This window comes from Streptomyces sp. NPDC050759 (assembly GCF_044456945.1).
Taxonomy (GTDB): Bacteria; Actinomycetota; Actinomycetes; order Streptomycetales; family Streptomycetaceae; genus Streptomyces.
In genome coordinates, this window is record NZ_JBITGI010000029.1 from 1 (window position 1) to 92,179 (window position 92,179).

At 69.8% G+C, this 92,179-nt stretch carries 75 protein-coding genes and 1 pseudogene; 38 read left to right on the forward strand and 38 right to left on the reverse strand.

The genetic code is table 11. The features are described from left to right. The coding region (locus ACIBJB_RS45230) for an amino acid adenylation domain-containing protein (protein ID WP_398940003.1) at positions 1 to 2,954 on the forward strand (2,954 nt) is incomplete at its 5' end. Between the two features lie 76 nt (positions 2,955 to 3,030). Here the strand turns inward: ACIBJB_RS45230 and ACIBJB_RS45235 are convergent. Continuing rightward, positions 3,031 to 4,098: an LLM class flavin-dependent oxidoreductase gene (locus tag ACIBJB_RS45235; RefSeq protein WP_398940004.1), complete on the reverse strand. Its 1,068-nt coding sequence runs from the start codon at positions 4,096 to 4,098 to the stop codon at positions 3,031 to 3,033. Positions 4,099 to 4,292: 194 nt separating this feature from the next. Here ACIBJB_RS45235 and ACIBJB_RS45240 point away from each other — a divergent pair, with 194 nt between their 5' ends. Continuing rightward, complete coding sequence (locus tag ACIBJB_RS45240) at positions 4,293 to 5,501, forward strand: IS701 family transposase (RefSeq protein ID WP_398940005.1); 1,209 nt, start codon at positions 4,293 to 4,295, stop codon at positions 5,499 to 5,501. A 106-nt stretch (positions 5,502 to 5,607) separates the two neighbouring features. Here the strand turns inward: ACIBJB_RS45240 and ACIBJB_RS45245 are convergent, their stop codons facing one another. After that, on the reverse strand, positions 5,608 to 6,633 hold the full coding sequence (locus tag ACIBJB_RS45245) for a methyltransferase (protein ID WP_398940006.1): 1,026 nt from the start codon (positions 6,631 to 6,633) through the stop codon (positions 5,608 to 5,610). Between the two features lie 88 nt (positions 6,634 to 6,721). After that, positions 6,722 to 7,726: a quinone oxidoreductase family protein gene (locus ACIBJB_RS45250; protein ID WP_398940008.1), complete on the reverse strand. Its 1,005-nt coding sequence runs from the start codon at positions 7,724 to 7,726 to the stop codon at positions 6,722 to 6,724. A gap of 214 nt (positions 7,727 to 7,940) precedes the next feature. Between ACIBJB_RS45250 and ACIBJB_RS45255 the strand changes: the two genes are divergently transcribed. After that, positions 7,941 to 9,032, forward strand: coding sequence for a phosphotransferase family protein (locus ACIBJB_RS45255; protein ID WP_398940009.1), 1,092 nt, complete (start codon positions 7,941 to 7,943; stop codon positions 9,030 to 9,032). A 27-nt stretch (positions 9,033 to 9,059) separates the two neighbouring features. Here ACIBJB_RS45255 and ACIBJB_RS45260 read toward each other — a convergent pair whose 3' ends face one another. Beyond that, positions 9,060 to 9,917, reverse strand: coding sequence for a BTAD domain-containing putative transcriptional regulator (locus ACIBJB_RS45260; protein ID WP_398940010.1), 858 nt, complete (start codon positions 9,915 to 9,917; stop codon positions 9,060 to 9,062). 280 nt (positions 9,918 to 10,197) lie between these two features. Here ACIBJB_RS45260 and ACIBJB_RS45265 point away from each other — a divergent pair, with 280 nt between their 5' ends. Then, a complete protein-coding gene (locus ACIBJB_RS45265) occupies positions 10,198 to 10,728 on the forward strand; it encodes a flavin reductase family protein (protein ID WP_398940070.1) in 531 nt (176 codons plus the stop codon). Here ACIBJB_RS45265 and ACIBJB_RS45270 read toward each other — a convergent pair. Beyond that, entirely contained in the window at positions 10,698 to 11,189 is a 492-nt protein-coding gene (locus ACIBJB_RS45270; RefSeq protein ID WP_398940011.1) for a MarR family winged helix-turn-helix transcriptional regulator, read from the reverse strand. The two genes, ACIBJB_RS45265 and ACIBJB_RS45270, sit on opposite strands and share 31 nt — an antisense overlap. Positions 11,190 to 11,321: 132 nt before the next feature. Here ACIBJB_RS45270 and ACIBJB_RS45275 point away from each other — a divergent pair, with 132 nt between their 5' ends. From ACIBJB_RS45275 to ACIBJB_RS45285, 3 genes are all read left to right on the forward strand, one after another. After that, the gene (locus ACIBJB_RS45275; protein ID WP_398940012.1) at positions 11,322 to 12,182 is read left to right on the forward strand and encodes an SDR family oxidoreductase; all 861 of its coding nucleotides are present in this window, start codon (positions 11,322 to 11,324) and stop codon (positions 12,180 to 12,182) included. 104 nt (positions 12,183 to 12,286) lie between these two features. After that, on the forward strand, positions 12,287 to 12,595 hold the full coding sequence (locus ACIBJB_RS45280) for an antibiotic biosynthesis monooxygenase family protein (RefSeq protein WP_398940013.1): 309 nt from the start codon (positions 12,287 to 12,289) through the stop codon (positions 12,593 to 12,595). A 4-nt stretch (positions 12,596 to 12,599) separates the two neighbouring features. Beyond that, a complete protein-coding gene (locus tag ACIBJB_RS45285) occupies positions 12,600 to 13,514 on the forward strand; it encodes an MBL fold metallo-hydrolase (RefSeq protein ID WP_398940014.1) in 915 nt (304 codons plus the stop codon). 27 nt (positions 13,515 to 13,541) lie between these two features. Here ACIBJB_RS45285 and ACIBJB_RS45290 read toward each other — a convergent pair whose 3' ends face one another. From ACIBJB_RS45290 to ACIBJB_RS45315, 6 genes are all read right to left on the reverse strand, one after another. Then, positions 13,542 to 14,480 carry an LLM class flavin-dependent oxidoreductase gene (locus ACIBJB_RS45290; RefSeq protein WP_398940015.1) on the reverse strand — a complete coding sequence of 313 codons (939 nt, stop codon included), beginning with the start codon at positions 14,478 to 14,480 and terminating at the stop codon, positions 13,542 to 13,544. Then, positions 14,464 to 15,870 (reverse strand): SRPBCC family protein, encoded by a 1,407-nt coding sequence (locus ACIBJB_RS45295; RefSeq protein ID WP_398940016.1) that lies wholly within the window; start codon positions 15,868 to 15,870, stop codon positions 14,464 to 14,466. Before ACIBJB_RS45295 ends, ACIBJB_RS45290 begins: the two co-directional genes overlap by 17 nt. 17 nt (positions 15,871 to 15,887) lie before the next feature. After that, positions 15,888 to 16,685, reverse strand: coding sequence for an SDR family NAD(P)-dependent oxidoreductase (locus tag ACIBJB_RS45300; protein ID WP_398940017.1), 798 nt, complete (start codon positions 16,683 to 16,685; stop codon positions 15,888 to 15,890). A gap of 75 nt (positions 16,686 to 16,760) precedes the next feature. Continuing rightward, on the reverse strand, positions 16,761 to 17,018 hold the full coding sequence (locus ACIBJB_RS45305) for an acyl carrier protein (RefSeq protein ID WP_398940018.1): 258 nt from the start codon (positions 17,016 to 17,018) through the stop codon (positions 16,761 to 16,763). 47 nt (positions 17,019 to 17,065) lie between these two features. Continuing rightward, positions 17,066 to 18,349, reverse strand: coding sequence for a ketosynthase chain-length factor (locus tag ACIBJB_RS45310; RefSeq protein ID WP_398940019.1), 1,284 nt, complete (start codon positions 18,347 to 18,349; stop codon positions 17,066 to 17,068). Further along, a complete protein-coding gene (locus ACIBJB_RS45315) occupies positions 18,346 to 19,626 on the reverse strand; it encodes a beta-ketoacyl-[acyl-carrier-protein] synthase family protein (protein ID WP_398940020.1) in 1,281 nt (426 codons plus the stop codon). The genes ACIBJB_RS45310 and ACIBJB_RS45315 overlap by 4 nt, the downstream gene beginning before the upstream one ends. A 241-nt stretch (positions 19,627 to 19,867) precedes the next feature. Between ACIBJB_RS45315 and ACIBJB_RS45320 the strand changes: the two genes are divergently transcribed. The 3 genes and pseudogenes from ACIBJB_RS45320 to ACIBJB_RS45330 all read left to right on the forward strand — a co-directional run bounded on the left by ACIBJB_RS45320 (position 19,868) and on the right by ACIBJB_RS45330 (position 22,925). Beyond that, positions 19,868 to 20,620, forward strand: a complete 753-nt coding sequence (locus tag ACIBJB_RS45320) for an SDR family NAD(P)-dependent oxidoreductase (RefSeq protein ID WP_398940021.1) — start codon at positions 19,868 to 19,870, stop codon at positions 20,618 to 20,620. 50 nt (positions 20,621 to 20,670) lie between these two features. Continuing rightward, positions 20,671 to 21,894 carry a methionine adenosyltransferase gene (gene metK, locus ACIBJB_RS45325; RefSeq protein ID WP_398940022.1) on the forward strand — a complete coding sequence of 408 codons (1,224 nt, stop codon included), beginning with the start codon at positions 20,671 to 20,673 and terminating at the stop codon, positions 21,892 to 21,894. A 52-nt stretch (positions 21,895 to 21,946) separates the two neighbouring features. Further along, positions 21,947 to 22,925, forward strand: a pseudogene (locus tag ACIBJB_RS45330) (carbohydrate kinase family protein). On the opposite strand, the gene ACIBJB_RS45335 reads toward ACIBJB_RS45330, so the two are convergent. Then, the gene (locus tag ACIBJB_RS45335) at positions 22,915 to 24,351 is read right to left on the reverse strand and encodes a multicopper oxidase family protein (RefSeq protein ID WP_398940023.1); all 1,437 of its coding nucleotides are present in this window, start codon (positions 24,349 to 24,351) and stop codon (positions 22,915 to 22,917) included. The pseudogene ACIBJB_RS45330 and the gene ACIBJB_RS45335 overlap by 11 nt on opposite strands. A 418-nt stretch (positions 24,352 to 24,769) precedes the next feature. Between ACIBJB_RS45335 and ACIBJB_RS45340 the strand changes: the two genes are divergently transcribed. Together ACIBJB_RS45340 and ACIBJB_RS45345 are read left to right on the forward strand one after the other, a co-directional pair. Then, positions 24,770 to 25,327 carry a glycoside hydrolase family 25 protein gene (locus ACIBJB_RS45340; RefSeq protein ID WP_398940071.1) on the forward strand — a complete coding sequence of 186 codons (558 nt, stop codon included), beginning with the start codon at positions 24,770 to 24,772 and terminating at the stop codon, positions 25,325 to 25,327. A 27-nt stretch (positions 25,328 to 25,354) separates the two neighbouring features. After that, positions 25,355 to 25,897: an MOSC domain-containing protein gene (locus tag ACIBJB_RS45345; RefSeq protein ID WP_398940024.1), complete on the forward strand. Its 543-nt coding sequence runs from the start codon at positions 25,355 to 25,357 to the stop codon at positions 25,895 to 25,897. Between the two features lie 68 nt (positions 25,898 to 25,965). On the opposite strand, the gene ACIBJB_RS45350 is transcribed toward ACIBJB_RS45345, so the two are convergent. Continuing rightward, the gene (locus ACIBJB_RS45350) at positions 25,966 to 26,184 is read right to left on the reverse strand and encodes an EF-hand domain-containing protein (protein WP_020121116.1); all 219 of its coding nucleotides are present in this window, start codon (positions 26,182 to 26,184) and stop codon (positions 25,966 to 25,968) included. Positions 26,185 to 26,300: 116 nt separating this feature from the next. Here ACIBJB_RS45350 and ACIBJB_RS45355 point away from each other — a divergent pair, with 116 nt between their 5' ends. Beyond that, complete coding sequence (locus ACIBJB_RS45355; RefSeq protein ID WP_398940025.1) at positions 26,301 to 26,981, forward strand: GNAT family N-acetyltransferase; 681 nt, start codon at positions 26,301 to 26,303, stop codon at positions 26,979 to 26,981. Here the strand turns inward: ACIBJB_RS45355 and ACIBJB_RS45360 are convergent. The 6 genes from ACIBJB_RS45360 to ACIBJB_RS45385 form a co-directional block, all read right to left on the reverse strand. Further along, positions 26,952 to 28,163, reverse strand: a complete 1,212-nt coding sequence (locus ACIBJB_RS45360; RefSeq protein ID WP_398940026.1) for a hypothetical protein — start codon at positions 28,161 to 28,163, stop codon at positions 26,952 to 26,954. The two genes, ACIBJB_RS45355 and ACIBJB_RS45360, sit on opposite strands and share 30 nt — an antisense overlap. After that, positions 28,163 to 28,894, reverse strand: coding sequence for a polysaccharide deacetylase family protein (locus tag ACIBJB_RS45365; RefSeq protein WP_398940027.1), 732 nt, complete (start codon positions 28,892 to 28,894; stop codon positions 28,163 to 28,165). The genes ACIBJB_RS45360 and ACIBJB_RS45365 overlap by 1 nt, the downstream gene beginning before the upstream one ends. A 42-nt stretch (positions 28,895 to 28,936) precedes the next feature. Then, a complete protein-coding gene (locus tag ACIBJB_RS45370; protein ID WP_398940072.1) occupies positions 28,937 to 29,545 on the reverse strand; it encodes an ATP-binding protein in 609 nt (202 codons plus the stop codon). 157 nt (positions 29,546 to 29,702) lie between these two features. Next, complete coding sequence (locus ACIBJB_RS45375) at positions 29,703 to 30,470, reverse strand: enoyl-CoA hydratase/isomerase family protein (protein ID WP_398940028.1); 768 nt, start codon at positions 30,468 to 30,470, stop codon at positions 29,703 to 29,705. A 77-nt stretch (positions 30,471 to 30,547) separates the two neighbouring features. Next, positions 30,548 to 31,786 (reverse strand): Ig-like domain-containing protein, encoded by a 1,239-nt coding sequence (locus ACIBJB_RS45380; protein WP_398940029.1) that lies wholly within the window; start codon positions 31,784 to 31,786, stop codon positions 30,548 to 30,550. Positions 31,787 to 31,948: 162 nt separating this feature from the next. After that, positions 31,949 to 33,127, reverse strand: a complete 1,179-nt coding sequence (locus ACIBJB_RS45385; RefSeq protein ID WP_398940030.1) for an Ig-like domain-containing protein — start codon at positions 33,125 to 33,127, stop codon at positions 31,949 to 31,951. A gap of 374 nt (positions 33,128 to 33,501) precedes the next feature. Here ACIBJB_RS45385 and glgX point away from each other — a divergent pair, with 374 nt between their 5' ends. Further along, entirely contained in the window at positions 33,502 to 35,739 is a 2,238-nt protein-coding gene (gene glgX, locus ACIBJB_RS45390) for a glycogen debranching protein GlgX (protein ID WP_398940031.1), read from the forward strand. Positions 35,740 to 35,767: 28 nt separating this feature from the next. Here glgX and ACIBJB_RS45395 read toward each other — a convergent pair whose 3' ends face one another. The 4 genes from ACIBJB_RS45395 to ACIBJB_RS45410 are packed head-to-tail and all read right to left on the reverse strand — an operon-like array spanning position 35,768 to position 39,302. Then, positions 35,768 to 36,406: a response regulator gene (locus ACIBJB_RS45395; RefSeq protein ID WP_398940032.1), complete on the reverse strand. Its 639-nt coding sequence runs from the start codon at positions 36,404 to 36,406 to the stop codon at positions 35,768 to 35,770. Beyond that, positions 36,396 to 37,640 (reverse strand): sensor histidine kinase, encoded by a 1,245-nt coding sequence (locus ACIBJB_RS45400; protein WP_398940073.1) that lies wholly within the window; start codon positions 37,638 to 37,640, stop codon positions 36,396 to 36,398. Before ACIBJB_RS45400 ends, ACIBJB_RS45395 begins: the two co-directional genes overlap by 11 nt. Before the next feature lie 25 nt (positions 37,641 to 37,665). Further along, positions 37,666 to 38,400 carry an ABC transporter permease gene (locus ACIBJB_RS45405; RefSeq protein WP_398940033.1) on the reverse strand — a complete coding sequence of 245 codons (735 nt, stop codon included), beginning with the start codon at positions 38,398 to 38,400 and terminating at the stop codon, positions 37,666 to 37,668. Then, positions 38,397 to 39,302, reverse strand: coding sequence for an ABC transporter ATP-binding protein (locus ACIBJB_RS45410; RefSeq protein WP_398940034.1), 906 nt, complete (start codon positions 39,300 to 39,302; stop codon positions 38,397 to 38,399). The genes ACIBJB_RS45405 and ACIBJB_RS45410 overlap by 4 nt, the downstream gene beginning before the upstream one ends. A gap of 183 nt (positions 39,303 to 39,485) precedes the next feature. Between ACIBJB_RS45410 and ACIBJB_RS45415 the strand changes: the two genes are divergently transcribed. The 7 genes from ACIBJB_RS45415 (at position 39,486) to ACIBJB_RS45445 (ending at position 51,396) form a co-directional block, all read left to right on the forward strand. After that, positions 39,486 to 41,270 (forward strand): ABC transporter ATP-binding protein, encoded by a 1,785-nt coding sequence (locus ACIBJB_RS45415; RefSeq protein WP_398940035.1) that lies wholly within the window; start codon positions 39,486 to 39,488, stop codon positions 41,268 to 41,270. After that, positions 41,267 to 43,126: an ABC transporter ATP-binding protein gene (locus ACIBJB_RS45420; protein ID WP_398940036.1), complete on the forward strand. Its 1,860-nt coding sequence runs from the start codon at positions 41,267 to 41,269 to the stop codon at positions 43,124 to 43,126. The genes ACIBJB_RS45415 and ACIBJB_RS45420 overlap by 4 nt, the downstream gene beginning before the upstream one ends. Positions 43,127 to 43,142: 16 nt before the next feature. Next, entirely contained in the window at positions 43,143 to 44,834 is a 1,692-nt protein-coding gene (locus tag ACIBJB_RS45425; RefSeq protein WP_398940037.1) for an ABC transporter transmembrane domain-containing protein, read from the forward strand. After that, a complete protein-coding gene (locus tag ACIBJB_RS45430) occupies positions 44,831 to 46,609 on the forward strand; it encodes an ABC transporter ATP-binding protein (RefSeq protein WP_398940038.1) in 1,779 nt (592 codons plus the stop codon). Before ACIBJB_RS45425 ends, ACIBJB_RS45430 begins: the two co-directional genes overlap by 4 nt. A gap of 235 nt (positions 46,610 to 46,844) precedes the next feature. Then, on the forward strand, positions 46,845 to 48,902 hold the full coding sequence (locus ACIBJB_RS45435) for a M4 family metallopeptidase (RefSeq protein WP_398940039.1): 2,058 nt from the start codon (positions 46,845 to 46,847) through the stop codon (positions 48,900 to 48,902). Between the two features lie 242 nt (positions 48,903 to 49,144). Then, positions 49,145 to 50,812, forward strand: a complete 1,668-nt coding sequence (locus ACIBJB_RS45440; RefSeq protein WP_398940040.1) for a M4 family metallopeptidase — start codon at positions 49,145 to 49,147, stop codon at positions 50,810 to 50,812. A 74-nt stretch (positions 50,813 to 50,886) separates the two neighbouring features. Beyond that, positions 50,887 to 51,396 carry a DUF1990 domain-containing protein gene (locus ACIBJB_RS45445; protein ID WP_398940041.1) on the forward strand — a complete coding sequence of 170 codons (510 nt, stop codon included), beginning with the start codon at positions 50,887 to 50,889 and terminating at the stop codon, positions 51,394 to 51,396. 31 nt (positions 51,397 to 51,427) lie between these two features. Here ACIBJB_RS45445 and ACIBJB_RS45450 read toward each other — a convergent pair whose 3' ends face one another. Next, positions 51,428 to 54,046, reverse strand: coding sequence for a glycosyltransferase family 1 protein (locus ACIBJB_RS45450; protein ID WP_398940042.1), 2,619 nt, complete (start codon positions 54,044 to 54,046; stop codon positions 51,428 to 51,430). Positions 54,047 to 54,337: 291 nt separating this feature from the next. On the opposite strand from ACIBJB_RS45450, the gene ACIBJB_RS45455 reads away from it, so the two are divergent. The 5 genes from ACIBJB_RS45455 (at position 54,338) to glgB (ending at position 63,702) form a co-directional block, all read left to right on the forward strand. Next, positions 54,338 to 55,546, forward strand: coding sequence for a S8 family peptidase (locus ACIBJB_RS45455; RefSeq protein WP_398940043.1), 1,209 nt, complete (start codon positions 54,338 to 54,340; stop codon positions 55,544 to 55,546). Positions 55,547 to 55,757: 211 nt separating this feature from the next. Then, positions 55,758 to 57,848, forward strand: a complete 2,091-nt coding sequence (locus tag ACIBJB_RS45460; protein WP_398940044.1) for an alpha-1,4-glucan--maltose-1-phosphate maltosyltransferase — start codon at positions 55,758 to 55,760, stop codon at positions 57,846 to 57,848. Continuing rightward, positions 57,845 to 59,545, forward strand: a complete 1,701-nt coding sequence (treS, locus tag ACIBJB_RS45465; RefSeq protein WP_398940045.1) for a maltose alpha-D-glucosyltransferase — start codon at positions 57,845 to 57,847, stop codon at positions 59,543 to 59,545. Before ACIBJB_RS45460 ends, treS begins: the two co-directional genes overlap by 4 nt. Positions 59,546 to 59,640: 95 nt before the next feature. After that, the gene (locus ACIBJB_RS45470; protein ID WP_398940046.1) at positions 59,641 to 61,029 is read left to right on the forward strand and encodes a maltokinase; all 1,389 of its coding nucleotides are present in this window, start codon (positions 59,641 to 59,643) and stop codon (positions 61,027 to 61,029) included. Between the two features lie 33 nt (positions 61,030 to 61,062). Further along, entirely contained in the window at positions 61,063 to 63,702 is a 2,640-nt protein-coding gene (glgB, locus tag ACIBJB_RS45475) for a 1,4-alpha-glucan branching enzyme (RefSeq protein ID WP_398940047.1), read from the forward strand. 40 nt (positions 63,703 to 63,742) lie between these two features. On the opposite strand, the gene ACIBJB_RS45480 is transcribed toward glgB, so the two are convergent. From ACIBJB_RS45480 to ACIBJB_RS45490, 3 genes are all read right to left on the reverse strand, one after another. After that, positions 63,743 to 65,959, reverse strand: coding sequence for a HelD family protein (locus ACIBJB_RS45480; protein WP_398940074.1), 2,217 nt, complete (start codon positions 65,957 to 65,959; stop codon positions 63,743 to 63,745). 167 nt (positions 65,960 to 66,126) lie between these two features. After that, on the reverse strand, positions 66,127 to 66,441 hold the full coding sequence (locus tag ACIBJB_RS45485) for a thioredoxin family protein (RefSeq protein ID WP_398940049.1): 315 nt from the start codon (positions 66,439 to 66,441) through the stop codon (positions 66,127 to 66,129). A 14-nt stretch (positions 66,442 to 66,455) separates the two neighbouring features. Further along, on the reverse strand, positions 66,456 to 66,884 hold the full coding sequence (locus ACIBJB_RS45490; protein WP_398940075.1) for a MerR family transcriptional regulator: 429 nt from the start codon (positions 66,882 to 66,884) through the stop codon (positions 66,456 to 66,458). On the opposite strand from ACIBJB_RS45490, the gene ACIBJB_RS45495 reads away from it, so the two are divergent. After that, entirely contained in the window at positions 66,883 to 67,038 is a 156-nt protein-coding gene (locus tag ACIBJB_RS45495; RefSeq protein ID WP_398940050.1) for a hypothetical protein, read from the forward strand. The genes ACIBJB_RS45490 and ACIBJB_RS45495 overlap by 2 nt on opposite strands. Before the next feature lie 196 nt (positions 67,039 to 67,234). Here the strand turns inward: ACIBJB_RS45495 and ACIBJB_RS45500 are convergent, their stop codons facing one another. Beyond that, positions 67,235 to 68,032, reverse strand: coding sequence for a DUF2127 domain-containing protein (locus ACIBJB_RS45500; RefSeq protein WP_398940051.1), 798 nt, complete (start codon positions 68,030 to 68,032; stop codon positions 67,235 to 67,237). A gap of 123 nt (positions 68,033 to 68,155) precedes the next feature. Between ACIBJB_RS45500 and ACIBJB_RS45505 the strand changes: the two genes are divergently transcribed. Further along, positions 68,156 to 68,773, forward strand: coding sequence for a TetR/AcrR family transcriptional regulator (locus ACIBJB_RS45505; RefSeq protein WP_398940052.1), 618 nt, complete (start codon positions 68,156 to 68,158; stop codon positions 68,771 to 68,773). A gap of 131 nt (positions 68,774 to 68,904) precedes the next feature. Here the strand turns inward: ACIBJB_RS45505 and ACIBJB_RS45510 are convergent, their stop codons facing one another. Then, positions 68,905 to 70,308 carry a cation:dicarboxylate symporter family transporter gene (locus tag ACIBJB_RS45510; RefSeq protein WP_398940076.1) on the reverse strand — a complete coding sequence of 468 codons (1,404 nt, stop codon included), beginning with the start codon at positions 70,306 to 70,308 and terminating at the stop codon, positions 68,905 to 68,907. Between the two features lie 121 nt (positions 70,309 to 70,429). Here ACIBJB_RS45510 and ACIBJB_RS45515 point away from each other — a divergent pair, with 121 nt between their 5' ends. The 5 genes from ACIBJB_RS45515 (at position 70,430) to ACIBJB_RS45535 (ending at position 76,548) form a co-directional block, all read left to right on the forward strand. Next, entirely contained in the window at positions 70,430 to 72,706 is a 2,277-nt protein-coding gene (locus tag ACIBJB_RS45515) for an ATP-binding protein (protein ID WP_398940053.1), read from the forward strand. After that, positions 72,703 to 73,389, forward strand: a complete 687-nt coding sequence (locus tag ACIBJB_RS45520) for a response regulator (protein WP_398940054.1) — start codon at positions 72,703 to 72,705, stop codon at positions 73,387 to 73,389. The genes ACIBJB_RS45515 and ACIBJB_RS45520 overlap by 4 nt, the downstream gene beginning before the upstream one ends. A gap of 98 nt (positions 73,390 to 73,487) precedes the next feature. Beyond that, a complete protein-coding gene (locus ACIBJB_RS45525; protein WP_398940055.1) occupies positions 73,488 to 74,846 on the forward strand; it encodes an extracellular solute-binding protein in 1,359 nt (452 codons plus the stop codon). Next, the gene (locus tag ACIBJB_RS45530; protein WP_398940056.1) at positions 74,843 to 75,703 is read left to right on the forward strand and encodes a carbohydrate ABC transporter permease; all 861 of its coding nucleotides are present in this window, start codon (positions 74,843 to 74,845) and stop codon (positions 75,701 to 75,703) included. The genes ACIBJB_RS45525 and ACIBJB_RS45530 overlap by 4 nt, the downstream gene beginning before the upstream one ends. Before the next feature lie 2 nt (positions 75,704 to 75,705). Continuing rightward, positions 75,706 to 76,548, forward strand: a complete 843-nt coding sequence (locus ACIBJB_RS45535; RefSeq protein WP_398940057.1) for a carbohydrate ABC transporter permease — start codon at positions 75,706 to 75,708, stop codon at positions 76,546 to 76,548. Positions 76,549 to 76,554: 6 nt separating this feature from the next. Here ACIBJB_RS45535 and ACIBJB_RS45540 read toward each other — a convergent pair whose 3' ends face one another. After that, complete coding sequence (locus ACIBJB_RS45540) at positions 76,555 to 77,010, reverse strand: PPOX class F420-dependent oxidoreductase (RefSeq protein ID WP_398940058.1); 456 nt, start codon at positions 77,008 to 77,010, stop codon at positions 76,555 to 76,557. Positions 77,011 to 77,188: 178 nt separating this feature from the next. On the opposite strand from ACIBJB_RS45540, the gene ACIBJB_RS45545 reads away from it, so the two are divergent. Continuing rightward, positions 77,189 to 77,893, forward strand: a complete 705-nt coding sequence (locus ACIBJB_RS45545) for a helix-turn-helix domain-containing protein (RefSeq protein ID WP_398940059.1) — start codon at positions 77,189 to 77,191, stop codon at positions 77,891 to 77,893. Between the two features lie 18 nt (positions 77,894 to 77,911). Here ACIBJB_RS45545 and ACIBJB_RS45550 read toward each other — a convergent pair whose 3' ends face one another. Then, the gene (locus ACIBJB_RS45550; RefSeq protein WP_266559432.1) at positions 77,912 to 78,937 is read right to left on the reverse strand and encodes an ATP-dependent 6-phosphofructokinase; all 1,026 of its coding nucleotides are present in this window, start codon (positions 78,935 to 78,937) and stop codon (positions 77,912 to 77,914) included. A gap of 184 nt (positions 78,938 to 79,121) precedes the next feature. On the opposite strand from ACIBJB_RS45550, the gene pta reads away from it, so the two are divergent. The 3 genes from pta to pyk all read left to right on the forward strand — a co-directional run bounded on the left by pta (position 79,122) and on the right by pyk (position 83,964). After that, entirely contained in the window at positions 79,122 to 81,215 is a 2,094-nt protein-coding gene (gene pta, locus ACIBJB_RS45555; protein ID WP_398940060.1) for a phosphate acetyltransferase, read from the forward strand. After that, entirely contained in the window at positions 81,212 to 82,420 is a 1,209-nt protein-coding gene (locus tag ACIBJB_RS45560; protein ID WP_398940061.1) for an acetate kinase, read from the forward strand. The genes pta and ACIBJB_RS45560 overlap by 4 nt, the downstream gene beginning before the upstream one ends. 116 nt (positions 82,421 to 82,536) lie before the next feature. After that, positions 82,537 to 83,964 carry a pyruvate kinase gene (pyk, locus tag ACIBJB_RS45565; protein WP_398940062.1) on the forward strand — a complete coding sequence of 476 codons (1,428 nt, stop codon included), beginning with the start codon at positions 82,537 to 82,539 and terminating at the stop codon, positions 83,962 to 83,964. A gap of 196 nt (positions 83,965 to 84,160) precedes the next feature. On the opposite strand, the gene ACIBJB_RS45570 is transcribed toward pyk, so the two are convergent. The 4 genes from ACIBJB_RS45570 to ACIBJB_RS45585 all read right to left on the reverse strand — a co-directional run bounded on the left by ACIBJB_RS45570 (position 84,161) and on the right by ACIBJB_RS45585 (position 88,460). Further along, positions 84,161 to 85,480, reverse strand: a complete 1,320-nt coding sequence (locus ACIBJB_RS45570) for a hypothetical protein (RefSeq protein WP_398940064.1) — start codon at positions 85,478 to 85,480, stop codon at positions 84,161 to 84,163. Continuing rightward, a complete protein-coding gene (locus ACIBJB_RS45575) occupies positions 85,470 to 86,033 on the reverse strand; it encodes a DUF6114 domain-containing protein (RefSeq protein WP_398940065.1) in 564 nt (187 codons plus the stop codon). The genes ACIBJB_RS45570 and ACIBJB_RS45575 overlap by 11 nt, the downstream gene beginning before the upstream one ends. A 132-nt stretch (positions 86,034 to 86,165) precedes the next feature. Beyond that, positions 86,166 to 86,819, reverse strand: coding sequence for a DUF6230 family protein (locus tag ACIBJB_RS45580; protein ID WP_398940066.1), 654 nt, complete (start codon positions 86,817 to 86,819; stop codon positions 86,166 to 86,168). Between the two features lie 663 nt (positions 86,820 to 87,482). Next, positions 87,483 to 88,460 (reverse strand): tetratricopeptide repeat protein, encoded by a 978-nt coding sequence (locus ACIBJB_RS45585; RefSeq protein WP_398940067.1) that lies wholly within the window; start codon positions 88,458 to 88,460, stop codon positions 87,483 to 87,485. A gap of 231 nt (positions 88,461 to 88,691) precedes the next feature. Here ACIBJB_RS45585 and ACIBJB_RS45590 point away from each other — a divergent pair, with 231 nt between their 5' ends. Continuing rightward, on the forward strand, positions 88,692 to 89,318 hold the full coding sequence (locus ACIBJB_RS45590; protein ID WP_398940068.1) for a TetR/AcrR family transcriptional regulator: 627 nt from the start codon (positions 88,692 to 88,694) through the stop codon (positions 89,316 to 89,318). A 15-nt stretch (positions 89,319 to 89,333) separates the two neighbouring features. Here ACIBJB_RS45590 and ACIBJB_RS45595 read toward each other — a convergent pair whose 3' ends face one another. The 3 genes from ACIBJB_RS45595 to ACIBJB_RS45605 form a co-directional block, all read right to left on the reverse strand. Beyond that, complete coding sequence (locus ACIBJB_RS45595) at positions 89,334 to 91,034, reverse strand: methylmalonyl-CoA mutase (RefSeq protein WP_398940069.1); 1,701 nt, start codon at positions 91,032 to 91,034, stop codon at positions 89,334 to 89,336. Positions 91,035 to 91,108: 74 nt separating this feature from the next. Next, on the reverse strand, positions 91,109 to 91,447 hold the full coding sequence (locus tag ACIBJB_RS45600) for a DUF3817 domain-containing protein (protein WP_062045642.1): 339 nt from the start codon (positions 91,445 to 91,447) through the stop codon (positions 91,109 to 91,111). A 43-nt stretch (positions 91,448 to 91,490) separates the two neighbouring features. Continuing rightward, positions 91,491 to 92,000: a MarR family winged helix-turn-helix transcriptional regulator gene (locus ACIBJB_RS45605; RefSeq protein ID WP_031059180.1), complete on the reverse strand. Its 510-nt coding sequence runs from the start codon at positions 91,998 to 92,000 to the stop codon at positions 91,491 to 91,493. Positions 92,001 to 92,179: the final 179 nt, after the last annotated feature.

The window sequence follows — 92,179 nt, forward strand, 5'->3', positions numbered from 1 at the left end:
CCTTCACCCACCAAGACCTCCCCTACCAACACCTCATCGAACACCTCAAACCCCCACGCGACCCCAGCCGCAACCCCCTCATCCAAACCTGGTTCAACCTCCGGGAATCCAGCGGCACATGGCGCCTTGCGGACGACCTCGAGGTCGAGCAGGTGCGACCGCACTGGGGCACGACACGTTTCGATCTGGAACTCCATCTGACGGACAGCGGCTCCGGGCCCATCGCCGGCGAACTCGTCTACGCCACCGACCTGTTCGACGAACCGACCATGCGCCGCTTCGCCGACCACTACACCCACCTCCTCACCACCCTCACCCAGCACCCCGACCAACCCATCAGCCGGCTTCCCCTGGTCACCGCCGAGGAGCCGGCGCCGGACGCGGCGGCCGGGCGAGAGCCGGTGGAAACGCTCGCCCGCGGAACCGGCGGCACGCTGGCCGACGCCTTCGCCCAGCAGGCGGCGGCCCACCCGGACGAGGTGGCCTGCGTCTGCGGCGACGAGTCGGTGACCTACGCCGAACTCGACCTGCGCGCCAACCGTCTCGCCCAGCTGCTGCAAAGGCGCCAGGTGGGCCCCGAGTCCCGCGTCGCCCTGCTGCTGGACCGCGGAATCGACCTGGTCGTGTCGGTACTCGCCGTCCTCAAGGCGGGCGGAGCGTACATACCGCTCGACCCCGCGTACCCGGTGGATCGCCTGGAGTTCGTCCTCGCCGACGCCCGGGCCGAGGTGCTGGTGACCGAGCAGGCCCGGGCGGGCCGCCTGACCGGGTTCGCCGGTCACACCGTCTGCCTGGACGACCCGGTGATCCGGGCGGAGTCGATGTCCGGCCCCGCGGAGAGTCCCCGTTCCGGGGCGGGCCGCGACAACCTGGCGTACGTCATCTACACCTCGGGATCGACCGGGCAGCCCAAGGGCGTCATGGTCACGCACGGGAACGTGTTGCGGCTGTTCGAGCGGACCCGGCAGTGGTTCGCGTTCGGCCCCCACGCCGTCTGGACCCTGTTCCACTCCTACGCCTTCGACTTCTCCGTCTGGGAGTTGTGGGGTGCGCTGGCCCACGGAGGCCGCCTGGTCGTGGTGCCGTTCGAGATCTCCCGGTCCCCCGAGGACTTCCTCGAACTGCTGGTCAGGGAAGAGGTCACCTGCCTCAGTCAGACCCCCTCCGCGTTCTACCAGTTGACCCAGGCGGACCGGGAACACCCCGAGCTCGGCGACCAGCTCGCCCTGCGCCACATCGTCTTCGGCGGCGAACCGCTGGAGCTGCGCCGGCTCGTCCCCTGGTACGAGCACCACGGTGACCAGCACGAGGGCGGCCCGACGCTGGTCAACATGTACGGCATCACCGAGACGACCGTCCATGTGACCTACGGCGAGCTGGACAGGGCCCGCATCGGGAAAGCGCCCGCCTGGATCGGCGAGGAGATCCCCGATCTGCGGGTCCGGGTGCTCGACCAGGCGCTGAACCCCGTCCCGACCGGAGTGGTGGGCGAGATCTACGTGGCGGGGGCGGGTCTGGCCCGCGGCTATGCGGGACGGCCGGACCTCACCGCGGAGCGGTTCCTCCCCGATCCCTGGGGATCGGCGGGGTCTCGCATGTACCGCTCGGGGGACCTCGCACGCCGTACGGAGGACGGAAGCCTGCAGTTCTTCGGACGGGCCGACGACCAGGTGAAGATCCGCGGTTTCCGCATCGAACCGGGCGAGATCGAGGGCGCGCTGCTGGACGACCCGGACGTGGCGCAGGCCGCGGTGGTCGTCCAGGGCAGTACCGCGGAGGAGAAGCGACTCGTCGCCTACGCCGTGCCGGCGGACGGACGGCCGGCGGACTTCGACACCGAGCAGGCACGTGAACGGCTCGGCCGGGTCCTGCCCGCCCACATGGTCCCCGCGGCGGTGGTGGCGGTGGACCGGCTTCCGCTCACACCGCACGGCAAACTGGACCGAAGCGCGCTGCCGGTCCCGGACTTCCGCAGCCGCAACCGCGCGGGCCGCGGCCCGCGCAATCCAGTCGAGCGGGCCTTGTGCGCGGTCTTCGCGGAGGTGCTCGGCATCGAGCAGGTCTCCATCGACGACAACTTCTTCGAGCTGGGCGGGCACTCGCTGCTGGCGCTGCGGCTGATCGGTCGTGCCCGGGAGGCGGCCGGAGTCGAGTGGTCGGTGAAGCAGCTCTTCACGACGCCGACCGTCGCCGGACTCACGAGCGGCAGGTCGGAATCGGCCTCCGACGGGCTGATGCTCCCGGTGGTCCGGCTGCGCCCGACCGGCAGCCGGCCTCCCCTGTGGTGTGTCCACCCGGGCAGTGGACTCGGCTGGAGCTATACGGGCCTGCTCCCGTACGTGCCCCGGGAGTTCCCGGTGTTCGCCCTTCAGTCGCCCGGCCTTCAGGCGGCCGACTGGCAGCCCGGCAGCCTCTCCCATCTGGTGTCCGACTACACCGACCGGATCCTCACAGAACAGCCGGAAGGGCCGTACCGACTGCTGGGCTGGTCCTTCGGAGGCACGGTCGCGCACGCCGTGGCCGTACGGCTCCGGGAGGCCGGCCACACGGTGGATCTGCTGGCCGCGATCGACTCCTGGCCGACGCGCCCGGCCGACCCCTCCGACAAGGACACGATGTCCCCGGCGGACCTGCGGGCTGTCGCGTTCGACGGTGCCGAGCGGCCGGCCGGACTCGACGAGAAGGCCGTCGCGGCCGTGTTGCGGGTCACGGAGACGCACCTGCGGCTGCTCGCCGGGCCCGAACCCCGCGCGTTCGACGGTGAGATGCTCCTGTTCGAGGCCGCTCCCGGCGGGACGGCCTCCGGAGCGGGACGTCTGTGGCTGCCCCATGTGACCGGTGGGCTGCGCGTCGTGCCGGTCGACGCAGAGCACCTGCGGATGCTGCGGCCCGAAGCACTCACGGAGTTCGGGCCGCTTCTCACCGCGGCGCTGGGTCCGGACCGGAAGTCCTAGGAAGCGTCCCGGGCACACGATCGCCCCGCCGAGTACTCACTCGGCGGGGCGAAGCGCTGGAGCAGGCGGCGCGGGATCAGCCGGCGGTCTCGGCGAAGTGCGGCATCACCTTCTCCGCGAAGAGCTCCATGGTCCGCGCCGACTCCTCGTAGGGCATGTTGCCGGAGATGACCTGGAGACTGATCGTCACATCGCCGTACCACTCCCGGATCCGGCCCAGCCGCTCCACCACCTGCTGAGGCGTGCCGACCAGGGCCTTGTCCTCGGCGAGCGAGGTGTCGAAGCTGCCGCCGCTGATCCGTTCCACGATCTTCTCGTACCCCGGGTACTGCTCGCTGCGCGTGCGGCTCCAGCCGGAGACCGCCTCCAGCAGCTTGCCGTTGGTGTACTCGGAGTAGAGCTTGCCGCGCTCGTACGCCTCGTCGGCGTCGTCCGCCAGATAGCAGCCGTAGCTGAAGTGCACGTCGCCCGTGTCCGGATCGTGGCCCGCCGCCGCACGGCCCTCCCGGTAGAGGCCCAGCATCTCCTGAAGCTTCTCGCGCTTGTTGATGGAGGGCACCATCATCAGGCCGTGTCCTGCCCGGCCGGCGGCCGTGCACGACTCCGGGGTGGTCGCGGTGGCGACCAGGATCGGCGGATGGGGCTGCTGGAAGGGCCGGGGCAGCATGGTGAGCGGGCCGAAGCGGAAGAACTCGCCCCGCCACTCCACCTTCTCCTCGGACCACAGCCTTCGGCAGGCCTCGACGCCCTCCTCGAAGCGGGGCCGGCTTTCGTCCATCGAGATCTCGAACGCCTCGAACTCGTCGGGCAGGAAGGCGCGGCCGAAGCCGACGTCGAGCCTGCCCTTCGAGATGTTGTCGAGCATGGCCAGCTTCCCGGCGAGCTGCAACGGGTGGGTGAAGGCGGGGATCACCGCTCCGGTCACGAGCCTGATGCGTTCCGTGCGGGCGGCCGCGGCGGCGAGAAAGGTCACGGGGTCGGGGCTGTAGCCGCCGTACGCCAGAAAGTAGTGCTCCACCGTCTTCACATGGTGATAGCCGAGGCGTTCGGCCGACTCGACCAGCTCGAGTGCCTCGTCGAAATGCCGCCACGCCTCCTTTTCCTGAGGTCCGACCGTCGGGAACAGATTTATTCCGAAGCGCATCCGATCTCCTGGTCATGAGACGTGGGTCTGCTTTCCTTCTGCACCGAGGTTTCCGAAGGCTGCTCCAGAGGGACTGGAGGCCGACTCAAGAACGCCCCCCTCATCGACCCTCGACCTTCGCTCCAGCTACTCCCCATCAGCGCGGCCGACCCTGGTCCGGCCTCTGCTCGACCGCTACGAGGACAAGGGGAGTCATGACGAGGACGTCGTATCCGGCACCAGGAACCTCGGTCGCTGCCGCAACGGAATGTTCTTCGCCCGCCCTGTCCCCGTTCTGCGAGTCGGTCTTCTCCTCGTTCGCCCGGCGTGATCAACGTCAATGGGGCGAGGTCTATGTGCGCGGCCTGTTGGAGGTGCGCGGGCGGAAATCCATCAGCCGTATCTCCACCCATGTACTGGGACGGCGTGCGGACCAGTCCCTCCAGCAGTTCGTCAACCAGTCGTCCTGGGAATGGCAGGCGGTCAGGCGAGAGCTGGCCGAGCAGGTCGTGGCCCTGCTTCGGCCGCGGGCGTGGGTCGTCGACGAGGCCGTACTGCCGAAGAGCGGCCGGAATTCGGTGGCCGTGGAGCGCCAGTTCTCGCAGACGGCCGGCCGGGTGCTCAACTGCCAGCTGGGTCTCACCGTGCTGCTGGCCGGCCCCGCGGGATGCGTGCCGGTGAACTGGCGGCTGCTGCTTCCCCGTTCCTGGGACAAGGACACCGAGCGCCGGGCGCGGGCGGGGCTGCCCGACCATCTGGTCCACCGGTCGCGCTGGGAGGATCTCTTCGACTCCCTGGACGAGATGGTGCGCGGGTGGGGGTTGCCGGCGCTTCCCGTGGTGGTCGACGCTGCCGGTGACCCCACGGCCCACCGGCTGATCCACGGGCTGGAGGAGCGCGGGCTGCGCTATGTCGTGCGTGCGGACTCCGCCACCGAGGTGGGGCGTTCGGCCCAGGGCCGGCCCATCACCGCGGCGCAGTGTCTGTCACTGGGCACGGAAAGTGGCGGGGCCCGGATCCGGGCTCGTGGAGACTTTCCGCGCCCGACCCGCTTCCTCGTCACCTCCCCGCCCTTGCGGCCGACCGCGTCACCCGGCGACCGCCGGCAGCCGGAGGGGGTCCGGCGTGGGGACGGTCGCCCCCGGAAGGTGGTCGCGGAGTGGGTTCCGTCCGCGACACCCGGCCGCCGTCACTCGGTGTGGATCACGAATCTCGAAACCCGGCGGCCGACCGACGTCTTCGAGGCGATCGCCCTGCGCCGCCGTGCCCACCAGGAGCTGGAGCGGCTGAGCGAGGAGTGCGGCCTGCGCCACTTCGAGGGACGGTCGTTCCGCGGCTGGCATCATCACACCACCCTCGTCTCGGTGGCCTCCGCCTTCCTCCGGCTGACGCACGGTGCCGGGAATCCCGGCCCACCGGTCTGACCCGGCGGCGTCCCGTCAGGCGGCCCGCCATGCCGACGGTCGCCTCCTCCGGCGCGATGCCGGAGGAAGCGACCTGGGAGACGCGGACGACGGCGGCTCGGCCGGCTCAGTCGCCGATCGGTACGCCCTCGATCACACTGCTGGGCGAGTGCGTGGGGATGATCCGCTCCAGGCGGAACCCGGAGGCCTCGAACAGGTCGCGGAACTGCTGCTCCGTCCGTTCCATGCCACCGTTGGCGATCATCATGTCCAGGTCGATGAACTTGCTGGGCGAGAGCTCGTTGCCGACCGGGACGACGGTGTCGACGACCACCAGCCGGGCTCCCTCGGGCATGGCCGACCGGACGTTCTGGAGGATCTTCCTGTTGTCGTCGTCATTCCAGTCGTGCAGGACCCACTTCAGCAGGTAGAGGTCACCGCCTCCGGGGACGGAGTCGAAGAAGCTTCCCGAGACCGTCTCGATGCGGTCGGCGACCCCACGGGCCTTCAGGCCGGGGCCGGCCTTGGCGATGACCGAGGGGGCGTCGAAGAGCACACCGCGCGCCTCGGGGTTGGTGCCGACCACGGCCGAGAGGAACGCTCCCTGGCCTCCGCCGACGTCCACCGGCCGCCGGTAGGGCGTGAAGTCGTAGGCCTCCAGGACGGCTTCCACCACGGTTCCGGTCAGCCCCGTCATCGAGGCGTTGAAGATCTGGCCGTCCTCCGGGTTGCGCTCGAAGAAGTACTCCCAGATGGTCATTCCGTGCGCGTGGTCGAAGGCGATCTCGCCGGTGCGTACCGAGTGCATCAGGTCGCCCCAGGCCCGGTAGTGGCCGCCGCCGAGCTCGGTCACGGCGAAGGCGTGCAGGGAGCCGGGAACGTCCTTGCGCAGCGTCGCGCCGAGCGGGGTGACGGAGAAGGCTCCGTCCGCGTCCTCCTCGAAGATCCCGGCGGCCGCGGCGGCCCGCAGCACCCGGTAGAGGGAAGGAGCGTGCATCCCGGTCTTCACGGCGAGTGCTTCGGCCGTGGCCGGCGACTCCGCCAGATGGTCGGGAATCTCAAGCTTGGCCACGGTGTGGATCACTCGGGAGACCCAGAATCCGGAGATCATCCCGAACATCACGTCTGCGGGGCGGGGCGCGTCGTGCGCCATATGCGGACCTCCTGGTCGCCTGGTACATGGGTGGTTGGTGGTGCCTCGTGCCGGGAGCCGCGGGTTCGGCCCGGGCTCCCGGTACGCGTCAGAGGGTGAGCAGCGACTTTCCGGTGGTACGTCGCTCCTCCAGGTCCCGGTACGCCTGGACGACGTCGCCGAGCGGGTACCGCTGCCCGATGTGCGCCCGCAGATGTCCGCCGCGGATCGCGTCGAACACGGCCCGCGCCCGCCGGTGCAGTTCGCCGGGGCCCGAGATGTGGTGCACCAGGCTGGGGCGGGTCACGTAGAGGGAGCCGATGTCGGTGCGTCGTGCGACGGTTCGGCGTACCTCGCCTCCGTCCACCAGCCGGGTCAGGTCGAAGGGGGGCACGATGCCGCTCGGCTCGCCGTACAGGATCAGCACCCCGCGCGCCCGCAGGGACTCCAGGCTCGCGTCGAAGGTGGCCCGGCCCACGCCGTCATAGGCGGCGGCGACCCCGCGGCCGTCCGTCAGAGCCCGCACCGCGGCGCCGAGTCCCTCGCCGTAGCGGAGCACTTCGGTGGCGCCGGCCTCCCTGGCGATCTTCTCCTTCTCCGCGGTGGAGACCGTGCCGATCACTCGTGCGCCGAGCAGCGTCGCGAACTGGGTCACCATCAGCCCGGTGCCGCCGGCTGCGGCGTGCACCAGGACGGTGTCGCCGGGCTGTACGGCATAGGTGTCATGGGTGAGGTAGTGACCGGTCAGTCCCTGGACGAGAGCCGCGGCGGCGGTCTCCAGGGGGATGTCGTCGGGGACCGGGACCACACGCCGTACGTCCGCGGCCACCTGCTCCGCGTGCGATCCGGCCACGTTCACGGCGCAGACCCGGGCGCCGGGTGCCAGTCCGGTGACTCCGGGGCCGATGGCCGCCACGGTTCCGGAGCATTCGACGCCTGCGGTGTACGGCAGGGTTCCGGAGAGCCTGCCGACCCGATTCCGGACATCGAGAAAATTCATCCCGCTGTATGCCACGTCGATCAGTACTTCACCGGTGGCCGGCTCGGGCCGGGGCACGTCGCTGACGTGGAAGACCTCCGGTCCTCCGTACTCGGCTACCCTCACCGCGCGCATCTGGTTATTCCTTCCGTCCGGGCAGCGGACCTTTCCAGCATGTTCAAGGGAATCCTCGTAAACGTGACTCGAGTGGAAACGCACGGCGGGCGGAGAACCAGAGGAGGGCCGCTGGAGGATCACTGCAGAGCCACTCCAGACGACTTTTTCGTGGGCTTCCCACCTATAGGCTTGGCATGTTCGGTCTCCTCGTTCACCTGCGAATGGACACCACATGCCGGTCCCTGTTCAACGCGATCCCCAGGTCTCCCGGGCACGTCTGGCCGAGTGGCTGCGCCCGCGTCTCGGAAATCCGCGCACACTGGAACTGAGCGAGCTTTCGGTCCCGAGCTCCGGGTTCTCCAGCGAGACCCTGTTGTTCGACGTCTCATGGTTCGGGAAGAACGGCCGACAACAACGGGAGCTGGTGGCGCGCGTAGCGCCCACCTCGCATCGCGTCTACCCGGAGGACACGTTCCTGCTGCAGTATCGAATACAGGAAGCACTGGCCGCCGACGGCACCGTGCCGGTGCCGGCCCTGTACGGCTTCGAGGCAGATCCGGAAATACTCGGGGCGCCGTTCTTCGTCATGGAAAGGGTGTCCGGGCGGGTTCCCGGAGATTTCCCCTCCTATCATCGGGAGGGATGGCTCAAGGAGAGCTCCGAGTCGGTCAGGAAGACCCTGTGGAACGCCGCACTGGAAACACTCCAGCGCATTCACGCCATCATTCCGGCCGACCTGAAGACAATTTTCCCGGGTATGGATTCCGGTCCGTCCACATACTGTGGTGTACGACGCGAACTCACCATGTACATGCGGCACCTGGACTTCTTCTCGCCGGCCGACGCGCCGCTCGCCGAGCAGGTGTTCCAGTGGCTGCGTTCGCATGTCCCGGACCGGACGTCTCAGCCCGACTGCCTGGTGTGGGGAGATGCCCGCATCGGCAACATGGTCTTCTCCGGGGACCGGGTCGCGGCGGTGCTGGACTGGGAGATGGCGACCGTGGGCCCACGGGAGATGGATGTGGCCTGGTTTCTCTACCTCGACCGGCATCTCTCCGAGGGCGTCGGACTACCTCGGCTCAGCGGCCTGCCCAACCGTGAGCAGACCGTCGCCCGTTACGAGGAACTGGCCGGCCGCACTCTGAACGACCTCGGCTACTACGACATCCTGGCCGGTTTCCGCTTCTTCCTGATCACCGCCCGAGTGACGTCATTGTCACGTCGAGCGGGGATCGTGCCGCCGGATTCGGATTTCCCGCTCCACCGGAATGCCACGGCCTTGCTCAGGCGGACATTGTCGGAGTACGGCGTGCCGGTCGACTGAGCGGAAGGCTCTGATCGGCCTCGGAGATCAGCGAAGACCGCCGGGGCCGACGGGACCGCTCCCTACCAGGTCCAGGGAACGGGCCAGACCGCTCGGCCGTGCGACGGGCGGCTCCAGGGCGGAGTCGTTGGACAGCACGGCACCGTGCAAATGCTGGATGCGCGACGAGGGTTCGATGCCGAGTTCGCTGATGAGCACGGTCCGCAGCTGCTGATAGACCTCCAGCGCCTGCGCCCGACGGCCGGCCCGGTAGAGCGCCACCATCAACTGGGCGTGCAGGTTCTCATGCACCGGGAACTCCTCGACCAGCCTGAAGAGTTCACTGATGAGCTCATGGTGCAACCCCATGCGCAGTTCAGCCTCGATGCGCTGTTCCAGGGCACTGAAACGCAACTCCCCGAGCTGTGTCAGATGCATGGAGATCAGTGGCCCTGCCTGCACATCGACGAGGGCCGGCCCACGCCACGTTCCCAGTCCTTCCTGGAGCAGCGAAGCGCCCAGTTCGTAATTCTCGGCGGTCAGCGCTATTCGCGCCTGAGCCAGACTTTCCTTGAACCGAAAGAGATCCATCTCTTCCCGGCCCACGACGAACTGGTATCCCTGGTGTCGCGTACGCAGGGATTCAGCCTGACTCCCGCCAAGGGCGGGCATCCTCCGCAATGCCCGCCGAATTTGCAGGATATAGGTCTGAACAGTCGAGGCCGCACTGGCCGGGGGACTGGATCCCCAGAGCTCGTCGATGCACATGGCGGTCGAGACGACCTGGTTGGCATTCAGCACGAGCAGAGCGAGCAGTTGACGTGACTTCGGAGCTGTCGGAGCGTATTCCACTCCGCAGCCGTCACCGACAAATAAAGGTCCGAGAACTTTCACTTCCACGGGCATCCCCCAAGCCTGGAACGGCATTCAAGCGCCGGAAAGTACGAGATCTTGACGCGATACGGGATATTGTCGATCATAGAATCTTGAATAAGATTCCCCACCCCGCTCAGATGCAAGTGTAAACACAGCCGAAAGCGGATAGCAAGCTTCCCCTGAAGCCCAAGGTAAATTTCATCCCAAGTGAGACGGCATTTCATCCCCAGACGGACCCCAGTAGCCCTGCACCGACCCTCCAGCGGCAAGAAGCAGTCTTGCGTGCGTCAGCACGCATGAAATGGAGGGAATGATTCCAGTGCCAGTCGACGAAGAGTCCTTTCGTGAGCTATTCCGCTCCCTCCCCTCGGTTGTCGCAGTGGTGTCCACTACAGGCCACCAGGGGAAACAACTCGGACTGACGTGCAACGCTGTGACGGCCGTCTCACTTCTCCCGCCGCTCCTCTCGGTCTGCATCGACCGGCGATCCGACACTCTTTCCGGAATCACGGTCTCGGGAGGTTTCGCGGTAAACTTTCTCGCCGCCGGCCGGGCCGAAATATCACAGCGATTCGCGAGTGATCGTGAGGACAAATTCGCAGGTCTGCCCCATTTCCTGTCCCCCTTCGCGCGCCACGCCCCCGTATTGACCGAAGGCGTGTCCGCCGTCGTCGAGTGCCGCGTGCACGACACGGTCGAGGCCGGGGACCACCGACTGGTCCTGGGACATGTGGAGCGGTGCACGATCCACGCGCACCGCCCGCTCACCTACTTCAACCGGCAGTACGACACCTGGCCAGGCCCACAGCGTCAGGCCCCTGACCGGGTCGGGCATCCCTGAGCCCGGGTACTCCTGGACTGCCGCTGCCGGACGGTTTCACCCAGTTCGGTGCCGGCCAGATAGGCGAGGAAGAAAGCCCGGACCGGTGCCAGATCGACGTCCTCGATCTGGCCGCTCACCCAGTCACGGAATCCCTCCTTGAGCTCGCGTGCCTGCGTGGCGAGCTGCCGCCCCCGCTCGGTCGGAAGGAGTTCGACCCGGCGCCGGTCGTCGACGGCACTCTGCCGCACGACCAGATCCGCCTGGACCATGCGGTCGACCAGCCGGCTCGGGTGCCCGCCCTCGGCGACCACCAGGGAGCCGAGCTCGCCCAGCGACATCGGCCCGAACCGGTCGAGCAGTTGCAGAACCTCCGCCTGACTCGCGGTGATGCCCAAGGGACGCAGCACCTCGTTCACCCGGCGGTCCGACTCGCGCACCGCGGCCTTCAGGAACAAGCCGAGCTCCTCGACCTCGTCCATGTCGCTGCCTCGCACCTCTCAGCGGTTTCAGCCAACGTCCGTCCGGCTCGTTCGGCAGCCTACATGCTGCACCATCATATGGTGTAGCATCTAATGCTGTAGCACACTTCACCAGTGTCCAGAGGAGTTCCTGTGACCGCTCAGACCAACGTCCCCACCGGCCACATCGTGGTGGTCGGTGCCAACAGCGCCACCGGGCGCCACCTGCTGCCGCTGCTCAAGGGGTCCCCGGCCCGGATCACCGCCCTGGTGCGCCGCCCGGAGGACCTTCCCGCCGACGAGGTCATCCCCGACTGGACGAACAGCCAGGAGGCCTTCGACGCCATCGCCGGGGCGGACACCGTCATCCACCTCAGCGGTGTCTTCGCCGCGGCGGACTGGGCCTCCTACGAGAAGGGCACCGTGGCCACCGCCCAGCGGGTCGCGGACGCCGTCGGCGACCGGCCGGTCCGGGTCGTCTACCTCTCCTATGTGGGCGCCGACGCCGCGGACGACAACTGGTACCTCAGGTCCAAGGGCCTCGCCGAGCAGGCGCTGTCCCCGCTCTCGGAGGCGGTCGTGTTCCGCATCCAGCCGCTCATCCGCGGCGGCGCCGCACCCAGTCCGTTCGAGCAGCTCCTGCTGCAGCGGGCCCCCGAGGCCCCGGTCAGGGTCTTCGGCGACGGCACCCAGCGCACCCGCCCCATCCACCTCGGCGACGTGACCGCGGCGATCCTCGCGGCGGTGCGCGGCGCCGGCAGCGCGGGCACGTACCACCTCGGCGGTCCGGACGAGCACAGCGTCGCCGACCTGGCACGGATCGCCAACGGACGGGACGTTCAGGTGATGCCCGTCTCCGTGGAGGCCGCCGCGAACCTTCCCGGGCCGCCTTCCACCGTCGTCGACCTGCTGGCCAGGCTGACTCCGGCCGACGGGGCGGAGGAGACCGCCAAGGAGTTCGGCATCCAGCTGACTCCGCTCTCGGCGATCTGGCCCCTGCAGCCCGCGTACTGACCGGGAGCACGACTCCAGCGGCCTTCCAGCCCGTGTGGATCCCCGGTTGCCACCGTGAGTGGCGCCGGGGCCTTCCGGTGCCCACCCACAAGGAGGAGTCAGCCATGGCAGTCTTCGTCAACAAGCTCACCGTCGTCGGCCCGACGGACGAGATGGAGGCCCTGTACAGCAGGATCGGGGACTTCATGAGCACCCGACCGGGGATCGTCCGGTATCAGCTGGTGCGCTCCACGAAGGAGGCGAACATCTACTTCAACATCGCGGAGTGGGAGAACGCCGAGTACTTCCGCCAGGCGCTCAAGGAGGACGAGTTCCAGGCCCTGTACGCCGAGTTGAAGCCCCTGATCAAGGGAGACGCGCACCTCTCCGAGGTCGTCCAGGAGGGCACACGAGAGTCCCGGAACCAGGGCTGACGCCATGGTGACAGCGCCGCCGGAAGCGCTCCACGAGGTGGCACCGGGCGTACTGGCCTACGTACAGCAGCCGGGTGGCTGGTGCCTGAACAACGCCGGCGTCCTGGTCGGCGACGACGCCGTAGCGGTCGTCGACACCGCCGCCACCGAGGTGCGAGCACGGGCGCTGCGAAGGGCCGTCGCCGCGGTGACCCCGAAGCCGCCCCGGTACGTGGTCAACACGCACCACCACGGGGACCACACCTTCGGCAACTTCGTCTTCACCCCCGAGGCGGTGGTCGTCGGCCATGAGACCGCTCGCGCCGACATGGCCGAACGGGGACTGGGACTGTGCGCCGTATGGCCGCACACCGACTGGGGCGACATCCGGCTGGTCCTTCCGACCCTGACGTTCGAGGACCGGCTGACCCTGCGTCTCGGCGGGCTGCGCGCGGAGGTGCTGCACCTGGGCCTGGCCCACACCACCAGTGACACGGTGGTGTGGGTCCCCGAGCACGGGGTGCTCTTCGCGGGCGATGTCGTTCTGTCCGAAGTGGCCCCGTTCTGTCTCATGGGGTCGGTGGCGGGGACCCTGCGCGCGCTGGACCGCCTCGCCGCGCTGGAGGGCCTGCGCACCGTCGTCTGCGGGCACGGCCCGGTCTGCGGACCGCAGGTGCTCGACGTCACCAGGCGGTACCTGACCCGGGTGCAGGAACTGGCGCGCTGGGGAGTCGCGCGGGAGTTCACCCCGCTCGAAACCGCGCGGAAAGCCGGGCTGGGCGCCTACGCGGGTCTGGTGGACGGCGAGCGGCTGGTGGCCAACCTCCACCGTGCCTACGCCGAGGAACACGGCGAACCGGCCGGCGTCCGGCTCCCCTCCGCACCGATCATGCGGGAGATGGCCGATTTCAAGGGATCTCCCCTGGTGTGCGAGGCATAGCCGAACGCGGGCCGGTCACCGCGGCCGTCACCCTCCGAAGGCCGCCAGTACCGCCTGCACCGCCTTCTCGAAGGCCCCCGGGTCGCCCCGGAACACGCCTTCCTCCCGCGGATGGTTCACCACCACGTCGGTGAACCCCAGGTCCCGGCAGCGTCCCACGACGTCGACGAAGCGGGCCGGGGACGCGTACGGATCCGCCACGACCCGGCTGACGTTGACGAGCCTGCCCAACTCGGCCGGGTCACGCCGTTCCTCCTCGCACGCCTCGGCCAGCCGGGTCAGCTGACGGTCGAGCAGCCGCCAACTGTCCGCCTCACAGCGGTCACCCGGCTGTCCGGTGTCCCCGATGGTGACCCAGTACCGGGCATGGCGTGCGGCCAGCCGGAACCCCCTCGGCCCGGCGGCCGCGATGGCGAACGGCACCCGCGGCCGACGCACACAGCCGGGCAGCATCCGCGCGTCCTGCGCCGTGTAGAACCTGCCCCGGAAGCTGGTGGCCGGCCGGCTCAGCAGCAGGTCGGACAGTTCCACGAACTCGGCGAAGCGATCGGCTCGCACGGCCGCGTCCGGGTCGGGCTCCCCCAGTACCGTCGCGTCCGCTCCCGCCGCGCCCGCGCCGATCCCCAGGACGAACCTGCCCCCGGAGACGTGGTCCAGGGTCATGACCTGCTTGGCCAGGGGCACGGGGTGACGGAAGTTCGGCGAGGAGACCAAAGTCCCCAGTTCCATCCGCGAGGTGACGGCGGCGACCGCGGTGAGCGTGGTGAGGGCGTCGTGCCACGGTCCGTCCCGGAGCGTGCGCCAGGAGAGATGGTCGTACGTCCAGGCATGGCTGAGCCCCAGTTCCTCCAGCTCCGTCCAGATCCGCCGGGTCCGTGGCCAGGAGTGTTCGGGCAGCACAACGGCACCGATTCGCGGGGAACCGGTGCCGCCGCGGCTGCCGTCGGGGCTAGGCCGCACCGTCATGGGCGACCCAGCGGTGCCGTACGAGCCAGTGGCCGTCCTGCTGTACCAGGACGTCCTCTCCGAGAGTGCTCAGGTACAGGGACGCCTTGCCGCCCTTGGGCGTCTCGTACACGGTCGCGTAGTACCGCGTCTTCACCGTGCCGTTCTCGGCCGGTGCGGCGGCCACCATGCCGAACCAGTGACGGCGCGTCAGCCCCCGCTCCGCCACCCTGGCCAGGCCCGCGGACATCCGTGCCCCGATCTGGTCCCGGCCCTTCCACGGGTCCGGCTTCACGTTCTGCGCGAAGACCCCGTCCTCGGTGAACGTCTGCGCCCAGCCATGTCCGTCGCCGTCGTCCAGCATCTGCATCTGGCGCGCATAGAACTGCTGGATCTGCTGGTAACGCTCCGCGTCGAGGTGCTCCGGCAGGGCAGTCTCCCGCCGCGCGTCGCCGGCCGCGTTCTCGGCGAACTCCTTCGTCAAAGCCAGCGTGGCCCGGCTGTTCGTGCTGAGCGCGCTCCGCACGAACTCCTGGGCCTGGACGATCCCCGCGCCCTCACCCATCACCCCTTCGATCGCGTCGGGCCTGATGACGACGGTGTGCTGGGAGGTGACGGCGACACCGCCCTCCGGTCCGGACAGGGGTTCCACGGTCCAGACGCCGGTGTGGGCGGCCAGCAGCGCGGGCAGCACGATCTGCTTGTAGCGGATCGTGGTGTGCGGGGTGCACAGCCGGATGGACTTGGTGGTGTGGCTGGAGCCGTCCTTGGCCCGGGTGTCCATCTCCAGCACCTGGACGCCCGGGGTGTCCTCGGTCAGCTCCACGCGCGAGACATGCGGGAGCCGTTCCTCCCACAGCTGGGCCTCGTTCAGGAAGTCGTACACGTCCTCGGCCCGGCCGCGGATCCGCACGGTGTCCTCGAAGGAGAACACCAGCTCGTCCGCCGCGCGGAGTTCGGCCGCCTCCTTCAGAGCCCGCAGTTCGGCGCCGCTGTTGCGGTCCACCGCCTGCGCGATCCAGGACACGGCGTCGGGAGCGTCGTCGACCGCCGTGTAGTCGTGCAGCAGCCGGACCCTGGTCCGGGTCCCGGAGAGCGGCTCGACGATCCAGGCGCCGCCCATCGAGGCCACCGGCGCGGAGCTCTTCTCCTGCCGGAAGTCGATGCGCCGCGCCTCGGGGTCGAAGTCACGCCGGCTGGTCCAGTTCTTCACCTCGCCGTTGGCGGTCGCCCAGATCCGCAGCCGTTCGTGGGACTCGTCGCGTTCCAGTTCCTCGACATGCACGGTCGGCGGGAACACGGCCGGCCAGTCGGTCGCCGCGTGGATCAGCCGGTACACGGTGTCCGCGGGCGCGTCGACCGTGATCTCGTGCTCGGTGTGCCGTACCTCGGCAGCTGTCTGCTGTGACATGGACTCTCCCCCCTCGCTCAGTAGTTGCCCAGGCCGCCGCAGACGTTGAGCGCCTGCGCGGTCACCGGGGCGGCCGCCTCCGACACGAGGTAGTCGACCATCGCGGCGACCTCGTCCGGTGCCGTGTAGCGGCCCAGCGGGATCTTCGCCTCGAAGCGCTCCAGGATCTGCTCCACCGACACGTCCCAGGCCTGCGCGTATCCCTCACGGACCCGCTGGGCCATCGGCGTCTCGACGTAACCGGGGCACACCGCGTTGACGGTGATCCCGGTCTTGGCGAGTTCCAGGCCGAGCGCCTTGGTGAAGCCCACGACGCCGTGCTTGGACGCGGAGTACGGCGCTCCGAGGACGACTCCCTGCTTGCCTCCGGTGGAGGCGATGTTGATGACCCGGCCCTTGCCGGCCGCGAGCATGCCGCCGGTGGTGAGGGCCTCGCGGGTGACGCGGAAGACGCTGTTCAGATTGGTCTCGATGACATCGAGCCAGAGCTGGTCCGCGATGTCCGCGGTGACTCCGCCTCCGCTGCGGCCGGCGTTGTTGACGAGGACGCTCAGCGGACCGTACCGGCGGACCGCCTCGGACACGAGCGTGCGCACCTCGTCGGTGGAGCGCACGTCCGCCGGGGTGCCGTCGATGTCCACTCCCTCCGCACGCAGTTCCTTGAGCGTGACGGAGAGGGTGTCGGCGTTGCGCGCACAGATGTAGACGCGATGTCCCGAGCGCCCGAGGCGCTGGGCGATCGCGTAGCCGATACCGCTGGTGGCGCCCGTGACAAGCGCCACCGGTGCGTCCGGACCTGACTGCTCACTGGTCATTTCGGGCTCCTGGGCTGAGGTGGGGGTACGAAGGGTGGCTCAGGTGCTGGGCAGCTCGGCGCGGGGTGCGCCGGTTCACGCCGTCTCGACCCGGTTGACGAGGTCGAGGAAGCGGCGCGGGGTTGCCGCGTCGCCCACCTCCTCGTCGCTGAGGTGGATCCCGTGCTCCTGCTCGATCCGCGCGGTGAGTTCGAGAACGGCTATCGAGTCGTAGCCGAGGTCCTGGAAGCGCAGGTCGAGGATGTCGCCGTCCAGATCCGCGGCCTCGGTCTCGCCCGCGACCCCGCGCAGCAGGCTCCGCAGCTCGTCCAGGGTGATCTCTCGATTCCCCATGGTCATCTTCCTTTCACGTCATCACATGCCGGGAAACAGCCTGTTGTTCAGTGCTCGCGCCGGTCGGACGCGTCGGGCGCCCGGACGACCATGGCCGCGTTGAATCCGCCCCGGCCCCGGGCGAGCACCAGGGCGGTCCGCAGCGGCTGATGCCGGGCCTGGCCCTGGACCAGGTCGATGGGCAGGTCGGCCATCGGGGTCGGCAGTTCGACCGAGGGTGGGATCACGCCGTCGCGCAGGGCCAGCAGCGCGGTGGCCACGTCGAGGGGCGCGCCGCCCGAGTTGAGCCGTCCGAGGAGGCTCTTGGGCGCCGTGACCGGCACCGCGCGCCGACCGAAGAGGTCCGCCAGGGCGGTCGCCTCGGCCACGTCCAATTCGGGTACTGCCGCGGCGTCCGCGAACACCACGTCCACCTCGCCGGGAGCGATGCCGGCGTCGTGGAGGGCCAGCTGCGCGGCCCGGCGCAGGCCCGGTTCCCGGCCGCTGTCCGGCCTGGGGTCGAACGTCGCCGCGTAGCCGGCGATCCGCCCGTACCCCTCACCGAGGCCGCGCTCCTGGGCGCTCTCACTGCTCTCGAGCACCAGCAGCGCGCCCCCCTCACCGGGAACGTGTCCCTGGGCGTCGGCGGAGAAGGGAAGATAGGCACCGGCGGGATCGTCACGCTCGCTGATCCGGCCACCCGCCAGCTGCGCGACCCAGCCCCAGGGGCACAGCGCACTGTCCACGCCGCCGGTGACGACCACGCCTGTTCCCTTGCGGATCTGCCGACGCGCCTGACCGATCACGTCCAGGCCTCCGGCCTGTTCGCCGACCAGCACACCGGTCGGCCCGCGCATACCGTGGCGGATGGCGATCTGCCCGGTGTTGACCGCGTAGAACCAGGCGAAGGACTGATAGGCGCTCACAAAGCGACTGCCCTTCGCCCACAGCTTCTCCAGTTCACGCTGGCCGAACTCGAAGCCTCCCGCCGAACTGGCGGTCATCACACCCATGTCGTACTCGTGCCGGGCCGCCGGATCGATCCCCGCGTCCGCCAGAGCCAAGTCCGCGGCGTGCAGGGCGAGCTGGGTCATACGGTCGGTCTGCGTCAGCAGCATGCTCGGAAGGCGCTCACGGGGGTCGAAGTCCCTGATCTCACCGGCCAGGCGTGCCGGGTAGCCGTCCGCCACGAAGCGGGTGAGGGGACCGATGGCGCATGTGCCCCGTACCGTCGCGGACCAGAACTCCTCGATGCCGATCCCGTTGGGGGCGACCACACCGAGGCCGGTGACGACCGCGGCGGCCGTGCGGGCCGGGGCGGCCGTTTCGCTGTGTGCGACTGTGGTCGTCATGCGGCGGACCTCTCCGGGGACACGAGCACCATCGCGCTCTGGAAGCCGCCGAATCCGCTGCCGACCGTGAGCACCACGTCGGTGAGCTGTTCGCGGGCGTGCAGCGGCACGTAGTCGAGGTCGCACCGGGGGTCGGGGTCGTGGAGGTTGGCCGTCGGCGGCACCAGGTCGTTGGCGATCGACAGGATCGAGGCGGCGATCTCCAGGGAGCCGATGGCCCCCAGCGAGTGTCCGATCATGGACTTGATGGAACTCACCGGCGTCCGGTAGGCGTGCCGGCCCAGACTGCGCTTGAAGGCCGCCGTCTCGTGCAGGTCGTTCTGCTTGGTTCCGGAGCCGTGCGCGTTGATGTAGTCGACCTCCGTCCCCTCCACGGCCGCCTCCGTCAACGCGACCCGGATGGCCTCGGCCATCTCCCGCCCGTCCGGCCTGAGTCCGGTCATGTGGAACGCGTTGGAGCGGTTTCCGAAACCGGCGATCTCGGCATGGACACGAGCACCGCGGCGCAGTGCGTGCTCGCGTTCCTCCAGGACGAACACCGCCGCTCCCTCCCCGAGCACGAAGCCGTCCCGGCTCCGGTCGAAGGGCCGGGAGGCGTGCTCGGGATCGTCGTTGCGCGCCGTGGTGGCCCGGATCGCGTCGAAACAGGCCACGGTGATCGGCGAGATCGGAGCGTCCGTGGCGCCCGCGACCATGATGTCGGCCGCCCCCTCCCGGACCAGCTCGGCCGCGTGACCCACCGCGTCCAGGCCCGAGGTGCAGCCCGTCGAGACCACGGTGGTGGGGCCTTCCGCACCGACGGTCCAGGCGACCTCCGCCGCGAGGGAACTGGGGACGAAGTAGTCGTAGAGATGGGGCACCCCGTAGGTGTGGTCCACGAGCCATTTCCGGCCCGCGTCACTGACGACGGAGTACTCGGTGTCCAGGCTCATGGTGCAGCCCACCGCGCTGCCTATCGTCACCCCGATGCGCTGGGGGTCCGGCTCCGAGTCGAGCAGTCCGCTGTCGCTCAGCGCCTCCCGGGCGCATACGACGGCGAACTGGGCGGCACGGTCCATCCTCCGGACTTCCTGCGGGGTGAGTCCGTGTGCCACCGGATCGAAGTCGCACTCCGCCGCCACCCGGGAACGGAAACCGGAAGCGTCGAAGAGGGAAATCGCCCGCGTCGCCGTACGGCCCGAGGAAATCAACTCCCAGAATGCCTTCGTTCCCGATCCTCCGGGAGCCATCACCCCGATTCCGGTGACGACGACTTTCCTCTGCCCTAGTGCACCCACGAATCCACCCCGCTCACTTTCGACTCCTGTTCCGGTGTCCGGTGACCGACGCGGTCGAGCGTGCGCGCCGCCGCTGGAGGCTCACTGGATGGCAGCCGGACACTCGGTCCACGTTCCGGTTCCGGCGGCCGAGCCGTATACGGCCTGGCTTCAGGCTCCATCCGGTCTCCAGACGCCGACAGCAGCCTGAGTCGGCGGTCCGTACGGAATCGGCCCAGCGGCCGCGGAGAGGAGAGCGGCGATGCCGGCACAGGAAGCACCACTCGCTGGACGTGCGGCGGTCATCACGGGGGTGAGCAGGGGTCTCGGCCGCGTGCTCATGCGGCGGTTTCTCGCGGAAGGCGCTCTTGTGCTGGGCGCCGCTCGCGGCGAGGCCGACATCGGCGAACTGGTCGAGCGATATCCCGGCCGCGTCGCGTTCCACCGGGCCGATGTCACCGATGCCGATTCCGCAAGGCTGTTGCTGGAGGCCGCCGCCGAGCGCTTCGGTCAGGTGGACGTCCTGGTGGCGAATGCCGGCGTCAGCCGTCCCGGACCCGTCGCGCAGTTGTCGCCCGAGCACTGGCGTGAGGTCATCGACGTGAATTTGACGGGCACTTTCCATTCCATTCAGGCGGCCGTCCCCTATCTGGAGAAATCCCCGTACGCACGCGTCATCACGCTCTCCTCGGCCCTGGCCGGTCGGGTGGCGGTGGGAGCCGCCGCCTACTCCGCTTCGAAAGCGGGCGTGGAAATGCTCACCCGGGTATGCGCAATCGAGCTGGTGGCCAAGGGAATCACCGTCAACTGCCTCTCGCCCGGCATCATCGACGAGGGGATGGGCAGGGCCCTCGCGGCACATCAGGAGGTGTGGAACCGCTTCAAGCCCAAGCTGGCGATGGGCCGGCCGGGCACGGCGCAGGAAGTGGCGGACGCCGCCGTGTTCCTCGCCGGCGATCAGGCGGCGTACGTCAACGGGCATGTGCTGGAGGTCAACGGCGGCCTCGACTGGTGAGTCCGCACAGCGTCCCGAACCCGACAGTCGCCGCAACCCCAGGGAGCGTTGTGTCCCGTCGTCTGTTCACCTCGGAGTCCGTGACCGAGGGCCACCCCGACAAGATCGCTGACCAGATCAGTGACACCGTCCTCGACGCGCTCCTCAAGGAGGACCCGACGTCCCGGGTCGCGGTCGAGACCCTGATCACGACCGGCCTGGTGCATGTGGCCGGTGAGGTCACCACCAAGACCTACGCGCCGATCGCCCAGCTGGTGCGTGACAAGATCCTGGAGATCGGTTACGACTCCTCCAAGAAGGGCTTCGACGGCGCCTCGTGCGGGGTCTCGGTGTCGATCGGCGCGCAGTCCCCGGACATCGCGCAGGGCGTCGACACGGCGTACGAGAACCGCGTCGAGGGTTCCGCCGCAGGTGAGGAGGGTGACGAGCTCGATCGCCAGGGTGCGGGTGACCAGGGTCTGATGTTCGGGTACGCGACGGACGAGACCCCGACCCTGATGCCGCTGCCGATCTTCCTGGCGCACCGGCTGGCCAAGCGCCTGTCCGAGGTCCGCAAGAACGGCACCATCCCCTACCTGCGGCCGGACGGCAAGACGCAGGTCACCATCGAGTACGACGGTGACAAGGCCGTCCGTCTCGACACGGTCGTGGTCTCCTCGCAGCACGCGTCCGACATCGACCTGGACTCCCTGCTGGCCCCGGACATCCGCGAGTTCGTCGTGGAGCCGGAGCTGAAGGCGCTCCTGGACGACGGGATCAAGCTGGACACGGAGAGCTACCGTCTCCTGGTCAACCCGACCGGCCGCTTCGAGATCGGCGGCCCGATGGGGGACGCCGGCCTGACCGGCCGCAAGATCATCATCGACACGTACGGCGGTATGGCCCGCCACGGCGGCGGGGCCTTCTCCGGCAAGGACCCGTCCAAGGTGGACCGCTCGGCCGCGTACGCCATGCGCTGGGTCGCCAAGAACGTCGTCGCCGCGGGTCTGGCCTCGCGCTGCGAGGTGCAGGTCGCCTACGCGATCGGCAAGGCCGAGCCGGTGGGTCTGTTCGTGGAGACCTTCGGCACCGCGACGATCGACACCGAGAAGATCGAGAAGGCCATCGACGAGGTCTTCGACCTCCGCCCGGCCGCCATCATCCGCGACCTGGACCTGCTGCGCCCGATCTACTCCCTGACGGCGGCGTACGGCCACTTCGGCCGCGAGCTGCCCGAGTTCACGTGGGAGAAGACGGACCGCGTGGAGGCACTGAAGAAGGCCGCGGGCCTGTAGGACGTCCCCTCGAACCGTGCCGTCCCGCTCCGCATTCCCAAGGAGAGACAGCGTGCGTATCGCCGTGACCGGTTCCATAGCGATCGATCACCTGATGGTCTTCCCGGGCCGCTTCGGTGACCAGCTGATCGACGGGCAGCTCGACAAGGTGTCCCTGTCCTTCCTCGCCGATCGCCTCGACATCCGCTACGGCGGGGTGGCGGCCAACATCGCCTTCGGCCTCGCGCAGCTCGGGCTGCGGCCGGTGCTGATCGGCGCGGCCGGCAGGGACTTCGCCGAGTACGGCGGCCGGTTGAGGTCCGCCGGGGTGGACACGGCGTCGGTCCGGATCAGCGAGGAGCAGTACACCGCGCGCTTCGTGTGCACGACGGACGACGACCAGAACCAGATCGCCACCTTCTACGCCGGGGCCATGCGCGAAGCCCGCGAGATCCGACTCGACGAGGTACTGCACACGGCCGGCGAGGTCGGTCTCGTCCTGGTCGGCGCCGACGACCCGGAAGCCATGGTGCGGCACACCTCGATCGCGCACCGCCTGGGCGTCGATGTGGCGGCGGACCCCTCCCAGCAACTCGCCCGGCTCGACGCGGAGCAGACGAGACACCTGGTGGACGGAGCGCTGGCTGTTCACCAACGAGTACGAGGCCGCCCTGCTGCGGGAACGCACCGGCTGGAACGAACGGGAGGTCCTGAAGCGGGTCGGGGCCTGGATCATCACCCGCGGTGCGGAGGGCGTCTCCGTCCTCGCCGACGGAGCACCACGGCTGGACGTCCCCGCGGTGTCGACCGAAACGGTCGCCGACCCCACCGGGGTGGGCGACGCGTTCCGTGCCGGCTTCCTCGCGGGTGTCGTCCGGAAACTGCCGTACGAGCGCGCGGCCCAACTCGGCTGCGTGCTGGCCACGGTGGTGCTGGAGTCGGTCGGCACCCAGGAGTACCGGCTCCGCGCGGCGGAGGTGACCGCGCGCGTCGACCGGGCCTACGGGGGCGCCGCCGCTCGGGAGATCGGCCCGCCGGACCTCAGTCGATGATCTCCATCAGGCCCATCTGCATGTTCGCGTTGTGGTCCAGGAAGTGGCAGTGGAACACATAGCGCCCGGGAGACGCGTCGAACGTCGCCTTGATCCGGACGGTGTCTCCCGCGGGGATGCGTACGACGTCCTTGGGAGCGGCGTCGTACGCCGGCTCCGGCACACCGTTGCGGTCCAGCACCTTGAAGTGGGTGGCGTGGAGGTGCATCGAGTGCGGGATGCCGACCCCGGTGTCGCTGTTGGTGATCTCCCAGATCTCGGTGCTCCCCCGTTTGATGGTCGCGTCGGCCCGGTTCGGGTCGAATTCCCGGCCGTTGATGAGGAACTTCACCGCGGCGGTGTCGGTGCTGAGGACGAACTTCCGGGTCACCGTCTCCGTGCCGAGCTCCATCGGTTCCGCCAGGGTGGCCGGGATCGCGGGGCTCGCCGCCGCGGCTCCGGTGCCCACCTCGAACTGCATGACCTGCTTCTGCGGATCCGACATGGGCGTCAGATTCTCCAGCACGATCTTCGTTCCCGCGGGGTATGCGGAGAAGTCGACGAGGACTTCGGCCCTTTCGCCCGGCCAGAGCGTGAGGGACGTGCGCGCGGCAGGCTTGGCGAGCAGTCCGCCGTCGGCCGCGATCTGGGCCATCGCCGCCCCGTTGCTCAGGGCGAGGGTGTAGAAGCCCATGTTGGAGGCGTTGATCAGGCGCAACCGGTAGCGGCACGGCTTGACGACGAGGTTCGGCTGCGGACGTCCGTTGACCAGCATGGTGCTGCGACCGGCGAAGTCGTCGTGCTCGTAGACGAGTTGGCCGGTGCTGTCGAACCGTGCGTCCCTGATGAGCAGGGGTATGTCGTAGTCCCCCTTCGGCAGGGGCAGGCGCAGCTCGGCCGGATCGCTCAGCAGGTAGGCGCCCGCGAGCCCGCGATACACCTGCTCGGAGTCGAGATGGTGGGCGTGGTCGTGGTACCAGAGCGTGGCCGCGGGCTGCTTGTTCGGGTAGTGGTCCGTCTTGGACCCGCCCGGGGCCAGGGCGTCCATGGGGTAGCCGTCGCTGTCCGCGGCCACGTGGCCACCGTGCAGATGGGTGATCGCGGGGGTGGCCAACTGGTTCGTGTACGTCACGAGGACCCGGCGCCCTCGCCGTGCCCTGATCGTGGGCCCGGGGAACGTCCCGGCGTAGGTGAGCACCTCGGTCTTCCGGCCCGGCAGGATCTCCACTGCGGCCGGCTTCATCGCGATCTTGTAGTAGTCGGTCGTGGAGTCCGTGGAGGCGGGCTTCAGTGTCGGCGGCACGGTGAGCGGGACGGAGAACGGAGGGACCACGGGATCGGGGTCCTCGGCGTCCGAGGACCCCAGCGCGGCCCGTACGAAGACCGGGTTCACGAGCAGAGTTGCCGTACCGAGCAGACCGAGTTTCAGAGTGTCGCGTCTCTTCATGGCGACCAGCGCTCCGGGTGGTGTCGTCGGGCGGTCGCCCAGCGGTGCGGGCAACGCCACGGGATGGAGTCAGGTGCCCAGGGTCGCCGTGCGCGATGCAGGCCGCCTGGAAGACGGAACGAGTCGGGCAGGAGGCGCCGGCCCGGCCACGGGTGGGTCGGTTCCGGGGTCGGAGGTGCGCGGGCCGGGGGCGTAGAGCGGAGTCGTGACAAATTGGCTGATTCTCGCCATGGCGGACGCATACGGCGTGTCCCGTGCAATCTCCTCCGTCGGCATCACGGACGGGGAGGTCGCCGCACGGCTGCCCCCGCCGGCGGCGCTGCCCGGACCGGCGCCCGCGCGCCGCCGTGGTTCCTCCGCCACCATGTGGGGCATCATCAACTCCCGTCCCCCGACCCACACTTCAGGGAGCCCCCACATGCTCCGCGGCATCGATGTCAGCGCCTACCAGTCGTCCACCTTCAGCACGGAGGGCCTCTCCTTCGTCTTCATCAAGGCGACGGAGGGCCGCTCCTACACCAACCCGAAACTCTCCGCCCAGACCAAGCACGCCCGCGACGCCGGACTGGTCGTCGGCTTCTACCACTTCCTCTGGCCCGGCAATCTCACCGCCCAGGCCGAGTACTTCGTCAAACACGCACCCGAGAAGGGCGGCGACATCCTCGCGGTCGACTGGGAGACGACGGGCGACGGCACCCACGCCAGCAACGCGGAGAAGGACAGCTTCATCCGCAAGGTGAAGCAGCTGCGGCCGAACAACCGGGTCGTCCTGTACTGCAACCGGCACTACTGGCTGGACGTGGACAACACGTCGTACGCCGGCGACGGCCTCTGGATCGCCGACTACGTCACGGCCGGCAAGCCCCGCATCAAGGCCAAGTGGCGCTTCCACCAGTACACCGACGACCCCGTGGACAAGAACGTCGCCGACTTCGCGAGCAAGGCGGCCCTGCGGGAGTGGGCGACCGACGCCTGACCGGCGCCCTGACCATAGGCTGTCCCCATGGGCGGGAAGATAGCTGCGGTCAGCAGCAACGGGACGTACTCCTTCACCAAGCCGAACCGCGAGAGCATCACGCTGCTCGCCGGGTTCGGCGTGGAGGGGGATGTGCATGGCGGAGCGACGGTCAAGCACCGTTCCCGGATGAAGAAGGACCCCTCGCAGCCGAACCTCCGGCAGGTGCACCTGATCCACGAGGAGTTGTTCGAGGAGCTCCGCGTGGCCGGGTTCGAGGTCGGCGCAGGGCAGCTCGGGGAGAACGTGACGACGCGGGGCGTCGACCTGCTGGGACTCTCGGTGGGGACGCTGCTGTATCTGGGCGACGAGGCCGTCGTCGAGGTGACCGGCCTGCGGAATCCGTGTGCGCAGATCGACGGCTTCCGCAAGGGCCTGCTGAAGGAGGTCGTCGGACGGGGTCCGGACGGGGGCGTCCGCTTCAGGTCCGGGATCATGGGTGTCGTCGCGGTGGGAGGCGTGGTGCGTCCCGGGGAAGCGATCGGGATCGAGCCGCCGGACGGACCGCACCGGCCGCTCCACATCGTGTGATCGCCCGGGGGCCGGGACCGGGCATGACGAAGGGGGCGCCCGTCGAGGCGCCCCCTTCACCGTCGGCCCTACTTGTTCAGGAAGGCCCAGAACTCGTCGAACGACAGGAGCTTGTCGCCGTTCAGATCGCGGCTCTTGATGATGGCCTCGGCGACCGACTCGGTCACGTTCCAGTCGCCGCCCTGGGCCAGGGCGGACTTGAACTCGGCGGCGGTGATGGTGCCGTCACCGTCCGCATCGATCCGCTCGAACTGCTTGCGTGCTTCCTCGATGTCGATGTGCGCCACCGGTCCGCCCCTTTTCTTGCCTTTGTCGTGTCCTGTTGGCTTACTGCCGCAGGTCAGATTAGCCGCCCGCCCCGGTCTCGGGTGCGGCGCCCACCCAGGACCCGAGGAGCGGTGTGATGGAGACCTTGCGGGACATTCTCGACGCGGCGGCCCGCGGTGTCTTCCCGCCGGCGGACGGCGGCACGACGGTCGTGCCGCAGGCGTGCCACCGGGACGCCGGCGTGCTGTCCTTCACGGCGCACTCGGTCGTCTTCACCGACGAGGACCCCGACTGGGTCCACGCCACTTTGCGCGGCCTGGACTGCGACGCGCTGGCCGCGACCATGAACCCGCGGTTCCTGACCGCCCTCCTGGACCGGACCGGGCGCAGGTCCGAGACCATCGACGCGATGCTGGTCGCCGACCCGCTGCCGGGCGGACCGCCGCTCGCGCTGCAGGAGATCGAGGACGCGAACCATCCCCGGATCGCCTACGCCCGCAGGCGGCGCGACGACATCCGGGCCTGGACGGCGCAGGGCGGGGTGCTGGTGACGGGGCGCGGGGTCGGCGGTCGCCTGGAGGTCTCGGTGGAGGTGGACGAGGACGTACGGCACCGGGGGCTTGGGCGTGCGCTGGTGACCGCGGCCAGGCATCTCGTCACGGAACCGCTGTGGGCCCAGGTCTCCCCGGGCAACGCCCGCAGCATGCGGGCGTTCCAGGCGGCCGGTTACCGTCCGGTGGGCGCGGAGGCGGTGCTGCTCGCCACGACCCCGCGCGTCCTCGGCGGCTCAGCGGAAGATGCCGGTGTGCCCGAGTGAGTACCGCCCCGGCTGCGGATACACGGCGAGTCCGTGCGGGCCGCTGCCGACCTTGACGCGGGCCAGCTGCGCGCCGGTGCGGGTGTCGATGGCGTAGACCTCGGAGTTGTAGCGGCCGGACAGCCACAGGACCTTGCCGTCGGCCGAGACGCCACCCATGTCGGGGCTGCCGCCGTCGGGGAGATGCCACTTCTTGGTGAGCTTGTTCCGGGTGAAGTCGAAGACGGAGACGGTCCCTTCGCCACGGTTGGAGACGTACATCTCGCGCGAGTCGCGGCTGACGTAGAGACCGTGGGTGCCCTTGCCGGTGGGCAGCAGCGTCGGCTCGCCGAACGTGTCGCCGTCCAGGACCCACATCCCGTCGGCCATCATGTCCGCGACGTAGAATCGCTTCCCGTCCGGCGAGACCTTGACGTCCTGCGGCATGGCTCCGTCGAAGGGGAGCTTCTGCTGCCCGATCACCTCCATCTTCTCGGTGTCGACCTTCAGCAGCTCACCGCTGAACTCGCAGGACACGATGAAGTACCTCCCGTCCAGGGAGAAGTCGGCGTGGTTGACGCCGTAGCAGCTGACCGGGACGGTCTTGACCCGCTCCATGGTGTGCGGGTCGCGGAAGACGAGTTCGCGGTCGAGGGAGGCCATCACCACCGCGTACCTGCCGTTCGGTGTGAAGTACAGGTTGTACGGGTCGTGCACCGGGACCGGCTCGCCCGCCTTCCCGGTCCTCGGGTCGATCGGCGTGAGGCTGTGCCCGCGGTCGTTGTTGACCCAGAGGGTCTTCAGGTCCCAGGAGGGCACGACGTGCTGGGGCTGCCGCCCCACATGGATCGTCTCGATGACCTCGTACGTCTTCGGGTCGATGACGGAGACCGTGTCCGACTCGGTGTTGGGCACATAGACCCGCGACGGGAAGTCCTTGACCACCGGTGACAGCCTGTTGGGCCGGTCGGCCGCGTACACGTCCTTCGGATCGAGGACCGGTGGCATCCCGGGCAGCCCCTGGTCCAGTTTCTGCACCGGCTTCCGCACCGGTTTGACCGGGGCGGGGACGGCCGCCTTGGTGCCCAGGCCCTGGTCCGGCCCGTCCTTGGACCCGGTGCCGCAGGCGGCGAGGGCGACGCACGCGGCGCCCGCGATCAGGGCGCTCTTCACGAGGTGGCGCTTCATGGGTGTGGGGCGCATCAGCTGAACAGCTCCGTGGTGGTCACCGCGGCCAGGCCGCGCCGGTCGAGTTCTTCCAGTACGACGGGGAGGGCGGCGAGCGTGTCGGCGTACCCGAAGTGCAGGCTCACCACGGATCCTTCGCGGATCTCGGCGAGAACCTTGCGGGCGACGACGGGGGCGCCGGGCGAGGTGAAGTCGAGGGAGTCGACGTCGTAGGAGAGGACGTGGGGGTAGCCGGCCTCCTGGGCCAGCCGCGTGACGAGGGGGGTGGCGACGGGCGTGCGGGAGGGCCGGAACCAGGTCCCGATCGACCCGGTGAGCCGCTTCAGCCGCTCCGCGCACCCGGTGATCTCTTCTCGGGCCTCGGTCTCGGACATCGCGTTGATGTCGAGGTGGCGGAGGGTGTGGTTGCCGAGGTCGTGGCCGCCGTCGAGAATCCGGCGGGCGAGGTCGGGGTGGGCGTCGAGCCAGGTGCCCACGGCGAGGACGGTGACCCGGGCACCGTACTTCTCGGCTTCGGTGAGCAGGGTACGGGCGGTCGCGGGATCACCGTCACCGTGAAAGGTGAGGGCGACCCGGGGGCGGTCGCGGGGGCCGTGGGTGAGCTGGGCGGGGAGAGCGGGGGCTGCGCCGGCGGAACGGACTGGAGGGGCGGCGGCACCACTGCTGCTCGCACATCCCGCGGCCAACGCCAGCCCGGCGGTGGCGAGCAGCACTGCCCGACGATCGGTAGCGGTCACCCGCCCCATTTAAGGGGTTATGTCAGAGAATGACGCTGATCGACCCACCGACTACCTGTCAGCCACCCGCATCTCGAACCAGGTGGTCTTCCCACGAGGCAGCAGGTCCACGCCCCACCGGTCCGAGAGCTTGTCCACGAGGAACAGCCCCCGCCCGCTGACATCCATCTCCTGCACCGGCATCAGACAGGGCAGCCCCCGGGACGGATCCCGCACCTCTATCCGGATCCACCCCCGGCGACGCCGCATTCTGAGACCGAACACCCGCGCCCCCGTATGCCGCACCGCGTTCCCCACCAGCTCGGACACGAGTAACACCGCGTCCTCGGCCATCTTCGGAGTGAGCCCCCAGTGCCGAAGAACGATCACCTGGGTCAGGCGCCGCGCGGCCGCCGCGGACTCCGGCCTGGACGGCAACGGAACCTCGGCCTCCGTGGGATTCCCGAACAGTTCGAGCGCCTTCAGTGCGTGCTCGTCCTCGACCGCCGGAGACCAGCGCGCCGCCGTCGTACGGCCGTCTCCCCGCGGCTGTTCGAAACCCTCCAGCCCCGCCATGCCCCCATCATGGCCGCCCCCAGCGCCCTCCGGGGCCGTTCCTGACGAATACGCCCCCCGGAATGCGTCGTTCCGACGGGGTCGATCGGCATATGCCAGCGGCAGTTCGGTGTCTTCGGCAGCCCTGCTGACCTGCGGCGGAGGCTCACTGGGAGGCAATCGACCGACTCCCTCGACAAGGCAGACTTAAGGTTGCGTTAAGGCTCCCATAAACCGCCCCATCGAGGGACCCGGATCAGACACCGCGTCAATTGCAAGCGGTTCAGAGGAATTTCGCCTTGCCGGGGCCCTCCTCGACGAAGCTCTTCATGCCGCGTTCGCGGTCCTCCGTGGCGAACAGACCGGCGAACCAGTTCCGTTCCACCGCGAGGCCCGTCTCGATGTCGGTCTCCAGCCCCGTGTCGATCGACTCCTTCGCCGCGCGCAGGGCGATCGCCGGCCCCTGCGCGAGCCTGGCCGCCCAGGCGTGCGCCTCGGCGTACACCTCGTCGGCGGGCACCACCCGGTCCACGAGGCCCAGGGTCAGCGCCTCGTCGGCCTTGACCATACGACCCGTGAAGATCAGGTCCTTCGCCTTGGACGGGCCGACCAGCCGAGCCAGCCGCTGGGTGCCGCCCGCGCCGGGGATCAGGCCGAGCAGGATCTCCGGCTGCCCCAGCTTGGCGTTCTCCGCGGCGATCCGGAAGTCCGCGCACAGCGCGAGTTCGCAGCCGCCGCCGAGCGCGTAGCCGGTGACGGCCGCGACGACGGGCTTGGGGATGCGGGCCACGGCCGTGAACGCGTCCTGGAGGGCGCGGGCGCGAAGGATCATCGCGGCGTGATCCATGTTCTGCATCTCCTTGATGTCCGCGCCCGCCGCGAACACCTTCTCCCCGCCGTACAGGATCACGGCGCGCACGTCCTCGCGCCGGGTCGCCTCCTCGGCGAGCTCCTTCAACCGGTCCTGGGTGGCCACGTCCAGCGCATTCATGGGCGGGCGGTCGAGACGGATGGTGCCGACACCTTCGGCGACTTCGAGATTCACGGTCATGCCAGCAGGTTAACGAAGGCTAACCGCGATGGCCCCGGTGCAGTACCTCACACCGGGGCCATTGATCGTCGTACGGACTACGCCTTCCACTTCTCCCACGACATGTTCCAGCCGTTGAGGCCGTTGTCCGGGGCGACCGTCGCGTCGTCGGAGTTCTGGACCACGACCACGTCACCGATCAGCGAGTGGTTGAAGAACCAGGCGGCCGGCACACCGCTGTCGTAACCGCCCTTGACGTCACGCAGGCCCACGCAGCCGTGGCTGGCGTTGTAGTTGCCGAAGGCGTCGCCGCCCCAGTAGTTGCCGTGGATGAAGGTGCCGGAGTCGGTCAGCCGGGAGGCGTGCGGGACGTCCTTGATGTCGTACTCGCCGCCGTAGCCGACGGTGTCGCCGTTCATCCGGGTCACCGCGAGCTTCTCGCTGATGACCATCTGGCCGTTCCAGGTGTCGTAACCCGGCTTGCCGGTGGTCACCTTGAGGGTCTTGATGGTCTTCCCGTCCTGGGTGACCTTCATCGTGTGCTTCTTGGCGTCCACGACGGAGACCTGGTTGCGGCCGACGGTGAAGGAGACGGTCTTGTCCTGCTTGCCGTAGACGCCGTCGCGGCCCTCGACCCCGTTCAGGTTGAGGTCGACGGTGACCTTGGTGCCTTCCTTCCAGTACTGCTCGGGACGGAAGTCCAGGCGGTCGTTGCCGAACCAGTGGCCCTCGACGTCGACCGCGGGCGAGGTCTTGATGGTGATGGCCTTCTCGACGTCCGCGGGGCTGGTGATGCCCCGGGTGAAGCGGATGGAGAACGGCATTCCGACGCCGACCGTCGAACCGTCCTCGGGCGTGAACGTGCCGGTGAAGGTGTTCTTCGGGGTCAGGGTGGTGAAGCGGGAGTCCTCGGCCGCCGTACGGCCCTTGGCGTCCTTCGCGACCGCGTGCACGGTGTAGGCGGTGCCGGAGGCGAGGTGGGTGGACGGCGTCCAGGAGGCGCCGTCGCCGGATATCTTCCCTGCTATCGCGGTGCCCTTGGCATCCTTGACCTGGACCTCGGTCAACTTGCCCTGGGTGGCACCGACCTTGAGCGCGCCGCTGGTGTCGACTGACTTCGCCCCGTCCTTCGGGGTGATGGAGACGACCGCCTCGGACTGCTTGGTCTCGGTGGCGGACGAGTCGCCCTTCTCGGCCTTGGCGTCACCGGAACCGGAATCTCCCCCGCCGCATGCGGTGACGGCCAGCAGCAGAACGCCGAGTATCAGCGCCAGCAGCCCCTTGGTCCCGCGCCCCCGCGCGTCAACCGACGCCCCCGATATCGGTCGCACGTTCAAGTCTTTCTCCCCTCGAAGGGCCTGGTCAGGCCCGCTCCCCAACGCGTTCCACGAACGCGTCGGCGAATATTAACCGCAGAGTTTTGAGCATCGTGTGAGCCCAAGGTCACCATTCCGTCCCAACTTCAACGGAAAGTTGGGCCGACCCGCCCCCCTGTCGGGTTACTTCACCGCACTGCCCGCCTTCCACTCCTTCCATCCCATATTCCAGCCGCCGAGGCCATTGTCGGGAGCGACCTTTTTGTCATTGCTGTGGACGACCTCGACGACGTCCCCGACCAGGCTGCGGTCGAAGAACCAACCCGCGGGCGTGTCCGAGCTGCCGCCCTTCACGTCCCTGAGGCCCACACAGCCGTGGCTGACATTGACCCTGCCGGGCGCGGTGGGCGCCCAGTAGTTGCCGTGCACGAAGGTGCCGGAGTCGGTCAGACGCAGGGCGTGCGGGACGTCGGGGATGTCGTACTCGCCGCCGAAGCCGACCGTGCGGCTGTTCATACGGGTCACTTCGAGCATCTCGGTGACGACCATCTTGCCGTTGTACGTGGTCGTCTTCGGGGCGCCCGCGGTGACCGGCACGGTGGCGAGCAGTTCACCGTCCCGTCTGACCTGCATGGTGTGGCGGGCGGCGTCGACGAGGGAGACCTGGCTGCGGCCCACTGTGAAGGAGAAGGTCCGGTCCTGGAGGCCGTAGACGCCGGACGCCCCTTCCACGTCACGGAGTTCGAGCGCGACCGTCACGCGGGTGCCGGGTCTCCAGTAGTGCTCGGGGCGGAAGTCGAGGCGGCCGCCGCCGAACCAGTGCGGGCGGATCTCGACGGGCGGCTTCGAGGTGACGTGTACGGCGCGTTCGACGGCGGCGCGGTGCTCGATCTCCCGGTTGAACTCCAGGGAGACGATCATCCCGGTGCCGACTGTGGAGCGGTTCTCGGGGCTGACGTACCCGATGAAACGTTCCTCGGGGACGTAGGTGGTGAACGTCGTGTGCCGGGCCGAGCGGCGGCCGTGGGCGTCGAGCGCGACCGCGTCGACGGTGTACTCGGCGGCCAGCGCCAGCTGTGCCTCGTCGGGTTCCCAGCGCAGGCCGTCCTCGGAGATGCGCCCGGGCACCGGGACGTCCTGCGCGTCCTGGGACTTGACGACGGTGACCGACTCGAGGCGGCCGCTGGGGACCCGGACCCGCAGCCGCTCCTCGGGCGGCACGCCCTTGGTGCCGTCGTCGGGCGCGACCCTGATCACGTCCTCGGGCGCGGGAGGCTTCCCGAATCCGCCGACACCGCCGATCCCGCCACCCCCGTCCGCCGTACAGCCGGCGACCCCGGCCAGCAGTCCTGCCCATGTCATGACGGCGGCCAGAACGGCCCCCGCGCGCCGAGCGCGCCCTTGTCGATGCCTCACACCCAGCCCAACGACCGGGCCCACCCTGGGGAAACGTGAGGTCGGTGGCCGCAGGCACGTGCACCCCTTTGGCGCTACGGCAACACGAACGCGCCCTTGGGGGCGCGGGGAACTGCGCGGCAAACCCCCCACCGTCCCGCAGCCGCCCCACAACCTGACCTGGCAGATCCTCGAACATCCGGCCCAAGCAAGCGCAGCGAAACGTGAGTGCGAGGCACGCGCTGGGCAGAACAGTGGGGAGAACGACGCGAGGGGGTGTCGCGGCCGGGACGCCGTGCGCCCTTTTCCGCGTTGCTCCATGAGCCGTGGGAGGCCGACCGGTGTCCAGCGCAGCCGAGCAGGAGGCGGTGACCGAAGCCGCCGAGGAGCGCCCCGCCGCGCTGGTGAACGGCGCGCAGCGCAAGGTGCCCGCCGTGCCGGTGTGGCCCGGTGCGCCGACACCGCTGGGCGCCCGGTTCCGGGTCGGCCCGGACGGGGTGGCGGGAACCAACTTCGCGCTGTGGGCGGGCGGGGCGGAGGCGGTCGAGCTGTGTCTGTTCGACGCGGACGGCAAGGAGACCCGGGCCCGGCTCACCGAGCTCACCCACGAGATCTGGCACGGCTTCGTGCCCGGTGTCATGCCCGGCCAGCGCTACGGCTTCCGGGTGCACGGCCGCTGGGACCCGTGGACCGGCGGCCGCTGGAACCCGGCGAAGCTGCTCCTCGACCCGTACGCCCGCGCGGTGGACGGCGACTTCAGCCTGCCGCCCGAGGTGTACGGCCATGTCCGCGACTGGCCCCAGCAGCAGGTCGCGGACACCGTACGGGACGACCGGGACTCGGCGCCGTACGTCCCGAAGGGCGTGGTCGTCCACGATGACGACGACTGGGCCGAGGACCGCCGTCCGAAGACCCCGTGGGCGGACTCGGTGATCTACGAGGTGCATGTGCGGGGGTTCACCGCGCTGCACCCCGGCATCCCCGAGGAACTGCGCGGGACGTACGCCGGGCTGGCGCACCCGGCGGCGATCGAGCACCTTGTGAAGCTGGGTGTCACGGCCGTCGAGCTGCTCCCCGTCCACCAGTTCGCGCACGAGGACCATCTGCTGCGGCGCGGTCTCAAGAACTACTGGGGCTACAACTCCATCGGCTACTTCGCGCCCCACGCGGCCTACGCCGCCTCCGGCACGACGGGCCAGCAGGTCGGCGAGTTCAAGCGCATGGTGCGCGCGCTGCACGAGGCCGGGATCGAGGTCATCCTCGACGTGGTCTACAACCACACCGCGGAGGCGGGCGAGCTGGGGCCCACGCTGTCCCTGAAGGGCATCGACAACCGGGGGTACTACCGGTTGCAGTCCGACGCCCGGCGCTACGCGGACTACACCGGCTGCGGCAACACCCTGCACGTGGTCCAGCCGCACGTCCTGAGGCTGATCACCGACTCGCTGCGCTACTGGGTGACGGAGATGGGCGTGGACGGCTTCCGCTTCGATCTGGCCGCCGCGCTGGCCCGTTCCATGCACGACGTCGACATGCTGTCCCCGTTCCTCGCGGTCATCGCCCAGGACCCGGTGCTGCGGCGCGTGAAGCTGATCGCCGAGCCCTGGGACGTGGGCTCCGGGGGCTATCAGGTGGGCGCCTTCCCGCCCCTGTGGACGGAGTGGAACGACCGCTACCGCAACGCCGTACGCGACTTCTGGCGGGGGGCACTGCCGGACGTACGGGACCTGGGCTACCGCCTGTCCGGCTCCAGCGACCTGTACGCCTGGGGCGGGCGCCGGCCGTACGCCTCGGTCAACTTCATCACCGCGCACGACGGTTTCACCCTGCGGGACCTGGTGTCGTACGAGCGGAAGCACAACGAGGCGAACGGCGAGGGCAACCGGGACGGCACGGACGACAACCGGGCGTGGAACTGCGGGACGGAGGGGGAGACGGACGACGAGCGGGTACGGGCGCTCAGGCGGCGGCAGCTCAGGAACCTGCTCACCACGCTGCTGCTGTCGACGGGTGTGCCGATGCTGGTCGCGGGCGACGAGCTGGGTCGCACCCAGCGCGGCAACAACAACGCGTACTGCCAGGACAACGAGATCAGCTGGGTGGACTGGGGTCTGCTGGAGGACCCCGGCTGGAAGGCCCTGTTCGACCTCACCGCCCGGCTGATCGAACTACGTCACCGGCACCCGGTGCTCAGGCGCCGGGCGTTCTTCTCGGGGCGGGCCCACTCCGCGGACGGCCTGCGCGACCTGGCCTGGTTCACGGCTCGCGGCACGGAGATGACGGAGCGGGACTGGTACGCCCCCGCCGCCACGCTCGGCATGTATCTGTCGGGGCGGGACATCCCCGGCCGGGACGAGCGCGGCGCGCCGATCGTGGACGACAGCTTCCTCGCCGTCCTGCACGCCGGGGACCGGCCGGCGAGCTTCCTGCTGCCGGGGCCGCCGTGGGCGGAGCGGTACGAGGTGGTCGTCGACACGTCGAGGGAGGAGCAGGAGGAGGCGCCGGCCGTGGTGCACCGGGCAGGGGCGTCGATCACGGTCCCGGCGCGGGCGGTGCTGCTGCTGCGGGTGGCCGGGTGAGACGACAGGACCGCGCCGGCCTGCCCGGCTAGCCGAGGATGCCCCGCTGGTACGCCGTAGCGACCGCCGCCGCGCGGTCCTTGACGCCCAACTTGGCGTACAGGTGGGTGAGATGGGTCTTCACGGTCGCCTCGCTGATGAACAGCTCGCGGGCGATCTCGCGGTTGGGGGTGCCTTTGGCGACCAGGGCCAGCACCTCGCGCTCACGGGCGGAGAGCGGTTCGTTGCCGGGGGCCCTGGGGGCGCGCACCGCGGAGACCAGGCGGGAGGCGACGGCCGGGGAGAGAACCGTACGGCCTTCCGCCGCGGCCCGCACGGCCGTGAACAGCTCGTCGCGCGGGGCGTCCTTGAGGAGGTAGCCGGTCGCCCCCGCCTCGATGGCGGGCAGGGTGTCGGAGTCCGTGTCGTACGTCGTCAGCACGAGGACCTTCGCGCGGGCCCGTGCGCGGGTCAGCTCGCGGATGGCGTCCACCCCGCCCCCGCCCGGCATCCGCAGGTCCATCAGGATCACGTCGGGATCGAGAGCGGTCGCCCGCTCGACGGCCTCGACGCCGTCGGACGCCTCGCCGAGGACGGTGAAGCCGGGCGCGGATGCGAACATGCCGCGCAGACCGTCCCGTACGACGGGATGGTCGTCGACGATCAGCACCGAGATGTCACCGGTCATGGCGGACCAACGGTACGCGAGCCGACAGCGCGGTGCCGTGGCCCGGTTCGGACTCGACGGTGAGGGAGCCCGCGATGCGTTCGGCGCGGGCCCGCATGCCGTCGAGTCCGAAGCCGCCGGTGCGGGAGCGGGGCGGAACGGCGAGGGGGTCGAAGCCGACTCCGTCGTCGCGGATGTCGAGGATGACCTCGTCGCCCAGGAAGGTCAGGGTGACGCCGAGGCGGCCGGCCCGGGCGTGCCGGGAGGCGTTGGAGAGGGCTTCCTGGGCGATCCGCAGGAGGGTGGCCGAGACCTCGTCGTGAAGCTGCTCGGTGGTTCCGGCGACGGTGAACTCGGCGCGGATTCCGGTGCGTTCGCCCCAGTCGGCGACCGTGTTCGTCAGGGCCTGGGGCAGCCCGTCGTGCTCCAGTGCGACGGGGGCGAGGTTGTGCACCGAGCGGCGGGCCTCGCCGAGGCTGTGCCGGGCGAGGTCCATGGCCCGGTGAACGTGCTCGCGGGCCTGGTTCTCGTCGGGTGTGTTCGCGACCACCTGGAGCTGGGCGATGATGCCGGTCAGGCCCTGGGCGAGGGTGTCGTGGATCTCGGCGGCCAGCCGCCGGCGTTCGTCGGACACGCCCGCCTCCCGTGCCTGGACGAGGAGTTGGGCGTGAAGGGCGGCGTTCTCGTCGAGCGCCGCCCGCAGCGCCTCGATGGTCTCGGCCCGTTCCCGGGAGCGCTGTTCCTCCTGCTCGGTGATGTGGGCGACGAACGCCTGGAGGGCGAAGTTGACGACCAGGAGCCCGGCGAATCCGAGCCACTGCGCTGTGCTGCTCACGGGCAGTCCGCCGACCTGCGCGCCCGCCACGATGACCGTGCTCGCGAGCAGTCCGAGCCGCCGCCACATGCCGGGAATCAGCTCGTCGGCGTCCATGTAACCGGTGGCGGCGTAGAACGCGAAGAACGGGTTGATCCAGGTGAGGACGAAGGCGATCGCCCAGCGGACGACGTAGTACACCGTCCCGGCCGGGGAGGGGCTGCGGCCGCGGTGGGCGCGGCGGTGCCGGGTGCCGTGCCACCACAGCTGGAGCACGACCGCGGCGGCGACCAGGGCCCCGGCGGTGTACCACTCGACGGGGCCGTCCATGAGGTCCGCAGAGGCGAGCGCGAGGACGGCGCTGACGCCGAGCAGTGCGAACGGCCCCCAGATGTGCAGCTGTTCCAGCCGCCGCTCGAGCTGTGTGTCCGCCACGGTCATGTCCTCAGTCTGCACGGCCCGTCTCCTACTCCCACCGGAACCAGCGCGACGCGGCAGCCGTGAGCAGCACCGTCCAGGCGACGAGCACGCCCAGGTGGGTCCAGCCCGGCCAGTCGCCGGCCGCGGCCCGGTTCAGTGCCTCGGCGGCCGCGCCGAACGGGGTGTACCCGACGATCCGGGCGAGGACGTCCGGCATGGTCTGCACCGGCGCCCACACGCCCGCGCAGAACATCGAAGGGAAGAACACGGCGGACCCGATGGCACCGGCGATCTTCGTCGTCCGGGACAGCGCGGAGATCACCGCGCCCAGCGCGAGGGCGACCAGCACGGCCAGCACCAGGGCCAGCAGATAACCGGGCAGCTGCTCGGGCAGTCGTACGGCGAAGGCGAACCGTCCGACGAGGAGGGCCAGCAGCGCGGATGCCAGGGCGGCGCCGCCGTAGACGGTCATCTGCGCGGTGAGCAGGGCGGTCGGGCGGACCGGGGTGGTGGACATGCGGCGCAGGATGCCGCGTTCGCGGTAGCCGGTGAGGGTCTGCGGCATGGACTGCAGGCCGCTGACGATCAGACCGAGGAGCACGGCCACCGGGACGTAGACGTCGATGGTCCTGAGGCCGCCGAGGTCGGCCTCGTGATTCCGGAACGACGGGATCGAGCCGAGGATCACCAGGAGCAGGGTCGGGAACAGCAGGATCCAGAAGAGGGCGCCGGGTTCGCGGCGGAAGAGTCGGACCTCGGTCCGCAGTACGGCGGTGTTCATGCCGTGGCCTCCTGGGTCAGGTCGAGGAAGGCGTCGTCGAGCGTGGCGTCGACGACGCGGAGCTGGTGGGCGGTGACGTGCCGGCGGGCGAGCAGGGTGATCACGGCGTTCACGGTCTCGTCGGTGCCGGACAGGGTGAGACGGCCGTCCCGGTCCTCGATCGAGGCGAGGGCGGGCAGCGTGTTCAGGTCGTGGGCGTCCAGCGGGGCGGACGGGGTGAAACTGATGACGGTGGCGCCCGCCGAGCGGTGGATGAGGCCCGCCGGGGTGTCCAGGGCGGCGACCCGGCCCTTGTCGATCACGGCGATCCGGTCGCAGAGCCGCTGCGCCTCCTCCATGAAGTGGGTGACGAGCAGGACGGTGACGCCGTTCGCGCGGATGTCCTCGATGAGCTCCCAGGTGTCGCGGCGGGCCCGCGGATCGAGGCCGGTGGTCAGCTCGTCCAGGACGACGACCCGGGGGTTGCCGACGAGGGCGAGCGCGATGAACAGGCGCTGTTTCTGGCCTCCGGAGAGCTTGCCGAACCGGGTGGTGAGCTTCTGGGTGAGCCCCAGGCGCTCGGCGAGCGGCCGCCAGTCGAGCGGCTTGTCGTGGAACGCGGTGTACAGCTCCAGGGCCTCGCGGACGGTGAGCTTGGCCTGGAGCTCGCTCTCCTGGAGCTGGGCGCCGAGAACGCGGGCCACACGCGCGTGGTCGGCGACGGGGTCGAGACCGGTGACCCGCACGCGGCCCGCGTCGGGGATCCGCAGACCCTCGACGCACTCGACGGTGGTGGTCTTCCCGGCGCCGTTCGGGCCAAGAATTCCAAAAATCTCGCCCTCCTCGACGGCGAAGGAGACACCGTCGACGACGGCCCGGCCGCCGTAGGACTTGTGCAGTTCGCTGACTTCGATGACGGACATGGCATCAGCGTCCCGGCACGGGCCCCTCCGCCACATCGCCCGTCACGCTCGACCCGGCATCAACCGATCGGCGGATGCGGCCGTACGACCCCTCGAACATGCAGGTCGTAGGACCAGCGGCCGATTCCGGTCCGGCCAAAACTAGGTGGGCGTTGTCAGTGCCGGTCCGTAGGCTCGCGGTTGATGTCCCTCACACATGCAACCACCGAGAACCGATCAGCCGTAAGGACCCTGCTGCGCCTGTGGCCGTATGTCCGGCCGGCCCGCGCGCGGCTGGCCACCGCCGCGTTCGTGGCGATCCTCGCCTCCTGTACGGGGCTGGTGATCCCCCTCGTCCTGAAGTGGATGGTGGACGGCCCGGTCGCCGACGGAGACACGGCGGGCGTATGGCTCGGGGCGCTGTACCTGCTGCTGCTCGGGTTCGCGGAGGCACTGCTGTTCGGACTGCGGCGATGGCTGGTGGCGAGACCGCTCTCTCACGTCGAGGCGGAGATGCGGGCGGGTCTGTACCGGCACCTCCAGCGCCTCCCGGTGTCCTTCCACGACCGCTGGGCATCCGGCCAACTGCTGTCCCGGGCCACCACGGACCTCATGCTCCTGCGCATGTTCCTCGCCTTCCCGCTGACGTTCTTGCTGGTCAACAGCGTGACGATCATCGTCGGCGTGATCATCATGCTGCTCCAGGACTGGACGCTCGGGCTGGTGATCCTGGGTCCGGCCATCCCCGTGATGATCACGTGCATGGTCTTCGAGAAGCGGTACCACCGGGTGGCGCGGCTCGCCCAGGACCAGGTCGGCGACCTCACGACGGTCGTCGAGGAGAGCGTGCTCGGCATCCGGATCATCAAGGGCTTCGGCCGACACCGTTCCCAGGCGCGGGCCTTCCGCGAACTGTCCGGGAAGTTGCGCGGAACCGAGCTGCGCAAGGCGGGGCTGCTGGCCACGATCTGGGGCGTCATCACCACCCTCCCCGAGGTGGCCATCGGGGCCGCGCTGGTTCTGGGCTGCGTGCAGGTGGCCGACGGGGACTTGTCGGCGGGCACGTTGGTGGCCTTCCTGTCCACGGCACTTGCGCTCAGGTGGCCGGTGGAATCGATCGGCTTCCTGCTGGCGATGACCCAGGAGGCGGCGACGGCGACGGAGCGCTATTTCGAGGTGATCAATGAAGTGCCGGAACAGGAGACCTACTCAAGCGGCGCGACCAGCCCCCACAAACCCGCAGCCGACGACGAAGGCCTCCGGTTCCACAACGTCCGTTTCCGCTACCCCGACGCCCCCGAGGACTCCCCACCCATCCTCGACCGCATAGACCTCCACATCCGCCCCGGCGAATCCATGGCCCTGGTCGGCACGACGGGCAGCGGCAAGACGACTCTCACCGCCCTCGTCCCCCGCCTCCACGAGGTGACCTCCGGCCACATCACCCTGGACGGCGAGGACATCACCGCCATGTCCAGAGAAGAGCTGCGCTCGAAAGTCGCCGTCGCCTTCGAGGAACCCACCCTCTTCTCGGCCAGCGTCAAGGACAACGTCCTGCTGGGCATGGACGAAGAGGAACTGGACCGCGCCCTGTCCGTAGCGCAGGCGGACTTCGCACACGCCCTCCCCCACGGCACCGACACCCAGGTCGGCGAACAGGGCCTCAGCCTCTCCGGCGGCCAGCGCCAACGCCTCGCCCTCGCCCGGGCCGTGGTCGGCAAGCCCAGATTCCTCGTCCTCGACGACCCCCTGTCCGCGCTGGACGTGCACACCGAGGCCGCCGTGGAGGCCGCGCTGCGCGACGTCCTCGCGGACACCACCGCGCTCATCGTGGCCCACCGCCCCTCGACCGTGCTGCTCGCCGACCGCGTCGCGCTGCTGTCCGAGGGCCGTATCACCGCCGTGGGCACCCACCACGAACTGCTGCGCACGAACGCCGAGTACGCGCACCTCATGTCCGGTACCGGGGAAGCGGAGGACGACCGATGACGGCCCCCACCACCAACGTCCCCACGGCGGACGACGAACCGGAACTCCCCCGGCACCAGGACACGGCGGACGCCTTCGACCGCGACCGGCTGCCCACTCCGCCGCGCGCCACCTCCCTCCTGCTGCGCTCCCTGCTCGCCCCGATGAAAGCGCGGGTCACCCTCACCACGTTCCTGCTGCTGCTCCAGCAGGCGGCCGTCCAGGCGGGCCCCCTGCTGGTCGCGTACGCCATCGACCGCGCGGTTCCGGCGTTCCGGGACCACGACAACGGCCCGCTGATCGCGGTCGGCGCCGGCTATCTGCTGTCCGCGCTGGCCGCCGGCGGGCTCCAGTACGCGTTCATCCTGATCTCCGCCCGCGTCAACCAGGACGTGCTGCTCGATCTGCGCGGCCGGATCTTCCGGCACGCGCAGGCGCTGAGCATCGACTTCCACGAGCGCTACACCTCGGGCCGGCTCATCTCCCGGTCGACGACGGACGTGGAGTCGCTGCGCGAACTGCTCAATGAGGGCCTGCAGGAACTCGTCACCGTCATCCTGTCCTTCCTGTACATCTCCGCCCTGCTGCTCTGGCTGGATCTCGCTCTCGGCGCCGTAGCGGTGGCGTCCTTCGTGCCGCTGTACCTGCTCGTGCGGGGCTACCGGCGGCGCGCGGGCCGGGTGTACCGGAAGCGGTCGACCGCCATCGCCGCCGTGATCGTCAAGTTCGTGGAGACGATGAACGGCATCCGGCCGGTGCGCGCGTTCCGCCGCGAGGCCGCCAACGACGCCGACTTCGCCGTACTGAACAAGCGGCACGAGCGGGTCAACGGCGACGCGCTGCTTGAGATGGCCCGCTATGTCGTCAGTTCCCGGCTGGTCGCCAACACGGCCGTCGCGGGGATCGTGCTGTGGGGCGCGTACCGGGTGGCGCAGGACTCGCTGGAGCTGGGTGTGCTGGCGGCGGCGGTGCTGTATCTGCGGCGGCTGTACGACCCGATCGACCGGCTCGGGATGTTCCTGAACTCCTACCAGTCGGCGGCGGCCTCCCTGGAGAAGATCGCGGGCCTGCTCGCCCAGACCCCGACCGTGCCCGAGCCGTCGACGCCCAAGCAGCTCCCGGCCCTCGAGTCGCGGCACCCGGGCCGCGAGGTCGTCTTCGACGGCGTCCGCTTCGCCTACCGCACCGGCGGCGAGGTCCTTCCCCGCTTCGACCTCACCCTGCCCGCCGGGCAGACGGTCGCGGTGGTCGGCTCGACCGGCGCCGGAAAGTCGACGCTCGCCAAACTCCTCGCCCGTTTCTACGACCCCTCGGACGGCCGCGTCCTCCTGGACGGCGTGGACCTTCGCGAGCTCGCCGTGCCCGAACTGCGGCGTGGGGTGGTCATGGTGACGCAGGAGGCGTTCCTGTTCTCCGGCACGGTCGCCGAGAACATCGCGATCGGCCGCCCGGACGCGACCCGCGAGGACATCGAGCAGGCAGCGAAGGCGATCGGCGCGCACGACTTCATCAGCGCCCTGCCCGACGGCTACGACACGGACGTACGCAAGCGCGGCGGCCGTATCTCGGCGGGTCAGCGCCAACTCGTGGCGTTCGCGCGGGCGTTGCTCGCCGATCCGGCGGTGCTGATCCTGGACGAGGCGACCAGCTCGCTCGACATCCCCGGCGAGCGCGCCGTGCAGCGCGCGATGGCGACGGTCCTGAAGGGCCGTACGGCCGTGGTGATCGCGCACCGGCTGTCGACCGTGGAGATCGCCGACCGGGTGCTGGTCATGGAGCACGGCAGGATCGTCGAGGACGGCACACCGGCCGAACTCGTCGCGGGCACGGGCCGGTTCGCGGATCTGCACCGGGCCTGGCGGGACAGCCTGGCGTGAATCGACAGGGGGACAGGTGATCGACGCGTACGAGGACCCCGGCACGCCCGACGTCCGGGGCGGCTGGCGGTACCTGTGGTGGCTGGTCCGCTGCCAGCCCGGGCGGTCCGTGGCCGGGGCGCTGCTGGGCAGCTCCTGGATGGTGCTGCTCGCGGCGACGCCGTATCTGATGGCGAAGGCGATCGACGAGGGCCTGGAACCGGGCGACTGGGCGGCGCTCGCCGGCTGGAGTTTCGCGCTGTTCGCGGTCGGCTCCTTCAACGCCTGGCTGAGCATCATGCGGCACCGCACGATGACCCGGGTGCGGATGGACGCCAACTTCCGCACGGTCAAGGTGGTCGTCGGACAGGCGGTCCGCCTCGGCGCCGCCCTCGCGCGCCGGACCGGGGCCGGGGAGGTCGTCACGATCGGCGTGGGCGACGTGCAGACGATCGCGGGCGCCCTGACGGTCGTCGGCCCCGGCGTCGGCGCGTGTGTCGCCTATCTGACGGTGGCCGCCCTGCTGGTCTCGGTCTCCCCGATGCTCGCGGCCGTGGTCCTCCTCGGCATCCCGGCGATCGTCCTCCTCGTGGGCCCCTTCCTGTCCCGCCTCCAGGGCGCCGAGACGGAGTACCGCGACCGCCAGGGCGTCCTCACCTCCCGTATCGCCGACCTCGCGGGCGGTCTGCGCGTCCTCAACGGCCTCGGCGGCAAGGGCCTGGTGGCCGACGCCTTCCACCGCGACAGCCGGCACCTGCAAGCCCAGGGCTACCGGGTCGGCGCGGTCACCAGCTGGGTCCAGGCCCTCGGCGTGGGCCTGCCCACCCTGTTCCTCGCCGTGGTCACCTGGCTCGCGGCCCGCCTGGCCGCCCAAGGGGACATCACCGTGGGTGAGTTGGTGGCGGTGTACGGCTATGTCGCCGTCCTGGTGGGCCCGGTGGCGTTCTGGGTGGAGTGCGGATACCAGCTCAGCCGGGGTGTGGTGGCGGCGCGGAGAGTCGTACGGTTCCTGCGCCTGGAGCCGATGGAGGACCGGGGCACGCGAGATGCTCCCGCGGAGCCCTCGGTACTGCACGACCCGGAGTCGGGCGTACGCATCCTGCCGGGCCGCCTGACGGCACTGGCCTGCGCGAGGCCCGCGGACACGGCGACGGTTCTGGACCGCCTGGCCCGGTACACCGCGTCGCGGGCGACCTGGGCCGGAGTCCCCCTGGACGAGATCCGGCTGCCCCAGATCAGAGAGCACATCCTGCTGGCGGACCACGAGGCGGACCTGTTCGCGGGCACACTGCGCGATGTGATCATGGGCGCGGACTCCGACCCCGCGGCCGCCCTACACGCAGCCGTGGCGGACGACATCGTTCAAGCTCTCCCCGACGGCCTCGACTCACCGATGGACGCCCAGGCCCGCAACCTCTCCGGGGGCCAACGCCAGCGCATCCGACTGGTAAGGGCCCTGCTCGCCGACCCGGAAATCCTCCTGGCCATCGAACCCACCTCCGCCCTGGACGCCCACACGGAAGCCCTCGTGGCCAAGCGCCTGCGCGAGACCAGGGAAGGCCGCACCACAGCCGTCACCACCACTTCCCCCCTCGTCCTCGACCACGCCGACACGGTCCTCTACCTGGTCGACGGCAAACTCGCGGCGACCGGCACCCACCAGCAACTCCTCACCGAGGAACCGGGATACCGCGCCCTGGTCGCCCGAGACGCGGAGGTCATGAAGTGAGCCAGGGCCACCTCCCGGTCGCCGACCAGGCCACCGTACGGCGCGCGTCCGTCCGGCTGATCCGCAAGGACACCCGCGCCTTCACCGCCGTACTCGCCCTGAACGCACTCGCCGCCCTCACCGGCCTCGCCGGACCGTGGCTGCTGGGCCGGATCATCGACGAGGTGCGCGCCGGTGCGGGCGTGGCCGCGGTGGACCGGCTCTCCCTCGTCCTCGTGGGGTGCGCGAGCACCCAGCTCCTCCTGGCCCGGTGGGCCCGCTACGTCGGCCACCGCTTCGGCGAACGCACCCTGGCCCGCGTCCGCGAGGAGTTCGTGGAGCGCACCCTGGCCCTGCCCGCCTCCGTCGTGGAGCGCGCCGGCACCGGCGACCTCACCGCCCGGGGCACCGCGGACGTCGCGACCGTCGGCACCACACTCCGCGACGCGGGACCCGAACTCCTCATCAACAGCGTGCAGTTCCTGTTCCTGCTCGTCGCGGTCTTTTTCCTGAACCCGCTCCTGGGCGCGGTCGGCGTGTTCGGTCTGCTGCCCATCTGGTTCGTCCTGCGCTGGTATCTGCGGCGGGCGAGGGACGGCTATCTGGCCGAGGGCGCCGCCACCTCCGACGTCGCCGAGATCCTCGCGGCCACCGCGTCCGGCGCCCGCACGGTCGAGGCACTCCGACTCGAGGAGCGGCGCGTCCGGGCGAGCCGGGACGCCCTCGACACGTCCCGCCGCACCCGCCTCTACACCCTCTACCTGCGCAGTGTGTTCTTCCCTGTGGTGGAGGTGGCGTACCTCCTGCCCGTGGCCGGTGTGCTCCTGGTCGGCGAGGTGCTGCACGCGCAGGACATGCTGAGCCTGGGGTCGGTCGTCGCGGCTGCCCTGTATCTGCGTCAGATGGCCACCCCCCTCGACGAGATCCTGATGCGGATCGAGCAACTCCAGTCCAGCGGCGCCTCGTTCGCCCGCGTTGAGGGACTCGCCGCGGCCCCGCGGACCTCCGCCGCGACCTCCCCCGCCCCCGCCGACGACCGCATCGACGTCACCTCGGTGCACTACTCCTACGGCCGCGGCGTCGAGGTCCTGCACGGTGTCGACCTGACCGTGCGGCCCGGTGAACGCCTGGCCGTCGTGGGCCCGTCCGGCGCCGGGAAGACCACCCTGAGCAGGCTGCTCGCGGGTGTCGACGCGCCGACTTCCGGGTCGGTCACCGTCGGCGGGGTCCCCGTCGTCGGTCTCGACCCCGAGCTGCTGCGCCGGCAGGTCGTCCTGGTCACCCAGGAGCACCATGTCTTCCTGGGCACGGTCCGCGACAACCTCCTCATCGCCGAACCCGGTGCCGGGGACGAGGAGTTGTGGGCCGCCCTGACCGCCGTGGGAGCCGACGGCTGGGTGCGGGAGCTGCCCGAGGGGCTCGACACCGCGCTCGGCGAGGACGGTTGCCGTACGGACGGTTCGCAGGCGCAGCAACTCGCCCTGGCCCGGGTGGTGTTGGCGGACCCGCACACCCTGATCCTCGACGAGGCGACCGCGCTTCTCGATCCCACGACCGCGCGGCACACCGAGCGCGCCCTGGCCGCCGTACTCGAAGGACGCACGGTGATCGCGATCGCGCACCGGCTGCACACCGCGCACGACGCGGACCGGGTGGCGGTGATGGAGAACGGCCTGCTGACCGAGCTCGGTACGCATGAGGAGCTGGTGGCGGCGGACGGGGCCTACGCGGCGCTGTGGGGGTCGTGGCACGGGGACCGGCCCCCGTTGTCCGGCCAGGGTGGAAAGTCCGTATAGCGAACATGAACTCCCGGACAACGAACGATTTCCGGCCAACTTCCTGACGCGCTCCTGACAGTACGGGCTTTCCGGTGCCAGGCTTCCCACGGCCGCTTCACAGCAACCTCACAGATCTCTCGCTGTGTTCTGATCCGCGGCCTCCGCACCTCGTTCCGCGTACCGCCCGGACGGTCGACCCACCGTCCGGTCTCCCCAGGCCGCGCGATCCGCGGCCGCGCAGAAGGAGTCAGTGTTGAGAGACAGTTCCTCCCACAGACGCACCCCCCGCACCCCCCACCCCCTGCACCGCAAGGCCGCTGCCGTGGCCCTCGTCGGTGTCTCGGCCCTGATCGCCGCGGCCGTCCAGTCGGGCGCCGCCACCGCAGCCCCGGCGAAGGCACCGTCGGCCGCGGGCAAGGTGATCCCGGGCGCCGAGTCCCTCAAGCTCACCCCCGCCCAGCGCGCCGAGCTGATACGCGAGGCCAACGCCACCAAGGCGGACACCGCCAAGGACCTCGGCCTGGGCGCCAAGGAGAAGCTGGTCGTCCGTGACGTCGTCAAGGACGGCGACGGCACGCTCCACACCCGCTACGAGCGCACCTACGACGGGCTGCCCGTCCTCGGCGGCGACCTGGTCGTGGAGACCGCGAAGTCCGGGGCGACCGAGGGTGTCGTGAAGGCGACGAACAAGACCATCAAGGTCGCCTCCGTGACGCCGAAGGTGACCGCCGCCACGGCCTCGGCCCAGGCCCTGAAGGCCGCGCAGGCCGCCGGCGCCGACAAGGCCGACACCAACCGCGCCCCGCGCAAGGTCATCTGGGCCGGCAACGGCACACCGACCCTGGCGTACGAGACGGTCGTCGGCGGTCTCCAGGAGGACGGCACACCGAACGAGCTGCACGTCGTCACCGACGCGGCGACCGGCGCGAAGCTCTACGAGTACCAGGCCATCGAGAACGGCACCGGCAACACCATGTACAGCGGCACGGTCACCCTCGGCACCACCCAGTCCGGGTCGACGTACAACCTGACCGACGGGGCGCGCGGCGGCCACAAGACGTACAACCTCAACCGCGGCACCTCCGGCACGGGCACCCTCTTCTCGGGCCCCGACGACATCTGGGGCAACGGCAGCGCCTCCAACACGGAGACCGCGGGCGCCGACGCGCACTACGGCGCCGCGCTCACCTGGGACTACTACAAGAACGTGCAGGGGCGTTCGGGTATCCGCGGTGACGGCGTAGGGGCGTACTCCCGGGTCCACTACGGCAACAACTACGTCAACGCGTTCTGGTCGGACAGCTGCTTCTGCATGACGTACGGCGACGGCTCGGGCAACACCCACCCGCTGACGTCGATCGACGTGGCCGGTCACGAGATGACCCACGGTGTCACGTCGAACACCGCGGGACTCAACTACTCGGGCGAGTCCGGCGGGCTGAACGAGGCGACCTCCGACATCTTCGGCACGGCCGTCGAGTTCTACGCCAACAACTCCTCCGACGTCGGTGACTACCTCATCGGCGAGGAGATCGACATCAACGGCGACGGCAGCCCGCTGCGCTACATGGACCAGCCGAGCAAGGACGGCGCGTCGTACAACAACTGGACCTCCGGCATCGGATCGGCCGACGTGCACTACTCGTCCGGGCCCGCGAACCACTTCTTCTACCTCCTGTCCGAGGGCAGCGGCGCCAAGACCATCAACGGCGTCAGCTACAACTCGCCCACCGCGGACGGCCTTCCGGTCACCGGCATCGGCCGCGACAAGGCGGAGAAGATCTGGTTCCGCGCACTGACCACGAAGTTCACGACCACGACCAACTACGCGGCCGCCCGCACCGGCACCCTCGCAGCGGCGGGTGAGCTGTACGGCACGACGAGCGCCGAGTACACGGCCGTGGCGAACGCCTGGGCGGGCGTGGCGGTCGGCTCGCGTCCCGGCGGTGGCGGCGGTGGCGGCACCTCGTTCGAGTCGACCACCGACGTGTCGATTCCGGACAACGGGGCGGCGGTCAACTCGCCGATCACCGTGTCCGGCCGGACGGGTAACGCGCCCTCGAACCTCGCGGTCGCGGTCGACATCGTGCACACCTACATCGGTGACCTCCGGGTGCAGCTGATCGCCCCGGACGGTACGGCGTACACGCTGAAGGCGTACGGCACCGGCGGCAGCACCGACAACCTCAACACCACGTACACGGTCAACGCCTCCTCCGAGGTCGCCAACGGCACCTGGCAGTTGCGGGTGCAGGACAACGCGGCCCAGGACACCGGCTACATCAACAGCTGGAAGCTCACCTTCCCGTAGACCGGCACGATCGACAGGACCGACAGACAGGGCGCCGCCCCGGTGGTTCAACTCCCCGGGGCGGCGCCCTCGTTCACGTTCCTGAAACATTTACTGGACAGTCGCTTTCCGGCCAACATCACCTCAAGGTCATGACATGTACGCGCCCTTGATGTCACTCTTCCCTCACCCGCCGCACAACTTCACATCCACCCCGGACAGTTGCCCCACGACCGTCCGGGCTCCCCCACGAAGGAGCTTGTGTGACCCCCCTCTACGCGCGTCACAAGCGCACCACTCTGGCCATCGCCACCGCTGTCGCTGCCGGAGCCCTGCTCACCACCGGTCTGACCACCGGCAGCGCCGCCGCCGTGACCCCGGCGGAAAGCGCGGGCAAGGCCGCCCCCGCGGGCACCCCGGTCCAGCTGTCCGCGGCCGCGCGCACCTCGCTCATCAAGGAGCAGCAGGCCGACGCCGGGACCACGGCTCAGAAGATAGGCCTCGGCTCCAAGGAGAAGCTGGTTGTCAAGGACGTCGTGAGAGACGCCGACGGCACGGTCCACACCCGCTACGAGCGCACTTACGACGGCCTGCCCGTCCTCGGCGGCGACCTGGTCGTGCACGAGTCGAAGTCCGGTGCGACCGAAGGCGTCTCCAAGGCGACGAAGGCCACCATCAGAGTCGCCTCCCTGACCCCGAAGCTCACCGTCGCCAAGGCCGAGAAGCAGGCGGTGACCATCGCCAAGGCGGCGGGCTCGGACAAGACCGCGGCGGACGGCGCGCGCAAGGTGATCTGGGCCGGCTCGGGCACCCCCGTCCTCGCCTACGAGACGATCGTCGGCGGCTTCCAGGACGACGGCACCCCGAACCAGCTGCACGTCATCACCGACGCCGCCACCGGCAAGAAGCTCTTCGAGTACCAGGGCATCGAGAACGCGACCGGCACCGGCAAGAGCCTGTACTCGGGCACGGTCAGCCTGGAGACCACCCTGTCGGGCTCGACGTACCAGCTGACCGACGGCACGCGCGGCACCCACAAGACGTACAACAAGTCCCACGGCACCAGCTCGTCGGCGGGCACCCTGTTCACGGACGCCGACAACACATGGGGCACCGGGGCCGCCTCCAGCTCCACCACCGACCAGACGGCGGCCGTCGACGCGGCCTACGGCGCGGCGGAGACCTGGGACTTCTACAAGTCCACCTTCGGCCGCAGCGGCATCAAGAACAACGGTGTCGCGGCCTACTCCCGTGTGCACTACGGCAACCAGTACGTGAACGCGTTCTGGGACGACAGCTGCTTCTGCATGACGTACGGCGACGGTGAGGGCAACGTCAGCCCGCTCACCTCGCTGGACGTGGCCGGCCACGAGATGAGCCACGGCGTCACCTCGAACACCGCCGGCCTGAACTACTCCGGCGAGTCCGGCGGCCTCAACGAGGCCACCTCGGACATCTTCGGCACGGGCGTGGAGTTCTACGCCGCCAACTCCAACGACGTCGGTGACTACCTCATCGGCGAGGAGATCGACATCAACGGCGACGGCACCCCGCTGCGCTACATGGACAAGCCCAGCAAGGACGGCGGCTCGGCGGACTCCTGGTCCTCGTCGGTCGGCAACCTGGACGTCCACTACTCGTCGGGCGTGGCGAACCACTTCTTCTACCTCCTCTCGGAGGGCAGCGGCGCCAAGACCATCAACGGCGTCTCCTACAACTCGCCGACGTCCAACGGCTCCACGGTCACCGGCATCGGCCGCGCCAAGGCCCTGCAGATCTGGTACAAGGCGCTGACGACGTACTTCACGTCGACGACCAACTACAAGTCGGCGCGCACGGGCACGCTGTCCGCGGCGTCCGCCCTGTACGGCTCCACCAGCACCGAGTACAAGGCGGTGGCCGCGGCCTGGTCCGCGGTCAACGTCAGCTAGTCCGCGAGAGTCTGGCTTGACGGGCGGTACCCGGAACGAAGGCAGGTCCGGGTACCGCCCTACTCTTGGGTCCCATGTCCTTCACGTACGACGACGTCGGCGCGACCCGGCGGAGCGGTTTCTGCCCGCCCGGCTTCCACCCCCTGCACGTACGCACCCGCATAGGCGAGGGTCACGACGTCTTCCAGAAGGCCTCCGAGGCGGTCCTGACCTGGGAGATGCACCGCGCCCTGGGCGTGGGCATCGACGCCACCGCGGACCGCGCGGCCCCCGACGTGGACGTCACGGTCACCCTCGCGGGCGTCATCAGAGCCCCCTGCCGAGTCGTCTGGACGGTCGAGGAGCACCGCCGCGCGGGCTGGGCCTACGGCACCCTGACCGGCCACCCCGAATCCGGCGAGGAGTCCTTCGTCGTCGACCGCACGGGCGACGGGACGGTATGGCTGACGGTGTCGGCGTTCAGCCGCGCCGCGAAGTGGTACGCCCGGGCGGGCGGCCCGGCGACCCGGGGCCTGCAGCACGCGTACGCGCGCAAGTGCGGGACGGTCCTGCGGAAGCTGTGCGGCGGGGAGGACGCGGGCTGAGCGGGGAAACCCGGCCCGCGCCCCCCGCGGTTCACCGCAGGAGCACCCCCGCCCCCTCCACCACATCCTCCGAAGGCACCGCCACCAGCCCCAGCTCCGCACCCGACGCCAGCAGCCGGTGCGAGGGCAGAATGCGGACCGTGTAGCCGAAGGGTCCCGTGCGGTCCAGGGACAGCGGGCCCTCGTAGACCCACCGGCCCTCCGCGTCCGGGCCGCCCACCGACTTCAGCGGCACCGTCGCCGCGTCCGCGATGCGGTCCTCCTCGTCGACGCGTCCGGAGACCGCCTGGATCTCCACGTCGTCCGGGCCCAGGGCGCCCAGGCCCACGTGGACCCGGAGGCCGAGCGTGGTGCCGAGTTCGGCCGTGGTGGTCGCGGCCGTGGTCTCCACGTGGTCGACCGTCACCCCGTGCCACTCCGCCCGCACCCGGGACTTCCACTCCGCGAGCTCGCGCGCCACGTCCGGGGCCATCGTGCGGTGGGCCTGGGCGGCGGGGGCGTAGAGGCGTTCGACGTACTCGCGGACCATGCGGCCGGCCAGGACCTTCGGGCCCAGCAGGGTGAGCGTCTGGCGGACCATCTCGATCCAGCGGTCGGGGAGGCCTCCCTGTCCGTGCTCGTAGAAGCGGGGGGTCACCCGCTGTTCGAGGAGTTCGTAGAGAGCGTCGGCCTCTATGTCGTCACGGCGGTCGGCGTCGGTCCCCACCCCGTCCGCCGTCGGGATCGACCAGCCGAAGTCGGGCTGGAACCACTCGTCCCACCAGCCGTCCAGGACGGAGAGGTTGAGGCAGCCGTTCAGCGCCGCCTTCATCCCGCTCGTCCCGCACGCCTCCAGCGGCCGCAGCGGGTTGTTGAGCCAGATGTCGCAGCCCGGGTACAGCTTCTGCGCCATCGCCATGCCGTAGTCGGGCAGGAAGACGATCCGGTGGCGGACCCGTGGGTCGTCCGCGAACCGCACCAGCTCCTGGACCAGGCGCTTCCCGCCGTCGTCCGCCGGATGCGCCTTGCCCGCCACCACGATCTGGATCGGGCGCTCGGGGTGCAGCAACAGGTCCATCAGCCGGTCGCGGTCCCGCAGCATCAGGGTCAGTCGCTTGTACGACGGGACGCGGCGCGCGAATCCGATCGTGAGGACGTCGGGGTCAAGGACGCCGTCGATCCAGCCCAACTCCGCCGTACCGGCGCCGCGTTGCCGCCAGGACGCCCGCAGCCTCTCCCGTACCTCCACCACCAGCTGCTCCCGCAGGGAGCGGCGCAGTTCCCAGACGTCCTGGTCGGGGATGTCGCCCACGGCGTCCCAGCGGTCCGAGCCGCCGACGGTCAGCGCGTCCTCGGTGCGCTGGGCGCCGATCTGCCGGGCGCCGAGCCGGAACACCTCGGGCGCGACCCAGGTCGGGGCGTGCACCCCGTTGGTCACGGAGGTGATCGGCACCTCCTCGGGGTCGAATCCCGGCCAGAGTCCGGAGAACATCTCCCGGCTGACCTGCCCGTGCAACAGCGAGACGCCGTTGGCGCGTTGGGCGAGGCGCAGGCCCATCACGGCCATGTTGAAGAGGTTGGGTTCGCCGCCGGGGTAGGTCTCCATGCCGAGGGCGAGGATCCGGCCCACGTCCATGCGCGGGAGCTCGGCGTCGGGGCCGAAGTGCCGGGCGACCAGCTCCCGGTCGAAGCGGTCGATGCCGGCCGGGACGGGGGTGTGCGTGGTGAAGACGGTCCCCGCCCGGACCGCCTCCAGGCCGGCGTCGAAGTCCAGCCCCTGGTCGCAGAGTTCGGCGATCCGCTCCAGGCCGAGGAAGCCGGCGTGCCCCTCGTTGGTGTGGAAGACCTCGGGGCCGGCGTGGCCGGTCAGCCGGCAGTACGTCCGTACGGCGCGGACGCCCCCTATGCCGAGGAGCATCTCCTGGAGCAGACGGTGTTCGCTGCCGCCGCCGTAGAGCCGGTCGGTCACCTGGCGTTCGCCGAGGTCGTTGTCCTCGACGTCGGAGTCCAGCATCAGCAGGGGCACCCGGCCGACCTGGGCGAGCCAGATCCGGGCGTGCAGCTGCTTGCCGCCCGGAAGGGCCAGCGACACCTGGGCCGGGGTGCCGTCGGCCTCCCTCAGCAGCGCCACCGGCAGTTCGTGGGGGTCCAGGACCGGGTAGTGCTCCTGCTGCCAGCCGTCCCGGGACAGGGACTGGCGGAAGTAGCCGTGGCGGTACAGCAGACCGACGCCGATCAGCGGTACGCCCAGGTCACTGGCCGCCTTCAGATGGTCGCCCGCCAGGATTCCGAGACCGCCGGAGTACTGCGGCAGGGCGGCCGTGATGCCGAACTCGGGCGAGAAGTAGGCGACGGCTGCAGGGAGTTCACCGGTGTGGGTCTGGTACCAGCGGTCCCCGGTGACATAGTCGTGGAGATCGTCGGCGACCGCGGTGAGCCGGCGCAGGAAGCGGCGGTCCTCGGCGAGTTCGGCGAGCCGGGCGGGCCGCACGCTGCCGAGCAGCCGTACGGGATCACCGCCCGACGCGGCCCAGTGCTCCGGATCGACGGACTGGAAGAGATCGCGGGTCTCCGCGTGCCAGGACCAGCGCAGATTGCGCGCCAGATCGCTCAGGGGCCGCAGGGCATCGGGGAGTACGGGTCGGACGGTGAATCGACGGATAGCCTTCACTTGCCACCTCAGCGCATTCGCTGGAGGACGCACGGCGGTGTGCGTCGTCGTCTCCGACAACGGTATCGGCGTTGATGTCACCCGTGGTGGGGGCTGCGCCCCGGGACCGGTCCGGAAATCGCCGCAACCTCCGCACGTCCCCCATAGCCGATATGGCCGATTCCACCCCCGCAGGCGTCCTTGTGGTACTTCACACCGCACGAGAGGCTTCCCCATGGCGTTCCTGCCGACGCCGGGTGCACCCGGCGGACCGCGGCTGCGTACGCCGAGCTGAGGAGGGGAACTCAAGTCATGGCACGGACGCGAGATCGGCGTCTGCGCTGGGTGGGGGGCCTGACCGCGGTGAGCTGTGCTGCCGCACTTTCGGCCATCACCCTGCCCGCGCACGCCGCACCGGAGGGGCGGATACTCGGCGCCGGAGAGCCCGGTTCCGTCAGCGGGAGTTACCTGGTGACACTCAAGGGGGGAACGAAGGCTCCGTCGGCGACCGGAAAGGGCCTCGCCGAGAAGTACGGGGCGAGAATCAGCCATACCTACGGCACGGTACTCAACGGTTACGCGATCCGGGCCGACGAGAGACAGGCCAGGCGGCTCGCGGCGGACTCACGGGTCGCCTCGGTCGTCCAGGACACCCGGGTGACCCTGGAGCGCACCCAGAAGAACCCGCCGTCCTGGGGCCTGGACCGCGTCGACCAGCCGAAGCTGCCGCTGGACAGGTCCTACACCGGGCCCAGGTCCGCGGGCGCCGGGACGACGGTGTACGTGATCGACACCGGCATCCGGATCTCCCACCAGGACTTCGGGGGCCGGGCGGCCTACGGCTGGGACTTCGTCGGGGGCGACAGATCGGCGGGTGACGGCAACGGCCACGGCACCCACGTGGCGGCCACCGTCGCGGGCACCAGGTACGGCGTCGCAAAGGGGGCGAAGGTGGTGGCCGTACGCGTCCTCGACAACACCGGCGCGGGCACGACCGCGCAGGTCATCGCCGGTATCGACTGGGTGACGAAGCACGCGCGGAAGCCGGCGGTCGCCAACCTCAGCCTGGGCGGCACCCACAGTGCCCAGCTGGACGCCGCCGTCCGCACCTCCATCGCGTCCGGGGTGACCTACACGGTCGCGGCCGGCAACGACGGCCTGCCGGCCGGGCTCTACTCGCCCGCCGACGTACCGCAGGCGATCACGGTCGGCGCGACCGACACCAAGGACGCCCGGGCGGGCTTCTCGAACTACGGATCCGCCCTCGACCTGTTCGCACCAGGAGTCTCGATCACCTCCGCGGGCAGCACGAGCGACACCGCCAGGGCGACCTACTCGGGTACGTCGATGGCGACCCCGCACGCGGCGGGCGTGGCCGCGCTGTATCTCGCCGGCCACCCGAAGGCCACTCCGGCGCAGGTCGGCAAAGTGCTGGTGAAACTGGCGGCCTCCGGGAAGGTGTCCGGTCGGGGGGCGGGTTCACCGGACAAAATTCTCCAGGTGCCCGGTTCTCAGGGGTAGGCGTCCGCAAGGCGGCCCCGTTCGGCGAGAACGGGGCCTGTTTTGTGTAAAGACATACGCGTGAGTAGTTAACAAAGTGCTGGATTGCCCACCCGAATAGGGTGGGAAGGCTCCTGCGGTACACGGCTCAGGTAGGTTCACCGGTACGCCACGCAGGACCCCCTCCCCACATCCATCCGCCCACCCAAAGTTGACGCGGACAGGAGCGGTCATGCCCGCCACGCACCATTCGTCAGCACCCCCGACGTCCAGCACCGACGCGTCCACCACGCGTCCCGTCGACCCCGGACCACCGCGCCAGGAGCGACCCTCCACACCAGCGGGACCGGCTACGGCCATCGGGCGCATACCCGTCCTCGACGTCCGCCCGGTGGTCCAGTGCGGTCGCCGGCCCGCCAAGGCGGTCACCGGCGAGACGTTCGAGATCTCGGCCACCGTGTTCCGTGAGGGCCATGACGCGGTCGCCGCGAATGTCGTACTGAAGGATCCGGAGGGCCGCGCCGGACCCTGGACCCCCTTGCACGAACTGACCCCGGGCACCGATCGCTGGGGCGCCACCGTCTCCGCCGACAGCCCGGGTCTGTGGACCTTCACCGTCGAGGCCTGGGGCGACCCCGTCACCACCTGGCGGCACCACGCCCAGATCAAGATCCCGGCGGGCATGGACACCGAACTGGTCCTGGAGGAGGGCGCCCGGCTCTATGAGCGGGCCGCCGCCGGCGTGCCCGACGACGGGCGCAACGGCGTGATCCTCGCCGCCATCCGCGCCCTCCGCGACGAGACCCGGCCCGCCGCCGCCCGTCTCGCGGCCGCGCTGACGCCCGAGGTGGACGCGGTACTGGCGAGGTACCCCCTGCGGGAGTTGATCACGGCGTCGGAGACGCTGCCGCTGCTGGTGGAGCGGGAGCGGGCGCTGTTCGGGTCGTGGTACGAGTTCTTCCCGCGCTCGGAGGGCACCGTGGAGCGGCCGCACGGCACGTTCCGCACGGCGGCCCGCCGGCTGCCGGCGATCGCGGCGATGGGTTTCGACGTGGTCTACCTGCCGCCGATCCACCCGATCGGGACCACGTTCCGCAAGGGCCGCAACAACACGCTGTCCGCCGGTCCGGACGATGTGGGTGTGCCGTGGGCGATCGGCTCGCCGGAGGGCGGCCATGACGCGGTGCACCCGGACCTGGGCACGCTGGAGGACTTCGACTGGTTCGTGCGGGAGGCGAACGGGCTGGGTCTGGAGATCGCGCTGGACTTCGCGCTGCAGTGCTCGCCGGATCATCCCTGGGTGCACAAGCACCCGGAGTGGTTCCACCACCGCCCGGACGGCACCATCGCGTATGCGGAGAACCCGCCGAAGAAGTACCAGGACATCTACCCGATCGCCTTCGACGCCGACCTGGAGGGGCTGATCGCGGAGACGCTGCGGGTGCTGCGGCACTGGATGGGCCACGGGGTGCGGATCTTCCGGGTGGACAATCCGCACACCAAGCCGGTGGTGTTCTGGGAGCGGGTGATCGCGGACATCAACGCCACCGACCCGGACGTGATCTTTTTGGCGGAGGCGTTCACCCGGCCGGCGATGATGCACACCCTGGCCCAGATCGGTTTCCAGCAGTCCTACACGTACTTCACCTGGCGCACCACCAAACAGGAGCTCACCGAGTACCTGACGGAGCTCTCCGGTGAGGCGGCCTCCTACATGCGGCCGAACTTCTTCGCCAACACCCCCGACATCCTGCACGCCTTTCTCCAGCACGGCGGCCGGTCGGCGTTCGCGCTGCGCGCGGTGCTGGCCGCGACCCTCTCGCCGACCTGGGGCATCTACTCCGGCTACGAACTCGCCGAGAACGCCCCGGTGCGGGAGGGCAGCGAGGAGTACCTGAACTCGGAGAAGTACCAGCTCAAGCCCCGCGACTGGGACACTCCCGACTCCCTCGCCCCCCTGATCACCCAGCTCAACACCATCAGGCGGGACAATCCGGCCCTACGGCAGTTGCGCGATCTCCACTTCCATCACGTGGACAAGGACTCGGTGATCGCGTACTCGAAGCGGCGCGGCTCGAACACGGTTCTGGTGGTCGTGAACCTCGATCCGCACCACACCCAGGAGGCCACGGTCTCGTTGGACATGCCGCAACTCGGCCTGGAATGGCACGAGTCGGTGCCGGTGCGCGACGAGCTCACCGGCGAGACCTACCACTGGGGCAGGGCGAACTACGTGCGTCTCGAACCGGGCACTCGCCCCGCGCACATCCTCACCGTCCTGCGACCGTCCACCCCGCAGATCGGAGGGTCACCCACAACATGATCGTCAACGAGCCCGTCCACGACACCTTCGAGGACACCCCTGCCAAGGACCGGGACCCGGACTGGTTCAAGCGGGCCGTCTTCTACGAGGTCCTCGTCCGCTCCTTCCAGGACAGCAACGGCGACGGCGTCGGCGACCTGAAGGGCCTGACCGCCAAACTCGACTACTTGCAGTGGCTGGGCGTCGACTGCCTGTGGCTGCCGCCCTTCTTCAAATCACCGCTCAGGGACGGCGGCTACGACGTCTCCGACTACACCGCCGTCCTGCCGGAGTTCGGTGACCTCGCCGACTTCGTGGAGTTCGTCGACGCCGCCCACCACCGCGGCATGCGGGTGATCATCGACTTCGTCATGAACCACACCAGCGACCAGCACCCGTGGTTCCAGGAGTCCCGGGCCAACCCCGACGGCCCCTACGGCGACTACTACGTGTGGGCCGACGACGACAAGCAGTACCAGGACGCCCGGATCATCTTCGTCGACACCGAGGCCTCCAACTGGACCTTCGACCCGGTCCGCAAGCAGTACTTCTGGCACCGCTTCTTCTCCCACCAGCCGGATCTCAACTACGAGAACCCGGCGGTCCAGGAGGAGATGATCTCCGCGCTGAAGTTCTGGCTGGACCTGGGCATCGACGGCTTCCGTCTCGACGCGGTGCCCTACCTGTACCAGGAGGAGGGCACCAACTGCGAGAACCTTCCGGCGACCCACGAGTTCCTCAAGCGGGTCCGCAAGGAGATCGACGCCTCCTACCCGGACACGGTGGTGCTGGCGGAGGCGAACCAGTGGCCGGAGGACGTCGTCGACTACTTCGGCGACTTCGAGAGCGGCGGCGACGAATGCCACATGGCGTTCCACTTCCCGGTCATGCCCCGCATCTTCATGGCGGTCCGCCGCGAATCCCGCTACCCCGTTTCCGAAATCCTCGCCAAGACCCCGGCCATCCCGTCGAACTGCCAGTGGGGCATCTTCCTGCGCAACCACGACGAGCTCACCCTCGAAATGGTCACCGACGAGGAACGCGACTACATGTGGGCCGAATACGCGAAGGACCCGCGGATGCGCGCCAACATCGGCATCCGGCGGCGGCTCGCCCCCCTGCTCGACAACGACCGCAACCAGATCGAGCTCTTCACCGCCCTGCTGCTGTCCCTGCCCGGCTCGCCGATCCTCTACTACGGCGACGAGATCGGCATGGGCGACAACATCTGGCTCGGCGACCGCGACGCCGTCCGCACCCCCATGCAGTGGACACCGGACCGTAACGCAGGGTTTTCCTCCTGCGACCCCGGGCGGCTCTATCTGCCGACCATCATGGACCCCGTCTACGGCTACCAGGTCACCAACGTCGAGGCGTCGATGGCGTCGCCCTCGTCGTTGCTGCACTGGACCCGTCGGATGATCGAGATCCGCAAGCAGAACGCCGCCTTCGGCCTCGGCTCCTACACCGAGCTCCCGTCGTCGAACCCGGCGGTGATCGCGTTCCTGAGGGAGTACGAGGACGACCTGGTCCTGTGCGTGCACAACTTCTCCCGGTTCGCGCAGCCGACGGAGCTGGACCTGAGCGCCTTCAACGGACGGCACCCGGTCGAGCTGTTCGGCGGGGTACGGTTCCCGGCCATCGGTGATCTGCCGTACTTGCTGACCCTCGCCGGGCACGGCTTCTACTGGTTCCGGCTCCGCAAGGAAGCCGCATAGCCGACGAGGACCCGGGCGAGGCGTTTCCACCGCCCCGCCCGGGGCACGCATCAGTAACACCCCGATCAGCCAGCCCGGGGAAAGGACGCCACGCCATGTCGGAAGCCGTCACCCGCACCGCCACGACAAGTCCAGGCCTCCTCGCCTCGCTTGATCCACTTCTGCGCGAGTGGTTGCCGCGGCAGCGCTGGTTCGCGGGCAAGGGGCGCCCGGTCACCGGGTTCTCGCTGGTGGAGGCCACCGAGCTGCTGCCGCCCACGGCCAAGCTCGGCCTGTACCACCTGCTGGTCCGCGCCCACCAGCCGCTCGTCGTGGGCGCCCCGCCGCACCCCGGGGACTGCTACCAGCTCCTCATAGGCCTGCGCGAGGCGCTGCCGCCCCGGCTGGCGCCCGCGCTGATCGGCCATGTCGAGGAGGGCCCGCTCACCGGCCGTACCGCGTACGACGCCCTCTACGACCCGCTGCCCGCCGAACTGCTCCTGGAAGCGATCCGCACCGGGACCCGGATCGGCGGGCTGTCCTTCGAGCGGGACCCGCACCAGGAGATCCGGGAGGGTCTGGTGGCCCGGGTGATGACCGGCGAGCAGTCGAATTCGTCGATCGTCTACGGAGATACGTTCATCCTGAAACTCCTGCGCCGGGTCGTGCCCGGCGTCAACCCCGACCTGGAGCTGCCGCTGGCCCTGGCCCGGGAGGGCTGCCCCCGGGTGCCCGCCCCGACGGGGTGGCTGCAGGCGGAGCTGGCCGGAGAGCCGTACACCCTCGCGGTGCTGCAGCCCTTCGTGCAGGGCGCCTCGGACGGCTGGGAGCTGGCCCTGCGGGAGCTTGCCAAGGGCGAGGACTTCGGCGCCGAGGCGCACGCCCTCGGGCGGGCCACCGCCGAGGTGCACACCGCGCTCGCCCGGGCGCTGCCGACCGTGACGCTGGGGCACCAGCAGCTGCAGCTGCTCGTCGACGGCATGATCGAGCGGCTGGAGGCGGCCGTACAGGCGGTCCCCGCGCTCCGGCCGTACGCGCCGGGCCTGCGCTCCGCGTTCACCGCGCTGGGTGATCTCGCCGCCGAGGGCAGCACCTGGACCGCCCAGCGCATCCACGGCGACCTCCACCTCGGCCAGTGTCTGCGCTCGGCGACCGGGCACTGGTCGCTGATCGACTTCGAGGGCGAGCCGTCCAAGCCGCTCTCCGAACGCCGGCTGCCGCAGCCCACGGCCCGGGACATCGCCGGGATGCTGCGCTCCTTCGACTACGCGGCACACTCGACCGACCTGCCGGTACCGGGCTGGGCCGAGGCGTGCCGGGCCGCGTACTGTTCCGGATACGCCGAGGTCAGCGGCGTGGACCCGCGGACCGATCCGGTGCTGCTGCGCGCGTACGAGACCGACAAGGCGATCTACGAGGTCGTCTACGAGGCCCGGCACCGCCCGGACTGGCTGCAGGTGCCGATGGCCGCGGTGGCGCGGTACGCGTCGTCCGACCTGATCTGACCCGACCTGACCTTCGCCGAGGAGGCTCCGCCAGTGACCCCCCGCCCCACCCCCAGCGGTTCGGATCCGAAGAAGTCGGCCGCGAAAGCGGCGAAGAGCGTGAAGAAGGCCGCGGAGAAGGCGGTGACCAAGAAGACCGCCGCGAAGACGCCGGATCCGGTGGCCGAGAAGGCGCCCGCGAAGAAGGCCGGTGCCGTTGCCAAGAAGGTCGGCGCCGAGAAGGCCGTTGCCCAGCGGGCCGTTGCCAAGAAGGCGCTGGTCAAGGAGGCGGCCGTCGACAAGCCTGTCGTGAAGAAGGCCGCCGCCAAGAAAGCGGCCGTCAAGAAGGCCACGGCGAAGAAGGGCGTGGCGAAGAAGGTGACCGCCAAGAGGACCGCGGCGCCGAAGCCGGCCGTCGAGAACGCCGTCGTGGAGCCGGTCGCTGCCGAGGCGGCCCCCGTACCCGCTCCCGGCCCCACCGCCGTTCCGCCTCCGGAGGTACCTGTCTCCCCCGCCATGGACGGCGGCGACCGCGACCGGCTGCTCTCCGGCACCCACCACGACCCGCACGGTGTGCTCGGCGCGCACCGTGTTCCCGGCGGGGTGGCCTTCCGGGCGTTCCGTCCGTACGCCCTGGCCGTCACGGTCGTGGCCGGGGACGTGCGGGCCGAACTGCACGACGACGGCGACGGCTTCTTCTCCGGCCTGCTGCCCCTGAGCGAGGTGCCCTCCTACCGGCTGCTCGTGGCGTACGAGGACACGGTCCAGGACACGGAGGACGCGTACGGCCTCCTGCCCGCGCTGGGCGACCTCGACCTGCATCTGATCGGCGAGGGCCGGCACGAGCAGCTGTGGACGGCGCTGGGCGCGCAGCCCATGACCCACCAGGGCGTGACGGGAACACGCTTCACGGTGTGGGCGCCGAACGCGCGCGGTGTGCGGGTGACGGGCACCTTCAACTTCTGGGACGGCTCGGCGTACGCGATGCGCTCGCTCGGCGGCACCGGGGTGTGGGAGCTGTTCGTGCCCGGTGTCGGCGAGGGCGAGCTGTACAAGTTCGAGATCACCCGTCCCGACGGCTCCAAGACCCTGCGCGCGGACCCGCTGGCCCGCCGCACGGAGGTCCCGCCCAACACGTCCTCGATCATCCATGCCTCGCACCACGAGTGGCAGGACGAGGAGTGGCTGGCGAGCCGGGCGGCCGGCGCCCCCGCCCACGAGGCCCCCTTCTCGGTCTACGAGATCCATCTCCCGTCCTGGCGCCCCGGTCTGACGTACCGTCAACTGGCGGACCAGCTGCCCGCCTACGTCAAGGAGATGGGCTTCACCCACGTCGAGCTGATGCCGGTCGCCGAGCACCCCTTCGGCGGCTCCTGGGGCTACCAGGTCACCGGCTTCTACGCGCCCACGGCCCGCCTGGGCACCCCCGACGACTTCAAGTACCTCGTCGACACCCTCCACCAGGCCGGCATCGGCGTCCTGATGGACTGGGTGCCGGCGCACTTCCCGCGCGACGACTGGGCGCTCGCCGAGTTCGACGGGCGCACCCTGTACGAACACGAGGACCCGCTGCGCGCGGCCCACCCCGACTGGGGGACGCTGGAGTTCGACTACGGCCGCCGTGAGGTCCGCAACTTCCTGGTGGCGAACGCCGTCTACTGGTGCGAGGAGTTCCACATCGACGGCCTGCGGGTCGACGCGGTCGCCTCGATGCTCTACCTCGACTACTCGCGCGAGCCGGGCCAGTGGGTCCCGAACGTGCACGGCGGCCGGGAGAACCTGGACGCGGTGGCCTTCCTCCAGGAGATGAACGCGACGGTCTACCGGCGGGTCCCGGGCGTGGTGACGATCGCGGAGGAGTCCACGGCCTGGGACGGGGTCACCCGCGCCACGCACCACATGGGCCCGGGCGGCTTCGGCGGCCTCGGCTTCGGCCTGAAGTGGAACATGGGCTGGATGCACGACTCGCTGGACTACATGTCCCACGAACCCGTGCACCGCAAGTACCACCACCACGAGATGACGTTCTCGATGGTGTACGCGTACAGCGAGAACTACGTCCTGCCCATCTCCCACGACGAGGTCGTCCACGGCAAACGCTCACTGGTCTCGAAGATGCCGGGCGACTGGTGGCAGCAGCGCGCCAATCTCCGCGCCTACCTGGCCTTCATGTGGGCCCACCCCGGCAAGCAACTCCTCTTCATGGGCCAGGAATTCGCCCAGGGCGCGGAGTGGTCGGAGGCACACGGTCCCGACTGGTGGCTGCTGGACCCGGCGTACGGCGCGGAGGCCGACCACCGGGGCGTCCGCGACCTGGTCCGCGACCTGAACGTCGTCTACCGCCACACCCCGGCCCTCTGGCAGCGCGACACGAACCCCTCCGGCTTCCAGTGGATCGTGGGCGACGCGTCCGAGGACAACGTCTTCGCCTTCCTCCGCTACGACGCGGAGGGGTCCCCGCTCCTCGCGGTCTCCCACCTCTCCCCCGTGGTCCGCCCCAACTACCGCCTGGGCGCCCCGGACGACGTCCCGGCTTGGCTGGAGTGCCTGAACACGGACGCCGCCAGGTACGGCGGCAGCGACGTGACCAACCCGGAGATCGTGAAACCGGACCCCCAGGCATGGCACGGCCGCCCGGCCAGCATCCAGCTCACCCTGCCCCCGCTGGGGACGGTGTGGCTGCGGCCGGCGTAGGGGTTCTTCTCCTCGCAGGAGCCGGGGTGACGACCGGTATTCAGGGGGTGACCAGCGCCTTCGGCAGCCGGCCCGTGTGCAGCACCCCCAGCCGCTGGGTCGCCCGGGTCAGCGCCACATACAGGTCACTCGTGCCGTAGAGCGCCGGCTCGACCACGAGCACGGAGTCGAACTCGAGCCCCTTCGACTGCCGGGCATCGAGGAGTACGACGGTCCGCGTCAGGTCCGGCTCCGCGCCCGCCGTCACTCCGTCGAGCCGGGCCGCCAGCCTGCGGTGCAGATGGCGCGGGGCGATGACCGCGAGCCGCCCCTCGGCGGGGGTCAGCTCCTTCACCGCCTCCGCGACCGCGCCGGGCAGGTCGTCGGTGGCGCGCACCCATGGCCGTACCCCTGTCGACCGCACCGAGCTCGGCGGCTCGAAGCCGGGGTCCGAGGCGCGCACCACGGCCGCCGCGAGCTCCATGATCTCGGCCGGGGTGCGGTAGTTGACGCCCAGCCGGGCGTGCTCCCAGCGGTCCTCGACGTACGGCTCCAGGATCTTCTGCCACGAACCCACGCCCGCCGCCTCCGCGGTCTGCGCCGGGTCGCCGACCAGGGTCATCGAACGGGTCGGGCTGCGCCGCATGAGCAGCCGCCAGGCCATCGGCGACAGCTCCTGCGCCTCGTCGACGATGATGTGCCCGAACGCCCAGGTGCGGTCGGCCGCCGCGCGCTCGGCGGCGCTGCGGTGATCGTCCTCCACCTGCCGCTCGGCGAACCGCTCGGCGTCGATGATGTCGTGCGCCGACAGGACCTCGGAGTCCTCCTCGTCCTTGTCGTCGAACTCGTAGGTGCGCGAGGCGTACGACACGTCCAGCACGCCCTGTGCGTACGCGACCTGGGTCTCCCGCTCGCGCTCGGCGCGGGCGCGCGCCACCCGCTCGTCCACACCGAGGAGTTCGGCCGCCTCGTCGAGCAGGGGTACGTCCGCCACCGTCCACCCCCGGGTCACCGGGCGGCGGATGGCGGCCGCGTCCTCGTCGGGGAGGTAGCCGACCGGATCGGCGAGGAAGTCCGCGACCAGCCGCTGCGGGGTCAGGCGCGGCCACAACTGCTCGATGGCGGCCCAGACCTCGGGGTTCTCGGCGAGTTCGTCGCGGATCTGCGTGATGTCGCTCGGGTCCAGCAGGTTCGTGCCGTCGAACGGGTCCGTGCCGATGCGTTCGGCGACCATGTCGGTGAGCGTGTTGAGGATGTGGCCCTCGAAGTGCTCACGGGCGACGTTGTGCGGCAGCCGGGCGGCGCGGGTCTTCTCGCGGGCGACCTTCACCAGGCCGTCGTCGAGCATGAGGATCTCGCGGTCGTGCTCGATCGCGATCACCGGGTCGGGCAGCGCCTGCCAGTCGCGTACGACGTCGGCGAGGACGTCCGCCATGGCGGCGCGCCCCTTCACCGCGGCCGCCGCGCGGCTGTCGGTCGCCGTCGCCCTCACACCGGGGAAGAGCTCCCCGACCGTCGCGAGCAGCACGCCGGTCTCGCCCAGCGAGGGCAGCACCTCGCCGATGTAGCCGAGGAAGGCGGGGTTGGGGCCGACGATCAGCACCGCACGCTTGGCCAGCAGCTCCCGGTGCTCGTAGAGGAGATACGCGGCCCGGTGCAGGGCGACCGCCGTCTTGCCGGTGCCCGGGCCGCCCTCGACCACCAGCACCCCGCGGTGGGGGGCGCGGATGATCTCGTCCTGCTCGGCCTGGATGGTCTGCACGATGTCGCTCATGCGGCCGGTGCGCGCGGAGTTGAGCGCGGCGAGCAGCACGGCGTCGCCGGTCGGGTCCTCGTGGCCGGTCCGTTCCTGGTCGCCCAGGTCCAGGATCTCGTCGTGCAGGTCGGTCACCCGGCGGCCCTCGGTGCCGATGTGCCGGCGGCGGCGCAGGCCCATCGGGGTGTGACCGGTGGCCAGGTAGAAGGGGCGGGCGACACCGGCCCGCCAGTCGATGAGGATCGGGGTGCGTTCGGCGTCCTCGGTGCGCAGTCCGATCCGGCCGATGTGATGGGTGGTGCCCGAGGTCAGGTCGATCCGGCCGAAACAGAGCGAACCGTCGACCGCGTTCAGCGCCGCCAGCAGTCCCGAGCGCTCGGCGACCAGGATGTCCCGCTCGAGGCGCGCCTGCATGGGGGTGTCGCCCTGGGCGAGCGCGTCCGTGACGGAGACCTCGGTGTCGCCCCGCAGGGCGTCCACATGTGCGTACAGCCCGTCGATGAATTCCTGCTCCTGCCGCAATTCATCGTCCGGAAAACCGGTGTTTGACAATTCCACTCCCGCCCGGATATACTGTGCTCACTGAGCTTCTTTGCGACTCAATTCTCATTAAGTCGCGAATCATTGAATATACGCAAAGAAATCCCCCGAGCGCAATCGCTCGGGGGATTTCTCTGTATTGCGTCAGCTCACAGGACGTCCGTCAACTCCTCCAGCAGCCGCCGCTTGGGCCTCGCCCCCACCATCGACCGCACCGGCTCCCCACCCCGGAACACCATGAAGGTGGGCATCGACAGCACCTTGTAGGCGTTCGTGGTCAGCGGATTGGTGTCGACGTCCAGCTGGACCACCTTGAGCCGCTCTCCCTCCTCCGCGGCGAGAGCCGTGAGCACCGGCCCCATCTGCCGGCACGGCGGACACCAGTCGGCGGTGAACTCCACCAGCACCGGCAGCTCCGAACCGAGCACCTCCGTCTCGAAGTCCGTGTCCGTCACTTCTGCCACACCCGCTGCCCTGATCACCCGTGGATCCCTCCCAGTTCGCACTGCGGCTCCGGACCACCCGGAGCCTCCGCGTCGGCGGCCAGCCCGTCACGCGCCCGCTCGGCCCGCTCCAGCTGCTGCCCGACCTGGGCCCGCACGGTCTGCAACTCACCGATCAGCGCGTCCAGTTCACCGAGCTTGCGGCGGTAGACCGCGAGCGAGGCGGGGCACGCATCACCCTCGGGGTGGCCGGCCCGCAGACACTCCACGAACGGCCGCGTCTCCTCCAGGTCGAACCCGAAGTCCTGGAGCGTCCGGATCTGCCGGAGCAGCTTCAGGTCGCCCTCGTCGTAGGTCCGGTATCCGTTGTGGCCGCGCCGCGCGGGCAGCAGCCCCCGCGCCTCGTAGTAGCGCAACGTCCGCGTCGTGGTCCCGGCCCGTGCGGCCAGCTCGCCGATTCGCATGTCCACGACCGTAATCCTTGACGCCGACGTCAAGGCAAGAGCGGTGTGCGCCGTCCAGCTCCGGTACCGCACTTTGGACGGCCTGCGGCCGAGCGCGACCAGCCTGGGCGCGGCCCGCGACGAACGGCCCGTCGCGGCGCGCAATGGGGGCTGACGGCCCGTCGCGGCGCGCAGTGAGGGCTGACGGCCCGTCCTGTCGCGGGTGACTGCAACTCCCCAGGGGCGCGGGGAACTGCGCGACCAGCCACAACGCACCCGCAGCCGCCCGACAACCGACCCGGCACGGCACGGCCAAGGCAGGCGTGGGCGGTGAAGGAGGTCACCGACGGGATGGTCGCCGGCCCGTGGGCCTAGGGGCGCCGGGGCCCCTGACCCGATGCGCTGAGCTCGCTCAGTCCGCCGGCCTCCTCCACCTCCAGCAGCGACGCGCTCTGCCGTTCCGCCTCGAAGGCGCGGTGGCCGCCGCGGAGGCCGAACAGACGCTTGGCCAGCAGGATGTAGAGGACGGCGAGGACGTTGAGGAACAGTGTGGCGATCTTCAACCAGCTGATGCGCTCGGTGAGCTCGTAGATCTCCAGCGGCAGGAAGGCGGCGGTCGCGACCACCGTCAGGTACTCCGCCCAGCGCTTGGCGTACCAGAGGCCGACCGCCTCGACGAGCTCGATGACGGCGTACGCAAGCAGCAGCACGGCCACGAGGACAAGGGTGTGGTGCTCGTACCCGAACGTCTTCTGGACGGTGTCGACGACCGGCGAGTGGTCGAGGTCGTAGTGGAAGTGCCTGAACACCGGCCGGAAGACGTCCAGATACTCGTCGAAGAGCCGTCGCACCGCGTCCTGGCTGTTGCTGAACTTCCACACCGCCACCGCGGCCAGCACGATGAACACCCCGCGCACCGCCCGCTCGATCGCGAGGAAACGAAGGACGAACAGGTCCCTGAGCACCTTGCCGCGCGGCACGAGGGGCGCGTGGTCCGCCGGCCCCGAGCCGTGCGGCTCGCCGAGGGCGAAGTCGCCGCAGCGCAGGCAGCGCCACACCCCGCCCAGGGCGGTCTCGGCGTACAGCCGGTCCCGGAGAAGGGGTTCGTCCGGCGCGTACGTCACATGGCCGCGGCGCGCACAGGTGCGGCGGTCCCAGTCGATCTTCATCCCCCGTGTGCCTCCGATGGAAAAGCGTGCCGTCCGGGGACGGCACGCTAGTGGGGCCGGGTAAGAGTCCGGTGAGCACAGTGATGTGCATGTGCTCAATGCTGTGCAGGCGGGAGGGGCACAATGACGCCCATGACCACGGGCCCCTCACGTCGCGCCGAAGCCAACCGCCGCCACATCCTCGATGTCGCACTCACCGAGCTGCTGCGCGACCCCGACGCGTCCATGGACCGGATCGCCCGCGCCGCGGGTGTCGTACGACGGACCGTGTACGGCCACTTCCCGAGCCGTGAGGCGCTGATCGGCACGCTCGTCGACGAGGCCGTGGAGGCGGTGGCGGCCGCGCACGCGGCGGGACGCGAGGGCGCCGAGGACCTGGCGCGGGCCGTGGCGGGCTCCGTGCTCGCGGTCTGGGAGGTCGCCGACCGCTATCGCATCCTGGTCGCGCTCGCCCAGCGCAGCGTCACCGTGCAGGGCATCCGGGAGCGCCTCGCCCCCGTGCGCGACGCCTGCACCGACCTGCTCCGGCGCGGCCTCGACACGGGCGTCTTCGTCTCACCGCTGCCCGCGCCCGCGCTGGCGTACGTCCACGAGCAGATGGTGTTCGCGGTGATGGAGGCGGTGAACGACGGGCTTTTGGACGCGCAAAAGGCGGGCCGCGCAACCGCGGTCACCGTTCTGACCGCGGCGGGCGTACCCGCCTCTCTGGCCACCGCGCTGGTGGCGAAACTGAGCGACTGATTCTTCTGTGGGGGGTCCGGGCGGCCGAGCCACGGGGGAGTACTCGGCCGCCCGGAGCGGGAGCCGGGCCCGGGTTCAGGTCGGGCCCGGCTCGGTTCTGTGTGACCGTACGGCCGGCGCTCCGCGGCCGCTCAGGCCTTGGCCAGCTCCTTCTCGCCGCCCTGCTCGGGGATGTCCGCCTGGACGTCGTCGTCGTGGTCGAGGAGCGTCTTCTCGTCGAAGGGCAGGTGACCGGCGAGCACCTGGTCGACGCGCTCGCGGTCGATCTCCTTGGTCCAGGTGCCGATCAGGACGGTGGCGACGGCGTTGCCCGCGAAGTTGGTCAGGGCGCGCGCCTCGCTCATGAAGCGGTCGATGCCGACGATCAGGCCGATGCCGTCCACCAGCGCGGGCTTGTGCGACTGGAGACCGCCGGCCAGGGTCGCGAGACCGGCGCCGGTGACACCGGCGGCACCCTTCGAGGCGACGAACAGGAAGAGCAGCAGCGGGATCTGCTCGCCGATCGACATCGGCGTGCCCATGGCGTCGGCGATGAACAGCGAGGACATGGTCATGTAGATCATGGTGCCGTCGAGGTTGAACGAGTAGCCGGTCGGGATGGTGATGCCGACCACCGGCTTGCTGACGCCCAGGTGCTCCATCTTCGCGATGACCCGCGGCAGCGCGGACTCGGAGGAGGAGGTCGACAGGATCAGCAGGAACTCACGGCCCAGGTACTTGAAGAGCGTGAGGATGTTCAGGCCGGCGATGATCCGCAGCAGCGCGCCGAGCACGATGAAGACGAACAGGAAACAGGTGATGTAGAAGCCGACCATCAGGAGCGCGAGGTCCTTGAGGGCGTCCACGCCCGCGGAGCCGACGACGGCGGCCATCGCGCCGAAGGCGCCGACCGGGGCGGCCCACATCACCATGCCGAGGACCCGGAAGACGAGCCGCTGGATGTGCTCGACACCCCGCAGGACCGGCTGTCCGACCGGGCCCATGGCCTGAAGTGCGAAACCGACGAGCAGGGCGACCAGCAGGGTCTGGAGCACCTCGCCCTCGGTGAAGGCGGAGACGAAGGTCGTCGGGATGATGCCGAGCAGGAACTCGGTGGTGTCCTTGGCCTCCGCGTCGACCTGCGCATGGCCGACGTCCTTGACCGCGTCGGTCACGGCGAGGCCGGTACCCGGGTCCAGGATGTTGCCGACGACCAGGCCGATGCCCAGCGCGACCAGCGACATGATCGTGAAGTAGAGGAGCGCGATACCGCCGACGGCGCCGACCTTGGCGGCCTTCCGTACCGATCCGATACCGAGCACGATCGTGCAGAAGATGATCGGCGAGATCATCATCTTGATCAGGTTCACGAAGCCGGTGCCGATGGGCTTGAGCTCCACGGCGAAGTCGGGCGCGACCAGGCCGACCGTGATACCGAGGGCGACCGCGACGATCACCGCGATGTAGAGGTAGTGGGTGCGGTCCTTTTTGACTGCGGGTGCCGTATCGGGGGTGCTGGCGGCCACGGCTGCCCTCCTTGACGTCGTCGTCGGCATGACCGGCGTGCGGCTCACGTCCGGGCTTTTGAAGGAATGCCGTGACTATCTCCCGCCCTGTGAGGGCGGTCACCCTTCCGTTCATTTAGTTCACAATCAGCCAGGGAGGCACACTGACGACATGCGCATCCCCGTACCGAGACCCCGGAGCCTCGCGGCCCAGCTCTTCGCCATGCAGGCCGTGCTGATCGCCGTGGTCGTGGCGGGGTACGCGCTGTTCACGTACGTCAGCGACCGGGGCCAGGCCGAGGACGCCGCGCGCGTTCAGGCCAAGGCGGTGGCGCGGGCGGTCGCGGACTCGCCGTCCGTGCGGGAGGCGATCGGTACGCCGAAACCGACGGCCGAACTTCAGCCCTACGCGCTGCGGGTCATGGCCGACACCGAGGTCGACTTCGTCACGATCATGAGTCCGCAGGGCATCCGCTGGACCCACCCCGACAAGAAGGAGATCGGCAAGCACTTCCTCGGCAACACCGAGCGCGCGCTCGAGGGCAAGACCTTCACGGAGACCTACACCGGCACCCTGGGCGCCTCGGTCCGGGCGGTCACCCCGGTCAAGGACGATCACGGGAAGGTCATCGGCCTGGTCAGTGCCGGCATCCAGGTCGAGAAGATCAGCGAACGGGTGCAGGGCCAGCTCACCGCCCTGCTCGCCGTCGCGGGCGGCGCGCTCGCGCTCGGCGCCATTGGCACCTACGTCGTCAACGCCCGCCTGCGCCGCCACACCCACGGCATGAACGCGGCCGAGCTCAGCAGGATGCACGACTACCACCAGGCCGCCCTGCACGCGGTACGCGAGGGGCTGCTGATGCTGGACGGGCAGTACCGTGTCGCGCTGATCAACGACGGCGGACGGGAGTTGCTGGGCGTGTCCTCTCAGGACGGGGTGATCGGGCGGTCGGTGGCGGACCTCGGGCTGCCGGCGCCGCTGACGGGTGCGCTGCTCTCCTCGGAGCCGCGGGTCGACGAGGTGCATCTGACGTCCTCGCGGGTGCTGGTCGTCAACACCTCCCCGGTCTCGGGCGGAGAGCAGCGCGGCACGGTTGTCACCTTGCGCGACGTCACCGAACTCCAGTCCCTGATGGGCGAGTTGGACTCCGAGCGGGGCTTCACCCAGGCCTTGCGCTCCCAGGCCCACGAGGCGGCGAACCGGCTGCACACGGTCGTCTCCCTGATCGAACTGGGCCGCTCGGAGCAGGCGGTGGACTTCGCGACCGCCGAACTGGAGCTGGCGCAGGCGCTGACCGACCAGGTCGTGGCGGCGGTCGGCGAGCCCGTCCTGGCCGCCCTGCTGCTGGGCAAGACCGCGCAGGCGAACGAACGCGGCGTGGAGTTGGTCGTGTCGGAGGACAGCCGCCTGGACGACGGGTTGCTGCCGGAGAGCCTTCCGGCCCGGGACCTGGTCACGATCCTCGGCAACCTCATCGACAACGCGGTGGACGCGGCGCAGGGCAGCGTGCGGGCGCGGGTGACGGTGACGGCATACACGGCAGGCACAGAGGGCGCGGGCGGGCGCGGGCTGGTGCTGCGGGTCTCGGACACCGGCGCGGGTGTCGACCCGGCGCACGCCGAGGCGGTCTTCCGGCGCGGGTTCTCGACGAAGCCGGCGGGCCCCGGCGGGCGCGGGCTCGGCCTGGCGCTCGTCCGGCAGACGGTCAACCGCTGCAAGGGCACCCTGACCGTGGCGGAGGCGGAGGGAGGCGGCGCGGAGTTCGAGGTACGGCTCCCTTTGGGGGGCGAGCCCGAGGGGCTCGAGTGCGTCACGGGTTCTGAGGGCACGACGGATATCGAGGGCGCGGCCGGACCGGAAGGCGCTGCGGTGCCCGAGAGCGCCACAGTCCGGGAAAGGGCTGCAGGCCCGGATGTCTCTGCGGCCCCCGAACACGCCACAACCCCGGACAGCTCCTCGATCCCCACAAGCGCCACAGTCCGGGACAGCTCCAGGGGCGCGGACAGCTCTACGACCCACGAACAGCCCACGGCCGGGGAAGGCTCCACGGCGCCCGAGCCCGCCACGGGCGGGGAGGGCTCCACGGACGCGCACTGCTCTGTGGATCCCGAAAGCGCCACGGTCCGGGAAGCCTCGACGGTCCCGGAAGGCTCTACGGTTCCCGAACACGCCACAGCCCCGGACAGCTCCTCGACTCCCACAAGCGCCACGGTCCGGGACAGCTCCACAGCACCCGAACACGCCACGGCCGGGCAAGGGTGCACAGCCCCGGACAGCTCCACGGGCCCGGAAAGCTTCACCGCCCCCGAACACCCCCCGATCCCCAAAGCCTCCACCGACCCGGAAGCCTCAGCCCCGCCCCAGCGCGCCACAGCCCCGGAAGACCCCCCGCCGCCCAACGGCTCCCCGGCCCCCGAAGGTGCCACCCTCCCCGGAGGCGACGTATGACCACCCAGCAGCCCATCCGTGTCCTGGTCGTCGAGGACGATCCGGTCGCCGCCGACGCGCACGTGCTGTACGTCAACCGTGTCACCGGCTTCACGGCCGTGGGCAAGGCCCACACGGGTGCGGAGGCCCGCCGCCTCCTGGACCGCACGGCCGTCGACCTGCTCCTGCTCGACCTGCATCTGCCGGACGGGCACGGCCTCCAGCTGGCCCGCCAGCTGCGCGCGGCCGGACATCAGGCGGATGTGATAGCGGTGACCTCCGCCCGGGACCTGACGGTCGTCCGCGAGGGTGTCTCGCTGGGTGTCGTGCAGTACGTGCTGAAGCCGTTCACCTTCGCCACCCTGCGCGACCGGCTGATCCGGTACGCGGAGTTCCACGCGTCGGCCGGTGAGGCCAGCGGTCAGGACGAGGTGGACCGCGCACTGGCCACGCTGAGGGCACCGGGCCCGGCCGCCCTGCCCAAAGGGCTCAGCGCGCCGACCCTGGAGCGGGTGACGGTGGCCCTGCGGGACTGCGCGGAGGGCCTCACGGCGACCGGCCTGGCCGAGGTGGTCGGCATCTCCCGGATAACGGCCCGCCGCTACCTGGAACATCTGGTCGACGCGGGCCGGGCGGCACGCAGTCCGCAGTACGGGACGGTGGGGCGCCCGGAGTTGCAGTACCGGTGGGTCAAGAACCCGTAAGTCCGAGCTGCTGCACGGTCATTGACGGGACTAGACCACTCCTCTTACGTTCACACGGCAGCCGTCCCGGCCACAACGACGTGAGCCCGTAGGAGGTCATGCCCGTGCGCCCCACCGCCGTACTCCCCTCCCTGCTCGCCACCGCCCTCGCCGCATCCGCCCTCACCGCCTGCGGCGGTTCGGGCAGCGATCCGGACACCGTGAAGGTCTCGTTCAAACAGTCCACGGACAACTCGATCCACGTGATGGACGACTACCTCGCGGACATCAAGAGGCAGTTCGAGAAGGCGAACCCCGGCAAGAAGGTCGAGCTAGTCCCCATCAAGGCCCCGGACTCGGAGTACTACACCAAGCTCCAGCAGATGCTCCGCTCCGCTAAGACCGCCCCCGACCTGGTCTACGAGGACACCTTCCTCATCAACTCCGACATCACCAGCGGGTACTTGAAGCCGCTCGACGCCTATCTCGCCAAGTGGCCCGACTGGAACCGGTTCATCGACACCGCGAAGGCCGCGGCGAAGGCCCAGGACGGCAAGACGTACGGCGTCCCGGACGGCACGGACACCCGGGGGCTCTGGTACGACAAGGGGATCTTCGCCAAGGCCGGGCTGCCCACCGACTGGCAGCCCAAGACCTGGGACGAGGTCCTCGACGCCGCCCGCACCATCAAACGCAGGGTCCCGGACGTCACCCCCCTCAACGTCTACACCGGCAAACCCGCCGGCGAGGCCGCCACCATGCAGGGCTTCGAGATGCTGCTGTACGGGACCGAGGACCGCCTGTACGACGACTCCGCCAAGAAGTGGATCGCCGACAGCCAGGGCTTCGAGGACGCCCTCTCCTTCGTCGAGACGGTCTACCGGGAGAAGCTCGGCCCGGACGTCTCCACCGCCCTCGACCCCAACATCCAGACCATTGTCCGGGGCGACCTGCTCCCGAAGGGCAAGCTCGGCATCAACCTGGACGGCTCCTGGCTCCCGCAGGACTGGCTGCCCGGCAGCGGACACGAATGGCCCGAGTGGTCGAGCAAGCTGGGGCTCGCGTACATGCCGACCCAGCACGGCCAGGCCCCCGGCAAGGTGAGCATGTCCGGCGGCTGGACCTGGGCCGTCCCCGCCAAGGCGGCCAACCCCGACCTCGCCTTCGACTTCATCAGGACGATGCAGACCAAGGCCAACGCCCAGAAGTGGTACGTCGCCAACTCGGGCATCGCCGTACGCGAGGACGTGGCCGCGGACCCCGCGTACGCCAAGGCCCAGCCCGGCATCAAGTTCTTCACCGACCTGGTCGCCAGCACCCACTACCGGCCCGCCTACCCGGCGTATCCGAAGGTCTCCACCGCGATCCAGGAGGCGATGGAGGGCGTGACGACCGGGGACACGTCCGTCGAGGAGGCGGCCAGGAACTACGACGACTCGCTCAAGGAGGCCACGGACAACCAAGTGATCGAAAAGTGAACCGGCGCTCCCTCACCCGCGCCCTCCCCGTCACACCCGCACTCGTCCTGCTGCTCCTCTTCCTCGCCGGGCCCATCGCCTACTGCGCGTACATCGCCTTCACGAACCTGCAGTTGACCGGTCAGGCCGAGTCGTCCTTCGTCGGCTTCGAGAACTTCCGTACGGCCTTCCAGGACGAGGAGTTCCTCAACGCCGTATGGCTGACGCTGGTGTTCACGGTCGTGTCGTCGCTGATCGGGCAGAACACGCTGGGCCTGGCCCTCGCGGCGCTCATGCAGCGCGCCTCGAAGCCCGTGCGCACGCTCACCGGGGGCATCGTCATCACCGCGTGGGTACTCCCGGAAGTCGTCGCGGGCTTCCTCCTCTACGCCTTCTTCCGCAAGGAGGGCACCCTGAACGCGCTACTCGACCTGCTCCATCTCCCGTCCCAGAACTGGCTGTTCACCCTGCCGATCCTGGCGGTGTCCTTCGCGAACGTCTGGCGCGGCACCGCCTTCTCGATGCTGGTCTACACGGCGGCGCTGGGCGAGATCCCCAAGGAGATCACGGAGGCCGCCGAGGTCGACGGCGCCGGCGGCTGGCGCCGGATGTGGCACATCACCCTGCCGATGATCCGGCGCTCCATCGGCACCAACCTGATGCTCAACACCCTGCAGACGCTGTCCGTCTTCGGGCTGATCTGGGTGATGACCAGGGGTGGTCCGGGCGACAAGAGCCAGACCCTGCCCCTGTTCATGTACGAACAGGCCTTCCAGAACAGCATGATCGGCTACGGCACCGCCGTGGCCCTGCTGCTGCTCCTGGTGGGGTCCGTCTTCTCCGTGGTCTACATGCGGCTGCTGCGGACGGAGGTCTGACCATGGCCGCCACGCACCTCGCCGACCGCCGCCGCAACCGCCGACTGGCCGCCGACGCGGGCCTGTTGGCGGTCGCCGCCGCGTTCGTGCTGCCGCTCGCCTGGGTGGTCCTGTCGGCCCTGGATCCGCACGCCGACCTGAGGGTGAAGGCCCCCGACGGTGTCACTCTGGAGAACTTCGACGCGATCCTGACCTCGGAGATCACCTTCACCCCGCTGCTCAACAGCCTGATCCTGTGCGGCGGGGCGACCGCGCTGACGGTGGTCTGCGCGGCCCTCGCGGCCTATCCGCTGTCCCGCTTCCGCTCCCGGCTCAACCGGCCCTTCCTGCTGTCGATCCTCTTCGCGACCAGCCTGCCCATCACAGCGATCATGGTTCCGGTCTACGCCCTCTTCGTGCAGGTCGACCTGATCGACACCCTCCAGGGCACGATCCTCTTCTTCGCGGCCTCCCAACTCCCCTTCGCCATCTGGCTGATGAAGAACTTCATGGACGGCGTCCCGAAGGAACTGGAGGAGGCGGCCTGGACGGACGGCGCGGGCTCCCTCCAGTCACTGACCAGGATCGTGCTGCCCCTCATGGGCCCCGGGGTCGCGGTCGTGACCGTCTTCTCCTTCGTCATGATGTGGGGCAACTTCTTCGTGCCGTTCATGCTGCTGCTCACCCCGGACCAGATGCCGGCCTCCGTGAGCATCAACGAGTTCTTCGGCAACCGCGGGATGGTGGCGTACGGGCAGCTCGCCGCCTTCTCGGTCGTCTACTCGACGCCGGTGATCCTGCTGTACGTGCTGATCGCGCGGCGGCTGGGCGGGGGCTTCGCGCTGGGCGGGGCGGTCAAGGGCTGACCCGGCTCACGAAGGGAGCACCCCGGGCCGGAACGGCTCCACCCCCACGACCCTGCGCACCCGCACCGGCTCGATCAGCAGCATCACCCGCCGCTCCCCCTCGAGCAGCCACGGATACCGCTCCTCGCCGATGTACTTCCGCGTGAGCCGGTCCATGGAGCGCTCCGCCTCCTCGCCCTCCACGAACCGCACCACCCGGCCCCGGATCTCCACGCGGTCGTAGGGGTTGTCGGGGTCGTGGTGGGAGAGGGAGACGTTCGGATTGCGCCGCAGGTTTTGTTCCTTCACACGTCCGATCGCCGTGTTGACCATGACGTACTCACCTTCGAGATCCGCCCACATGGGCGAGACCTGCGGCGCTCCGTCCGGACCGACGGTCGCCAGATGCCAGAAGTTCGGCGCCAGCAGCCGTTCGCGAATATGCCCCTCTACCTTGCCATTCACTTCGTACACGAAGATCACACCTCTTTCCGGCCACCCGTCCGGGCACCCGGCGCCATCCTCGCCACCGCGCCCGCGCCACCGACAGACGATCTTCGGCCAGCCCGAACGCGCAGCCGAAACCGTAGATTCCCACAATCCGTGATCCTGGCCGAACAGACCGTAGTCACCGGCCGTCCGCTTCCCTAACTTGTGGGCCGTGCGCCGACCCCCAGCCCTGCCGAACCAGCCCGGACCGCCCTTCGACCACCTCACCGCCCGCAGACTCCGTGTCGCTCTTGGCATGGGGCCCGAGCACGTGGCCTACGGGCTGCGCGTCTCGTACGGGCTCCCCTACGTCACCCCGGATCTCGTCGCCGCCTGGGAGCGCGGCATCGTCTGCCCCACCAGTCCGGAACTCACCGCTCTCGCGGGCGTGTTGTGGTGCTCACCCGGTGAACTCATCGGCCGCCCCCGCACCCTGCGCGAGCACCGCGTGTCGCGCGGCATCGCCCCCGAGGACGTCGCCCGTGCCGTGGGGCTCGAACTGCTCACCTACCTCGGCATGGAGGAGCACGACGAGTGGCGCGGCACCGACCGCCAGTCCGCCGCTCTCGCCGACGTTCTGGAGCTGAACCTGCCGGACTTCGTCGCCGTCACGGGACGCGAGAAGCGGCTCGCCGAATGCCTGCGCGGCGCGGTCAGCACCCGCTGGCAGGCCTACGTCCGTCAGATCACGAAGATCGTGCCCCTGGACCGGCGCCTGGTGGAGGAGACCCTCATGGACCTGCACCGGCAGTACCAGGGGCAGATGATGTCCACCCTGAGCTGGGGCGGGGGCGGCGAACGCTCCGGCGAGGCCGGCCAGGAGTTCCTGGACGAGATCGTGGAGCGGTTCTGGGAGGCGGTCGAGACACGGCCGTAGAACGACTGCCCAGGTCGGCTAGAAGACCGACTCCGCCTCGTCCATCCGGTCCTTCGGGACCGTCTTCAGCTCGGTGACCGCCTCGGCGAGCGGCACCATCACGATGTCGGTGCCCTTGAGCGCGGTCATCCTGCCGAACTGGCCCCGGTGCGCGGCCTCCACCGCGTGCCAGCCGAAGCGGGTGGCGAGGACCCTGTCGTACGCGGTGGGCACCCCGCCGCGCTGCACATGCCCGAGGATGACCGGCTTGGCCTCCTTGCCGAGCCGGCGCTCGAGCTCGTACGCCAGGGCCGTGCCGATGCCCTGGAAGCGCTCGTGGCCGAACTGGTCGATCTCGCCGTGGCCGTAGTCCATGCTGCCCTCGGCGGGGTGGGCGCCCTCGGCGACGCAGACGACGGCGAACTTCTTGCCGCGGGCGAAGCGCTCCTCGACCATCTTGACCAGGTCGGCCGGGTCGAAGGGGCGCTCGGGCAGGCAGATGCCGTGGGCGCCGGCGGCCATGCCGGACTCCAGGGCGATCCAGCCCGCGTGCCGGCCCATGACCTCGACGACCATCACGCGCTGGTGGGACTCGGCGGTGGTCTTGAGGCGGTCCATCGCCTCGGTGGCCACGCCGACCGCGGTGTCGAAGCCGAAGGTGCGGTCGGTGGAGGAGATGTCGTTGTCGATCGTCTTCGGGACGCCGACGACCGGGAGACCGGCGTCGAACAGCATGCGGGCGGCCGTGAGGGTGCCCTCGCCGCCGATCGGGATCAGCGCGTCGATGCCGAACTCGTGGATCATGTCGGAGGCGCTCTCGCACGCCTCGCGCAGCCGGTCGCGCTCCAGGCGGGAGGAGCCGAGGATGGTGCCGCCGCGGGCCAGGATGCCGCTGACGCTGTCCAGGTCGAGGGCGCGGTAGCGGCCGTCCAGGAGGCCGGAGTAGCCGTCCTCGAAGCCGATGACCTCGTCGCCGTAATGGTCGACCGCTCGGTGCACGACCGACCGGATCACTGCGTTCAGACCAGGGCAGTCGCCGCCTGCGGTGAGAACTCCGATGCGCATCGTGCTGTGTCTCCTGCTCGCTGTTGATACCGGTGAGCCAATTCCGATTGTTTCACGTCCCGCACGGCACCGGTCGCACCCCGTGCTGACGGGCGCCTTATCCATCGTCCGGGGTATTGTCAAGAGGGTTCTGCTCACCTAGGTGGGCGATTTTTATGCCGTCCAGGAAACGGAGTGAGCTCGCGTGACCCGCAGCGTGTACGTGACCGGGATCGACCGCGGCGACGGCCGCCAGGTCGTCGAGCTGGGGGTCATGGAACTCCTGACCCGCCAGGTCGACCGGGTGGGGGTGTTCCGGCCGCTGGTGCACCACAGTCCCGACCGGCTCTTCGAGCTGCTGCGCGCCCGCTACCGGCTCACCCAGGACCCGGCCACCGTCTACGGCCTCGACTACCACGAGGCCTCCGCCCTGCAGGCCGAGCGCGGCACGGACGAGCTGGTCTCCACCCTGGTCGACCGCTTCCACCTGGTGGCCCGCGACTACGACGTCGTCCTGGTCCTCGGCACCGACTTCGCCGACACCCAGCTCCCGGACGAGCTCTCCCTCAACGCCCGGCTGGCCAACGAGTTCGGCGCCTCCGTGATCCCGGTCGTGGGCGGTCGGGGGCAGGCCGCCGAGTCGGTGCTCGCCGAGACCCGCAACGCCTACCGGGCCTACGACGGCCTGGGCTGCGACGTCCTCGCCATGGTCACCAACCGGGTGGGCCGCCAGGACCGGGACGAGATCGCCGAGCGGCTCTCGGGCCGGCTGCCCGTGCCCTGTTACGTCGTGCCGGACGAGCCCGCCCTGGCCGCGCCCACCGTCGCCCAGATCGGCCAGGCCCTCGGCGCCAAGGTGATCCTCGGCGACGACTCCGGGCTCGCCCGGGACGCCCTGGACTTCGTGTTCGGCGGGGCGATGCTGCCCAACTTCCTGAAGGCCCTGACCCCGGGCTGCCTGGTGGTCACCCCGGGCGACCGCGCGGACCTGGTCGTCGGCTCGCTCGCCGCGCACAGCGCCGGCACCCCGCCGATAGCCGGTGTGCTGCTCACCCTGAACGAGGTCCCGGGCGACGACGTCCTCACCCTCGCCGCCCGCCTGGCCCCCGGCACCCCGGTGCTCTCGGTGGCCGGCACCAGTTTCCCCACCGCCGCCGAACTCTTCGCGCTGGAAGGGAAGCTGAGCGCGGCCACGCCCCGCAAGGCGGAGACCGCGCTCGGTCTCTTCGAGCGGTACGCCGACACCGCCGACCTCGCCCGCCGGGTCTCCGCACCGAGCAGCGACCGCCTCACCCCGATGATGTTCGAGCACAAGCTCCTGGAGACGGCCCGCTCCGACAAGCGCCGTGTCGTCCTGCCCGAGGGCACCGAGCCACGCGTCCTGCACGCGGCCGAGGTCCTGCTGCGCCGGGGTGTGTGCGACCTCACCCTGCTGGGTCCGCTCGACCAGATCCGCAAGAAGGCCGCCGACCTCGGCATCGACCTCGGCGACTGCCAGGTGATCGACCCGGCGACCTCCGAACTGCGCGACGCCTTCGCCGAGAAGTACGCGGCCCTGCGGGCCCACAAGGGCGTCACGGTGGAGCTGGCCTACGACGTCGTCTCCGACGTGAACTACTTCGGCACCCTGATGGTCCAGGAGGGCCTCGCCGACGGCATGGTGTCCGGCTCGGTACACTCCACCGCGGCGACCATCCGCCCCGCCTTCGAGATCATCAAGACGAAGCCGGACGCCGACATCGTCTCGTCGGTCTTCTTCATGTGCCTCGCCGACAAGGTGCTGGTGTACGGCGACTGCGCCGTGAACCCCGACCCCGACGCCGTGCAGCTCGCCGACATCGCCATCCAGTCGGCCGCGACCGCCGAGCAGTTCGGTGTGGAGCCGCGGATCGCGATGCTGTCGTACTCCACCGGTACGTCGGGCTCGGGCGCCGACGTCGACAAGGTGCGCGAGGCCACCGAGCTGGTACGGCAGCGGCGGCCCGACCTCAAGATCGAGGGGCCGATCCAGTACGACGCGGCCGTCGAGCCGACCGTGGCTCAGACCAAGCTGCCGGGCTCCGAAGTCGCGGGTCAGGCCAGCGTGTTGATCTTCCCCGACCTCAACACCGGTAACAACACCTACAAGGCCGTGCAGCGTTCGGCCGGCGCGATCGCCGTCGGGCCGGTGCTCCAGGGTCTGCGCAAGCCCGTCAACGACCTGTCCCGGGGCGCCCTCGTCTCGGACATCGTCAACACCGTCGCCATCACGGCGATCCAGGCCCAGACCGCTCCCACAGAGAAAGTCACCGCCCCGTGAGCGCGACCCGTGTCCTCGTTCTCAACTCCGGCTCCTCCTCGGTGAAGTACCAGCTGCTCGACATGCGGGACAGCAGCAGGCTGGCGGCAGGGCTCGTCGAGCGCATCGGTGAGCAGTCCTCTCGGCTCAAACACACGCCGCTGGCGACCGACGGGGACCCGCGCGAGTGGACCGGCCCCATCGCCGATCATGACGCCGCGCTGAAGGCCGTATCCGAAGAACTGTCGAAGGACGGGCTCGGCCTCGACTCCCCCGAGCTGGCCGCGATAGGCCACCGCGTGGTGCACGGCGGCAAGACCTTCACCGAGCCGACGGTGATCGACGAGGCCGTGCTCGCCGAGATCGAGCGGCTGATCCCGGTCGCCCCGCTGCACAACCCGGCCAACCTCACCGGCATCCGCACCGCGCGGGCGCTGCGCCCGGACCTGCCGCAGGTCGCCGTCTTCGACACCGCGTTCCACACCACGATGCCGGAGTCGGCCGCGCGCTACGCGATCGACGTGGAGACCGCCGACGCGCACCGCATCCGGCGCTACGGCTTCCACGGCACCTCGCACGCCTACGTGTCCCGCGCGACCGCGAAGCTGCTGGGCAGGGCCCCCGAGGACGTCAACGTGATCGTGCTGCACCTGGGCAACGGCGCGAGCGCCTCCGCGGTCCGGGGCGGCAGGTGCGTGGACACCTCCATGGGGCTGACGCCTTTGGAGGGACTCGTGATGGGTACGCGCTCCGGAGACACCGATCCGGCCGTCATCTTCCATTTGGCGCGCGTTGGCAAAATGTCCATCGACGAAATCGACACTCTTCTCAACAAGAAGAGCGGACTGGTCGGCCTCTGCGGTGACAACGACATGCGGGAGATTCGGCGCCGGATCGACGAGGGCGACGCGCAGGCCGAGCTCGCCTTCGACATCTACATTCACCGTCTGAAGAAGTACATCGGCGCCTATTACGCCGTTCTCGGTACGGTGGACGCGATCGCGTTCACCGCCGGGGTCGGCGAGAACGCGGCGCCGGTGCGGGAGGCCGCCGTGGCGGGCCTGGAGACCCTGGGCCCGGTGGTGGACCGCGAGCTCAACGCCGTACGGAGCGACGAACCGCGGCTGATCTCGCCCGCCGACGCACGGGTGAAGGTCGCCGTGGTGCCGACCGACGAAGAACTGGAAATCGCGACGCAGACCTACGCACTGGTCGCGCGGCATTGATTTGCGGCTCCACCGCGTGGCGACTGAGCGGTAACCCAGCTGAGCGACGTTCCGCCCATTTGTATCTTCCGCCAGACGGAATATTCCGCAGCGAAACAAACCGATAGGATCGCCCCATGCGCCGTTCGAAAATCGTCTGTACTCTCGGCCCCGCGGTCGACTCCCACGAGATGCTGGTCTCGCTGATCGAAGCCGGCATGAACGTGGCCCGTTTCAACTTCAGCCACGGCACGCACGCCGAGCACCAGGGGCGGTACGACCGCGTCCGTGCCGCCGCCAAGGAGACCGGCCGGGCCATCGGTGTCCTCGCCGACCTGCAGGGCCCGAAGATCCGCCTGGAGACCTTCGCCGAGGGTCCGGTGGAGCTGGAGCGCGGTGACGAGTTCGTCATCACCGCCGAGGACGTCCCGGGTGACAGGACCATCTGCGGGACGACCTACAAGGGCCTGCCCGGTGACGTCTCCCGCGGCGACCAGATCCTCATCAACGACGGCAACGTCGAGCTGAAGGTCCTGGACGTCGAGGGCCCGCGGGTCAAGACGATGGTCATCGAGGGCGGTGTCGTCTCCGACCACAAGGGCATCAACCTGCCCGGCGCGGCGGTGAACGTCCCGGCGCTGAGCGAGAAGGACGTCGAGGACCTCCGCTTCGCGCTGCGCATGGGCTGCGACATGGTCGCGCTGTCCTTCGTCCGGGACGCCAAGGACGTCGACGACGTCCACCGCGTGATGGACGAGGAGGGCCGCCGGGTCCCCGTCATCGCCAAGGTGGAGAAGCCGCAGGCGGTGGACAACATGGAGGACGTCGTGATGGCGTTCGACGCCGTCATGGTGGCCCGTGGCGACCTGGCCGTCGAGTACCCGCTCGAGAAGGTCCCCATGGTGCAGAAGCGCCTCATCGAGCTGTGCCGCCGCAACGCCAAGCCGGTGATCGTGGCGACCCAGATGATGGAGTCGATGATCACCAACTCCCGCCCGACCCGCGCGGAGGCCTCCGACGTGGCCAACGCGATCCTGGACGGCGCGGACGCGGTCATGCTGTCGGCGGAGTCGAGCGTGGGCGCGTACCCGATCGAGACCGTCAAGACGATGTCGAAGATCGTCGTCGCGGCCGAGCAGGAGCTGATGTCGAAGGGCCTGCAGCCCCTCGTCCCCGGCAAGAAGCCCCGCACCCAGGGCGGTTCGGTGGCCCGCGCGGCCTGTGAGATCGCCGACTTCCTCGGCGGCCGGGGTCTGGTGGCCTTCACCCAGTCCGGCGACACCGCCCGGCGCCTGTCGCGCTACCGCGCGCAGCAGCCGATCATCGCCTTCACCACCGACGAGAACACCCGCAACCAGCTGGCGCTCAGCTGGGGCGTGGAGTCGCACGTGGTGCCGTTCGTGAACAGCACCGACGAGATGGTGGACCTGGTCGACCAGGAGATCACCAAGACCAAGCGCTTCAACCCGGGCGAGATCGTCATCATCACCGCGGGCTCACCCCCCGGCGTCGCCGGCACGACGAACATGCTGCGGGTGCACCACCTGGGCGGCGCGGCGCAGTAAGAGGCTGTACGACATCGAGGGCGCCCCTTGTGCCAGGGGGCGCCCTTTGTGCGTGTACTCAGCCGACCGAGCCTTCGATCATCCAGGGCACCCCACGACGCCCCCAGGGCTCAGGTACGCGCTGAGGGTGCCCTCTCGTGAAGAGGACACCCTCAGCGTGTGTGCGGCTCCCGGATGGGTTCGTGAAGGGCGTCGGTCAGCCCTCGCTGTACTGGCGCATTCCGGGCACGGTCAGCGTTCCGCCGTACTGGGCGGCCTGCTGGACCGTCACATTGGTGAAGTAGATCAGCGGGATGTTCAGCGGCGGGGGGCTGTCCGGGCTGAACGTGACCGGGATCAGCCCCAGCAGGTTGCCGGAGATGCTCTCGGTGTACATGATCGTCTTGCCGTCGGTGATCGTGGACGTCGTGCCCTTGCCCGCCTGCACGTGGTACGTCACGCCCTGCTCGGTGACGGTCTGGTGGAGGTCGCCGATGTCGGTGCCGCCGGAGATGACGTACTTCAGCACCTTCTTGGTCTGGCCGCTCGCGGTCCTGACCTTGACGACACCCTGGTAGTCGGCTCCCTTGAGCAACAGCGAACTGGCCTTCAGGGTCCAGGCCTTGTCCGCCACCGTCACACCGGGCTCGGTGTCGCCCACCTCGTCCGTGGCGGCCGGGCAGTCCTCCGGGTCCGTGCCGGCACTCGCCGACGGGCTCGGGGAGGCCGTGGCGTCCGCCGCCGCCTCCTCGGCCGCCTTGGTGGTGTCCTCCACGGCCTTGGTGGTGTCCTGCGCCGCCTTGGACGCCGTGTCGGTCGTGTCCTTCACGGTGTTCTTCACCGTGTCGGTGACCTTGTCGGTCGTCTCCTTGACGGTGTCGCCCGCGCTGCCGTCCGCGCTCTTGGACGCCGAGGCCGAGGGGGTCGGCGTGGGGCTGGCGCTGGACGCATCGCCGGAACCGGAGCCGCCCGTGAAGATCCCGGTGATCGCGTCGCCGATGTCCGTCAGCAGGTTGCCGTCGTCGCTGGCGGAGGCCGACGGGGACGGCGTGGCGGTGTCGGAGCTGCCGGAGCCGGAGGAGGAGCTCTCCTCCTTGCCGGCGGATGCGGACGCCGAAGGCGTGGGCGTGGGCGTGGCCTTGTCGTCGGAACCCGAGTCCGACGAGGAGGAGCCGTTCGAGCCGGAGTCCGACCCCGAGGAGGCCGACGGGGACGGTGTCGCCGTGGTGTCGTCGGTGGACGGGGACGAACTCGCCGAGGCGGACGGGGAGGCGCTGCCGCTCAGTGCCGCGACGCAGTCCTTGTACTCGTCCGCCGTCAGGCTCTTCGCGGTCGGCGCGTCATCGGCCAGCGCGAGCGTCGGCGTGAACCCGATGCCCATGAGAACGGCCGTCGGCATCGCCGCCATGGCTATCGCCTTGCCGGCCGGCATGTGGAACCTGTTGAACAGCGGCTTCTTGGGTGCCGCGTGGCGGGGCCCGGATCTCGCACGGGATGCCTCCACGTCAGCCCCGTGGGTCACCTCGTCAGCCGGCACTGTGCCTCCCGTTCGCCCCGTTGACCGGGCTCGTTCCTGACAGATCGTTCGGCTCGCCCACCGGGTTCACCGGCCGCAGGAGCGTGGTGTCGTAGTCCGTGGCCTCGGGCGCGCCGCCCTCACCGGTCGTGTCCTGCTCGGCCGGCTCCTGCGCGGGCGGTACGCCCGGCGCCCACGCCACGGCCATCGCCCCGCCGAACAACGCGAGGAGGAAGCCGACGATGAAGCCGCCGAAGTTGGAGACGGGGAGGGACACCAGCCCGAGCATGATCGCCGCGACACCCGCGAAGGTGCGTACGTGCTTCTGGAACCAGAGGGTGATGCCCAGGACGACGAGCAGTACGCCGATGATCAGGGATCCTGCGCCCGCCGTGGTGGCCATGGCCACGGTCAGGCCACCGAGCTTGAGGTGCGCGTACGGGAAGTACATGATCGGGAGGCCGCTGATCATGACCAACAGCCCCGCCCAGAACGGGCGGGTGCCCCGCCAGGCGCGGAACTGCTGCCTCCGGTGGGCGAACTGGCCGGGCGCGGCAGGACTCTCGGCGCTCATGGAAAACAGCTCCCTGGTGCGGCGTTGCTCTTGATGAGGGTGTATCGCGAAGAATGTGGGGGGATGTGAAGGCGACGAGCGAGAGATGGCAGGCGGGGGACCGTAACGGCTCCCCCGCCCGTCACTGAGCGCCTAGTAGCACTCGATTCCCGCGCCGCTGCCCCAGCTCAGCCCCATGTGCAGGTCGGAGAGCTTGAAGGTGCCGGCCGTGGTGGCCCACGCCGTCTGCTTCACATCGGTCAGCACGGCCTTGTCGGCCTGCTGGGCGAACCCGAACGGGCTGGACTTCTCCCCGTCCGCGGTCTTGGGCTTCGGGGTCTTCCCGCTGGTGGTCCCGGCGGGGACGCCGATGTCGATGCCCGAGAACACGGCATCTTTCGCGTCGAGGTTGGCGACATCGATGTAGATCTGGTCGGCTTCGACCTTCGTTCCCTTGTCACCCGCGGTCAGCTTGAGGGTGACGGACTTGTTCAGGAACGGAACCGGGGTGACCACGGACTGACACATGTCGGTGATCGTGGCGTGGCTGAACGCCGACACCGACACCGGGTGCGCCTCGTCCTTGCCCTCAAGACTCTTGCCCGAGTCTATGGAGCCGTACTGGTTCATGTCGTAGCCGACGAGCTCGCCGGCCCGGACCTTGAACTCCTGCCCCGACACACTGAACGACGCGGCAAGCGCGCCCTGTGCGAGGGCGACACCTATCACAGCCGTGGCGGCAACGCTGGGCACCATCACCACAGCGAACCGCTTCCATCTTGTCCCGCCACGCACCTGGGACTCCATATTTCCTCCTTCTCGGACGTACATCTCCTGGCCCTGACTGCCCCCTGTCAAAAGGCGGCTCAGCCGGGCAGGGATGGGAGAAGTGCTACGTCCTCGGGAAGGAGAGCGCCCGCACTCGGAGGCGCCAATTGCGCACCGATCACCGGCGATCACCCCCGAGCGACTACCACTGGTCGCGCCTGACACGCATCACGCACAACCTTGCCGGACAGGCTCCGCCGTGTGGGCGAAGACCCCCCTGTCCGAGAGCCGGCGCACCTGCCGCCGACCCTGCTCGGTGGGGACCCAAGGAATCCCGCCACCCAACCGGCTGTCGGGGTACGGGAAAGGACCGAGCGTCGCCGATCGTGGTGCATTCTCGCCGCCCGCACAAGGGGCTTCGTTACTCGGTAGTAACGGCCGGATAACCGAACAACGACCCGCTGGTCTCGGTCGACGACGCTGGGTGGCAAACAGGGGGAGGACAAAGCAGTTGATCGATGGACAGAATCCGACAGATCAACGGCCCTGACTTACTGGAAGTAACAGCGGCCGCGTTTACCAAGTTTTGGTAAAGCGCGGCCGCAGTGACGTTCTGTCGGCAAATCTTTCACTCGGGCACCACATGCCGTGGTGTTTAGCAACTGGTCAGAACCGGGCTCGCGCCCCGCTCGGACCCCCCGCTCAGAACAGGGCGCGGGAGAGCGCCCTGCGGGCGGCGGACACCCGTGGATCGTCGGCGCCCACCACCTCGAAGAGCTCAAGTAGCCGAATCCGTACGGTGTCCCGCTCGTCACCCGCCGTGCGGCGCACGGTGTCGATGAGCCGCCCGAACGCGTCCTCGACATGCCCGCCGACCAGATCGATGTCCGCGGCGGCGATCTGCGCCTGTGCGTCACCCGGCTTCTCGGCCGCCTCCTTGCGCACCTGCTGCGGGTCCAGGCTCTGTACCCGGTGGAGCAACTCGGCCTGGGCGAGCCCCAGTTTGGCCTCGCTGTTGCCGGGGTCGTCACTCAGTACGTTCTTGTACGCCTGGACGGCACCGCCGAAGTCCCCTGCGTCCAGGGCACGTACGGCGGCTTCGAGGAGTGCGTCGTACGGTCCCGCGGGGACGGCCGCGGGCTGCGGGGCGGCGCCCGGTTGGGCGTCCGGGTCGACCGCGAGACCGGTCAGCCCGAAGCGCTGCTCGGCGACCTGCACCAGCTGGTCCAGGGTCTGCTGGATCTGCTCCTTGCCCGCCGCACCCTGGAAGAGCGGCAGGGCCTGGCCGGCGACGACGGCGAACACGGCCGGGATGCCCTGCACCCCGAACTGCTGCATCAGCATCTGGTTGGCGTCGACGTCGATCTTGGCGAGGAGCAGGCGCCCGCTGTACTCGACGACGAGCTGCTCAAGGACGGGGCTCAGCTGCTTGCAGGGCTCGCACCACTCGGCCCAGAAGTCGATGACGACCGGGACCTCGGTGGACCGCTGCAGGACATCGCGCTCGAAGCCCGCCTCGTCTACGTCGATGACGAGATCGGCCGGGGAGACGGCACCGGGGCCGCCGCCCTGCCGTGCGGCTTCGGCGCGCGCCTGCTCCGCCTTCGCCTTGGCCTCCTGGGCCGCCTTCACCGCGGCGAGGTCGACGACTCCGCTCATGGACATGTTCCGTGGCTGCATGCGTCTATCCTCCCCCGTGGGCGCGCGTCTGTGAAAAGCGATGTGAAAGCCGGTCGTGCAGCGCGGTCCTGACGCCGGGTCCCCACCCCACGCCGTGCGTACCACCGCCCGCGTACGTCCGCCGCGAGCTTTCGCTACGAGTCGTAGCGTAATGGCACTGCGTGCCTGCCCGGTACCCCGCCCCGGTGATCTCTCTCACTGCGACCGAGAACCGCCGGTTATGGTCGGAGGATGCAGAGCCGCACCCCTGCCCCCCGCGCCACAGGACGCCCGCGCAGCGCCGCCGCGGACACCGCGATCCTCGCGGCGACGAGGGCGGCGCTGGTGGAGCTGGGCTGGTCGAAGCTGACGCTGGGAGATGTGGCTACCCGTGCGGGGGTCGCGAAAACCACCCTCTACCGCCGCTGGGCCGGCAAGAACGAACTCGTCGTCGACGCGGTGGCCGAACTCTTCGACGAACTGGAACTCCCCGACAGCGGGACCCTCGCCGCGGACATCGAGGGCGTGGTCCTCCAGTTCGCGGCGATCCTGGACCGACCGGAGGCGAAGAACGGCCTGATGGCGGTGGTGGCGGAGTCATGCCGCGACGACGCGCTGCGCGAACGCATCCGGTCCTCGATCGTCGACCGCCAGAAACGGCTGGTCCTGGAGGGCCGCGAACGCGCCCAGGCCCGCGGCGAACTCCCGCCGCCGGCGGACCCCGTCGAGGCGGCCCGCACGGTCGACCTGATCTTCGACATGGTGGCGGGAGCGGTGGTCCACCGCACGCTGGTCAGCGCGGAACCGGCGGACGAGGCATGGGTCCACGGCTTCACCCAGGTGCTGTTGACGGGTTTGGCGGGGTCGCCTGTGGAGTGAGGCGCGCGGGTGGGGTCAGAACCCCGCCGGCTCGGTGTACACCCCCCACTCGTCCCGCAGCACCCCGCAGATCTCCCCGAGGGTCGCCTCCGCGCGTACGGCGTCCAGCATCGGCTGGATCATGTTGGAGCCGTCGCGGGCGGCCACGAGCATGCCGTCCAGGGCCGTTCGAACAGCCCCTTCGTCCCTCGCCGCCTTACGGCCGCTCAGCGCCCGCACCTGCTCGCGCTCCACCTCGTGACTCACCCGCAGGATCTCCAGATCGCCGGTGACCGAGCCATGGTGGACGTTCACCCCCACGACCCTCTTCTCGCCCTTCTCCAGGGCCTGTTGGTACCGGAAGGCCGCCTCGGCGATCTCGCCCGTGAACCACCCGTCCTCGATGCCGCGCAGGATGCCGGACGTGATGGGCCCGATGGGATGCCGCCCGTCGGGATGCGCCCTGAGCCCCCGCTCCTTGATCTGCTCGAAGATCTTCTCCGCGTCCGCCTCGATCCGGTCCGTCAGCTGCTCGACGAACCAGGAACCGCCCAGCGGGTCGGCCACGCTCGCTACCCCGGTCTCCTCCATGAGCACCTGCTGGGTGCGCAGCGCGATCTCCGCGGCCTGCTCGGAGGGAAGCGCGAGGGTCTCGTCCAGCGCGTTGGTGTGCAGGGAGTTGGTCCCGCCCAGGACCGCGGCCAGCGCCTCGACCGCCGTACGCACCACGTTGTTGTACGGCTGCTGCGCGGTCAGCGAGACACCCGCGGTCTGGGTGTGGAACCGCAGCCACTGCGCCTTCTCGGAACGCGCTCCGTACACGTCCCGCATCCACCGCGCCCAAATGCGCCGCGCCGCCCGGAACTTGGCGATCTCCTCGAAGAAGTCGACGTGCGCGTCGAAGAAGAAGGACAGTCCGGGCGCGAACACGTCGACGTCAAGACCGCGCGACAGGCCCAGCTCCACGTACCCGAACCCGTCCGCGAGCGTGTACGCCAGCTCCTGCGCCGCCGTGGAACCGGCCTCACGGATGTGGTACCCGGAGACGGACAGCGGCTTGTAGGCGGGGATGCCGGCCGCGCAGTACTCCATCAGGTCGCCGATCAGGCGCAGGTGCGGCTCGGGCTGGAAGAGCCACTCCTTCTGCGCGATGTACTCCTTGAAGATGTCCGTCTGGAGCGTGCCGTTGAGGACGGACGGATCCACGCCCTGCCGCTCGGCGGCGACCAGGTACATGCAGAAGACGGGGACGGCCGGTCCGCTGATCGTCATCGACGTGGTGACGTCACCCAGCGGAATGTCCTGGAACAGGACCTCCATGTCCGCCGCCGAGTCGATGGCGACCCCGCAGTGCCCGACCTCGCCGAGGGACCGGGGGTCGTCGGAGTCCCGCCCCATCAGCGTCGGCATGTCGAAGGCGACCGACAGGCCGCCGCCTCCGTTGGCGAGGATCTTCTTGTACCGCTCGTTGGTCTGCTCGGCGTTCCCGAACCCGGCGAACTGGCGGATGGTCCACGTCCGCCCCCGGTAGCCGGTCGGATACAGCCCGCGCGTGAAGGGGTACTCCCCCGGCCACCCGATCCGCTCGAAGCCCTCGTACGCGTCCCCCGGCCGGGGCCCGTACACCGGCTCCACGGGATCACCCGAGAGGGTGCTGAAGTCGGCCTCACGCTTGCGCGAGGCGTCGTACCGGGCCTGCCAGCGTCGGCGGCCCTCTTCGATGGCGTCAGCGTCCATACCTTCGAAGTTACTAGGACGTCCAAGTAAACGCGAAGGACGACCGCCGTACGCGTGTTGTACGGCGGTGGGGGTTATGCCTTGACGGGCGCGGGAGCCTCTTCGGTGAACTTGCCCTCCAGCTCGCGGCTGATCTTCCGCTCCACGAAGAAGGCGGCCGTCGGAATCGTCCCGGCGAGCAGCACCCAGACCTGCTTGAGGATGGGCCACCTCGCCTTGGAACCCAGGTCGAAGGCGAAGACCAGGTAGACCACGTACAGCCAGCCGTGCGCGATGGCGACGACGCGGGTGACGTCCGCGGCGCCGTCGATGTCCAGGCCGTACTTGGCGATCATGCTCAGGCACAGCAGGACCAGCAGCACACCGGTGACGTAGGCCAGGACGCGGTAGCGGGTCAGCACGCTCTTTTTCATGCCTACGAGCGTAACCACGCGTTCCGGGAGATCTTGCCCCGGGTCAGTCCTCGTCGAAGTCGTGCGCGGCGACCCTCAGCGGCCGCAGCATCGCGAAGATCTCCGCGCACTCCTCGGCGTCGTACACGCCGAGCCCGAAGTCCATCGCCATGAGGTCACGCGTGGCGGCCTCGACGACCTCGCGGCCCTTGTCGGTAATGGAGGCGAGGGTGCCGCGGCCGTCGTTGGGGTTCGGGCGCTTGTCGACCAGACCGGACCGGACCAGGCGGTCCACGGTGTTGGTGACCGAGGTGGGGTGCACCATGAGCCGCTCACCGATCTTCGACATCGGCAGTTCGCCGGCCTTGGAGAAGTTGAGCAGCACCAGCGCCTCGTACCGCGCGAACGTCAGCCCGTACGGCTTGACCACGGCGTCGACCTCGGCGAGCAGGATCTGGTGCGCACGCATGATGGAGGTGATCGCGGCCATGGACGGCACGTTTCCCCAGCGCTGCTTCCAGAGTTCGTCGGCGCGGGCGATGGGGTCGAAGGGAAGACTGAGCGGCTTCGGCACGGCAACGACCTTACCGGCCGGTCACATCGTGGTCAGCACCGTCTCGCGTTTCAGACGGTGCGGGTTCGGTGGGGGCGGGCGTTGTGCGCAGTTCCCCGCGCCCCTGGGTGCCTGCGGCGGCCCGTTGCGGCTCCGGTGGGGGCTTGTGTAGCGCGTGCGGTCTGGTGGGTGGGTCGGGG

Bases quoted from the DNA above. Each gene is read 5' to 3' on its own strand.
- ACIBJB_RS45235 (WP_398940004.1), bottom strand. From the start codon at position 4,098: ATGCGCTTCGGAATAAATCTGTTCCCGACGGTCGGACCTCAGGAAAAG.
- ACIBJB_RS45240 (WP_398940005.1), top strand. From the start codon at position 4,293: ATGACGAGGACGTCGTATCCGGCACCAGGAACCTCGGTCGCTGCCGCA.
- ACIBJB_RS45245 (WP_398940006.1), bottom strand. From the start codon at position 6,633: ATGGCGCACGACGCGCCCCGCCCCGCAGACGTGATGTTCGGGATGATC.
- ACIBJB_RS45250 (WP_398940008.1), bottom strand. From the start codon at position 7,726: ATGCGCGCGGTGAGGGTAGCCGAGTACGGAGGACCGGAGGTCTTCCAC.
- ACIBJB_RS45255 (WP_398940009.1), top strand. From the start codon at position 7,941: ATGCCGGTCCCTGTTCAACGCGATCCCCAGGTCTCCCGGGCACGTCTG.
- ACIBJB_RS45260 (WP_398940010.1), bottom strand. From the start codon at position 9,917: ATGCCCGTGGAAGTGAAAGTTCTCGGACCTTTATTTGTCGGTGACGGC.
- ACIBJB_RS45265 (WP_398940070.1), top strand. From the start codon at position 10,198: ATGATTCCAGTGCCAGTCGACGAAGAGTCCTTTCGTGAGCTATTCCGC.
- ACIBJB_RS45270 (WP_398940011.1), bottom strand. From the start codon at position 11,189: ATGGACGAGGTCGAGGAGCTCGGCTTGTTCCTGAAGGCCGCGGTGCGC.
- ACIBJB_RS45280 (WP_398940013.1), top strand. From the start codon at position 12,287: ATGGCAGTCTTCGTCAACAAGCTCACCGTCGTCGGCCCGACGGACGAG.
- ACIBJB_RS45285 (WP_398940014.1), top strand. From the start codon at position 12,600: ATGGTGACAGCGCCGCCGGAAGCGCTCCACGAGGTGGCACCGGGCGTA.
- ACIBJB_RS45290 (WP_398940015.1), bottom strand. From the start codon at position 14,480: ATGACGGTGCGGCCTAGCCCCGACGGCAGCCGCGGCGGCACCGGTTCC.
- ACIBJB_RS45295 (WP_398940016.1), bottom strand. From the start codon at position 15,870: ATGTCACAGCAGACAGCTGCCGAGGTACGGCACACCGAGCACGAGATC.
- ACIBJB_RS45300 (WP_398940017.1), bottom strand. From the start codon at position 16,685: ATGACCAGTGAGCAGTCAGGTCCGGACGCACCGGTGGCGCTTGTCACG.
- ACIBJB_RS45305 (WP_398940018.1), bottom strand. From the start codon at position 17,018: ATGGGGAATCGAGAGATCACCCTGGACGAGCTGCGGAGCCTGCTGCGC.
- ACIBJB_RS45310 (WP_398940019.1), bottom strand. From the start codon at position 18,349: ATGACGACCACAGTCGCACACAGCGAAACGGCCGCCCCGGCCCGCACG.
- ACIBJB_RS45320 (WP_398940021.1), top strand. From the start codon at position 19,868: ATGCCGGCACAGGAAGCACCACTCGCTGGACGTGCGGCGGTCATCACG.
- ACIBJB_RS45335 (WP_398940023.1), bottom strand. From the start codon at position 24,351: ATGAAGAGACGCGACACTCTGAAACTCGGTCTGCTCGGTACGGCAACT.
- ACIBJB_RS45340 (WP_398940071.1), top strand. From the start codon at position 24,770: ATGCTCCGCGGCATCGATGTCAGCGCCTACCAGTCGTCCACCTTCAGC.
- ACIBJB_RS45345 (WP_398940024.1), top strand. From the start codon at position 25,355: ATGGGCGGGAAGATAGCTGCGGTCAGCAGCAACGGGACGTACTCCTTC.
- ACIBJB_RS45355 (WP_398940025.1), top strand. From the start codon at position 26,301: ATGGAGACCTTGCGGGACATTCTCGACGCGGCGGCCCGCGGTGTCTTC.
- ACIBJB_RS45360 (WP_398940026.1), bottom strand. From the start codon at position 28,163: ATGCGCCCCACACCCATGAAGCGCCACCTCGTGAAGAGCGCCCTGATC.
- ACIBJB_RS45365 (WP_398940027.1), bottom strand. From the start codon at position 28,894: ATGGGGCGGGTGACCGCTACCGATCGTCGGGCAGTGCTGCTCGCCACC.
- ACIBJB_RS45375 (WP_398940028.1), bottom strand. From the start codon at position 30,470: ATGACCGTGAATCTCGAAGTCGCCGAAGGTGTCGGCACCATCCGTCTC.
- ACIBJB_RS45385 (WP_398940030.1), bottom strand. From the start codon at position 33,127: ATGACATGGGCAGGACTGCTGGCCGGGGTCGCCGGCTGTACGGCGGAC.
- ACIBJB_RS45395 (WP_398940032.1), bottom strand. From the start codon at position 36,406: ATGACCGGTGACATCTCGGTGCTGATCGTCGACGACCATCCCGTCGTA.
- ACIBJB_RS45400 (WP_398940073.1), bottom strand. From the start codon at position 37,640: ATGACCGTGGCGGACACACAGCTCGAGCGGCGGCTGGAACAGCTGCAC.
- ACIBJB_RS45405 (WP_398940033.1), bottom strand. From the start codon at position 38,400: ATGAACACCGCCGTACTGCGGACCGAGGTCCGACTCTTCCGCCGCGAA.
- ACIBJB_RS45410 (WP_398940034.1), bottom strand. From the start codon at position 39,302: ATGTCCGTCATCGAAGTCAGCGAACTGCACAAGTCCTACGGCGGCCGG.
- ACIBJB_RS45415 (WP_398940035.1), top strand. From the start codon at position 39,486: ATGTCCCTCACACATGCAACCACCGAGAACCGATCAGCCGTAAGGACC.
- ACIBJB_RS45420 (WP_398940036.1), top strand. From the start codon at position 41,267: ATGACGGCCCCCACCACCAACGTCCCCACGGCGGACGACGAACCGGAA.
- ACIBJB_RS45445 (WP_398940041.1), top strand. From the start codon at position 50,887: ATGTCCTTCACGTACGACGACGTCGGCGCGACCCGGCGGAGCGGTTTC.
- ACIBJB_RS45455 (WP_398940043.1), top strand. From the start codon at position 54,338: ATGGCACGGACGCGAGATCGGCGTCTGCGCTGGGTGGGGGGCCTGACC.
- ACIBJB_RS45460 (WP_398940044.1), top strand. From the start codon at position 55,758: ATGCCCGCCACGCACCATTCGTCAGCACCCCCGACGTCCAGCACCGAC.
- treS (WP_398940045.1), top strand. From the start codon at position 57,845: ATGATCGTCAACGAGCCCGTCCACGACACCTTCGAGGACACCCCTGCC.
- ACIBJB_RS45470 (WP_398940046.1), top strand. From the start codon at position 59,641: ATGTCGGAAGCCGTCACCCGCACCGCCACGACAAGTCCAGGCCTCCTC.
- ACIBJB_RS45495 (WP_398940050.1), top strand. From the start codon at position 66,883: ATGTCCACGACCGTAATCCTTGACGCCGACGTCAAGGCAAGAGCGGTG.
- ACIBJB_RS45490 (WP_398940075.1), bottom strand. From the start codon at position 66,884: ATGCGAATCGGCGAGCTGGCCGCACGGGCCGGGACCACGACGCGGACG.
- ACIBJB_RS45500 (WP_398940051.1), bottom strand. From the start codon at position 68,032: ATGAAGATCGACTGGGACCGCCGCACCTGTGCGCGCCGCGGCCATGTG.
- ACIBJB_RS45505 (WP_398940052.1), top strand. From the start codon at position 68,156: ATGACGCCCATGACCACGGGCCCCTCACGTCGCGCCGAAGCCAACCGC.
- ACIBJB_RS45510 (WP_398940076.1), bottom strand. From the start codon at position 70,308: ATGCCGACGACGACGTCAAGGAGGGCAGCCGTGGCCGCCAGCACCCCC.
- ACIBJB_RS45515 (WP_398940053.1), top strand. From the start codon at position 70,430: ATGCGCATCCCCGTACCGAGACCCCGGAGCCTCGCGGCCCAGCTCTTC.
- ACIBJB_RS45520 (WP_398940054.1), top strand. From the start codon at position 72,703: ATGACCACCCAGCAGCCCATCCGTGTCCTGGTCGTCGAGGACGATCCG.
- ACIBJB_RS45525 (WP_398940055.1), top strand. From the start codon at position 73,488: ATGCCCGTGCGCCCCACCGCCGTACTCCCCTCCCTGCTCGCCACCGCC.
- ACIBJB_RS45535 (WP_398940057.1), top strand. From the start codon at position 75,706: ATGGCCGCCACGCACCTCGCCGACCGCCGCCGCAACCGCCGACTGGCC.
- ACIBJB_RS45550 (WP_266559432.1), bottom strand. From the start codon at position 78,937: ATGCGCATCGGAGTTCTCACCGCAGGCGGCGACTGCCCTGGTCTGAAC.
- pyk (WP_398940062.1), top strand. From the start codon at position 82,537: ATGCGCCGTTCGAAAATCGTCTGTACTCTCGGCCCCGCGGTCGACTCC.
- ACIBJB_RS45575 (WP_398940065.1), bottom strand. From the start codon at position 86,033: ATGAGCGCCGAGAGTCCTGCCGCGCCCGGCCAGTTCGCCCACCGGAGG.
- ACIBJB_RS45580 (WP_398940066.1), bottom strand. From the start codon at position 86,819: ATGGAGTCCCAGGTGCGTGGCGGGACAAGATGGAAGCGGTTCGCTGTG.
- ACIBJB_RS45585 (WP_398940067.1), bottom strand. From the start codon at position 88,460: ATGCAGCCACGGAACATGTCCATGAGCGGAGTCGTCGACCTCGCCGCG.
- ACIBJB_RS45590 (WP_398940068.1), top strand. From the start codon at position 88,692: ATGCAGAGCCGCACCCCTGCCCCCCGCGCCACAGGACGCCCGCGCAGC.
- ACIBJB_RS45595 (WP_398940069.1), bottom strand. From the start codon at position 91,034: ATGGACGCTGACGCCATCGAAGAGGGCCGCCGACGCTGGCAGGCCCGG.
- ACIBJB_RS45600 (WP_062045642.1), bottom strand. From the start codon at position 91,447: ATGAAAAAGAGCGTGCTGACCCGCTACCGCGTCCTGGCCTACGTCACC.